The following is a 112408-nucleotide window of genomic DNA, read 5'->3' on the forward strand; positions in this document are numbered from 1 at the left end:
TCCAGCAAAATGTTCACCAGGCTACTGAGGCTGTCCAAGAGTCCGTACCGGACATCCTGGACAACCTCTACGACGCAGGAAAGAAATTGCTCGAGAAGGCCGAAACCCTTTTCCCGGGGATCAACGCCCCAAAGTCGGGCCAGGATTCCAGCTCCAAACCCACTGTTACGACGGTGCCCACGGTCAAGTCGGACGTCATATCGGATCCCGCGTTGGATGACACTACGGGCAGCGACTGGACAGACGAGGGCGGCGCCGCACCGGAGGGACCCGCAACGAATATGCGGCCCCGCCCCTAGTTGGTGCCTTCTACGGACGACAGGATTGCATCGCCCAGCTCCCTGGGCCTGGTGAACTGTGGCCAGTGCCCCGTGGGCAGGTCGATGTAGTCCACGTTCCGGATCCTTGCGAGCTCCGCTGTGAACGGGTGCCCGGCGTCCATCCACTCCCGGAGGAGCGAGGAGGGAAACTCGCAGGCGATGATCGTGGCCGGGACGTCATAGCGGCGCACGTCCTTGAGGTGTTGCTGATCGAAAGCAACACCCTTGGGCTGGGGAATCGCACGGGCACGGAAGGCCTCGCGCAGCTCGCCGGTGAGGTCAACGAGGTCTTCGTCTTCGAAGGCCTCCCACGGCGGCAGCGGGATCTCGTCGCCGTCGTCCGGCAATTCGTCATTGATGACCCCGCCCTCACCCAGCGGCCCGCTGTCCACGTAGATGGCGCGTGCCACTCGGTCCGGGCGGGCATCCGCGACGCCATGAATGATTGCCCCGCCGCCTGAGTGCCCCACCAGGATGACCTTGCCTTCGAGGGCGTCGACTGTGGTGACGACGGCGTCGATATGTGTTTGTAGGCCTATCCCTGCGCGGCTGGCGTCAACGGACTCCAGCCCGGGCAGCGTGAGCGGATGAACCGCGTGCCCCGCATCCACCAGCGGAGGCGTCACTTCCTCCCAGGATGACGCGTCCAACCAGAAGCCGGGTACCAGGATGATGTCCATGCCCGTACCCTACGTGAGCCCACCGACAGGATGTAAGGGGCCATTCCCTTCCGCTCACGCCTAGCTGCATATGCCAACTCTGCTGGTCCTCGGCAAGGGGTTGACGTGCTGTGAATCACGGGTCATAGTTATCGTATACGATTTCGTACTTGATAACGCTCAGTGAAGAGGAGGCCCCGTGACGCTGGAGTTCCGGACCCAGGAAGTCAACCACGACATGCTGGCGCGGACGCGCAAAGTCATTGCCGTCCACATCAACTACCCCAGCCGCGCAGCCCAGCGGGGACGCACTCCGCAGCAGCCCTCCTACTTCCTGAAGCCCTCATCGTCGTTGGCGCTTGGCACAGCCGGCGCCCCCGGCACTGTCGAGCGGCCGGCGGGTTGCGAGCTGCTCGGTTACGAGGGCGAGATCGCCCTGGTCATCGGCAAGTCCGCCCGCCGGGTAGGGCTGCAGGACGCTTGGAGCCACGTCGAGTGGGTTACCGCGTCCAACGACCTCGGTGTCTACGACCTCCGCTACGCGGACAAGGGCTCCAACGTCCGGTCCAAGGGCGGCGACGGCTTCACTCCCGTCGGTCCCGCGCTAATTCCGGCCGACGCCGTTGACCCCGCTGCACTGCGGATCCGGACCTGGCACAACAACCGCCTCGTCCAGGACGACACCACCGAGGACCTTCTCTTCCCGTTTGCGCAGCTCGTCGCGGACCTCTCCCAGCTGCTCACCCTCGAAGAAGGCGACATCATCCTCACCGGCACCCCCGCCGGCGCGTCGGTCGCCCAGCCGGGAGACGTCGTCGAGATTGAAGTCACCGGCGGCGACTTCAGCAGCGGACGCCTGGTCACCAAGGTGACGGAAGGCACGACGCCGTTCGCGGACTTTGGTGCCCTGCCCAAGACCGATGACACCCAGCGCGAAGAGGCGTACGGCTCGCGGGAAGCTGCGGGACTGGCCCCCGCCGCGGCTGAGGCCGGCACCGGGAATGTCCTGACGCCAGAGTTGAAGGCCAAGCTCGAGTCCGTCGCGACAGCAACTTTGTCCTCGCAGCTGCGCAAGCGCGGCCTGAACAACGTGAGTATCGACGGCCTGCAGGCCACGCGTCCGGACCGCAAAGTCGTGGGCCTCGCGCGAACCCTGCGCTACGTGCCCAACCGGGAGGATCTCTTCAAGACCCACGGCGGCGGGTTCAATGCCCAGAAACGCGCCATCGATTCCGTCAACGAAGGCGAAATCCTGGTCATGGAAGCCCGGGGAGAGAAGGGGACTGGCACTGTTGGGGACATCCTCGCGCTGCGGGCCCAGGTCCGCGGTGCTGCGGCGATCATTACCGACGGCGGCGTCCGCGACTACTCCGCTGTGGCCGATCTGGAGATGCCCACCTACTTCGCTAACCCGCACCCCGCAGTGCTGGGCCGCCGCCACATTCCCTGGGATACGGACATCACCATCGCCTGTGGCGGCGCAACTGTCCAGCCCGGCGACATCATCGTGGCCGACTCCGATGGGATTCTGGTCATCCCGCCGGCCATCGCGGGGGAGCTCGTGGACGACTGCATCCAGCAGGAAAAGGAAGAGACGTTCATTTTCCAGATGGTCCAGGAAGGCAACAGCGTTGATGGGCTCTACCCCATGAACAAGGAATGGCAGGCGCGGTACGCGAAGTGGGTCACAGCCGAGTGGTCCGCCAAACAAAGCCCGGAAGGAGCATCCGGTGACTGAAACCGCCGTCGGAAGTAAGTCCCAGCAGGCCTATGACGCCGTCAAGGCCAGGATCGTTGAGGGCACCTACACTCCGGGTTACCGGCTGGTGCTCGCGAAGATCGCCGAGGACCTGGGCTTCAGCGTGGTTCCGGTGCGCGAAGCGATTCGCCGCCTGGAGGCCGAAGGGCTGGTGAAGTTCGAACGGAACGTCGGCGCGACGGTGTCCGGGATCGACCCCACCGAGTACCTGTACACGATGCAAACCCTGAGCATCGTGGAAGGTGCTGCCACAGCTTTGTCGGCGCCGCTGATCGATTCCGTCGCGATCGCCCGGGCGCGTGCCGTGAACGAGGAGATGCGCGAGTGCCTGGAGCACTTCGACCCTGTCCGCTTCACTACCCTGAACCAGGATTTCCACAGCATCCTGTTCGAACACTGCCCCAACCCGCACATCCTTGACCTCGTCCACCGGGGCTGGAACCGGCTGGCGTCCCTTCGCTCCTCCACGTTCCGCTTCGTCCCCGGCCGCGCCCAGGAATCCGTGCGCGAACATGAGGCGCTGCTGCAGCTCATCGAGTCCGCAGCCGACGCTGACACGATCGAAAAAGCAGCCCGCCAACACCGCGCCGCCACCCTCGAGGCGTACCTCTCCACCACCACTTAAAAGCAACGCGGGGTCTCTTACGGCCCATGTTGGTCCCCTTTATGGGCCGTAAGTGACCCCGCGTTTGATCGAAAGGACTTCAACGATGACGACCTCAGTAGAAACCAACAAGCACTACATCCCCGAGAACCTGCCCACGCACATCCAGCACTTCATCAACGGCGAATTCGTTGACTCCCTCTCCGGGAAGACCTTCGACGTTCTGGACCCGGTATCCAACGGCAACTACGCCACGGCCGCGGCTGGCCAGAAGGAGGACATCGACCTCGCCGTCGCCGCCGCCCGCGAAGCGTTCGTGAACGGTCCGTGGCCGAAGATGAAGCCGCGCGAACGTGCCCGCGTGCTGAACAAGATCGCCGACGCCGTGGAGGCGCAGGAAGCCCGGCTTGCGGAGCTGGAGACCTTCGATACCGGCCTGCCGATCACCCAGGCCAAGGGGCAGGCACTGCGCGCTGCCGAGAACTTCCGCTTCTTCGCCGACCTGATCGTGGCCCAGTTCGACGACGCCATGAAGGTCCCGGGTTCCCAGATCAACTACGTGAACCGCAAGCCGATCGGCGTCGCCGGCCTGATCACCCCGTGGAACACCCCGTTCATGCTCGAGTCCTGGAAGCTCGCCCCGGCGTTGGCCACCGGCAACACCGTGGTGCTGAAGCCGGCCGAGTTTACGCCTTTGTCCGCGTCGCTCTGGGCGACAATTTTCAAGGACGCCGGCCTGCCCGATGGCGTGTTCAACCTGGTCAACGGCCTGGGCGAAGAGGCCGGCGACGCGCTGGTCAAGCACCCGGATGTTCCGCTGATTTCCTTCACCGGCGAGACCACCACAGGCCAGACCATCTTCCGGAACGCCGCAGCCAACCTGAAGGGCCTGTCCATGGAGCTCGGCGGCAAGTCCCCGTGCGTCGTGTTCGCTGACGCGGACTTGGACGCGGCCATTGATTCGGCCCTGTTCGGGGTGTTCTCCCTCAACGGCGAACGCTGCACCGCCGGCTCACGCATCCTGGTTGAACGCGCCATCTACGACGAATTCTGCGAAAAGTACGCCGCCCGCGCCAAGAACATCGTGGTGGGCGATCCGCACGATCCCAAGACGCAGGTGGGCGCATTGGTCCACCCTGAGCACTACGAAAAAGTGGCATCGTACGTGGAGATAGGCAAGTCCGAAGGCCGCCTGCTGGCTGGCGGCGGCCGACCCGACCACCTCCCCGAAGGCAACTACATCGCACCCACGGTGTTTGCCGACGTCGCGCCTGACGCGCGGATCTTCCAGGAGGAAATCTTCGGTCCCGTTGTGGCCATCACGCCGTTCGAGAACGACGACGAAGCCCTCGAACTCGCGAACAACACCAAGTACGGCCTGGCGGCCTACATCTGGACCCAGAACCTGACCCGGGCCCACAACTTCTCCCAGAACGTCGAGGCCGGGATGGTGTGGCTCAACAGCCACAACGTCCGTGACCTCCGCACCCCGTTCGGCGGCGTCAAGGCTTCCGGCCTGGGCCACGAGGGCGGCTACCGCTCCATCGACTTCTACACCGACCAACAAGCCGTGCACATCACCCTCGGCTCAGTCCACACGCCCAAATTTGGCGCCTAGTACCCCCTTTCAACGAAGAGAGACCATCATGAGCAACCCCTTCACCGGCCCCATTCCCACCCCCACGGTCCCCGCTCCGGACATCGTCCGCTGCGCCTACCTGGAACTCGTGGTCACGGACCTGGCCAAGTCCCGCGCGTTCTACGTGGACCTCCTGGGCCTGCACGTTACCGAGGAAGACGAGAACACCATCTACCTGCGCTCCTTCGAGGAGTTCATCCACCACAACCTGGTCCTCCGCAAGGGACCGGTCGCCGCAGCCGCCGCCTTCGCGTACCGCGTGAAGTCCCCGGCCGAAGTGGACGCCGCCGAGGCCTACTACCGCGAACTCGGCTGCCGGGTGGAGCGCCGCAAGGAAGGCTTCACCAAGGGCGTCGGCGACTCTGTGCGCGTGGAGGACCCGCTGGGCTTCCCCTACGAGTTCTTCTACGACGTGGAGCACGTCGAACGCCTCACCCAGCGCTACGACCTCTACTCCGCCGGTGAACTGGTCCGCCTTGACCACTTCAACCAGGTCACCCCGGACGTCCCGCGCGGCCGGAAGTACCTCGAAGACCTTGGCTTCCGTGTCTCCGAGGACATCAAGGATTCCGACGGCGTCACGTACGCGGCGTGGATGCACCGCAAGCAGACAGTGCACGACACCGCCCTGACCGGCGGCAACGGCCCGCGCCTGCACCACATCGCGTTCTCCACCCACGAGAAGCACAACATCATCCAGATCTGCGACAAGATGGGCGCCCTGCGCATCAGCGACCGGATCGAACGCGGCCCCGGACGGCACGGCGTGTCCAACGCCTTCTACCTGTACATCCTTGACCCGGACGGCCACCGCGTGGAGATCTACACCCAGGACTACTACACCGGCGACCCGGACAACCCCACCGTCACCTGGGACGTCCACGACAACCAGCGCCGCGACTGGTGGGGCAACCCCGTGGTCCCTTCCTGGTACACCGAGGCCTCCCTGGTCCTGGACCTCGACGGCAACCCGCAGCCCATCATCGAACGCGAAGACAAGTCCGAAATGGCCGTCACCGTCGGCGCCGACGGCTTCTCCTACACCCGCCCCGAAGGCGCCTCCGGCGAGGCAGCTGAAGGCTTCAAACTGGGGGCGCAGGTCTAAGCCATGATGGACGCGAAGACGATCGAAGCCATTGCCGACGAACTCCTCGAGGCGAACCGCAACCGCAAACCGGTGCCGCGCCTGACCGCCCGCTACCCGGAGATGACGGTGGAGGATTCCTACGCTGTGCAGCAGTTGTGGCGCCAGCGGAACGAGGAAGCCGGACGGACGTTGGTGGGGCGGAAGATCGGCCTCACGTCCAAAGCCATGCAGGCCGCCACGGGTATCACCGAACCGGACTACGGCGCCATTTTCGATGACATGGTCCTCGAAACGGGGTGCTCCGTGGAATGGGACCAGTACACGCACCCCCGGGTGGAGGTGGAACTGGCCTTTGTCCTCAAGTCCGCGCTAAAGGGGCCGGGCTGCACCATCTTCGACGTCCTCAACGCCACCGACTACGTGGTTCCGGCCCTCGAAATCCTGGACTCCAGGATCGAAATGGAGGGCCGGACCATCGTGGACACCATCTCTGACAACGCCGCCATGGGTGCGATGGTGGTCGGCGGACGGCCGGTGCGTCCCGACGCCGTCGACCTCCGCTGGGTGTCCGCGATCCTGTACAAAAACCAGACCGTGGAAGAGACCGGGGTCGCTGCTGGAGTGCTGGACCACCCGGCAAACGGCGTGCACTGGCTGGCCAACAAGATCGCCGCGCACGGGGATTCGATGAAGGCCGGAGATATCATCCTGGCGGGCTCGTTTACCAGGCCTCTGTGGGTGTACAAAGGGGATACCGTTCATGCGGACTACGGACCGTTGGGAGTTGTGACATGTCACTTCAGCTGAGCCCTACCTTCTACTCGGCCCTCTCAGACGCCGGTCGTCCGCTCGCCGGCATGTGGGTGTGTTCCGGCAGTCCGCTGGTTGCAGAAATTTGCGCCGGGTCCGGACTGGATTGGGTTCTGATCGACGCCGAGCACAGTCCCAATGGGCTCGAATCGATCCTGGCCCAGCTCCACGCCGTCAGCGGCTATCCCATACAGGCCATGGTCCGCCCACCGGTCAACGACGCCGTGGTCATCAAGCAATACCTTGACCTCGGCGTGCAGAACCTCATGGTGCCCATGGTCAATTCGGCGTTCGAGGCGTCTGCCGCCGTTGCCGCGGTGAGGTATCCGCCGCATGGGGTCCGCGGCGTCGGATCCGCCCTGGCGCGTTCTTCGCGCTGGAACCGCGTTCCCGACTACCTCGGCTCCGCGTCGGAGTCCATCAGCCTCACGGTCCAGATCGAATCCGAAGCTGCGGCGTCGGCTGTGGAGGAGATCCTGGCCGTCGATGGAGTGGACGGCATCTTCCTTGGCCCGTCGGACCTCGCAGCTTCCATGGGGCTGCTGGGACAGCAGGAAAATCCGTTGGTGAGGGCCGTCGTCGAGCATTGCCTCGAAGCCGCCAAAGCAGCCGGTAAGCCCGCCGGCGTGAACGCCTTCAACCCCGATACCGCCCGCGCCTACCTCGACGCCGGTGCCTCCTTCGTGCTGGTCGGCGCCGACGTTGCGGTGCTGGCGAGAGCATCCGAAGGGTTCGCCTCAACGTTCATCCCGGTTCCCGAAACGGCGGAGCGCGAAAGCTACTGACTTTCACCCCTCTTCTCGCGGCTTCAACCTACTAAGTGGGTCCTGTCCGCGCATTTCCTAGGAGACACCCATGTCTGTTTCACCTGTTGATTTGTCGTCCCATGAAGCTTCTTTGCTGGCGTCCGTTCCCACTGGTTTGCTGATCGGCGGACAATGGCGGGACGCGTCCGACGGCGGGACGTTTGACGTCCACGATCCTTCCACCGGTGAGGTGCTGGCCACGCTGGCATCCGCCACGAGCGCCGACGCGGTTGCAGCCCTCGACGCCGCCGACGCCGCCCAGGCTTCCTGGGCTCGCACCGCCCCGCGCGAGCGAGCCGAGATCCTGCGCCGGGCCTTCGACCTCGTGACCGAACGGGCCGAGGACTTTGCGCTGCTCATGACTTTGGAGATGGGCAAGCCCCTGGCGGAGGCTCGCGGTGAGGTCAGCTACGGGGCGGAGTTCCTGCGTTGGTTCTCCGAGGAAGCTGTCCGTGACTACGGCCGTTACCTGACCACCCCCGAGGGCAAGAACAAGATCCTGGTCCAGCACAAACCCGTGGGCCCGTGCTTGCTCATCACGCCGTGGAACTTCCCGCTTGCCATGGCCACCCGCAAGGTAGCACCCGCCGTCGCAGCCGGCTGCACCATGGTCCTCAAACCGGCCAAGCTCACACCGTTGACGGCCCAGTACTTCGCCCAGACCATGCTCGACGCCGGCCTGCCGCCGGGAGTGTTGAACGTTGTTTCCTCCTCGTCCGCTTCGGGGGTTTCCGGGCCGCTGCTCACCGACCCGCGCCTACGGAAAGTCTCCTTCACCGGATCCACCCCCGTGGGCCGGCGACTCATGGCCGACGCCGCGCAAAACGTGCTCCGCACCTCCATGGAGCTCGGCGGGAACGCCCCGTTCATCGTGTTCGAAGACGCGGACCTGGACAAGGCCGTCGAAGGAGCCATGGCCGCGAAAATGCGGAACATGGGCGAGGCGTGCACCGCGGCGAACCGCTTCCTCGTCCACGCTTCTGTAGCTGCGGAGTTCACTGGCAAGTTCGCCGCCGCCATGGGCGCCCTGGTGACCGGCCGAGGCACCGAGGCGGCCACCCAGGTCGGGCCGCTGATCGACGGCGGCGCCCGGGATGACGTGCACGCTTTGGTGAGCGCCGCCGTCGACGCCGGTGCTACCGCCGTCACGGGCGGCAAACCAGTGGACGGCCCCGGCTACTTTTACCCACCCACCGTGCTGGCAGACGTACCCAACGATGCGGAGATCCTCCGCCAGGAAATCTTCGGGCCCGTCGCGCCGGTGACCACCTTCGTGGATGAGGCAGACGCAATCCGCCTCGCGAACGCTTCCGAGTACGGTCTCGCGTCCTACCTTTACAGCAAGGATTTCAACCGCTTGCTCAGGGTGGCCGAACAGATCGAATTCGGCATGGTGGGCTTCAACGCAGGCGTCATCTCCAACGCAGCAGCGCCCTTCGGCGGGGTGAAGCAATCCGGACTCGGCCGCGAAGGCGGCTCCGAAGGCATCGCCGAATACAGCACCACCCAATACGTCGGCATCGCCGACCCCTACGCAGCCTGACCTTCCCATCAATGCACCTATCGCGGATACAAGGCTGTTTCCGCGGGAAATGAGTCACACTCATGAGCGCATCACCATCTGCACTGCCTGGCTCGGAGCAGCGCCACTCGGCGCGAAACAACCGGCGGGTAGCTTTTGCCACGATCGTTGGAACCACGGTGGAGTGGTATGACTTCTTCATCTACGCCAACGCTGCGGGCCTGATCTTTGCCAAGCTCTTCTTCGAACCGGCGGGTGCCGACATTGCCCTGCTGATTTCCTTCGCGTCCGTAGGCTTGAGCTTCCTTTTCCGGCCGCTCGGCGCTTTCCTTGCCGGCCACTTCGGAGACAAGCTCGGACGCCGGGCCATGCTGGTGCTGACCCTCGTGCTGATGGGCACCGCCACCACGCTGATTGGTGTCCTGCCCACCTACGAGACGGCGGGTCTGGTAGCGCCGATCCTGCTGCTGCTCCTGCGCATCCTGCAGGGCATCTCCGCAGGCGGCGAATGGGGAGGTGCCGTCCTGATGGCTGTGGAACATGCACCCCGCAACAAGCGCGGCCTCTTCGGCTCGTTCCCCCAGCTGGGTGTGCCCTTGGGCATGCTGCTCGCCTCCGGTGTCCTCACCCTTATGTCCGGCGTGATCACGCCAGGCGCGGCATTCGAAGAGTGGGGCTGGCGCGTACCGTTCCTGCTCAGCTTCGTCCTGATCATCGTGGGCTTCATTGTCCGCCGGGGCGTGGATGAGAGCCCTGTCTTCGCCGAGATCGCTAGCCGCAAGCAGCAGACCAGGGTCCCCATCGTGGAACTGTTCAAGAAGCACTGGCTGCTGGTCGTCCTTGCCGCACTGATCTTCGCGGGCAACAACGCGGCCGGCTACATGACCACGGGTGGGTACATCCTCAGCTACGCCACTGCTCCCAAGGGATTGGCAATGGACCGGACCCAGGTCCTTCTGGCCATCACAGCCTCCGCGGCACTGTGGTTCGTCTTCACGCTTGTATCCGGGTACCTGGCGGACAGCATCGGCCGCAAGAAGACCTACCTCATCGGTTATGCCTGCCTGATCGTCACGTTCTTCCCGCTCTTCTGGCTGATCAACACCGGCAACATTTGGGCGATGGTGGCAGGACTGGCACTGTTCAGCCTGGGTCTCGGACTGACGTATGGGCCGCAGGCTGCCCTGTACAGCGAGCTGTTCCCAGCGTCCATCCGGTTCTCTGGCGTGGCCATCTCTTACGCACTGGGTTCGATCATTGGCGGAGCCTTCGCCCCGACCATCGCAACGGCTTTGGTTCAGGCCACCGGAACCACCATGAGCGTCTCGGCGTACCTGCTGATTGTCGCCGTGATCTCCACGGGTGCTGTGCTGCTGACGCGCGAACGCAAGGGGATCGACCTCGGGATCGATAACCAGGCCGAGCAGGAAGTGGGCGCCACCATTTTTGACCGCCGCACGACTTCTGGCACTGCCGCCACTGCCTCCACCGGCTCCGCTGCCTCCACGGGCAAGGTCGACCAGGGCGTCTGACTCACTTCCGGGCCATGTACCACTCGGTGAATTCGCGGGCACGGCCGTCTTCGGCAAAGCGGATGACCCAGAGGTTGTCGTAGGTGGGGTCGCCGTTGAGGTACGTGGTCAGGCCCTGGACAAACGCAGTGTCCCCGTCCTGGCCCAGGAGAGTCCATTCGAACGTCCAGTCCTCTGGCTGATCGGCCGAATCGCCGGACCAGTGCTGAACGATCTCCTCATGCCCATTCCACGGCTTTTCTGTGTTGGGCCGGTCGTAGTAGACGGCGTCCTCGGTGAACATGGCCCGAATGTCATCGGGTTCGTTCGAGGTCCACGCCTGCAGGTACAGGTCCATCCATGCGTTTACGTCGCTCATCCCACCGTTCTACCGTCTGCGGCGGCCGGGTTCAACGGTGGGTGGGCTCGAACGGCGGCCGGGCTTATCGGCTTCTTTCCCGCGCAGACGTCCGACGGCGGCTGCTTCAGTCTTCGTCGAGCGTCTCCGTCAGGTGGTGGGTTGGGATACGGTCCCGGTCGTACGTGATTTCGGTGTAACCATGCGGCTGGGGGCGGCCGTCGGCGCCAAGGTTCACGAAGACGATCTCCTCGATGGTCAGGATGGCCTGCCGGGTGATCATGTTGCGGACTTCCGCGCGCATAGTCAGTGACGTACGGCCGAAACGCTTCGCCGTCAGGCCCATCTCGATAAGGTCTCCCTGAACGGCCGAGCTCACGAAATTGATTTCCGATATGTACTTCGTGACTGCCCGGCCGTTGCCAAGCTGGAGGATGGCGTAGATCGCAGCCTCTTCATCGATCCACTTCAGCAGGCTGCCACCGAAGAGTGTGCCGTTGGCGTTGAGGTCCTCGGGCCGCACCCATTTGCGGGTGCGGAAGGTAATGTCTGCTTTTTCCATATCCCGAGATTATCGAACTGCCGCCGCCTCCGCTTGATGTTGCTTAGCTACGCGGTTCCGCTCAGGCCATCGCCGTGTGTGAGGCGCTGTGCGAATCAAGCCGCTTGGAGTAGCAGTAGGACTCGTCGACGCCCACATACGGACCAAAATTGGGGACGGCCGCGAACCCGGCGCTTTCGTAGAAGCTCCGCCCATCTGACTGCGCCGACCCCGCCTCTGCCGCGATCACGGTGAATCCGTGGGAGTGGGCCTGGGCTTCGAGGGCTGCCAGGATGGAGCTTGCCACTCCCGAGCCCCGGGCGTAGGGGACTACGTACAACCTCTTGATCTCGGCCGTGTTCTCGTCCAGCATCCTGAGCCCGCCGCATCCCAGTGGCTGGCCTGAGCATTTCTCATAGGCCACAACGAAGACCGCAGTGTCCGCTTCCGACGGCGGCGGTCCGGGCTCATGGTCGGTGCTTCCGAAACGGGAGTCCAGTTCTGCCTGCTGCGCGGCGCGGAGGTCTGCGCCCACGGGGTTGGCCCACGTGACCTGCCGAATGTTGAGCCGTGGGTTGGTCTGCATTGGTGCCTCAATTCGCCGGGTTTCGGGGAGGTGTCTATGCGTCTCAAGCCTACGGAGCGGTGGTTACCGTGGTGTTTCCTGCGCGTAAGCGTCGGGAGAAATGCTGGCTGCCGCGGGTCTTAGAGCGCCTCGCCCGTGGGGTCCTCTGCTGTTTGGTCTGCCAAAGCCATACCGCCCACCGGGATCTGGTCCCAGTGAAGAACCTTCCAGCCGTTTTCCGGGTCCCCTTCGAGGGCGACAATTCCGGTGTTCGGGAGCTGGTGGGTTTCGGCGAACACGGTGTCGATGTCCGTGGCCCGTCGGCCAGCCCAGCAGCGAATAGCGGCACCGTGGCTGACGATCACCGCCGTCGAGTGTCCTGCGGCGGCAACCTTTTCCACGGAAGCATCGAATCGGGCAAAGAAGTCGTGCCCGGTGAAAGCACCCGGCATGCGCACGTCCAGGTCGCCGTCGGTCCAAGCGAAAACTGTGCCCATGTACCGCATGTGCGATTCGTGGTCGGTCTTCTTCTCAAGTGCGCCGGCCTCGATTTCGTGGACACCCTCCAGGATCTCCGGCTCCAAGCCAGTAGCCTTCGCCAAGGGTGCCACGGTCCGCTGGGTCCGCAACAGGGTGGAGGTGTAGAGGGCCTCAATGCCTTCGCCGGCCAGCGCCTCCGGCAACGCAGCCGCCTGTCGCTCCCCAAGTTCGGTCAGGCCGGGTCCAGGAAAAGCGGTATCCAATTGGCCCGCAACGTTTCCGGGGGTTTGTCCGTGCCTGATCAACAGGAGCTTCATGGCCGCTCCGCTCCTTTACGTCGTAGCTGTTCAGGCGTGGAGGCTCTTCGCCCCCTGCCCGGTTGTTTCAAGCCAATCAGCTGCATCAGCCCGGCGAGAACCCGACACGCCGTTCCACAAGGTACCCTGCGGTTGCCTGGGACAGGCAACGGGAAAGCACGCTTCGCTCACCAGCTTAAACGCCGACGGCGGGACGAGGCACCCAGCCCCGGCCCGCCGTCGTCGAGCGTTCCGTTTTACTGCAGGTGATCCACGAGTTTGTCGGCGATGCCGGTGTACTTACCCGGAGTCAACGCCAGCAAGCGGGCTTCCGCGTCGGCTGAGAGGCCCAAGCCCTGAACGAATTCCTGCATGCGGGCTCCGTCTACGCGCTGGCCGCGGGTGAGGTCCTTGAGGCGCTCATACGGGTTTTCCATGCCTTCAACTCCAGCAATGGCTTCTGCGCGCATCACCATCTGGATTGCTTCGCCGAGCACTTCCCAGTTGGTGTTGAGGTCGCCTGCGAGGACTTCCTCGGCCACGTCGAGTGCCTTGAGGCCCTTGGCGACGTTGGAGATCGCGAGCAGCGAGTGCCCGAAGGCCACCCCGATGTTGCGCTGGGAGGAGGAGTCCGTGAGGTCGCGCTGCCAGCGGGAAGTGACCAGCGTTGCTCCCAAAGTGTCCAAGAGGCCATTGGAGATTTCCAGGTTGGCTTCGGCGTTTTCGAAGCGGATCGGGTTGACCTTGTGCGGCATGGTGGACGACCCCGTGGCGCCGGCAACCGGAATCTGGCGGAAGTAGCCGATGGAGATGTAGCTCCAGATGTCCGTGCAGACGTTGTGCAGGATGCGGTTGAAGCGCGCGATGTCTGCGTAAAGCTCAGCCTGCCAGTCGTGGCTTTCGATCTGGGTGGTCAGCGGGTTCCACGTGAGGCCAAGGCCTTCCACGAAGGACTTGGCGACGCCTTCCCAGTCCGCACTCGGGACGGATGCGACGTGGGCGGCGTAGGTGCCGGTAGCGCCGTTGATCTTGCCCAGGTATTCGGTCTTGGCGATGCGTGCCAGTTGGCGGTTCAGGCGGTGCGCAATGACAGCCAGTTCCTTGCCGAGCGTGGTGGGCGTGGCTGGCTGGCCGTGGGTGCGCGAGAGCATGGGCACCGAGCGGTTCGCTTCTGCCATGGCCTCGACCTGCTGGACCAGGGCGGTGGCGTTGGGCAGCCACACATTTTCCACAGCACCCTTGATGCCCACAGCGTAGGAGAGGTTGTTCACGTCCTCAGACGTGCAGCCGAAGTGCACCATGGCCGTCAGGTGCTCGATGCCGATGGCGGGCAGGCGACGGCCGATGTAGTACTCCACAGCTTTGACATCGTGGACAGTTACGGCCTCGATTTCGGCAAGTTCGTTCACCGATGCGGCGTCGAATTCGCTGACGATGGCACGCAGCTTGGCGTTCTGCTCGTCCGACAGGGGACCGGCGCCCGGCAGCACCGACTGGCTGGTCAGGTGAATCAGCCACTCGACTTCGACGTGAACGCGATCGCGGTTCAGGGCCGCCTCGGACAGGTAGTCGACGAGGGGCGCGACGGCGGCACGGTAGCGGCCGTCAAGGGGGCCAAGGGCGAGGGGTTCGGAAGCGAGGGACACGCGAGGGGATTCAGCCATGATGCCTATTCTTTCATGCTCGACGCGGAGGCCGGGAGTTGGTGACAGGGCTATGTGGAGAGCCCCTCGGGTTATCCACATACACGACGGCGGCGCTTCCGTCAGGTGATGGCGCTCCGTAGCGTCGTATCAACCAATCACCCAAACAATCAAGGGAGTACATGGACATGAGCGTCGGCTTGATGCCAGCAGCCAACCCGCCGGTCTTCGATCCCCTGGAATGTGCGTCACGTAGCCATGAAGTTCAGAGGCTCGCGTGGCGCATCAAGGCATGCGTTGATCAGGCAGACGCCGTCCTGGCATCACTCCGACGGGCGCAGATGGACCATTGGCTGTCCCCAGCAGGACGCGCCTACCGGACCACCCTTGCCGTGCACGCATCTGCGCTGATGAGGGCCCGGGAGTCGTTGGATTCCGCAGTAGCCCTGGTGCTCCGGCACTCCCAGAACGTGTCCGTCTCGGGCGAGAAGGGTCCGTAATGTCTGACGCAGCTCCAGTGGGTGCTGGTGAAGCGCCCAAGCCCCTGCCGCCGGCTCCAGATGGGCCCCTAGCTATCAGGGGCGGAGTGGGAGGGGTGTCATTCCAACTTGAGGAACTGCTTCGGGGTGCCAGCCAGCTTGATGACTTGGTCCAACAGCTCCTTGGGATCGAAGCGGAGGCACGGCGGGTCCAGGATGACTTGGAGCCCTTCCTCCACGACTCCTATGGTTCCGGGTGCGATGCCATCAATGCGGTGGCTGATAGCCGTCAAGAAGTGGGGCGGGTGCGCCAGGAACTGGTGGAAGTCAGCTCGGATGTGCGGGCCAGCCACCGGGCCTATGTCGAGGCGGAGGCCAAGACGGCGCTCCCGCGGATTCTCAGCATTGACGAGATGCGGTTGTCCAGCCCGCCTTGGCCCCCGGGCCGGGAGGTAACGAGCAATATCGCAACAGCCCTCGTGCCGTTCTGGCTTGGCACACGTGGGGCTGTGCGGGGTGTCCTGGAGTCACCGTTTGGTTCTGACATGCGGCCAAGGCCCGTGAGCGTGGAGAGAACGGCCGAATCGGTGGAGAACATTGAGCCGACCATGGGGGCAAGCCTCCGTCGGCTGGAGCAGCTCCACGCCCGAGGGGACGGGGAGATTGAGGTCATTCGCCTGGCGAGCAGCGGCCCGGCAACATGGATGGTCCTGATTCCTGGAACCCAGCCCGATTCACCGGAGACCAATCCTTTCGATACGCAGGGAATCGGTGAGGGGCTGGGTTACGACTCCGAAGAGACCATCCCTGCCATAAGCCAGGCGCTCCACGAGGCTGGTGCCGAGTCCGGGGATCAAGTGGTGGCCGTAGGGCACAGCCAGGGAGGTATCCACGCGATGAACCTTGGCCAGAACAAAGCGTTCCTCAGCGAATTCGACCTCAAGTTTGTGCTGACGGCCGGAGCACCCGTTGGCGGGATCACCGCTGAACCAGGAATCAGTTCGCTGCACTTGGAACACGCCCAAGACTGGGTTCCCGGTACCGACGGCCGCATGAATCCCGATACGAAGGACAGGGTAACGGTGACGCTCAACAACGAGGTGAGGACGCCGGATGGGGAAGGGCTCGGACTTGGCCCAGGGCACAACCAGGAGTACTACGCGGAAGGAGCGGACCTTGTGGGCGCGAGCCACGACCCTTCCCTGATGGCCTCCACCGCGGTGTTCGCCGGCGTAGTTGGGGCTGGCGGGGCAGCCAAGGTCACCCGTTACAAGTTGATGAGGGCGCCCGTGCCCACTCCGTCGGCGGGCATCAAGGCTGACGCGCCTCCGACGGTCCGGCAGGCGAAGACGGCGGCAGGGACGCGGTGATGCCGTCCTGCCTAGCGCTTCCTGGCTCCAGGAATGAGCCCGGCAACCATGGAAATGATGCTGATGATGATTGAGGCCAGGATGGCCGTCCAGAAGAAGGAGTCCAGGGTGAGGTGTACTGGGGTGAAGCTGCTGAGCCATGCCGTCAGGTACAGCATCGCGGCATTGATGACGATGGTGAACAAACCAAGCGTCAGGATGGTCACCGGGAGGGACAGCAGCCTTACCAGGGGGCGGACAAAGGCGTTCACCACACCGAATATCACCCCGATGAACAGGTACGCCAGGATGATGCCGGCTGTGTCTGCCCCTTGGGTCAGTCCCGCGTTCGTGGCAGCCCTTTCGGTGGCGTTGGTGGTGATGTCCATGCCCTCCAGCAACCACGTAGCCACCCAGAGGGCAAGCCCGTTGATCAGGACGCGAATGATGAATGAACCCATGGCCCTATGCTTTCACATGGACCTGTTAAAGGGCTCGGCATCACCTGCGGAAGGGCAAGTAGGCTTGAAGCCATGACTACTACTGACAACGCACCGGAGGGCGTACTCCCTCGTCCGGTCGTAGACAGGCTCCCTAAATACGCGGCAGGTAAACCACCAGCCCCGATTGAGGGCCTCACCAGCTACAAATTGTCGTCCAACGAAAACCCGCTGCCGCCGATTCCTGCAGTGTTGCAGGCCATTGCCGACCAGTCCGACATCAACCGCTACCCGGATCCGCTGGCCACAAAGCTTCGCACCGCACTGGCAGGATTCCTCAATGTCCCCGCTGACGATGTTGTCACGGGTGCTGGAAGCCTGGGTGCGCTGAACCAGATCCTCGCCACCTTTGCCGGACAAAACGACGACGGAAAGCCGGACGAGGTCATCTACGCCTGGCGTTCCTTTGAGGCCTACCCCATTTGCGTAGGTCTCGCCGGCGCTGCCAGTGTCCAGATACCCTTGCTGGCAGATGGCCGGCACGACCTCGAAACCATGGCCTCGGCGGTCACTGTGCGCACGAAAGTCATCCTTCTCTGCACTCCGAACAACCCCACCGGCCCGATCCTCACCGCAGAGGAAACGGAGCGTTTCATCCAATCCGTGCCCTCAAACGTGGTGGTGGTCATCGATGAGGCCTACCAGGAGTTCGTCCGCAACGGTGACGCGGTGGACGGTATCAAGCTGTACCGGAAATATCCCAACGTCGTAGTGCTGAGGACCTTTTCCAAAGCGCACGGATTGGCTGGATTGCGTGTGGGCTACAGCGTTTCGGGCCCTTCGCTGACCCAGCACCTCCGGGTCACCGCCACTCCCTTTGCTGTTTCGCAAATCGCGGAACGCGCCGCTGTGACGTCGATCGAGCATTTCGACCAGGTTGTGGAAAGGGTACAAAGCCTTGTGGAGGAGCGCGACCGCGTTTCTGCCGGGCTGAAGGAATTGGGCTGGTTTGTCCCCGAAGCCCAAGGCAACTTCATTTGGTTGAATCTCGGCGAGAACAGTGCTGATTTCGCGGCGTTGGCAGCGGAGCAGGCGTTGTCGGTGCGGGCCTTCGCTAATGAAGGAGTCCGGGTAAGCATCGGCGAGGTTGAGGCCAATACCCGATTCTTGAATCTCTGTGCGAGTTATACAAAGGCTCCGCACGGTTCCTAGCGGTTAACAAATGCGCCTCCGTTACTTACTGCCGATAAAGTAAGGGACGAAAGCCAAAAGTATGCCTGTTCCGGAATGCATTCCGGAACAGGCATATATCCCAGCGACAGACATTGCCTGGCGCCCCGCCAACGGCAAGCAAGGAGACGGAATGGGCTCGACACAACTGCCCCCCGGGACGGAAGAAACTCTCGCGGCGACCACCGCGGCAGCGGCCGCGCCAGGCGAACCAGTCGAAATGGTTCAGTTGCTCGGGCCCGACGGAAAGCTGGGCTCTGATCCAATTTTCTCCGACTACGCCAAGCGTATTGATCCAGAGAAACTCCGTGTCTTCTACACGGACATGGCCAGGATCCGGCGTTTCGACCAGGAAGCCACAGCGCTTCAGCGCCAGGGCGAACTTGCCTTGTGGGTTCCCCTGACGGGTCAAGAAGCCGCGCAAATTGGGTCCGGCCACGCAAGCCAGCCCCAGGATTACATCTTCCCGACCTACCGCGAGCACGGCGTCGCACTGGTCCGGAACGTGGATCTTGCCGAACTGCTCAAGCAGTTCCGGGGCGTTTCGAACGGTGGCTGGGATCCGCGGGAGAACAACTTCCACCTCTACACCCTGGTGCTCGCCGCGCAAACCCTTCATGCAGTGGGATACGCCATGGGCATCCAGCGCGACCAGAAGTTGGCTGCTGCGGAGGACTCCACCGATTCCAAGGCTGCAGTGATCGCCTACTTCGGCGACGGTGCCAGTTCGGAGGGTGACGTCCACGAGTCCATGGTGTTTGCCGCGTCCTACAACGCCCCGGTGGTCTTCTTCTGCCAGAACAACCATTGGGCCATCTCCGTGCCAACGGAAGTCCAGACCAAGGTGCCGCTGGCCAACCGCGCCAAGGGATACGGCTTCCCGGGCATCCGTGTGGACGGCAACGACGTCATCGCCGTCCATGCCGTCACCGAGTGGGCACTCGAACACGCCCGCGAGGGACGAGGCCCGGTGCTGATCGAGGCCTACACGTATCGGGTGGGAGCGCACACCACCGCGGACGATCCCACCAAGTACCGGGAATCCGCAGAAGAAGCAGCTTGGCGCGAGAAGGATCCGCTGGACCGCCTGGAGAAGTATCTGCGCGCCGAGGGTCTCGCGGACGAAGCGTTCTTTGACCAAGTGGATGCCGACGGCGATGAGCTGGCCAAGTACGTCCGCAGCACCACCCACGGCCTGGAAGTACCGGACATCCGTGAAGCCTTTGCCAACGTCTACGCCGAGCAGCACCCGCTGATCGCGGAAGAACTTGCCTGGTTCGAGGAATACTCGGCGGGCTTCGAAAGCGATGAGGAGACAGCTAACTGATGGCTACCATGACCATTGCGAAGGCCATCAACGAAGGCCTCCGCGCATCGCTGACAAAGAATCCCAAATCGCTTCTGATGGGCGAGGACATCGGACACTTGGGTGGGGTCTACCGCGTGACTGACGGTCTCATCAAGGAATTTGGCGATGAACGCGTCCTGGATACGCCCCTGGCCGAGTCCGGCATCGTCGGTACCGCCATCGGCTTGGCGCTTCGCGGCTACTCTCCTGTGTGCGAGATCCAGTTTGACGGTTTCGTATATCCGGCGTTCAACCAGATCACCACACAGTTGGCCAAGATCCATGCCCGCAGCCTGGGCAAGCTCACCGTTCCCGTAGTCATCCGCATTCCGTACGGTGGCGGCATCGGTTCGATTGAACATCACTCCGAGTCGCCGGAGGCGCTGTTCGCCCACACCGCCGGCCTGCGGATCATTTCGCCGTCCAACGCCCACGACGCCTACTGGATGATCCAGAAAGCCATCGAGTGCCAGGACCCGGTGATCTTCTTTGAACCCAAGCGCCGCTATTGGCTCAAGGGCGAGGTTGACGTGGAGAACGCTGGCCTGTCCGAGGATCCCTTCAAGGCGCACGTGGTCCGTGAAGGTACCGACGCCACGATCGTGGCCTACGGTCCACTGGTTCCGGTTGCCCTCGCAGCTGCCAACGCTGCCTCGGAGGACGGTCGAAGCGTGGAGGTCATTGACCTTCGTTCCATCTCGCCCCTGGACTTCGATACCGTCGAGGCTTCGGTAAAGAAGACCGGGCGCCTGATTGTTGCCCACGAAGCCCCGACCTTTGGCGGCATCGGTGGCGAGATCGCGGCGCGAATCGGCGAACGGGCCTTCCTGCACCTGGAAGCCCCGGTGATCCGGGTGGGTGGATTCCACATGCCGTATCCCGTTGCCAAGGTGGAAGAGGATTATTTGCCGGACATCGACAAGATCCTCGAAGCACTCGACCGCTCCCTGGCTTACTAAACCGCCCTGATCCAGCCCGGCTTTGCCGCTGGGTAACCGGAAATCGAGGACCACTGTGACTGTTAAGAAATTCAACCTGCCGGACGTCGGCGAAGGCCTGACTGAAGCCGAGGTCGTGGCTTGGAAGGTCAAGCCCGGCGATACTGTTGCGATCAACGATGTCCTGTGCGAGATCGAAACCGCCAAATCCCTCGTCGAGCTCCCGTCGCCCTTCGCCGGTACCGTCACGGAGCTGCTGGTGGAGGAAGGCATCACGGTGGAGGTCGGCACCGCGATTATCGCCGTGTCGGAAGGCGCTGAACCCGAAGCCGCACCCCAAGGCCAGCCGGGCGAACCGGCAGCACCTCCACAAGCCCCGGCTGCGGAGGAAGTTTTCACCCCCACATACGGCAAGCTTGCCGCGGACGACAGTTCGGAATCAGGGCTCGCCGGTGGTCCGTTGGTAGGGTCCGGACCCAAGGCCGACGCCGTCAAACGCCGCGCGCGCAAACGCCCGGCAGGGTCCGTGGTTCCGGCGGCTACGGTTGCTGAGAACGCGGAAGGTACCGTTCAGGACAACCAGGCGTTGTTGGCCGCCAAAGCAGCCGAAGCGACGGTTCCGCACCGCACGACGCCGGCGCGCGCCGTCGTCGAACCCGTCACCCAGGTGCCGGCAGCCTCGGCGCCGATCGCCCAAGCTCCGGTCACCCAAACGCCGGCGGCCTCACGGGGTACTGCCATCGGCGGGACCATCAGTGGTCTGGTCAGCAAGGTCCTGGCCAAGCCGCCGGTCCGTAAGTTCGCCCGTGACCTGGGCATTGACCTCGCTGACGTGGTCGCAACCGGGCAACGCGGAGAGGTGACCCGCGAGGACCTGGTGAGCTACCAGGCCCAGCGCGACGCTGAGCACGATCAGGCCGATTCGTTCTGGGGTGCATCGAAGAAACCGCAGGACCAGCGTATCGAACGGGTGGCGGTCAAGGGCGTGCGCAAGGCCACCGCCAAAGCCATGGTGGATTCGGCATTCTCGGCTCCGCACGTGAGCATTTTCGTGGATGTGGATGCCAGCCGCACCATGGAGTTCGTCAAACGGCTTAAGGTTTCGCGCGATTTCGAAGGCATCAAGGTGTCGCCGCTCCTCATTCTGGCCAAGGCTGTCATCTGGGCCGCTGCCCGCAACCCCAGCGTGAATGCGACCTGGGTGGAGAACGCTGACGGCAACGGCGGCGCTGAGATCCATGTGAAGCACTACATGAACCTCGGCATCGCTGCTGCGACGCCGCGTGGGCTCATGGTTCCCAACATCAAGGACGCCCAGGACCTGTCCCTTAAGGAGCTGGCACTGGCGCTGAACGAGCTGGCCACCAAGGCGCGTGCGGGAAAGACGCAACCGGCGGAGATGCAGGGCGGAAGCCTGACGGTGACCAATATCGGCGCGTTGGGCATTGATACCGGCACGCCCATCATCAACCCGGGTGAAGTGGCAATCATCGCCTTCGGAACCATCAAGCAGAAGCCGTGGGTCCTGGATGGGGAAGTCATTCCGCGCTGGATAACGACGCTTGGCGGTTCCTTCGACCACCGCGTGGTTGACGGGGACCTTTCGGCACGCTTCATGGCCGATGTCGCGGCCATCCTGGAAGAACCGGCCCTGTTGCTTGACTGACCGGAAGAGTGTGGCTGACACCGGCACCCAAACGGCCACGAGCCCTGGCGAGGAGTCCGGTCACGTCCCTCCCCAGTTGGTGACGGGGCCGTGGCGGACGGTCGCGAGGGTGCTCACAGAGGTCTTCCAGCCGCCGGTCGTTGTGCTGGTCCTGCTGTTGATCAGTCCCGCCGTGGAACCGGGATTCCCCGGGACCATCTGGTTTGGCCTGCTCGGGGCATTCTTCGTGTGTATCCTGCCGCTGGCCTACGTTCTGGTGATGGTCAAGCTGGGCCGGATCACGGACCACCATGTCAGCGACCGGCGCCAACGGCCGGCCTTGCTGCTGATGACCTTGATATCGGTTGGTGCGGGCCTGCTGGTGCTGCAGCTGCTGAACGGTCCCGCCAGCGTTTCCGTGATGATCATTTCGCTGATCGTCGGCATCGCTGTGTTGGCTCTGGTCAGCGCTTTTTGGAAGATGAGCGGGCACGCGTCGGCGTTGGCCGCGGCAGTGGTCATCGCCGTCTTGATGTTCGGACCCGCGTGGTTGCCCCTTGTCCTGCTGATCCCGGCAGTGGGCTGGTCCCGTTTGGTGTTGCGCGCGCACACGCTGGCGCAGGTCGTCGCGGGGTCGTTGTTCGGTGCCGTCGTCATCGCGGGCCTGTGGTGGCTCCTGCGGCAGTGGATGCTCCAGCCGCTGTAAGACGACGCCCGGATCCGCTAGAACGCCGGGTAGTTGACCAGCAGGGCCTGGAGTTCCGTGGTGGACATGTGGTTCGCCATTTCCACGCTGATACCCATCGCGACTGCGGCCACCGTGACCATGGCGACGCATGCTACGGACAGGAAGCGCCAGTCCTTGCGGAAAACGCTGCGGATGGTCTCGGGCATCTCGAGGCTGGGGGAGATCATGTTGGGCGCGCTGTCCCAAGTGCCGTCGTCCAGCATTGCGATGATGCGGTCGTTGGCGCGGTCGAAGCGCATGGTGCTGATGTTGTTGCCGTGGCGGGCAAGCAGGATGTCATGTCCCACGCGTTGGCGCGGCTGCAAGGTAAGCAAGAAAATCCCCTGAAAATCGAGAAGTGAAGGTGGCACGCGCCATTGGGGTCATCTCGATTTTATAACGGTTCAGTCGGCAGGCAGGGCTTAAAGACGCCAAACGCCGGGTGAGGCTCCCCACCCGGCGGCGTGATCCAGCTCGCCTACGGCTGGTCGGTCTTGGCTATGTAGACATCGCAGGGTGCTGTGTGGGCAACGGTGTTGGCGACGCTTCCCAGCACCCGGCCCAGGCCCTGCATGCGGCGGTTTCCGACGACGATCAGCCGGGCGTCCTGCATCTCGGCTTCCTTGACCAGCGCTTCTCCCGGCTTGCCCCGGGCCGCCGAGTAGGTCACCTCAAGGCGTTCGTCCTTGAGCCGGTCTGCCACGTCGCGGGCTACAGCTTCAGCTTCGGCGGCGTCGGAGACAATCCACTTGTCAGTGCCGATCTCCACGACTTCTGTCCGGTTGCTGTCGAAGGCACTCACGACGCGCAGGCTCGCACCCAAGCCGATGGCCAATTGTTGGGCTGCCTTTGCCGCCCTCATTGCCGTTTCGCTGCCGTCTACTCCTACAATCACAACTCCGGTCATTGTGCTGCTCCTTCAGTGGTGGCTTCGATGGCTTCCGCCAGGACAGGTGCCAGGCGGCGGACGCCTTCGGCTATCGTATCCGGGGGCACGGCGCTGAAGGCGAGCCGCAGCTTGTTCGATGGTCCGTCGGCGGGTGAGAAGGCTGCGCCGGGGATGAAGACAACGCCGGCGTCGATCGCTTTGCCCAGCAGTGGATAGGTGTCTACCCCTTCCGGCAGGGTGACCCAGACGAAGAACCCGCCGTCCGGCCGGGTCCATGAGAGTCCGGAAGGCATGTAGGTGTCCAGTGCCGAAAGCAGGGCCTCGCACCGTTCAGCGTACAGAGCCCGGTAGGTGTCGATCTGGCCTTTCCAGTCGTACTCGCGGAGGTAGGCCGAAACGAGCATCTGGTTCAGCGGGGGTGGGCACAGCGTCACGGCTTCGGAAGCAAGGTAGAAGCGGCGCTGGAGGTGCGCCGGTACCAGCGCCCAGCCAATGCGCAGGCCGGGGGCGAAGATTTTGGAGAACGAGCCCAAATAGATGACGTCGTCCGGGTTTGCTGCACGCATCGGCGCGATCGGATGGCCGTCGAACCGGAGAAGTCCGTAGGGGTTGTCTTCGAGCACGATGATATTCGACTTGCGGCATATATCGACGATGCGTTGCCGGCGGGCTTCGGCCAAGGTGATCCCGGAGGGATTGTTGAAGTTGGGGATCGTGTAGAGGAACTTGATGTTCTTGCCCTCTGCCTGGAGCGCCGCGATCCTGGCCTCGAGAAGCTCCGGTATCAGGCCGTCGTCGTCCATTTCGATGGGTTCCACCTGCACCTGGTACGCCTCGAACGTGTTCAGCGCGCCCACATAGGTGGGGTTCTCGACCAGGACGACGTCGCCGGGGTTGCAGAAGACCTTGGTGGCGACGTCCTGTGCCGATTGGGAGCCTGCGGTGATCACCACGTTTTCGGGTAGTGCGTTCGTGATGCCTTCGGCCGCCATGATGTCGCAGATCTGCGCCCGCAGTTCCTCGGTGCCTTGGCCGCCGCCGTACTGGAGGGCGGTCATGCCTTCCTCCGCGATGATGCGGGCTGCGGTCTGTCCAAGCTGCTCCAGGGGCAGCGACTGCAGGTACGGGTTGCCGCCGGCAAGCGATACGAGCCCCGGCTGCATCGAGATATCGAAGACATCGCGGACTGCGGATTGCTTGATGTTGGCGGCCCGCGCGGAGAACAGTTCCTCGTGCGGGTGGGCGGCCGTGGCGGCCCGCTCAATGGCGTCGATGGCTTCAGCGGGCAGCGTTGCGCCGGCATCCAATGTTTCGTGGGTCACAGTGAAAGGATACTCCTCGATGTTGCTAATTAGGCAACATATGTTTTCATCCCTTTTCAATTTCCTCGGCCGCGCTTTACGCCGCGGGCGGGAGGGGCTGGAATGTAGCTATGACAGCACACCGGGGATCCGTGACCAAAGCCGAACACTTCCATAAGCTCCACGACGCCGGGCCTGCGCCCTTGGTGTTGGTCAACGTGTGGGACGCGGCTTCTGCCCGGGTTGTCCAGGAGGCTGGTGCTGCGGCCATTGCCACGTCGAGCTCGGCTGTCTCCTGGAGCCTGGGGTATCGGGACGGCGACCACGTGCCGTGGGGGCTCGCGATGGCAGCCCTCGGCCGCGTGGTTGCGGCCACCACGCTGCCCGTGACGGCGGATATAGAGACGGGCTATGGACGTACGGATGACGAGCTCCGGGCAACGGTCCACGCTGTTCTGGATGCAGGGGCGGTGGGCATCAACATCGAAGACTCCGGCGCCGAGCCGCTCACGGACATCAACGAACAGTCCCGTCGCATCGCCTTGATTCGTGCAACGGCAGACGACCGTGGCATCCCCCTGTTCATCAATGCCCGCACCGACACTTACCTATCGGGACAGTTCAACGATGCTGCCCACGAAGAAACCCTGCGCCGTGCCGAGTCCTACCTGACAGCCGGGGCGGACGGAATCTTCGTGCCCGGCGTCGTGGATTTGCATGTCCTGCACCAGCTGTCCAGCCGCATTCCGGCGCCGCTCAACGCGCTGGCGGGGGTCGGGGCGCCGTCGCCGTTGGAATTGCACGACGCCGGCGTCCGTCGCGTCAGCATCGGCGGCAACACCGCCAAAGCCGCGTACGCCAAGGTGGCCAGGGTTGCCACGGAGATTTTGGGTGACGGGAACTGGGCCGGCCTGGCCGGGACGCGCAGCCACGACCAAATGGACGCGTTGTTCGCGGAGGGACCCAAGTACAGCCTCTAGGCCCGCAAAAGCTGTTGGGGCACGACGGCGGCCGCTGGCTTTAATGTCAGACCTCGCCGGTAGCTTTGGTTCCGTGGAAGACGAGGGGAGGGTCCATGGCGCGACGCAGCGTTCAGTTCTGGCGGATCGAGCAGCTGAATGGTGACGAGCTCAGCCGGCCGTTTCCTGCCCGGCGTGTTGCCGAGGTCTTGAAGAATGCCCAGGACGCCGGGACGGACAGGCACTTCACCAGCGTGGACGGCACGGTGCTGCTTGCCCAGGCGGCGTCCCTGGCACCCCATCCCGTCCTACTCCTGGACCGGGTACGCGACACCAACTTGCCAAGTGTGGGTGACGTTCTTGGGCGGCGCAAACCACTTCCCCTGGCGCCCGGCGACCACCTTTTGGAGACGACGTATTTCGCTTTCCTGAAAAGGAACGTCATCGCGGTTCTGACCAGTGGTAACGGTCCAAGGGCTTCCCGGTTGGCGGAGTACCTCGAGGGCATGCTTGGGCTGGAGCCCAACCTGGTACCGGTGGTCAGGGAGGACATCGAGGAAATCCTTGGCCGGCTCGAGGTGAGCCGGTTCGAGTTTGCGCTTCCCGCTGAGCGATTGTCCGGGAAGCTCATGGAAGGTGAATGGGCTGATGTGCTGGACAGTGCATCGCGCCTCGTGAATGAGGGGACGTTTCGGATTTCCCTGAGCGTCGGCAGGTCTGGCAAGGCTGAGGATAAGCAGCGGATCCGCGAACGGATCCAGCAACTGATCGACCTCTTCCGCAGGGCCGGTTCAGTGGAGCACTTCGATTACGTGGTGGCCGAGGGGAAGGATTCCTTAACCGGAGACCGGGAAGTGGTGGACCTCCTGAAGGAACGGTTCATCTCGCATATCGAGGTGGACCCGGATGTATTCAACGATCCTCAAAAGTCGGTGGCGGAAGCCATTGCCATCCTCAACAAGCAAGCACGGGACAACGAGGCCTTTTTCGCAAGGACGTTGCCGGACCTCAAGGGCACGGCGGACGCAGGGCTCGTGCCCGACCTTGTCAGCGGAGGAATGGCCGCTATACGCGCTGCGCTCGCGAACGTGAAAGTCGCGGATGTTGAAGCCGCCGACGTTGAAGAAGAAGCGGGCGGTGCCGGCCATGAGCTTGTACGGGGTTGATGTGGAGTCCGCAGGCCCTCGTCGGACCGCCTGGCGATGGTTTCTGCTGCATCCCACGGCTGACTATCTCTGGGCCGCCGCGGCGGTGTTGCTGTGGCTGGGGGTAGCCCTGATCGCGGCACATCCGCTGATGCTGGAAAACGTCGACGCCGGTGCGCGGCGGGCGCTGTTCCAAACCCTGGCAACCTTGGCGGGGGCGACGGCCGGCCTGACCTTGACCAGTGTTTCGATGCTGATCAACGTGCTTGGCAAGAAGTCTGCCCCAGGGCAAAGGGAGCTGCCGCTGGAAAGACTCTCACCCATTCATCGTCGCCAGATTGGCGAAGTGTTCCTTTTCGCCATTCCTGGACTTGGCCTGTTGGTGGTTGGCGCGCTGGTCACCGTGGTCCTCGAGGGTGATAAGCCCACCGGTCTGTGGATTCCTGAGGCTGTGGTGTTTGTGCTGGCGTTCGCCTCGGTCCTTGCCCTTTTGCGGGTGGCGTGGGCGCTCCGCCGGGTGTTGGCCATCGCCACGGCCTAGCTAGCCCTCGAACCCGTCGCCGCCCCGCGAACCCGTCGCCGGGCAGCAACGCATATGCGGGCGAGCAACGGAGAAGAAGGCATCTGCCTACCGTACGCTCAGCGCCTCGGTGAGTGTCCTGCCGTTCACGTAGATCTCAGCCCGCGAAGCCCCGCTGGCCGCGACAGCGGTGTGCGTCAGTTGCGCTTGGATGCGGGGAATGTCGCAGACGCCTCCGGGCCGCAGCGATCCGCTGAGGTTCACCACGACGGTTGAGCCACTCATGTAGCCGGACAGATAACGCAGCGATGAGCCTGCGAGTGCGTCGTAAAGGCCTGCGTCACCGTCCACCGGCATGCCACCTTCCAACAGCCGTCCCAGTGCCACGGACAGCGGGTCGCCGGGAATGGTTACTCCGCGGACCGGAACCAGGCTGTCGTTGCAGCCGAACCGCACGCCGCGGGAGCCGCCGTCGTCTATTGCCACGTAGTAGACCGCAGGTCCCAAAGTGTCGGCGACGTCCGGGATCAGAGCGGCGCGGTTTGTGGGGAGCGCGGTGGCCGGCGAGGTTGCCGGGCCAGCGGAAGGCTCGACGGCGGACCCCGGCCCAGTCGGGACGGGCGCGGGACTGCTGGCAGGGCTGGCGGGTGATGGGGGAGTGGTGGTGGCCTGAGTGGGCGGTGCGGTGGGGACGGCAACTGAAGGAGTGCCGGGAACCGACATAACCGAAGGGGCAGGTGAGGCCAGGGAACCGGAAGCCGACGCTGGAGGGCTGGCCAGTCTGGCGGGCGGTGTCACGGAGACCGTGGGCAGCGGCGCGGTACTTTGCTGGGGGTGGGTGTCGGGAACCGTTGTGCAGCCAGCCAGCCACAGACCCAACGCCACGCAGGCAGCGGCGATCGTCGTCGTACTCGTGAGTCCCCGTCCGGCATGCATGACAGCCCCGCGCTCCTGTCCGTCCACCTGTATGTCCAACGTTAGGGCCGCCGGGCAGTTCACAACATGCCGTTACGGTGACGGTTCGGACAAGAGTTGGTCACGCCTGCCGGATCATTCGCAGTCCCGGGCATGCGAATGCCCCCGCCCCGCAAATTGCGGCACGGGGGCATCGAAAGCGAAAAGACTAGGCGGCTGCTTCTTCGTCCTGGGCAGCTGTCAGCGGCTCGAAGATGCCCTTGATCTGCTCGACGATCTCGGCGTCGTCCTTCGGGTGCAGTTCTGCGAAGCGGATCATGGAACCCGGGACTGCGAGCTTGACGTCTTCGAGGACCTTGGCGCCGGCGATGCCGACAGCCTTGCGGGCCTCGTCCTGTGCCCACACGCCACCGTACTGGCCAAAGGCGGTTCCGACGACGGCGGTCGGCTTGCCGGACAGGGCGCCGGCGCCGAACGGGCGGGACAGCCAGTCAATGGCGTTCTTCAGGGAGGCGGGAACGGTGCCGTTGTGCTCGGGGGTGACCAGCAGGATGGTGTCGGCGTCGGCTGCGGCTGCGCGCAGTGCGGCGGCTTCGGCGGGAACCTGGCCTTCGACGTCGATGTCTTCGTTGTAGAAGGGGATGTTGCCCAGGGAGTCGTGGATCTGTACGTCCACGTTCTCCGGCGCGTTCAGCTGGATGGCCTCGGCGAGCTTCTTGTTGTGGGAATCGGCGCGGAGGCTGCCGACGAGGGTAAGAACGGTGCTCTTGGACATGGTGTCTCCTTTGGGAAGCGATGTAAGCGTTGATGCCTTCATCGATACTAAACGGACCACGGTCCGCTTTCTATTCCCGGGTCTAGAATATTTCTTGTGAGCTTCATCCCCCTCCAGCCGGATCTGCCTCTCGGTTCCCCGCATGAGCGCAGCGACGCGGCGCGGAACCGTGAACGGCTTCTCAGCGCTGCGCGCGAGTTGGTGGACGAGTTCGGGGCTGAGGCGCTAACCATGGACGCGCTGGCCTGCAAGGCGAAGGTGGGCAAGGGGACAGTCTTCCGCCGTTTCGGCAATCGCGCGGGGCTCATGATGACCCTGCTGAGCGACGCGGAGTCCGACTTCCAGCGTGCCTTCATGTTCGGGCCGCCACCCCTGGGCCCCGGGGCATCTCCGGCGGACCGCCTCACGGCATTCGGCGAGGGCCGCATCTACTTTGTCCTCGAAAACGGCGAACTGCTGAAGGCGGCCGGTGCTGCCACCCGGAACAGGTTCGATGTCCCCGCGACGAAGCTCTCGCATCGGCATATGGAGGTTCTGCTGCGGGAGGCCGGCATTGCCGACCCCTGGGTCATGGCCATGTCCCTGACCTACGCACTGGACCCTGAGCGGATTGTCGACGACGTCCGCGTCCGTGGGATTTCCCCCAAGCGACTCACTGATTCGTGGCGCGATGTGGTGGCCCGTTTGATGCGCACCGCCTGAGCCCTCCGCCTTGTGGGTGGCGTCCCGGCGCCACGATGGAACTCTCGCGGTCCAATTCGTGACGCAGTCTGCACATAACAATCTGGCGGCAGGCAGGAAACTGACCCCGCCGAAGCAAAACGTGAAGCAGTTATTGTGGTAGTTTCCTCTTGAATGTGACGCATGCCATACAGGGCTGGTGATCACTGAAAGGGCGTGGGGGGCTCAACAACCCGCTACGCCAATTCGTAGCTGACGCCGGCCACAGCCGGGAACCGCGGAAGGACGAGCTTTGAGTTTTGCCACGATTCGGGGCAGCCACCCGACATGCTGAAATATCTGATGAAGCGATCGGGAATCTACCTGATCATGATCTTCCTGACCACAAGCGCCGGCTACTTCCTGGCTGTCTCATCGCTCAAACCAGCGGTCCTCGAACAGGAAAAGATTCCGCGGCCCACGCCCGAACAAGTAGCGGCATCGTTCCGGGGGCTCGGCCTGGATCCGGATAAGAATCCATGGGAGCGCTACGTTGAATGGCTCGGCGGCATTGTCACCCGCTGGGACTGGGGCCGCAGCCCCAACGGCGCATTCGTCAATGCGGAATTCGCCGACCGTGTCCTGGTCTCCACCCGGCTCTTCATCGCCTCGATCATCCTGACGCTGATCATCGGCGTCGCACTGGGCGTCTACTCTGCAGCACGCCAGTACAAGTTCCAGGACCGCGTCATCACGTCCTACAGCTACCTGGTCCACATTCTTCCGGCGCCCATCGCCTACTTCCTGGTCCAGCTCGGCGCCATCAGCATCAACGAGACTGTTGGGCAGCGCATCTTCTTCGTGACAGGAATTTCGACGCCGGGAATCGACCCTGGGTGGCCCGCTTTCGTTGACCTTGTGGCCCACTACGCCGTGCCCACCTTCGCGATGACCATCTTCGGTTGGGCCGGGTACCAGATCGCCCAGCGTCAGTACCTCCTGGACAACGTCAACGCAGACTTCGTCCGCACCGCACGGGCCAAAGGACTCACCAGGAACCAGGCGATCACCCGCCATGCGCTGAGAGTTTCGTTCATTCCCGTGGCGCAAAGCATCGCGTTCACCATCCCGGCGATCTTCACCGGCGGCTTCTTCGCCGAAGCCATCTTCGCCTGGCCCGGCATTGGTTTGTGGAGCATCCAGTCCATCGGGCTGCAGGACGTGAACGTAGCTACGGCCACGTTGGCTTACGGCTCAGTGATCTTCGCCATCGGCGCTATCCTGGCCGACTTCGCCACAACGCTGGTTGATCCACGAGTGAGGGTCCAGTAATGACGAACATCATCGATCCCATGGCGGAAATCGACGAGTCCCGGGTTGCTGACCAGGACGTCGTCATTGGGAAATCCCGCATCATCTTCCGCCGGTTCATGCGGAACCGGACCGCCGTCGCCGGTTTGTTCATCTTCCTTGCCCTGTTTCTTTTCTCCATCTTTGGCGGGTTCCTGACCCCGTGGGACAAGGAAACCCTGGATCCGTTCAACATCGGGATGCCGCCGTCCCCGGACCACCTGCTCGGTACGACACAGGCCGGCATCGACCTCATGGCGCTCATAGTTGATGGCACCAGGACCTCCATCCTCATTGGCCTGATTGTGGGTGGCCTTTCCGTCCTGATCTCCGCTGTGTACGGATGCACCATGGCGTTCTTCGGCGGCAAGGTGGATGCCACCATGCTGTTCATCCTGGAAGCGCTCATCATGATGCCCGCCATCCTGGTGGTAGCCGTGGCGACCAGTGGCAGCGGAGGACTCAAGAACCTCCCCAGCTGGCTCCTGCTGGTTATCGTCCTGCTCTTCTTCAGTTGGATGGGTACTGCCCGCCTGGTGCGCTCGCTGTCCATGTCGCTCATGCAACGCGACTACGTCAAAGCGGCCAGGTACATGGGCGTCCCCTCGCGACGCATCGTGTGGCGGCACCTGGTTCCCAACATCGGCTCGCTGCTGGTGCTCGACTTCACCCGCGGCATCACGGGTGCCATCCTGGCCGAAGTGGCGTTCTCGTTCATCGGTATCGGCATCAAGCTTCCTGACGTCAGCCTCGGTGTCTTGATCGGCCAGGCCACGGGCCAGGTCTCGTCGTTCCCTTGGATGTTCTGGGTTCCGTTGACCGTCATGTTCCTGCTGACAGGTTCGCTGGCCATGATGAATGACGGACTCCGTGACGCTTTCGATCCCAGCTCCAGTTCCATCGGCCGGGCGAAGCGGACCAAGCCCCAGACTGCGAAGAAGATCAACAAATGAGCACCAACACCACTCCTGCCGAACGCCTCCGCGACGCCGGACTGTACGCACCGGGTGACGCCGTGCTCAGCGTCCGGGACCTCAACGTCCGCTTCAATTCCGAAAACGGGGTGGTCCACGCCGTACGCGGAGTGGATTTCGACCTCATGCCGGGCAAGACCCTGGGCATCGTGGGTGAGTCCGGCTCCGGCAAGTCCGTCACGTCCATGGCCATCATGGGCCTCCTCCCCGAAACCGCGGACATCTCCGGTTCGGTGCGATACAAGGGCAAGGAACTCCTGGGCCTGAGCGATAAGGCCATGTGCAAGCACCGCGGCAGCGACATTGCCATGGTCTTCCAGGACCCGTTGTCTTCGCTGACCCCCGTCTACACGGTGGGCCACCAGATCATCGAGGCGCTCACGGTCCACAACCCGACCATGACCAAGCAGGCAAAAGAAGCCCGCGCCGTCGACCTCTTGCGGATGGTGGGCATCCCCAGCCCGAAGGACCGGCTGAAGGCATTCCCCCACGAGTTTTCCGGCGGCATGCGCCAGCGCGTCATGATCGCCATCGCGATTGCCAACGATCCCCGCGTCCTCATCGCCGATGAACCCACGACGGCGTTGGACGTCACTATCCAGGCGCAGGTGCTCGAAGTCCTCCACACCGCGCAAGAGGAAACCGGCGCCGCCGTCGTCATGATCACGCACGACCTCGGCGTCGTGGCCGGCATGGCCGACGACATCATGGTGATGTACGCGGGCAAGCCCGTGGAAACCGGCACCGTGGAGGACATCTACTACAACCCGCGCATGCCCTACACCTTGGGCCTGTTGGGAGCCGTTCCACGCGTGGACTCCTCGGACAAGCAGTCGCTGGTACCCATCGAAGGGACGCCGCCCAACCTGGCGCTGCCCGTCATCGGATGCTCGTTCGCGGCCCGCTGCCCGATGGTCAGCGACGCCTGCCTGCACGGCGAGCCGGAGTTGCTTGCGGTGCCGGGTGTGCAGGGACAAACGCTCGGACACAAAGCAGCCTGCATCAAGGCCGACCAGTTGAGTGGCGACGCCGACGCGCACAAGATTTTCCAGGCACCGCCGAAGCCCGTTTCAAAGTTCGACGGCGTTGCCCGCCTTGAGCGCGAAAAGGTCCTGGAACTCAAGGACGTGAAAAAGCACTTCCCGCTGCTCAAGGGTGCGCTCATCAAACGACGCATTGGCACGGTCAAGGCCGTGGACGGACTGAGCTTCGACATCCGCGAGGGTGAGTGCGTCTCGATCGTGGGCGAGTCCGGTTGCGGCAAGACCACCACCTTGCTGGAAATCATGGAGTTCCACCCGGACCAGGTGGGCGAGGTGGTGATCGGCGGCGTGAGTAACAAGGTAGCCACCGACCACAAAACCAAGATGGCCATGCGCAAGGAAATGCAGATGGTGTTCCAGGACCCCACAGGCGCCCTGGATCCGCGCTTCACGGTTTACGAAGTCCTGGCCGAACCCCTTGAGAACCTGGGGATGCCCAAGGCCGCCATCAGGAAACGAATCATGGAGCTCATGAAGCTGGTGGGCCTGCAACCGGACCACGTCAACCGCTTCCCCAACCAGTTCTCCGGCGGCCAACGCCAGCGCATCGGCATTGCCCGGGCACTCGCCGTCAACCCCAAGCTGGTGGTCCTGGACGAGCCAGTGTCTGCACTGGACGTTTCTGTGCAGGCTGGCGTGATCAACCTGCTGGACAAGCTCCGTGCCGAGCTGGGCTTGAGCTACCTCATGGTGGCCCACGACCTTTCGGTGGTCCGGCACATCTCAGACCGCGTGGCCGTGATGTACCTGGGCAAGATCGTGGAGACCGGCGACGTGGACGAAGTCTTCGACAACCCACGCCACCCCTACACGCGTGCCCTGCTCTCTGCCATCCCGGTTCCGGACCCCAACCTGGAACGCACCCGCGAACGCATCATCCTGCAGGGCGACCTGCCCAGCCCGCTTGATGCGCCCAAGGGATGTAACTTCGCTACACGTTGCCCCGTATTCGCCGCGCTTCCCGCGGGGAAGCAGGAGAAGTGCCTTACTCTGGAGCCGCCACTGGCTTCCGGAGGGGCGCAGGACTTCGCCTGCTTCTTCCCGGACGGAGAAATAGATGCCGACATGCTGGTGGTGCATGCCTGACAACACATGACGCATTGACATATATCCCTGGTCTCAACTCGCAAAGATATTCCAAGTCGTAAACATGAAGGGCAAACCATGAAGAAGTACACGACGATCGGCGGCGTAGCGCTCGCAGCGACGCTCATGCTGACCGCTTGCGGCGGGGGAACGCCGTCGGGTCCGGCCTCCCAGAAGGCAGAAGAAAGTGGCGGCGACATCAGCAAGCTGATTAGCGTCAACGCCAAGGAAGCGAAAGACCTGGAGCCGGGTGGGACGGTCACCTTGGGCGTAGGCAGCATTGGTCCCGACTTCAACGGATTCTCCAATGTGGGCAACAGCGCTGACAATTCAGCGCTCATGACTCCCGTCAACACCGCTTCCATCAGCAGCGGCGGGATTGGCGGCTGCTGGAAGCTGGACTTCGACGGCAAGGCCTCGCCGAATAAGGACTTCTGCGAAGACGTCAAGAGCGAAGTAAAAGACGGCAAGCAGACCATCACCATCAAGGTGAACGACAAGGCAACCTGGAACGATGGGACCCCCATCGACGTCAAGACCTTCGAGAACACCTGGAAGATGCTCCGCGGCGAAGACAAGTCGATCGACATTGTCACCGCGGGCGCCTACGCATTCGTGGATTCGGTCAAGGCTGGCGCCAACGACAAAGAAGTCATTGTCACCACCACGCAGCCCGTCTTCCCACTGGAAGGCCTCTTCTTCGGCCTGATCCACCCGGCCATCAACACTCCGGAAATCTTCAACAAGGGTTTCGCCGGTGAGATGCACCCCGAATGGATGGCCGGTCCCTTCAAGGTGGAGAACTACGACACCACCGCCAAGACCGTCACCATGATCCCCAACGACAAGTGGTGGGGACAGAAGCCGGTGCTGGACAAGGTCATTTGGCGCCAGATGGAACCGAGTGCAACCATCGCTGCCTTCAAGAACGGTGAGATCGACGCCGCCAACGGCCGTACCCTGGGCCGCTACAAGCAGCTGGAAGGCACCACTAACTCCGAGGTCCGCCGTGGCCAGCGTCTCTTCGCCGGTGGTCTCAACATCAACGCCAAGCGGCCGGCCCTGACCGATGTTGCCGTGCGTAAGGCGATTTTCACCGCCGTCGACCGCAAGGCCATCCGCGACGTCCGCTTCAACGGCCTGAACTGGTCCGAAGAGAGCTCGGGCTCCATGATGCTCATGCCGTTCTCCCAGTACTACCAGGACAACTACCCCGTGAAGGACACCGGTGCCGAGGCTGCCAAGAAGGTCCTGACCGACGCTGGCTACACAGCCAACGACAAGGGGATCATGGCCAAGGACGGCACTCCTATCGCCTTCAAGATCACCAACTTCGGTGATGACCCCACCGCAGCCGCAACCTCGCAGACGCTGCAGAACCAGCTCAAGGCTGCCGGCATGGACGTGACCATCGACCAGCGCGGTGACGCCGACTTCGGCAAGGTCATCGGCGGCCGCGAGTTCGACCTCACCATCTCCGGTTACACCGTGGGCCCGGACGCCACTGACGCCGTGAAGCAGTACTACGACTCCACCACCAACGAAAATGGCCTCGGCGATGCCGAGCTCGACGCCGAAATCAAGCGCCTGGCGACCATCTCCGATGACAAAGAGCGCAACAAGGCCGCCATGGACGTAGAGAAGAAGCACATGGAGAAGTACTACTCCATGGGCACCGTCCTCAACGGCCCGGAGATCCAGTTCGTGCGCACGGGCCTGGCCAACTACGGCCCGTCCCTGTTCAAGAGCCTCTCCAACGTTCCGGATTGGACCACCATCGGCTGGGAAAAGGGCGCCAAGAAGTAGCCACCCCGCTGTAGTTTCCTGAAGGCCGGGAACCACCCCCAACCTGTTGATCGGTTTATCCGGTTCGATCGGTTCGGGGTTGGTTCCCGGCCTTCGCCATACCTCCAACCCTCCCTCACATCCCTCCCATTTGGGCCGATCCCTCTCTCACCTCCCTCCCGTTTGGGCCGATCCCTCTCTCACCCGGTGAGAGAGGGATCGCGGGAAGGGGCTGTTACGTGAGCGAGGATCGGTAGCCTAGGGACATGACTTCCACGCCAATCCGCACGGCCGTTGCCGGTTTCGGGCTCTCCGGCAGCGTCTTTCATGCTCCTTTCATCGCGGCCAACCCCGCGTACGAGCTCGCCGTCATCGCAACATCGGACGCAGCACGCCAAGCCAAAGCGAAGGACCGGTACCCGCAGGCAAAGATCGTCGACACTCCCAACGACATCCTGGCCCTCGCCGACCAGCTGGACCTGCTCGTCATAGGCACACCGCCCGCAACCCACTACCCGCTCGCGAAAGCGGCGCTGGAAGCCGGCCTCGACGTCGTCGTGGACAAACCGTTCGTGGTCCACAGCAACCAAGGCGAGGAACTGATCCAGCTCGCGGCGAAGTTGGGTCGCGTACTCACGGTCTACCAAAACCGCCGATGGGATGCCGACGCCCTTACCGTGCAGAAGCTGCTCGACGCCGGCACGCTGGGGACGGTGACCAGGTTCGAAGCCGCGATGGAGCGGTGGGCCCCGGCGATCGCGAAGGAGTGGAAGGCCAGTGCCACGGCAGAGGACGGGGGCGGGGTCCTCTTCGACCTCGGCACCCATGTGCTGGACCTGGCTTTACGGTTCTTCGGGCCGGCTGAAGTGACTCACGCGGAGATCCGGGCCCGCCGCCCCCAGGAGAGCGCCGACGACGACGTCTTCCTGGTCCTGGAACACGGATCGGGAGTGGTCAGCCACGTGACCATCAACCTCACCAGCCAGCTGCCCGGTCCACGCTTCCGGGTTCTGGGGACCCGCGGCGGTTTCGTGAAGTTCGGGGCCGACCCGCAGGAACCCTACCTGTCCGGTGGCGGTCTGCCCACGGACCCGGAGTACGGCGTCGAGCCGTCGCAAAACCATGGAACCCTGGCGGTCGACGGGGAGCCCACCGCGGTCCCCACCGAACGGGGGGCCTATCCAGAGTTCTACCGGTTGCTGGCGGACAAGCTCGACGACGGCGGTACGGCTTCAGGGCGTCCGTTGCCTGTTGATCCGGCTGATTCGGTGGCAGTACTCAAGCTGATTGAGCAGGCCCGGGGGCTGGTGTGATGTCGGCGCTCGCAACCACCGAGTAGATCGCTTTCAGATCTGCATTGCCTTCGCGCGGCTGGCAGCTTCCCGTCAGCTGGATGACATCTGCAGAAGCTTCCTGGTCCACCACGGTGACGGCCGTGAACTGCGCCAGGGGCCCGGCCTGGGGGTGCGTGTATCGGGCTTCCCGGACGTGCCAATCGCGGCCGTTGATGGTCACCGGCTCTGTGCCGAGCAGGACAGCCTCCGGCAAGGAATCCAGGAACCGGTCCAGGGAAGCGGCGATGTCCTGGAGTCCGTACCCGGGCTGGCGGCGCGATACGGAGATGACCACGTTCGCGGTGTAATTTCCTTCCGCGGCCGGTGCCATCAGTGCGCCCACCGCTTCGGGGACTACTTGCTGGGTCCAACCGGCGGGTGGGTCGAGTTTGATGGTGGGGTACGCGGGGAATGCTTCGGACGGGAAAACCTGCTGCGATGTCACGGGAGCCCTTTCGGAGGCTAGTTGTTGACGAAGTCGATGAATCCGGTGACCGAGTCCACGAATCCTTTGGGGCTGAGCGTGATCTGACCGCCAGCGCCAAGTCCCAGCTCTGCGGTGATCTTGGCGCCCGCGCCGAGTGTGAGTCCGTCTTCGTCCAGGGAGACGGTGTAGAAGTGACTCTCACCTGCGCCCGCAGCGACGGTGCCGTTGAGGGTTATTTTCTGCCCCAGCACCTCCACGTATTGGCTCCCGGTCAGTTCCGCTCCGGCTCCGGCGCTGAACGCGCTGCCTGTGACGTCCTTGTTCTTGACGCTGACTTCGCCTTCGCCCGCACTGGCCCAGGCGCCGCCCCGTATCTCTCCGCCCTGGCCCACACTGAACAAGCCTCCGGCAAACTCGGTTTCATTGTCTGTGGTGATTTTTTGACCGGCGAACCCCTCGCCGCCGGCGGAAAAGAGGAAGGGGCTGCTCGCGTTGGCATGGGCACTGGCCTCTACCCCGGTCATGGCCCGGGTTGTGGAGGTGTTGGTAATCCAGCCGTCGAAGAAGTCGGAACGAACCGTGGTGGTGTTCTCGGCCCCTGCAAACGCTTCACCCTTGGCGCTGGCGTTGGGGAGTCCCAGCCCGAACGGCACGCTGGCCTCGAACTCGCCGTTGGCGCGCGCTCCGACGAACGTTTCGTTGGTGACAGTGGTGTTCATGGGCCCGTACCCGCCCTTCGCCGTCCACGTCATCTGGCCGCCGGTGGATGCTTCGCCGGAGCCGCCCGCTGCGATTCCCTCCGGGCCCAGGGAGCCGTGCGCTTCGCCTGTTGCCTGGCTGTCGAACGAACCTTTGCCTTCAACCGTGACGGGTCCGTAGGTGGTGGGATCAAACGTGAACCCCAGTGTCTCCGAGGGGCTCCTGCCCTTTCCGTCGCCCAGCCCGCGTCCCGCTCCACCCAGGGAGGCTTGCTCCTGCTGTTCGGCATTGAGTTTCAGGGCACGTGCGTTGTCCTTGAGGCATGCTGCAGCGGCGCCCAGCCGGCCCTGGAGATCACTGTGCCAGGCACTGCGGAAACGGTCGGCGTCGTTGCCCCGCCAGTAGTTGCCCTGCTGGATCAATGCGTTGAGCTGCAGCCGCAGGTCGCTGATCTTTTGGGCCTCAGAGTCCATTACCGCCGAGAGCCGCCGGAGATCTCCGACGTCGGCGCCCACCAATCCCTGTGCCATTACCAAACCAGTCCCATCACGTATCCCCTGAACGTTGCGACATTAGAAAACCTGCAGACCAGTTTGGCGTCAGGTGTCTCCCGAGCATAACTACTGCGGATTGGGGCTGCCATGGGGAGAACTACCGGTGTGGACAAAGCCGGCCGAAAAACTTTGACCAAGTGAGTAACCTCGCAGCAGCCCCAAGCGATGTAGGAGGTGTGCGGGCCATGCCCGTGCATTGATCATCCGGCAGCGACCCAACAGCTGCCGGGGCAATCCCAAGTTTTTCGGAGGGTTTCATGTCCTTTTTCACTGTCCTTGCCACCAGCAAAGTCGCCGCGGGCGTCCTGGCCGCGGGAGCCGTAGCGGCCGGCGGAACAGGCGTAGCTGCCTTCAACGGAGCGCTCCCCACCGGTTTCCAGCAGACGGCGCACGATCTTGTTGGCGCTCCGGCTCCGGTCGACGGGAACACCGCCAAAGCAGCCAGCTCTGAAGCAGCCGCCACTGCCGAAAGCGCCAAGTCCAAGGTGACTGACGCCGTCGGGACCGCGCAGGCAAAGGCCGCTGACGCTGCCGAGGCAGGCCAAGCAAAGGCCACCGACGCTGTATCCGACGCGAAGGCCACAGCCCAGCACGCACTCGCCACCTCCCCAGAGGCTTTCGGCCTCTGCTCGGCCTTCCTCAATGGCGGCTTGAAGTCCGACACCACGGTCCCGGGCTTCAAGTCCCTGGCGATCGCCGCGGGTGGCGACGCAAAGGTTGAGGCGCATTGCCAGGCCGTCGTCGACGCCGGTAAGGCCGCGGGTCTGAAGGCGGACGGCTCGGCCAAGACAAACGCCGACGTCGATGCTGCCGCCACGTCCGGACTGCCGGCAACGGCCGCGGTTCCGGCAGTCCCAGCAACCCCCGCGGTGCCTGCCACGCCGACTGTCCCAGGTGTACCGGCCGTGCCCGCCACCCCCGCTGCACCTGCGGTCCCGGGCCAGATTGCCAGCCACGTTCCGGCCGTTCCTGGAGCTCCGCTCGATGCTGTCCGCTAAGCGGGCAGAGGCTACGGTTTAAGGGCGGGGCTCCTTGGCTTAGGACAAGGAGCCCCGCTACGTAACGTGGGATGGAGGCGTCCACGGGTGCTTGACCCTTTGGCTGATGAATATGTGCAGGCGGATCAGGACGACCCCGCACTGCTCTTCACGGCTGCCTATAACAGCTTCGCGGGGCCGGTTTTCGGCTACCTCCGCGCCCGGGGCGTGGACGACCCCGAGGCCGTCACGCAGGACGTGTTCCTGGCCCTCCATCCCCAGCTGGAAACCCTTCAAGGCGGGCTCCAGGGGGCAAAGTCCCTGTTGTTCTCCATCGCGCACGCCCGGATGGTGGACCATTACCGCAAGCGTGCACGAACACCCGGTTCCACCCCCTACGAGCCGGACCTGGACGGCCGGCGCGCCCCATCGGCCGAGGACCAGGCGTTCGGGCGGGCCGCTGGCCTGGGGGTTTCGGACCTCCTGGAGGGCCTCGCGGACGACTACCGGGAAGTGCTTGCGCTGAGGGTCGTTGCCGACCTCTCCGTTGAGGAGACAGCGGCCATCATGGGCAAGTCGCAAGGAGCAGTGAAGCAGTTGCAGCGCAGGGCATTGGCCGCACTGAAAAAACGGGCACAACGAACGAACGGCACATCATGAGCGAACACTTTCCGCCGCGCGGGCGTAACGACGCGGACGCGATCGACCACCTGTTGGCCAGTTCCGGCTTGGAAGGCGACGCCGGGATCCGCGCCGAACTGCTCGAACTCCGCTCACTGGCGGCCACAGCGCCTTCGCCGTCGGAAGCAGTCCGGGCGCTGATGGTCGCAGAACCCGCTGTGCGCGACGAACCTGCGGCGCACGACGAACCCGCGGTGCGCGACGAGCTGGCCGTGCGGAGACGGAACAAGCGCCGCGCAGCCATCGCGGGCTTGGCTGTCGTTGTCTCCCTGGCCGGCGGTGCTACGGCAGCGGCCGCGTCCGAGGGCGGAATCCCGGGTGCTTTCCAGCATCTTGGGGCAGCCATCGGTTCGGTGGTTTCACAGTTGGCGCCCGGCGCGGGATCCGCTCCGAGACAGGGTGGCCCGGCGGGTTCGACCACTGAGTCGCCTTCCCGGGACGTCAGGCCCACTCCCGTGCAGAGCCAACCCGGCCAGGCGCCCGCTTTGCCGGAGCCAAGCGCCCATGAACGCGGTTCCCAGGCGCAACCCGGCGGGAGCGCAGCAACAAAAGCACCCAAGGTGCCCTCGCGGGGCGAGCCCGGCAACGGAGTCATTCCCACACCCCCGGCAGTACCCGTGACACCTCCGGCCGTGGTTCCTCCCACAATTGACCCGGGAAAGCTTCGCCCGTCGGACCTCCCGGTACCCGTTCCCATCCGCGTGGAACCCTCACCGCCGGTACTCGGCGCGCCTTAAACCACGACGGCGGGGTGCGGCTTCGTGTGGAAGCCGCACCCCGCCGTCGTGCGGTTGTGGTTTTGCCCGTTAGGCGGAAACCAGGCTGTGCCAGTCGTTCACGAGCGGCAGGTTGTGCGCCTCGGAAACGGAGTGGTGTGCCACGTGGCCACCGGCGATGTTGAGGCCGGCTGCGAGGGCGGGGTCGCGGTCGAAAGCGGCCTTGACGCCCAGGTTGGCCAGTGCCACGGCGTAGCGCAGGGTGACGTTGGTCAGTGCGTACGTGGAGGTGTTCGGAACGGCGCCAGGCATGTTGGCAACGCAGTAGAAGATCGAGTTGTGGACCTTGTACGTCGGTTCCTGGTGGGTGGTGGGGTGCGTGTCCTCGAAGCAGCCGCCCTGGTCAACGGCGATGTCCACCAAGACCGATCCCGGCTTCATGCGGGAGACGAGTTCGTTGGTGACCAGCTTGGGAGCCTTGGCACCCGGGATCAGGACGGAGCCGATCACGAGATCTGCGTCGATGACTGACTTCTCGATCTCGTAGGCGTTGGAAGCAACGGTCTTCAGGCGGCCCTGGTAGAGGGCGTCGAGTTCGCGCAGCCGGTTGATGTTGATGTCCATGATGGTGACATCGGCACCGAGGCCCAGCGCCATGGCAGCGGCGTTGGTTCCCGCAACGCCGGCGCCGAGGACAACAACCTTGGCCGGACGGACACCCGGTACGCCGCCCAGCAGGACGCCCTTGCCGCCGGCCGGAGCCATCAGCGAGGAAGCGCCGACCACGACGGACAGGCGGCCTGCAACCTCGGACATCGGGGCGAGCAGCGGAAGGGTGCGGCCTTCCTGCACGGTTTCGTAGGCGATGGCCGTCACGCCGGAGTTGATGAGCTCGGCGGTGAGTTCGGGTTCAGCGGCGAGGTGCAGGTAGGTGAAGAGGATCAGGCCCTTGCGGAAGCGGTGGTACTCGGCCGCGATGGGTTCCTTGACCTTCATGACCATGTCAGCGCGGCCCCAGACGTCATCGGCTTCGTTGACGATTTCGGCGCCGGCAATCGAGTATTCCTCGTCGGTGATGCCCGAGCCCAGTCCTGCGCCGCGCTCAACCAGGACGGTGTGTCCGTGGGTGCGGAACTCGTGGACACCGGCGGCCGTGATGGCTACGCGGAACTCGTTGTTCTTGATTTCTTTGGGGACGCCGATGATCATTTGCTGGCTCCATCGTTAGCGGCCTGTTCGGCCGAAAAATTTGCTGCGGGCTGTGATTCCAGAATAAATCCGGCTGTGAGGCAGGCGACATGGAATGCCGGCGGAGGTCAGTGCTAAATGCCCGGAAATTCAACGATCTTCTTCACGTAGACTCGACATTTGTCGAGGACTGGAGCGTCAGGTGTCGCCTCCTGTTGGTACGCTTTGGAGATGCAGCAGGACGTGGAACAGATCGTTGAACGCGTCGCGCTGAAGCTCGGCCGCGGCTTGTCACTGGAAGACCTCGACGGCGTCCTCCTCGCCTACAGCTCCAACCAGTCGCACGCCGACCGCGTCCGGGTAAACTTCCTGCTCAGCAAGCGCGTCCCCACCGACGTCAGCGCATGGCAGCTCTCCCACGGCATCTCCACGGCAGTGCGCCCAGTGGTAGTCCCCGCCAACGATGAACTGGGGATGTTGGGCAGGGTCTGCGTCCCACTCCTGGTCCGCGGATTCCGCGTCGGCTACCTGTGGGTGCAACTGGATGTCGAAGAGCAAAGCGCGACGGCGATACTCGCCGAATTGCCTGGCGTACGGGACGAACTGGACCTGCTGGCGGGGCTGCTCCTTGACTCAAACACGGCCGAATCAGAGTTCCGGCGCCGCCGCGAACAGGAGTTCCTTTCCGCTTGCAACGGCGAATCCAACGCGGTGGCTGCCGTTGCCGGGTGGAAGGAAATCCAAGGGCGGGGTCCGTGGCAACTGGTGACCATCCTGGACCCGGACGGTGCCGGATCCGCCGTCGACCCCATCGCGGCAACCCTGACCCACCGCTCCGCGGCGCTGCAGTCCACGATCGGTGTCAATGCTGCCCTGTTCAGTGCCGGAACAGAGACGCATTCCGTGGTCCTGTTCCGGGAATCCGGCGGGCGGGCTGACCATGCGCAGGTGCTGGTGCACTATCAACTGGAGCTCGCCAAGCGGGCCGGAAGGACCGTGGACCGGGTCATCCTGGGCATCAGCGAACCATTCCAGGTAATCCGGCAGCTCGCTGGTGCGTACCGCCAGTCCAAGGTGGCGGCCCAGGCTGCCGCGGTGGACCTGCCGCTGGGCGAGCTCGTGGAAAGCCGGGCAGTAGGCGTCTACCAGCTTTTCGATCGCCTGTTGGCGCCCGGTGGCTGGGATGACACCGGATCGGTCCACTACAGGACGTTGGAGGATCAGGACAGGAACGGCGAGCTCCTGCCGGTCCTGGAGTTGCTCTACGACAATGACAGTTCCGTCCAGGATGTCGCAGCGAAGCTCCACCTGCACAGGAGCAGCATCTACAACCGGCTCGGCCGGATCCGCCAACTCATCGGGGCTGACCCGTTGAGTGGCGCGATCCGGCTTGAACTGCACGCGGCACTAAAGGCACACCGCTGGGCACGGCGCCCCAGAATCTAGGCGACCTGCGCGCCCGCGCGCCCGGGTTCCCGGGTTGCCGGGATCGGACCCCTAGGAACGCCTCAGGCGCTGGCAGCTCCAACGGCCCATCCTTCGCCGAAAGGTAGCGGTCCGGCTGCTGGTGCAGTACCGGCCATGCCAGCCGACGGGCGTTGCCGTGCGGGGTAGCCGCGTGCTCATTTCACTACTTTCTTGGCCGCGTCCAGGATCGTGTCGAGGGCCGTTCCAGTGGATTGCGGGTTGGTACCGGCGTTGGGGTTTCCTGTGGGGCGCGGCTTGGATATCTGGGTCGGCGTCGGGGTGGGCGTCGGCGTGGGGGTGACGGTCGGCGCGGGCGTGGTTGTCGGGACCGGAGACGGGGCCGTGGTGATCGTATCGGCGGGCACATCAGTGGGAGCCGGGGCAGGCTGCGTCGGTACTGCTGCGGACGTGCCCGGCGCAGGGTTGGCTGCCGACGGCGCTGCCGAAGGAACCCACACAGGGGCCGCAAGCGAGACGTGCGGGGCCGGAGCCGACGACGGCGAGACTGCAGAAGGTGCCTCCGGGACAGTCGCCGGCTGGCCGGCTGCGGATGAGGTGGAAGCTGTTGGCGCGGCCGAGGCCGACGGCGAAGCCGCCGTGGAATAGGAAGCACGAGGCCCCGGCGCAGCTGAAGCCGACTGCCGGTCCCCCTGGGCATTCGCATCCTGGGCTGGCGTTTCATGGCCGAAGAACGGCAGCTCAAGTGCTTGGCCGAGGCCTCCTGCCGTGAGGACCAGTCCGACGGCGCCGGCGACCACGGCCATGCGCTGGCTCATGTGCTTGACCGAGGCGGCCTTCCGAAGCACGGCCTGCGGTTCACGGTTGAACGTGGACGTAGCTCCCAAGCCGGTCCTGGCCGGACTGGTGGTAGGTGCCTTCCTGCTAACGGCCACCACCGGGATGGCTGCCGTGGTGGGCTCCGGCTGCGGGGCCTGCTGCGTGGCTTGATCAGTGACCTGCTTCGGTGCTGCCGGCGGCACGATGGGGATGGCTGCCGTGGGAGGGCCCGGCGTGGTCGACCTCGGAGCCGCGGCTTGGGCTGCCTGTACTGCCGGGATCGCGGCGGTGGCCGGTTCTGCGGGTTCGGCTTCAGCCCGGGCTGCCCGTTCCCGCTCGGCTGCGCGGGCGGCCGCGCGCGTGGTGGGGGTGGCAGCGGCGGCGGGTTCCGGCGTCGTGCTTGGTGCCTCAGGCGCTGTTGCTGGTCCGGTGGGGGATCCGCTGGGTTCGGCCCGACGGCGTCCGGTTGGCTTGGTGCGCTCGCGTTCGATGTGGGCGCGGCGCGGCTGGTCCATGGTTGGGGACATGGTGGTTGCCTCTCAACGCCTTCGAGGTTAGCTGTCGGGTTCGGACGAGGCCGTCCGGCCGCCTTAGCGGCTTCACCCCGAGGGCTTGGAAACAAGCCCGGGAACTGTGGGTCCCCCGCCTCTGCCGCGGGTCTGGCGGATCCCGGATTGCGGCAGAGCTCGGCGTCAATCCGGAAGCGGCCCAGCGGAGATACGGGTCGCCCTACGACGGTACATGAGCCGGAAAGTAAAGTCACATTAATGTAACGGACGGTACGTCGAGCTACGCGGGGGGCTCTGTGCGCCTAGGCTTCGGGGCCGGCGCGGGAGCTGGCAGCTCGTACTGGATCTTCTGGATTTGGTGGGCCTGGTGTGTTTCCGGGCGGAAGATCTCGTCGGCAATTCCCAGCATGCCGCCCACCGCCGCACGACTTGTTCCCCGCCGGTTTTGCCGCGCTATCCAGAACCATAAGCCCGACAGGAGCACTGGAACTCCGAGTACTACCGCCAACACGGCCAAGATATCCACCGCCTAAGACTAGCTTCGGCGTCCGACGGCAGGGTAGACATTTCCTATGGACCTGCCAGTGATGCCGCCCGTCTCGCCCATGCTTGCCAAATCAGTTCCGGACATCCCCGACGTGGGGCACTACGAGCCCAAGTGGGATGGGTTCCGAACCATCGTCTTCAAGGACGGTGACGAGGTCATTCTGGGCAGCCGCAACGAGAAGCCCATGACGCGCTACTTTCCCGAGCTGGTTGAGGCGCTGAGGAAGAACCTGCCGGAGAAGTGCGTGATCGACGGCGAAATCGTCCTGATCGAGGGCAACAGGCTGGAATTCGAGGTCCTCCAACAACGGATCCACCCCGCCGACAGCAGAGTCAGGATGCTGGCCGAGAAAACGCCGTCCTCCATGATCGCGTTCGACATCCTGGCCCTGGGCGAGGAAGACCTGATGGGCAAGCCGTTCTCAGAGCGCCGGGCCATCCTGGAATCCGCGCTTGCCAAGGCCGAACCGCCCGTCTACGTCACTCCAGCAGTAACGGACCTCGAGCGGGCCAAGGAGTGGTTCGTGCAGTTGGAGGGCGCGGGCCTGGATGGAATTCTGTCCAAGCCGCTGGGTGGAACCTATCAACCAAATAAGCGTGTGATGTTCAAGACCAAGCATGTTCGGACGGCGGACTGTGTGGTGGCCGGTTTCCGCTGGCACAAGACTGCGAAAGTGGTGGGTTCCATACTGTTGGGGCTTCACGACGACGCCGGTCGGCTGCACCATGTGGGGGTGGTGGCATCGTTCCCCATGGCCAAGCGTGAAGCGCTGGTTGCCGAGCTTGAGCCGTACCAGGTGGATCTTGGTGATCATCCGTGGGGTGAGTGGGCCAAGCAGGACGAGGCTGCCGGTGGTTCGCGGATGCCTGGCGCGCAAAGCAGGTGGAGCGGGGGTAAGGACTTCTCGTTTGTGCCACTGCGCCCCGAGCTCGTGATCGAAGTGGCGTACGACTACATGGAGGGCGACAGGTTCCGCCACACCACGCAATTCCGCCGGTGGCGGCCGGACAGGACTCCGGAAAGCTGCACGTACGCGCAGTTGGAAGAGCCTGCGGATTACGATCTTGGGGAGATCCTGAGCCTGCCGTAGGGCACGTTGCCAGTCCGCTGTTACGTTGCTGGCCCGCAACGCAACAGCGGGTTGGCGACGTAGTTACTCTTCGTGCCCCTGGTCGCTGCTCATGCTGCCCTCGGCGGGCGGCGTTTCACCCGGGGGCACCCCGCCCCCTGGCTCCAGTCCAGTGACGTTGCCGTCCAGGGGATCGGGGTTGGCGGAGGCAGCGGGATCATCGTCCTCGTCCTGGCGCATGTCTGGATCTTCGTGGATGCTGTCGGCATCGGCGGTGTCGAAGGGGCCGGTCGCGCCGCTCACGCCGAAGGTTTGGGGATCATCTTCCGGGTCATAGCTGGTCATGGTCAAACCCTTTCGTAAGCAGACTTACTATTCGCTTGCCTGGCCAGCCTAGCCTGATCCAACCGGGACCAACAAGGGGCACCCAACCCACGCTCCGACGTCGTGCCCCAGCGCCTAACTGCGCTGCGTTGCCTAACTGCGCTGCGTGGTCGCGGCGACGAAGCTGCGGATGGCATCCGCCACCGCTTGCGGACGCATGTGCTGCGCCACGTGTCCCACCCCGGGAATCTCCACCAGGCGTCCTTGGTCCACGGTCCGGGAAAGCCGCAGAGACCAGTCAGGGCCCGCCACCTGGTCGCGGCTCCCACGCAGCACCAGCACCGGCGCCTTGATGCCGGCCAACCGCTTTTCCGTGGGATAGCCCATCATCACAGGGAGTTCGGTGAGGTACCAGCGGGGCCCGCAGCGGAAGTAGTCGGAGACCACGATCCAGTTGGATGAAGGACTCTCGCGAAGGACGCCGTCCAAGGTGAGGGCCAGTGATTGCCGGAAAACGCTCTTGTGCCTGGAATCAACCACCGGTCCCATCAACACCAGGCGCTGAACCCGCTCGGGGGCATGCAATGCTGCTTCGATGGCAAACTGCACTCCCATGGAATGACCCACAAGGACGTACGATTCGATGCCCCGCGACGCCAGGGCCTCCGCGATGAAGGCGCCGTAATCCTCCACCTGGAGTTGGCGGCCCGGCCTGGGAGTCCCCGCGAAACCGGGAAGGTCAAAGGAATAGGTTGGCGAGTGGGCGGCGAGGACGGCGTGGAGCCGCGCCAGGTACCGATGCGAGACTCCAATGCCGTGGATCAGGATGTACGCCGGTTCGTTCACGGGGCCCTCACCCGGCGCCGGTGTCCCTTTGGTCCAGTGGATCCGGCCGGTCAGGCCCGAAACCTCGACCTCGGCGACCTCGAACGTGGGCCGCTGCCTAATCGCTGGTTTCGTCATGGTCCTCGAACTGCTTCTTTCGCTGCGTTTCAAGCCACTCCATGATGGCTGCCTGCCGGATGCGACGATGCGTGCCCCGGTACTCCACGGGAATCTCGCCACGATCGGTCATGTTGCGCAGATACGTGTGCGAGATGCCCGCGAGCTCCGCTGCCTGGGATGTGGTGAGCATTTCCTCCACACTGCTGACCGTCACCGTGTCGCCCCGGCCCAGCCGGGAAAGGAGGTCGACGACGGCGTCCCTCGCCTGATCGGGCAGGCGGTGGACTGTGCCGTCCACGAACACAGTGATGTCGTTGCTGTCCTGGAGGGAACGCGCGAGATTCCGGGCGTCGTCGGCGGGGAGCCCGGCCGTGACGCGGGGAGCTATCAGTGCCATGCCAGAAGCCTAGCCCGGAAGAACCTACTGCGCGTCCAGGTCCGTCTCCAGCAGCTTCACCAGTGCGTCCAGCGCAGCATCGGCGCCATCACCCTCGGCCCGAAGGACAACAACGTCCCTATTCGCTGCGCCGAGCGTCATGAGCGAAAGGATGCTGGCGGCGTCGAGCGCGTCATCTGCAGGGGCACCCTGCATGGCAATGGTGACCTCCACGGGCTGTTCGCCCGCAGCCTCGGCGAAGAGGGCGGCCGGGCGGGCGTGCAAGCCGGAGCGGCTGGCGATGGTGGCTGTGCGTTCAGGCATGTGTTTCTCCTGGTATTCCGGATGGATAGGGGCTAGAGGCCGAGCTCTTCAAGCACGGGGAGCTTGGCACGGACCCAGTCGCGCGCTTCGGTGGCGCTGGGGGCTGACAAGGCAAGGCGGGCCAGCTCCTGCGCCTGTTCCAGCGTGACCGTCTTCAACACCGTGCCGACGGCGGCCAAAGAGCGCGCGGTCATTGACAGTGTGGTGACACCCAGCCCGGTCAGAACGACGGCGAGGGCCGGGTCCGCAGCTGCCTCACCGCAGACACCCACAGGCTTGTTGTTGCCCTCCTGGGCTGAGCCTTCCACCGTGAGCTGCACGAGCCGGAGGACTGCGGGCTGCCACGGGGTGTTCAGTTCCGCGAGGGGCCCGAGTTGGCGGTCGGCGGCCATTGCGTACTGCGTGAGGTCGTTGGTGCCAAGGGAGGCGAATCCGACTTCGCGAAGGACAGTGGCGGCTGTGAGGGCGGCAGAGGGAACCTCGACCATCACGCCCGGCGTCTGAATTCCTGCCGCAGCACACAGCGAGGCAAAGCGTCCGGCTTCGGCTGCCGTGGAGATCATGGGAGCCATGACCCAGACGTCGGCTTCGGACCCGGAAGCTGCCCGGGCGATGGCTTCCAGCTGGCGCTCAAGGACACCTGGAGTCGTGAAGTCCGTACGGTAACCACGCACACCCAGCGCGGGGTTGGGTTCGGTGGCATCCGTGAGGAACGGAAGGGGCTTGTCGGCGCCCGCATCCAGGGTCCGCAGGACCACTTTCTTGCCCGGGAATGCGTCAAACACAGCCTTGTACGCCGCGGCCTGCTCGTCCACGGAGGGTTCGGTGTCGCGTTCAAGGAAACAGAATTCGGTGCGGAACAGGCCGACTCCCTGTGCTCCGAGGCCAGCGGCTGCCACGGCATCCTTGGCTCCACCAACGTTGGCCAGGAGCGGCACCAGGTGACCGTCCGCCGTCGTGCCGTTTCCGTCGAATTCGGCGAGCGTGGCGGACGTTTCCGCCCAGGCGGTTGCAGCGGCACGCTGTTCCTCGCCGGGTTCCAGGGCGACGGAACCGGCCGCGCCGTCAACGTACACTTCGGAGCCATCGGCGATGGAGTCCACGCCGTGGGCGGCAACGACTGCCGGGAGGCCGAGTGAGCGCGCGATGATCGCGGTGTGCGACTGCGGTCCGCCGCCGGACGTTATCAGGGCGAGCACGACGGCCGGGTTCAGCGTCGCGGTGTCGGCGGGGGCGAGGTCCTCGGCCACCAGGATGAAGGGGGTCTCGGAGGACGGGATGCCGGGCGCGGGGACGCCGCGAAGTTCGGCGACGATGCGTGCACGAACGTCCAAAACATCCGTGGCGCGTTCAGCCATGTAGCCGCCGAGGTTGTGCAGCATTTCGGAGACGGATGCGCCGGCTTCCCAGATGGCGCGCTCAGCCGAGGAACCCGCGTTGATGAGCTTGGCCGCCGATTTCAGGAGCATGGTGTCCTTGGCCATGAGGGCCGTGGCTTCAAGGACAGCTTTGCCATCGCCCGAGGCGGTGTCCGCGCGGCTCTTGAGTTCGTCGTGGACCGACTGGGCTGCCGCTTTCAAGCCGGCGACGGCGTCTTCCGGGCTGACGCCCGCGGCCAACCGTTCGCCCGACGGCGGTTCGCTCACCGGCTTGGGCATCTGGCGGACGGAACCAATGATGCGGCCAGGGCTTACCCCTACGCCTTGGAAATTCTGCACTGAATCCTCTGTTCCTGCTTGTTGGTTCAGACCCGCCGGCGACGGCACCGGGAGCCCCATAAATAACTCTTGTGAGCCACTTCATATAGCAACGCTATAGGTGCTAGGGTAGCGGTTATGAGTTTCGATGACCAGCTTCCGCCCAAAATTCGGTTGCTTCGCGCAGCTGCCGAATTGCTGGCGAATTCGGAGGGGTCAGCGGTCTCAACGCGCCAGATCACCAAGCTTGCCGGGGTCACGGCGCCTACGCTCTACCACCACTTTGGCGACAAAGAAGGGCTCTTCGACGCCGTCGTTTCCGCCGGTTTCGAAGAGTATGTGGCGGGGGAGCGGGATTTTGCACCGTCCGGGGAGCCTTTGGAAGATGTCCGGCGGATGTGGGACAACCACGTCCAGTTCGGCCTGACCCAACCCCACCTGTATCTGGTGATGTTCGGCAACATCAGGCCGGAAAGCCGCCCAGCAATCGTGGCCGATGCTGAAGCGCTTCTGGAAGAGATGCTGAACAAGGCCGCTATCTCCGGTCAGATCAACGTGCCGCCCCGCGAAGCGGCCCGAAGCATCCTGGCGGCCAACGTGGGCGTCACGCTCATGCTGATCGCAGAACCGGTGGAAGAACGGAACCTCGAGCTCTCAACGATGACCCGGGATTCCATGATTTTTGCCGTCTCCACGGACACCGCCCGTGGCGCCGCAGCGGAAGACTCCGGTAAGTCCTCGGTTGTTGTTGCGGCAATCGCCCTGAATGCGGCACTGCAGGCCTCGCATTCGGACCAACTATCCAGCTCTGAACTGAAGCTTTTCCTTGAGTGGCTTCACCGCATTTCCAGCAGCTCCTAAGGCTGTTCTCGCTCGATCTGTATCGACTGACCCCGCGCCGCCGCGGGACACACGTTAGGAATTCACATGGCAACAGAGACAGTTGCGAAGCCCCGCACCAGCGCCCGCGTTGGCGTCCAAAAGTTCGGAACATTCCTGTCCGGCATGATCATGCCCAACATTGGCGCTTTCATCGCCTGGGGCCTCATTACAGCCCTGTTCATCAAAGTCGGCTGGATTCCGGTCCCGGAACTGGGTGGTTTCGGCACCAATGACAAGGGTGCCCCCAACGTCGGCATCGTTGGCCCCATGGTCACGTACCTCCTTCCGCTCCTGATCGCCTACACCGGCGGCCGGATGGTCTACGACGTCCGTGGTGGCGTCGTTGGCGCCATTGCCACCATGGGCGTCATTGCCGGTACGGACTCGCCCATGTTCATCGGTGCCATGATCATGGGCCCGCTGGGCGGCTGGACCATGAAGCAGATCGACCGCCTCTGGGACGGCAAGATCCGTCCGGGCTTCGAGATGCTGGTGAACAACTTCTCCGCCGGCATCTGGGGTGCAGCGTTGGCGTTGGGCGGCTTCTACGGCCTCTCCTGGGTCGTCAAGCGTTTCACGGAAGGCGCAGGCAGCGTGGTCGAATTCCTGGTCAACAACGGCCTGCTGCCGTTGACCAGCATCTTCATCGAGCCCGCCAAGGTACTCTTCCTCAACAACGCCATCAACCACGGCGTGCTGACCCCCTTGGGTATCCAGCAGTCGCTTGACCACGGCAAGTCCATCCTGTTCCTGCTCGAAGCCAACCCCGGCCCGGGCCTGGGCATCCTGCTGGCGTACATGTTCTTCGGCCGCGGCGCCGCTCGGGCATCTGCTCCTGGCGCTGCCATCATCCAGTTCTTCGGTGGCATCCACGAGATCTACTTCCCGTACGTCCTGATGAAGCCGATCCTCATCCTCGCTGCCATCGGTGGCGGCATGACGGGCATCGCAACCCTGGCCATCACCAACTCAGGCCTGGTGGCTCCTGCGGCACCGGGTTCCATCATTGCTGTCATTGCCCAGACTTCACGCGATAGCTACATTGGCGTCATCCTCGCAGTTGTCCTTGCAGCTACCGTGTCCTTCCTTATTGCCTCGCTGATTCTCCGGACCTCCAAGAACAAGGGCGAAGACGATCTTTCCGCGGCTACGTCCCGCATGGAGGCCATGAAAGGCAAGAAGAGCTCCGTCTCCTCCGCGCTGGTAGGGGACAGGGTTGCTGCCCAGGGTGAAGGCACTGTCCTGACCCGTCCGGTGCAGAACATCGTTTTTGCGTGCGACGCGGGCATGGGTTCCAGCGCCATGGGCGCTTCGGTCCTGCGCAACAAGATCAAGGCGGCCGGCTTCCCGGACGTGAAGGTCACCAACTCTGCCATCGCCAACCTGAGTGACACCTACGACGTCGTCGTCACCCACCAGGACCTGACCGAACGCGCCCAGCCGAAGACCTCCAGTGCAGTGCACTACTCGGTGGACAACTTCATGAACAGCCCCAAGTATGACGACATCGTCGAACTCGTGAAGACCAGCAACACCGAAGGCCCTGCCGCCGCGGACGCTGACGGAACTGCCGCCGCAACTGAAGCAGCCGCCACCCATGGTGCACATGCCGCTGAGCCGGCCGCCGACGTCGAAGGTAAATCAGTACTGCTGCGCGAGAGCGTGATCCTGGACGGCAAGGCAAGGGACCGCGACTCGGCGATCGACGAAGCCGGGCAGCTCCTGCTGGACCGTGGTGCAGTGGACATGAGCTACGTCCACGCCATGCACGAACGCGAAGAATCAGTGTCCACCTACATGGGCAGCTTCCTGGCCATTCCGCACGGCACCAACGATGCCAAAGAGCACATCATGCACTCTGCGGTGTCCATCATCCGCTACCCCGAGGGCATCGATTGGGGCGGCAAGCAAGTGAAGTTCGTGGTCGGCGTTGCCGGCATCAACAACGAACACCTCCACATCCTGTCCTCCATCGCGAAGATCTTCACCAACAAGGCGCAGGTTGCCCAGTTGGAGGAAGCCACCACGGTTGAGGAAGTCCTGGAGCTGTTCGGAAAGGTCAACGCATAGTGAAGGCAGTCCATTTCGGGGCAGGTAATATCGGGCGCGGCTTCGTGGGGTTGCTGCTCCACGAAGCAGGCTATGAGGTGGTGTTCGCCGACGTCGCGGATGCCTTGATCAGCCAGCTCGCGGAGGCCACCAGCTATGACGTCCATGAGGTCGGCGACAACCCTTCGGTGAAAACTGTCGAAGGCTTCCGGGCTTTGAACTCGGCTACGCAGGAAGCCACCGTCGTGGAGGAAATCTCGACGGCGGATGTGGTCACCACCGCTGTGGGGCCCCACATCCTGAAGTTCGTTGCGCCGGTGATAGCCCGCGGGCTGGCTGCCCGCCCCACGGATTTGCCGCCCTTGCAGGTAATGGCGTGCGAGAACGCCATCAATGCCACCCATCTGCTGCACGCCGAGATCCGGGCTGCCTGGGATGACTCCGCCGGGGATCTTGACGCCGTCGCCGTTTTCGCCAACACCGCGGTGGACCGTATCGTCCCCAACCAGGCGCCGGGCCAGGGCCTGGATGTCACGGTGGAGACGTTCTATGAGTGGGTCATCGACCGCACGCCCTTCAAGGGCAACGCGCCGGTGATCCCGGGCGCCACGTTCGTGGACGAGTTGGGACCGTACATCGAGCGGAAGCTGTTCACCGTGAACACCGGTCACGCTTCGGCGGCCTACTTCGGCTACGCGGCCGGCATTGAGAAGATTTCGGACGCCATGGCCGATCCTTCGGTGGCCGCCAAGGTCCGGGCTGTGCTGGAGGAGACCAAGGAACTCCTGGTGGCCAAACACGGTTTCGTTGAGGCCGAGCAGGAGGCGTATGTGCAGAAGATCCTGTCGCGCTTCTCCAACCCGCACCTCCCCGATACCGTGAACCGCGTGGGCCGCGCGCCCCTGCGTAAGCTCGGCCGGCACGAGCGGTTCGTTGGTCCTGCAGCTGAGCTCGCCGAGCGCGGCGTCACCCCCGTGGCACTGCTTGAGGCGATGTCCGCAGCCTTGCGGTTCGATGACGGAGCGGACGACGAAGCCGTGGAGCTCGCCAACATGTTGTCCGAGCTGGACGCGGCCGCCGTCGTCGAGCGTGTGACGGAACTGACGCCTGCACACCCGCTTTTCCCGGCGCTGCAGAAGCTCGTGGAGGACCGCCAAGCGGAGCTCTGACGCTCTCTCACGTTCCGCCCGGTTGGGTGTGACGCTCTCTCACGTTCCACCCGGTTGGGCGTGACGCTCTCTCACGTTCCGCCTGGTTGGGTGTGACGCTCTCTCATGTTCCGTCTGGTTGGGTGTGACGCTCTCTCACGTTCCGCCTGGTTGGGCGTGACGCTCTCTCACGTTCCGCCTGGTTGGGTGTGACGCTCTCTCATGTTCCGTCTGGTTGGGTGTGACGCTCTCTCACGTTCCGCCTGGTTGGGTGTGACGCTCTCTCACGTTCCACCTAAAGGCCCGACGTCGAGCACTCACTTGAGTGTCCGACGCCGGGCCTTTCCGTGCCGGTGAGTGAGGGTGGGCGGGAAGCGGTAGGGATGTGAGTGAGGGTGGGTGGGAAGCGGTAGGGATGTGAGTGAGGGTCGGTGGGAAGGGGTAGGGATGTGAGTGAGGGTCGGCAACAGAAAAGCCCGACGCCGGGCACCCAACTGGGTGCCCGGCGTCGGGCCTTTTCAGGAGCGCGGGTCTAGCGCGCTGCCGCGGTTTCGGCTTCGGACATCGCCTTCCATTCGGCCACGCGGGCCTGGTGCAGCGGGGACTTGCGAACCACCGCGTAGGCAACGCCGAGGATCGCGAACCAAATGGGTGTCACCAGCAGTGCTGTGAATGTGTCCGGCTGCGTGGTCAGGGCCCACACGAGGAATGCGAAGAACGCGAACACCACCCACACCATCGGAATGCCGCCGGGCATCTTGAACGGTGAAGCGGCGTGCTGCTCGGGGCGGCGCTTGCGGTACACCAGGTAGCTGGCCAGGATGATGGACCAAACGAACATGAAGCAGACGGCGGACACGGTGGTCACCATGTCGAACGCCACGCCAACGTCCTTGCCTGCGTAGAGGAGCGCGACGCCGGCCAGCAGCAGGACGCACGAGAGGAACAGTGCGTTCTGGGGTACTTTGCGGCTGGAGAGCCGGCCGAAGAGCTTGGGTGCGTCGCCGTCGTTGGCCAGGCCGTAGACCATACGCGACGTCGAATAGATGCCGGAGTTGGCCGAGGACATGGCGGACGTGAGGACTACGAGGTTCACGACGGTGGCGGCCATGCCGAGGCCTGCAAGGGAGAACATGGCGATGAACGGGCTTTGGCCTGCTTTGAACTCGGTCCATGGGGTGACGGACATCAGGATGATGAGGGCGCCCACGTAGAAGAGCATGACGCGCAAGGGGATGGCGTTGATGGCGCGGGGGAGGTTGTGCTCCGGGTTCTTGGTTTCGGCAGCGGCTGTGCCCACCAGTTCGATGCCCACGAACGCGAAGACGGCGATCTGGAAGCCGGCCACGAAGCCCATGAATTCCTTGGGGAAGAACCCGCCGTGGCTCCAGAGGTTGGTGAAGCTGGGGGTGCCGGCGTTGGATTGGAAGCCGGTGAAGATCATGACCAGGCCCACTACGATCAGCGCAACGATGGCCACGATCTTGATGAGCGCGAACCAGAACTCGGTTTCGCCGAAGGCTTTGACTGTGGGCAGGTTCAGGAGCAGAAGGATGATGATGGTGGCCAGGCCCGGGATCCAGAGCTGGATTCCCGGCCACAGCGCATCGGCGTAGCCGGCAATCGCGATGACGTCCGCGACGCCGGTGACCACCCAGCAGAACCAGTAGGTCCAGCCGGTGAAGAAGCCTGCCCACGGGCCCAGAAGGTCGCCGGCGAAGTCGCTGAAGGACTTGTAGTTCAGGTTGGACAGCAGGAGTTGGCCCATGGCCCGCATGACGAAGAAGAGCATGAAGCCGATGATCATGTACACGAAGATTACGGAGGGACCGGCAACCGAGATGGTCTTGCCGGAGCCCATGAAGAGGCCCGTTCCGATGGCGCCGCCGATGGCCAGGAGTTGGATGTGGCGGTTGCTGAGCGAGCGTGACAGGTGGGGCTCGCTGTCCCTGCTGGAGGCGCGGAGTCGCCCCTGTGTTGTCTGGTCGGACATTAGTTCAAGAACCCTTCGAAGGACCCGCCACAATAGTGACGGCCGTTACAAATGTGTTCGATAAAGTTATAGCTAATGTCTGACCAATTGCGAATCGGTCTGCATGGCGAAAGCTCCCCTGGTCAGAAGGGGAGCTTAGGCCGTTGTTTTGGCTGGTGGAATCAGGCGATTTGGCGCTTGTAGGCCGCGGTGGCAAATGCGTAGGCGAGGACCAGGATTCCCAGGCACCAGGCCAGGGCTACCCAGATGTTGCTGCCCACCGGTTGCTGCGCGAACAGATCCTGGATGGTGTTCACAATCGACGTGACCGGTTGATTCTCCGCAAACCAGCGAACCGGACCCGGCATTGTCTCTGTGGGGACGAAGGCCGAGCTGATGAACGGCAGGAAGATCAGCGGGTACGAGAAGCCGCCGGCACCATCCACGGACTTGGCGGAGAGGCCTGCGATGATGGCGATCCAGGTGAGCGCCAGGGTGAATAATGCCAGGATTCCTGCAACAGCGAGCCAATCCAGCACGCTGGCTGAGGTGCGGAACCCCATGAGGAGCGCCACCAGCACGATGATCACCAGCGAGAGCCCGTTGGCCACCAGGGAGGTCAGGACGTGTGCCCACAGCACTGACGAGCGTGCGATCGGCATGGACTGGAAACGTTCGAAGATCCCGCTCTGCATATCGGTGAACAAGCGGACCGCGGTGTAGGCGATGCCCGAAGCGATGGCGATGAGCATGATGCCGGGGAGCAGGTAGTTGACGTAGTTCTCTGTGTCGGTCCTGATGGCGCCGCCGAAGACATAGACGAACAGCAGCATCAGGGCGATAGGTGTGATGGCGGTGGTGATGATGGTGTCCACGCTGCGGAAGATGTGCCGCATGGACCGCCCCAGCAGGACAGAGGTGTCTGCGAAGAAGTGGGTGTTCATGACCTGTCCTTTACTGACTCGCTGCTGTGGTTTGACTCGTTGCTTCCGGTGCCTACGAGCGCCAGAAAGATGTCCTCCAGGCTCGGCTGCTTCTCGACGTATTCGATTTTGGCCGGCGGAAGGAGCTGCTTGAGCTCGGCTAGTGTGCCGTTCGCAATGATGCGGCCTTCATGAAGAATGGCGATGCGGTCTGCGAGTTGCTCAGCTTCGTCGAGGTACTGCGTGGTGAGCAGGACGGTGGTCCCTTGGGTGGCGAGCCTCTTGACGATGTGCCAGACCTCGAGCCGGGCTTCGGGATCGAGCCCCGTGGTGGGCTCGTCAAGGAAAATCACCTTGGGTTCGCCGATCAAGCTCATCGCGATGTCCAGCCGCCGGCGCATGCCACCGGAGTAGGCCGCCACTTTCCTGGACCCGGCGTCGGTGAGGCTGAACTGAGCCAGCAACTCGTCGGCGATCCGGCCCGGGTTCTTCAGATGGCGCAGCTTCGCCACCAGGATCAGGTTCTCCTTGCCGGTGAGGATCTCGTCCACCGCGGCGAACTGCCCGGTGAGGCTGATGGACTCCCGCACCTGCAGCGACTCTGCCGCGACGTCAAAGCCTTCGACGGCGGCCGTTCCGCCATCCGCTTTGAGCAGCGTGGACAGGATTTTCACCATGGTGGTCTTGCCCGCCCCGTTGGAGCCAAGGAGGGCGAAAATGCTGCCTGACGCCACCTCGAAGTCCACCCCGCGGAGCACATGGAGGTCCTTGTAGGACTTCTCTATGCCTTGGACGCTGATGGCCGCTGAAGTCATGATTCGGCCTCCTTTGCTTTATCGATGGCCTTGATGAGGCGATCGCGTTCTTTGTCGATCCAGCGCTTTCCGCCGTAGGCCAGTGCGAACGCTTCGGCGAATTCGATGGGGTCGTCGCCGACGATTTCGCTCACGGGCGTGCCCTCGATTGCGGCCCGTTCCCAGAGGTCGGCGAGGTCGGTGAACATCTGCACCATGGTGTCGCCTTCGGTGACGCCGCCGTAGTACATGAGGTACCGGTTGAAAGCTGTGGCTACGGTGCGGTACGGCTCCGGCAGGGCCTCCAGCCGGGCCTTTGCCTGCTTGAACTGCTTCTTCTGCTCGAGTGATCCGGTGACCAGTTCGATCCATTTTGCTGCCATGTTATTTTCCTTCCTTACGGAGCTGTTCAAGCCGTTCGGACAAGAAGCTCCAGGTGTTCCAAAATTCGTTGAGTTCTTTTTTGCCTTGGGTGTTGAGCGTGTACACCTTGCGGGGTGGCCCTTTTTCGGACGGCCGCTTCTCCACGTCCACCAGCCCCTTTTGTTCGATCCGGACCAGTAGGGCGTACACGGTGCCTTCGGCGATCTCGGTGAATCCCTGCTCCCGGAGGAGTGTGGTGATTTCGTATCCGTAGGCTGCCTTTCCGGTCAGGAGGGCCAAGACGATTCCCTCCAATGTGCCTTTGAGCATCTCGGTCATTTGCTTGCCCATCAGACACCTCCATTCGCTACTCAGTATTACTAGCTACCACTACATAGTAGAACTAAGTACCGGTACTTAGCAATACTGAGTTCCACGACAAAATGACATGCTGGGGTGGTGACTACAGAATCCGGTTCCGCGCCCACTTTGATGACTGCCGCCGTCGAGCCTGGAATCTTCAGCCTCCGCCGCGCCCAAAAGGGCGACCTGCCGCGGATCCTGGCGCTGCTTGCTGACGACCAGCTCGGCGCTTCGCGCGAAAGCGCCGACGACCTGGCGCCCTATGAGCTGGCTTTTGAAGCGATCGACGCCGACCCTTCCCACCTTCTGGTGGTGGGCGAACTCAATGGCGACGTCGTGGCCACATTCCAGCTCAGCTTCATTCCGGGCCTATCCCGCAAGGGTTCCTGGCGTGCACAGGTGGAGGCGGTGCGGGTCTCGGATGCGCTCCGAGGGCAAGGCGTTGGGGCCCTGATGATCGAGTGGGTCATTGGCCAGGCGCGGGAGCGTGGCTGCTCGCTGGTCCAGCTCACCACGGACAAGTCGCGGGTTGATGCGCACCGTTTCTACGAGCGGTTGGGATTCGTTGCGAGCCACGAAGGCATGAAGCTCGCACTCTAGCACTTGACTATTAGGTACCCTAACTATTAGGGTACCTAAATATGAACGGTACTTTCGATCCCAGCCTCACCCACCTCGCGAAGGAATACCGTGAGGCCCTCCGTTTGGGCGTATACATGTTCCGCCGTCTGGACCCGGAGGGCGAACTCACTGCCGCGCAGCTGAGCCTGCTCTCCATGATCTTCGACGCCGGGCTCCGCGTGGGAGATATCGCCAAGAACCTGGGGATCAAAGTCCCGAGCGCCACGGAGCAGATCATCAAGCTCGAGCGCGCAGGCCTGGTCACCCGCCAACCCGACCCCGACGATTCCCGCGCCGTCCAGGTGGCCATTACCCGGGCCGGGACAGCCGCCGTCGAATCCGCCGACCAGCGGCGCAACGCCATGGTGGCCGAACTGCTCCAGGGCCTCGACAGCCAGGAGATTGAGCAGCTCGCGGCCGCCCTGCCCGTGATCGCCAAGCTCAACAGCTCATTCCAGAACTAACCAGAATCTACGCACCGACAAGGAGCCATTGAATGTCACGCCAGTTGGCTGACGCTTCAGCAAGCGCCGAAACAACCATCGAAAACACCCTCGAGGCGGAGAAAGCATCCCTCCTCAAACAGCCGAAGGCTGTATGGGCCACCGCCCTCGCAGCAGTTTTCGCGTTCATGGGCATCGGCCTCGTGGACCCCATCCTCCCGGCGATCGCCAAGAACCTTGAGGCGTCCACGAGTGAAGTCTCGTTGCTGTTCACCAGCTACTTCCTGGTGACGGCCGTTGCAATGCTGATCAGTGGTTTCGTGTCCTCCCGCATCGGCGGCAAGAAGACGCTGCTGATCGGTTTGGCGATCATCGTGGTGTTTGCCTCGCTCTCCGGTTTGTCCGGCAGCGTTGAACAGTTGGTGGGCTTCCGCGCCGGCTGGGGCCTCGGTAACGCGTTGTTCGTTGCAACAGCCTTGGCTGTGATCGTGGGCGTGGCCAGCGGTGGAACCGGCACGGCCATCATCCTGTACGAAGCCGCCCTCGGCTTGGGCATCTCGCTTGGCCCGCTGCTCGGAGCACTCCTTGGCGGCTGGCAGTGGCGCGCGCCGTTCTTCGGCACGGCAGTCCTGATGGCTGCCGCCTTCATTGCCTTGCTGGCATTGCTGCCTAAAACACCTGCCCCGGCAAAGAAGTCCCGGCTCCGCGACCCGCTCCTGGCCCTTGGGCACAAAGGCCTCCGCACCACTGCGGCCAGCGCACTGTTCTACAACTACGGCTTCTTCACCATCCTGGCCTTCACGCCCTTCATCCTGGGCATGGACGCCTACGGGATCGGGGGAGTGTTCTTCGGGTGGGGCGTCGCTGTGGCCGTTTTCTCCGTGTTCGTGGCTCCCGTGTTGCAGAAGCGTTTCGGTGCCGTCAAGGTCCTGACCGGCACCCTCGCCGCCCTGATGCTCGACCTGGTCGGGCTGGGACTGGCTGCCGGGCACTCGGTGACTGCCGTCGTCGTGCTTGTCATCGTGGCCGGTGCCCTGCTGGGCATCAACAACACGGTCTACACCGAGCTGGCCATGGGCGTCTCGGATTCGCCGCGCCCCGTCGCGTCGGCCGGCTACAACTTTGTGCGTTGGATGGGTGGTGCGCTGGCCCCGTTCGCGGCGGCCCAGCTGGGCGAGCACTTCGGCCCGCAGGTTCCGTTCTTCGCAGGCGCCGTTGCCATGGTGATCGCGATCCTCGTGGCCTTCGGAGGCCGCAGTTACCTCAGTTCGCACGAGCCGCACCTGGTCTAAGGCTTCCCGCCAGAAAAAACGAGCCCCGCGGTAATCCGCGGGGCTCGTTGTGCGTCTACTTGGTTTCGTCCGAGGTGACCGGCAGCGGCGCTACCGGCGCCCCCTTGGGAACGAACAGTGTCTCGGCCTGCTCAAGGGACATGCCGTTCGTCTCGGGAACCTTGAACATCACAAAGAAGAACGACGCCGCCGCGAACGCTGCGTACATGGCGTACGTCAGGGGCAGCGAACCCGCCGCCATGATGGGGAAGCTGAGCGTGATGGCAAAGTTCGCGATCCATTGAGCGGCCGCTGCCAGGCCCAGGGCACGGGCACGGATACGGGACGGGAAGATCTCGCCCAGCAGGACCCACACCAGCGGCCCCCAGGAGGCTCCGAAGCTGATGACGAAGACGTTCGCAGCGACCAAGGCCACGGGTCCCCAGGCGCCCGGCAGTGAGATCTCGGAACCCGTTCCGGTTGCCGAGGAGAACGCCAACGCCATAACAGCCAGGGACACGGCCATGCCGATCGAACCGGTCAACAGGATGGGGCGGCGACCGATGCGGTCCACCAAGGCGATGGCCACCATTGTCACCAGGATGTTGGTGACTGAGGTGGCGACGGAGATGGTCAGGGAGTCCTTTTCCTGGAACCCGACTGCCTTCCAGAGGGTGGTTGAGTAGTAGAAGATCACGTTGATGCCCACGAACTGCTGCAGGACCGACAGGATGATGCCGATCCACACCACGGGAAGCAGGCCAAACCGGTTGCCGCGGAGCGAGCCCTTCTTGGTGGAGAGCTTTTCCTGCTGGATGGACTCACGGATCTCACGAATGTGCCGTTCGATGTCGTCACCCGGAATAAGCCTCTGGAAAATGGTGCGGGCCTGGTCTTCCTTGCCATTAAGCACCAGGAAGTGCGGGGACTCGGGCAAACGGAACGCAATCAACCCGTACACGGCAGCCGGAATGGCGCAAGCTATGAACATCCAGCGCCAGGCTTCGATCCCCAGCCACAGCATTCCACCGGCGCCGCCGGCTGAGTTGGCAAGGACTGCGTCGGACCGGAGCGCGGCGAAGATACCGGTGGTGATGGCCAGTTGCTGAAGTGAAGCAAGGCGCCCGCGCACGTGGCGGGGGGAGATCTCGGAAATGTACGCGGGAGCAATGACGGACGCCAGTCCAATGCCCAAACCGCCCACCAGCCGCCAGAAGACAAGGTCCCACACACTGAACGCCAGGCCGGTTCCCACAGCACTCACCAGGAACAGGAGTGCGCCGATCTTCATGGCGGGAATGCGTCCGTAACGGTCGGCTACATTGCCGGCCAGGTAGGCGCCGGCGGCACATCCCAACAAGGCGACGGCGACAGCGAAGCCCGTTACGGCCTCGCTCATGACGAACTCGTCCGCCATTGCGTCCACGGCGCCGTTGACCACGGACGAATCGAAGCCGAAGAGGAAGCCGCCCACCGCGCCGGCAACGGCCAGGCCGATCACCTTCCGCGAAACTGGGGGTGCGCCTTCGGTGCTGGAACTGGACATGGGACTCCCTTTGGGAATGGTGGTGTGGGATCGCGGTGCGGGACGTCGTCGGCTGTTCCGACGGGGACGCCGGTGCACTCGCGCTACACAGTGTGGCACGGCCCATCACGCAAGTTCCAGTCAAGCCGTGTCAGATGACCTGCGTTCACTTCCTTAACCCAAAAGGCTCTGGCTGTCAGCTGTATGTTCCCTGTGAGCCCTGGCGTGGCGTTTTCGGGGGCTGAACCTTCCTATTGGATCAACTAATTGAACACAAAGCACGACGGCGGCCCTTGAGTCTGGTGCCAAACCCAAGGGCCGCCGTCGGCCGCTTGTGAGCCGGAGTACCAGCGCTAGGAGAGCTCCTTCAGCGCCTCCGCCAGCACGGTACCAGGCTTGCCCAGCCGTGCGTGCACGCCGTGCGAGGCGAGCAACTTCCCAGCGATGACCACCTCGGTGACGTCGCTGGCTGTCGCGCTGAATGCCATCTGCAGGGGCCGCGATCCGGCGGTGCGCGTGGAGGCGGGATCGATGACCATGAGGTCGCAAACACCGCCCACTTCAAGGACCGGGCCAGCCACCGGGGTGGCCATGGAACGGGCTGCTCCTTCGGTTGCGGCCCGCAGCAATTCCTGCGGTGAGAACCTCCCGCGCTGGCCGCTGCCCAACCGCTCCCCGTGTTCAAGGGTCCGCATTTCAGTCCATGGATCGATCACGGCGTGCTGGTCGGTGCCCAGGGCGATGGTGGCTCCCGCATCCGAAAGTTCCCTCGCCGGGCCAATCCCATCTGCGAGGTCGGCTTCGGTGCTGGGGCACATCACCACGGTGGTGCCGGCTTCACCAAGCGAGGTGATGTCTTCCGGCGTCAGGTGGGTTGAATGAACGGCCGAGAGCCTGTCCGTCAACAGCCCGTGACGTTCCAGGAGGCCAGCCGGGGTAGTGCCGTAAGCCTCGAGGCAGGCTTGGTTCTCGGCAGGCTGTTCGCTCAGGTGGATATGGAGGGGAATGTCTGCCGGCAATTTCGCGGCCACCACCTTCAGGTCCTCCTCGGGGACGGCCCGCACCGAGTGCAAGGCAGCCCCGACGCTCACGCGATCCGCAGGAAAGCTCCCGGCAATGGCAGTACGGAGCGAGGCCAGGCGGTCCAGCCATGCGTGGACGTCCGAGTCTCCAAACCGTGCCTGCTCGGGGCTGAGGGGCGTCCCGATTCCGCCGGCCAGGTACAGGGTATCCAGAAGGGTCAGGCGGATTCCGGCTGCCATGGCGGCGCGGGCCAGCGCCAATTCCATGGCGTGGGGCTCCGGATAAGGTGCACCATCGGGTTGGTGGTGGACGTAGTGGAACTCCGCAACGCTGCTGAAGCCGGTCACCACCATCTCCGCAAAAACGGCCGTCGCAAGCTTTTCGTATTTCTCCGGGGTCAGCTCCGACGCGCTGGTGTACATCTGCTCCCGCCACACCCAGAAGTCCCCACGCCCTTCATGGGTGCGGCCACGCAGGACCCTGTGGAAGGCGTGCGAGTGGGCATTGGCAGCTGCCGGGAAGACGATGCCCTCCAGCCTTTTGTCGCCGGGCTGAGGCTGGCTGCCTGCCGTGACACCGGTGATCCGTCCGTCGTGGGTTTCCAAGCGCACTCCGGAAGCGGCCTCGGGCTCCCGTGACCCGCTCGTGGACGCGATGATCGCCGTTTCACACCAGAACGCGGTCACAGGAGACCTTCCAAAACATCTGCGAGGGCAACGGCTCCGGACGAAGCGTCTTCATCGGCAACGTATTCTTCGGGCGAATGCGAGATACCGCTGGGATTGCGGACAAAAAGCATGGCGGAGGGTACGTACCCGGCCAGCACGCCGGCATCATGGCCGGCGCCCGTGGCCAGCACCGGCGCGCCCGGCAGCAGGCCACCGATCCGACGGCTTAGCTCCGAGTCAAAATGAACGGTCCCGCTGTAGGACTCCTCGGTGAGGGTCGCTGTGCAACCTTCGGCTGCGGCGACTTCCTGCGCCGCGGCATGGATGGCCTCGATAAGGCGGGCGGTTACGGCGTCATCCGGGTGGCGGGCGTCGAGCCACAGGTCAACGCGGGAGGCGATGACGTTGGTGCCGCCGGGAACAGGGGTCAAGCGGCCCACCGTTGCCCTGGCGTCCGGCTGCTTCGCCGCGGTGTCGCGCACAGCCAGGACGATCTGGGCTGTAGCCACCATCGGATCAGCGCGGTCTGCCATCAGCGTGGTGCCCGCATGGTTTCCTTGCCCGCTGACGCTGATCTTCCAGCGCCCGTGACCCAGGATCGAACTTCCGACGGCGATGGCCGGACCATCCTGCCCCAGTCCCTTGCCTTGCTCCACGTGCAGTTCCACAAAGTCACCGATTCGGGCCATCGCTTCCGGATCAGCGCCGACATGGTGGGGATCCAGGCCGTTGGACCGTGCGACATCCGCGAAAGTGTCACCGTTCACGTCACGCAGGTTCAGCGCCTTGTCGACGTCGATCGCACCTGTCAGGAGCCGGGAACCCAGGCATGCCACGCCGAATCGGGACCCTTCTTCCTCCGGAAAGACGGTGACCGCCAAGGAGCGGTGCAGCTGGAGCCCGCGGTCTTTAAGGATGTCGACGGCGGCCAGTGCGGAAGCGACGCCGAGGGGCCCGTCGAAAGCGCCTCCGCCGGGGACCGAATCGAGGTGGCTTCCGGTGACCAGCGCGCCGTCCTGCGGCTCGCCCCACCAGGCCCAGATGATGCCGTTGCGGTCTGTCTCGACGTCCAGGCCCCGCTGCGCGGCTTGCTCGATGAACCACTCGCGGAGATCGAGTTCGGGCGTTGAATATACGGCCCTGGAGTAGCCTCCGCGCACGCCATCCCGGCCTACGTCCTTGATGGACCCAAGGAGCTTATTGACGGTTTCCACGTGTTCCTCCGATATTGACGACTGCCACCAAGTAAAAAGCAGTTGTCATCACATGGCAAGGGTTCGAGGCTGGGAGTGCGGTATTTAACGGACCGGAAACATGGGCGTCACCCCGTGGTGATGTGGAGCGACATATTTCCCGGAATCCCGCGAAATTTAGAAAAAGCTCTTGCCATGCTGTGAAAATTGGTTTTTACTAAGTGGCAAGACATGGTGATCCAGACCACTTGAAAGCAGGCCAGGCAATGGCAGCAGATTCTTCGACCCGGACGGTAGAGCGTGCGCTCGCCCTCTTGGGGGCCGTGTGCTCCGAGGGAGCCATTGCATTGAGCGACGCCGCGCGGGTCGCTGACCTGTCGCCCAGCACGGCTCTTCGCCTTCTGCGCACCCTTGAAGGTGTCGGCTTCGTCTCGAGGGACGACGGCGGCAACTTCCGTCCGGGCGCCAGCATCATCCAGCTGGGTGCGCTCGCGCTCGGCAAGGAATCACTCGTCTCGTTGTGCACGCCCGCCATGAAGCGGCTCGTGGCAACAACGCGCGAGTCCTGCTATCTGAGCATTCCCGGGGTTGGGGACACGGGAATCTACATCGCGATCGTTGAGGGAACCCACTCGATCAGGCACTCCAGCTGGGTTGGGCGGAGTATCCCGCTCGAAGGCACAGCGTCCGGCCAGGTACTCAAGGGCGAACAGCCCGAGCGTGGCTTTGCCGTGGTTCGCAGCGGTGTGGAGGACGACGTTACGGCCATTGCCGCGCCCGTGGTGATGGGAGGCCGAACGGTGGCTTCACTGAGCATCGTGGTTCCCAGCTACCGCGTGGATGAGCTGAAGGCCCTCAAGATCGGCCAGCAACTGGTGGAGGAAGCTGACAACATCCTCACCCTGAACACCGACAACCATGAGCTACCCCAGGAAAGCATGGAAGCAAAATGATCAAGTTTGAAAACGTCACCAAGGCCTACCCCGACGGTACTGTCGCCGTCGACGGCCTCAACCTGGAAGCGCCCACCGGAAAGCTGACCATCCTGGTTGGTCCCTCCGGCTGCGGCAAGACCACCTCGCTGAGGATGATCAACCGCCTCATCGAACCCACCAGCGGCACCATCTACCTCGACGACGAACCTACTTCCGGCATGGACGCAGCGTTGCTCCGCCGCCGGATTGGCTACGTCATCCAGCACGCCGGGCTCTTCCCGCACAAAACAATCGTGGACAACGTTGCCACCATGCCGGTCCTCCTCGGCGAAAGCCGCCAGAAGGCCCGGACCACCGCACTGGAGTTGATGGAGCGCGTGGGCCTCCCCGCCAGCTTCGCCAAGCGCTACCCGTGGCAGCTTTCCGGTGGCCAGCAGCAGCGCGTGGGCGTGGCCCGGGCGCTCGCCTCGGACCCGGCGTTCATGCTGATGGACGAGCCCTTCAGTGCCGTGGACCCCGTGGTTCGCGCGCAGCTCCAGGAAGAATTCCTTCGCTTGCAGCGTGAAATCGGCAAGACCATCATTATGGTCACGCACGACATCGACGAAGCCCTTAAGCTTGGCGACCAGGTGGCCGTGATGCGAGTTGGCGGCAAGCTGGCACAGATGGCTTCTCCGTCTGAATTGCTGACCTCGCCCGCGGACGAATTCGTTGCCGATTTCGTTGGCCGTGACCGCGGCTACCGTTCACTCGGGTTCACCAAAACTGCCGGGGCCGTGGCCATCGGTGAAGAAGCCGTTGTCCAGCTTGGTGCCTCCGCAGATGAGGCCCGCGCCAAGGCGTCGGGTGCTTGGGTGTTGGTAGTCGACGGCGGCAGGAAGCCGCTCGGGTGGGCGCAGCCGGAGCAGGTTGCCGGTGAGCTGAAGCGCGAGCACCTGAACCTCAGCGGAATTTCTGCAGCGGCCTCCGGCACCATGCGCCAACTCCTTGACGCGGCCCTCTCTTCGCCGAGCCGGCGAGGTGTGGTGGTCAATGAGCATGGCGAACTGATCGGCACCGTGACTGCCACCGACGTGGTCAAGGCCATCGAAGCCGAGCCCCACCTGGAGACGGCGCGATGAACTTTGAATGGCTGGGCCGCCAGTTCGACAACATCGTATTCCTGCTCGGCTGGCACGTCCTGCTGGCCGTCACCCCGCTGATCCTGGGGCTGCTCATTGCCTTGCCCCTTGGCTGGTGGGCGCACCGAAGCCGCCGCATTTACCCGCTCCTTGTTGGCGTGGCGGGGCTGCTCTACACGGTTCCTTCGCTTGCCTTGTTCGTGTTGCTCCCGCTGGTCCTGGGCACCAAGATCCTTGATCCGCTCAACATCGTGGCCGCACTCACCATCTACACCGTGGCTCTTCTGGTCCGCGTGGTGGCCGACGCGCTGGATTCCGTTCCCGAGGACACCGTGCAGGCTGCCAAGGCCATGGGTTACCGCGGGTACCAAAGCCTCCTGAAGGTGGAGCTTCCCGTAGGCGTCCCGGTCATTTGCGCCGGTTTGCGCGTTGCCGCCGTCTCCAACGTCAGCCTCGTTTCCGTAGCCGCGCTGCTGGGCATACCCCAACTTGGCTCGCTCTTCACACAGGGCTTCCAGCTCCGCTTCTTCACCCCGATCATCGCGGGCATCGTCCTCTGCGTGGTCCTGGCCATGATCCTGGACGGGCTGATCATCCTCATCAACCGGTGGCTGACACCGTGGACCCCCAAGGTGGTGGCATCGTGAACTACTTGTTCGACCCCGCACATTGGAGCGGCGCCGACGGCATCCCAACGCTGATCGCCGAGCACCTCCTCTACTCCCTCATCGCACTGGCCGTAGCTGCCATCATCGCCATACCCCTGGGCATCTACATCGGCGTCACGGGCAAGGGTGTGTTCATGATCGCAGGTCTGGCCAACGCCCTCCGGGCACTTCCCAGCGTCGGCCTGCTGATTCTATTGGTACTGCTGATCTCGCCCGCGTTCCCGTCCCGGATGGGTTACATCCTGCCGAGCCTCATCGTGCTGGTGTTGCTGGCGGTGCCGCCCATCCTGACCAACACCTATGCCGGCGTGCGCGCAGTGGATGCTGCCGCCGTCGACGCTGCCAAAGGCATGGGCTTCCGCACCATGAAGATCCTCACGGATGTCCAGTTGCCGTGCTCGCTTCCGTTGGTTTTGTCCGGTGTCCGGAGCGCCCTGCTGCAAATCATCTCGACAGCCACCATCGCCGCGTACATTTCGCTCGGCGGCCTCGGCCGTCTGCTGATCGACGGCAAGGCCCAGAACGACTACAGCCAAATGGTTGCCGGCGCCGTCCTCGTTGCCCTGCTGGCCCTGTTCTTCGACCAGCTTCTCGCGTTCATCACCCGCCGGGTTGTCTCACCAGGACTGACACGGCGCACCATCAAGTCGGCTCCCGCAGCCGAGACCGTGAAAACCCCCGCCACGGTCTAATCGCTTCACCTCCCACCCCACCCCCATCTGGCCGCCGCATGCCCTGTGAGCGCCAACCCAGGAGAGTTGACATGAAGAAGTACCTGACCGGTTTCACCCTCGCGGCGGTTGCCGCCATCACCCTGAGCGCCTGCGGCGGCGGGGACCCCATGAGCACGTCCAACACAGCCGCAGCGGGAGCCTCGGGCGACAGCATCATCGTCGGCTCTGCGGACTTCCCGGAGAGCCAGCTGATCGCCAAGATCTACGCCGAGGCCCTCAAGGCAAAGGGCGTTGAGGTCACCGAGAAGCCGAGCATCGGCAGCCGTGAAGTCACCATCCCCGCCCTCAAGGACGGCTCCATCGACCTCATGCCCGAGTACGGCGGAGCCCTCCTGCAGTACCTCGACTCCGGCACGAAGGCGGTGTCTTCCGAGGACGTCACCAAGGAACTCGCCACCAAGATCCCGTCCGGCCTGACTGCGCTCACGGCATCCGAGGCGGAGGACAAGGATGTCCTGACCGTCAAGAAGGAAATCGCCGACCAGTACAAGCTCAAGACCATCGAGGACCTCCAGCCCGTTGCCAAGGACCTCGTCCTCGGCGGGCCGCCGGAGTGGAAGACCCGCCTCAACGGCGTGGCCGGGCTGAAGTCCGTCTACAACCTTGAGTTCAAGGAATTTTCAGCGCTCGACGCCGGTGGTCCGCTTACGCTGAACGCCCTGCTTTCGGGTCAGATCCAGGTTGCCGACCTCTTCAGCACCGATCCTGCCCTGGCGGAAAACAACCTTGTGGCACTGGAGGACAACAAGAACCTTTTCCTCTCGGAGAACATCGTTCCGGTCATCAACCAAAAGAAGTCCACTGGCACCGTCAAGGAAACCCTGGACAAGGTATCTGCTGCGCTCACCACTGAGGACCTGATCAAGATGAACGGCCGCGTGGCCAAGTTCGAAGACATCGGCGAAATCGCCAAGGAATGGCTCAAGAACAAGAACTTGGGCTAAGCCCACTGTTATTACCCGGAATACCGGCTTTTTAGGAGTAAAGAATGACTGCCGATTTCACTACAGGGGCCCGTCCGGTCAAGGCTGCCCGGGGTACGGAGCTGTCCGCTAAGTCGTGGCAGACAGAGGCGCCGTTGCGCATGCTGATGAACAACCTGGACCCCGAGGTTGCCGAGCGCCCGGATGATCTGGTGGTTTATGGCGGCACGGGCCGTGCTGTCCGGTCGTGGGCTGCGTTTGATGCGATCACCCGGACCCTGGAAACCATGGAAAAGGACGAGACCCTCCTGGTCCAGTCCGGTAAGCCGGTAGGTGTGTTCCGGACCAACGAGTGGGCGCCGCGGGTGTTGTTGGCTAACTCCAACCTTGTGGGTGACTGGGCGACGTGGCCCGAGTTCCGCCGCCTCGAGGCCGAGGGCCTGATGATGTACGGCCAGATGACCGCCGGTTCCTGGATCTACATTGGTACCCAGGGCATCCTGCAGGGCACATATGAGACGTTCGCTGCGGTCGGTGAGAAGCTCGCTGCGGAGGGCCGTCACCCGGCACCGGCAGCAGCCGGCTCCACCGAAGGTCCGTTGGCGGGGACGCTGACGTTGACCGGCGGTTGTGGCGGCATGGGCGGTGCACAGCCGTTGGCTGTCACCCTGAACGACGGCGCGTGCCTGATTGTTGATGTTGACGAAACCCGCCTGCGGCGCCGGCTGGGGAAGCGGTACCTGGACGAGGTCGAAACGGACCTGGATACCGCGATCGCGAAGGTGAACAAGGCCAAGGAAGAGCGTCGTGGCTGGTCGGTCGGCTATGTGGGTAATGCCGCTGAGGTGTTCCCGGAGCTGCTGCGCCGCCACAAGGCCGGAGAGCTGACCGTTGATGTGGTCACGGACCAGACCTCCGCGCATGATCCGTTGTCCTACCTTCCCGAGGGCATCAGCGTCGATGAGTGGCACACCGAAGCTGAAGCGGATCCGGAAGGGTTCACCAAGAAGGCTCAGGCATCCATGGCCCGCCAGGTGCAGGCGATGGTGGAATTCCAGGATGCGGGGGCTGAGGTCTTCGATTACGGCAACTCGATCCGTGACGAGGCCCGTAAGGGCGGCTATGACCGGGCGTTCGAGTTCCCGGGGTTTGTTCCGGCGTACATCCGTCCGCTGTTCTGCGAGGGCCTTGGCCCGTTCCGGTGGGTCGCGCTCTCGGGTGACCCGGAGGACATCCGGGTGACTGACGAAGCGATCAAGGAGTTGTTCCCGGAGAACAAGCACCTGCATAAGTGGATCGACGCGGCCCAGGAACGGGTGGAATTCGAAGGCCTGCCGGCGCGTATTTGCTGGCTCGGGTACGGCGAACGCCACCAGGCCGGCTTGTTGTTCAACAAGCTCGTTGCCGAGGGTAAGGTCAAGGCCCCGATCGTGATCGGCCGCGACCACCTGGACTCGGGCTCGGTGGCATCGCCTTACCGCGAGACGGAGTCGATGAAGGACGGGTCGGACGCGATCGCTGACTGGCCGTTGCTGAACGCTTTGACGGCGGCCTCTTCGGGCGCTACCTGGGTGTCGATCCATCACGGAGGCGGGGTGGGGATTGGCCGGTCCCTCCACACCGGTCAGGTCTCCGTCGCGGACGGCACGGAGTTGGCCGCGCAGAAGCTCGAGCGGCTGCTGACCAACGACCCCGGCATGGGCGTCATCCGCCACGTCGACGCCGGCTACGACCGCGCCATCGAAGTCGCCAACGAACGCGGCGTCCGCATCCCCATGAACCAGGTCATCTCCTCGGAAGCAAGCAAATGACCTTGTCCACCAGGTCCCAAACATCGCGGGTGTGCTCCGATTCGGAGACGCGGCATACTGAAGCCGTGCCCTCAATGCAGCCGGCTTCACGGCAGCAGGCTCCTGCCCGCGCTGCCACCGATTGGAACCCCGTCCGGTTTGCCCCGGAAACGGATTAGCCGGCCGTGGTGGTGGTCGTCGCGAAACAACCCTGACCACCACCACCGCCGGTCTGTGGGTGATCCACCTTTGACCGCGATTGAAAGGACCGATTCATGATCGTGATTGATGGCCAGCGGTTGGACTTCCGGGACATCGTCTCCGTAGCGGACGGCGAACAGGTTGTGCTTTCTCCCGAAGCCTTGGCACGCATGGAAGAATCGCGACGGTCCGCGGAGGCCACCGCTTTGCGACGACCCGTCTATGGTCGCTCCACGGGTGTCGGGGCGAACCGGACGGTGTCGCTGTCTGAAGCTGATGGTGGAGACAGCCACGGGCTCAAGCTCCTGCGCAGCCATGCCGTGGATGCCGGGAAGCAGCTGGAACGGCGCACCGTCCGTGCCATGTTGGTTGTCCGGCTCTCCCAATTGGCCGCTGGCGCCTCGGGGATCAATCCAGCAATTGCCGAGGCACTTGCTGAGCTGATCAACTCTGATGTCGTTCCCGAAATCCGGGAGTTCGGCGGCATCGGGACGGCCGATTTACAAGCTTTGGCCGGTACTGCCCTGACGATGCTCGGTGAACGAGAGCCTTTGGGTGGGGGAGAAGCGCCACGCCTTGTGGACCGCTGGGCTACGGCCGATGCCCTCCCCTTCATCAGCTCCAGCGCATTGACCATTGCCCGGGCGGTACTTGTGCATCAGGAGTTGTCCAGGCTCCTGGACAACGCTGCCTCGGTGGCCGCGATGTCCTTCGTAACGATGTCCGGCAACGCGGAGGCGCTTAGCCCGGCGGTGGCAGCGGCTGCGGACACCCCGGCTGTGGCACAGGCAGCTAATGCGTTCCATGGGCTGGTCCAGGGCAGTGGCACACCAGCCCGAATCCAGGACCCGTATTGCCTGCGGACACTGCCGCAAATTTTCGGTTCCCAATGGGAGGAATTGGCGTCGCTGGGTTCCTTGCTGGGCCGTCTGGTCACCGCAGGCAACGAGAATCCTTTGGTTCATGGCTCCCCGGTCGACGGCAGCAACGATGTGGCCCATCATGGGCTGTTCCAAATGACCAACCTCGCTAGGCGCATCGATGCCCTTCAGGTGGCTGTGGGTGCCGCGTGTGCAACTCATTTGCGAAGGATTGATCTCCTTTGCGACCCCAACTACACGGGCATGCACCCCTTCCTGGCTGAGGATGCAACGGGTCAGTCCGGCGTCATGATGCTGGAGTACGTTGCGGCGGCTGCAGCGGGAAAGATCCGCGCCAATGCCCAGCCAACAAGCCTGCAGACCGTCGTGCTGTCCTTAGGCGCTGAGGAAGACGCGAGCTTCGCAAGCCTGGCCTCGGCTCAGCTGGAGTCCACGGCCGAAGCCCTGGCGACCATTACCGCCGTCGAACTGGTTTGTGCTGCGCGGGCCCTGAGACTGCAAAAGCGGAGGGCCGACGAGTTCAGCAGCCCTAAGCTGCGCGCCATGATGGAGGCTGGATTCACGTTGCCGTCGGAGATGGGCGACCGTGACCTGCGGCGCGATGTTGAACGTGCGCTCCAGCTTGTTCGGGTCGCCTACTGATCTGGACCGGCTTCTCATGACAAAAGAACGGCAGGCAGTCCGTGGACTGCCTGCCGTTCTTCTTGCCGTAGAGAGCGTGTTCCGGTGTTAGTGCGCCGGAACAGAATCCTTGGCCGCAGCCTTGGGATCCGTGAGTTTCTTGTTGGGCAAGGCGAAGCTGATCAGGAATGCGATGATCATGAGCCCAGCCGCGGTCAGCATGACCACATCAATGGCTTGGGCAAAACCCTCGGTGATGGGCCGGGTGAGCGTGCTGTTGGCCGAATGCAGCCAGCTGGTGTCATTCAGTGAATCGTTATTGGCGCCGTTTTTGAAGAAGTCAAAAAGCTTGGCATTAGCGGGGTCGGAGGCCACTGCCGGATCCCGCATGACGGCTTGGTAATCCGGGCTGGAGGCGGCCGTCTTCATGCCATCGGCGATCTTGTCAGCTGCCGTGCTGAACAGCATCGAGATGAACACGGCCGTGCCCACTGCGCCACCCATGGAGCGGAAGAACGCAGCCGTGGAAGTACCCACACCCATGTCCTTGGGTGGGACGGAGACCTGCATAGCCAGCGTCAGCGGCTGCATGCAGAAGCCCAGGCCGACACCGAAGAACACCGCAATCAATCCGGGAACCCAGAGGCCCGTGTCGACTCCGAGTACGAAGCCCATGACGGTTGCCGCGGCTGCCAGGACTGCCGTTCCCATGATGGGGAAGATCCTGTAGACGCCGGATGAGGAGATGGTCCGTCCGGCGGAGATGGAACCAAAGAGGATGCCTACGGTGAAGGTGATCATCATCAGGCCAGCCTCGGTGGGGGTGAGGCCCTTCACCAGCTGTAAGTACATGGGCAGCATGGCAATCGCGCCGAACATGCCGATACCGATGATGAAGTTCAACAGCGAGGACAAGCCGAAGGTGGTGTTCTTGAAGAGGCGCAACGGAATCAAGGCGTAGTCACCGGCACGCTTCTCAGCCAGCAGGAACGCTACGATGCCGATGACGCCGAGGCCGTAGCAGAGCCACGATCCGCCCGAGGACCAGCCCCACGTGCGTCCCTGTTCAGCAACCAGCAGCAACGGAACGATGGCCAAGGTGATGGCTGCCGCGCCCCAGTAGTCGATCTTCTGTTTCACGTGCCGCGCGGGCAGGTGCAGGTACATGAAGACAACAACCAGCGCAGCGAGGCCGATAGGCAGGTTGATGAAGAACACCCAGCGCCAGCCGTCGAAGCCCAGGATGTTGGCCGAGCCGGCGAAAGCGCCGCCAATCACAGGGCCAAGAACCGAGGAAATGCCGAAGACGGACATGAAATAGCCCTGGTATTTTGCCCTGTCCTTCAGAGCAACGATGTCGCCGATGATGGTCAGCGCCAATGCCAGCAAGCCACCGGCACCAAGCCCCTGGATGCCACGGGCAATGGCGAGCTCAGTCATGGAGTGGACCGATCCCGCGTACAGGGAGCCAGCCAGGAACACCAGGATGGCAGTGAGGTACAGCGGCCGACGGCCAAAGATGTCGCTGAGCTTGCCATAGAGCGGCGTGCTGACGGTCGACGTAATGAGGTAAGCAGTGGTGGCCCAAGCCTGGAGGGACAGTCCGTCCAGGTCGTTGGCGATGGTGTAGATGGACGTGGACACGATGGTTTGGTCCAACGACGACAGGAACATGCCGAGCATGAGTCCCACCATGACGGTGAGCGTCTGACGATGCGTCAGCACCTCACCGGCGGCCCGCACGGGCGTGGATTTGGACATATCTTCTCCAGAGATGGCAGAAAAGGGATTAAGCAGGATAGTTGCTTTCAGTAACTATCCTAATGCCTGTTTGATTCCCGGAGTGAGAATATTTCCTGGGCAGGGTACGTTGTTGACGGATCCGGCGGTATCAGCGCTCCACCAAGATGCCGTCCGGGTCGCAGTAAATCATCACGCCCGGTCGAACACGAACGCCATCGATGACAAGCTCGACATCTGCCTCGCCTGCACCGGTTTTGGCGCTCTTCCGGGGGTTGCTGCCGAGGGCTTTGACGCCCAAGGGCAAGTGGGCGATGGCCACTCTGTCGCGCACAGCACCGTTGATGACCACGCCGGCCCATCCGTTGGCTACGGCGCTCTCAGCGATCATGTCGCCCATGAGTGCCGTTCGCAGGGATCCCTGGCCATCGATCACCAGGACGGCTCCCTCTCCTGGTGACCCGAGCACAGTCTTGACCAAGGCATTGTCCTCGAGGCACCGAATGGTCCGCACGGGCCCACTGAAATGCGAGTGTCCGCCGAGGTCCTGGAACTGCAGGGCGATGGACTCCAGTTCTTCGCCGCGTTCATCGTAGAGGTCGGCTGTATTGGGTTGCTCGTTCACAGTGCTGCTCCTTCGTCGGTTCAAGGCCACACTAACCTCCCGCGCACACTCCCACCGCGTACTTTTCGGCATATGTGGATAAAGCGCTGGATGGCGGTCCGGTGTCGTCCTGCCACGCTAGGCTGAATCCAAAGATTGATATGAGGGGGAATCTTCCATGAGCCTGTCCGACCTTCCGGGCCCGGTGCCGGACCCAACCGCCGTCCACGGCGGTGCCACGACGGCACTCGCCGAACCGGTTGATCGGGTCCGGTCGCTCTGGGTTACGGGTGTAGTGCTGGTTAACCTGGGTATCAACGCCGCGTTTTTTGGTCCCCTCCAGGTGCTTCTGGGTCAGCAGGCCGCGCACTTTGACGAGGGCCAGAAGGAAGCGATCCTCGCGCTGGTGACAGGGTGCGGTGCGGCCGTTTCCATGGTGGCCAACCCCTTATTTGGCGCCTTCAGCGACCGGACTACCTCCCGGTTTGGACGCCGTGTTCCATGGGTCCTTATGGGTGCCATTCTCGGCGCAGTCGCCCTTGTGGCCTTGGCAGGTGCTCCGAACGTTGCCGTGATGGCGTTCCTGTGGTGCCTGGTGCAGGCCGGCGCCAACGCCATGTACGCCGCAATAACGGCCGCTGTCCCGGACCGCGTTCCTGTGCCCCAGCGTGGAACGGTCGGCGGCCTGGCTGCCATGGGACAAACGGTGGGCATCCTCGTTGGCGCCGTGATCGCGGCCGTCGTGGCCGGAAACTTTGCCGCCGGGTACTGGGTGTGCGCAGCGGCGCTGTTGGCCGGCGTCGTGCTTTATCTGTTCAAGAGCGACGACCAACCCTTGCCGCAGCAGGAGCGGCCGCTGTTCAGCCTGTGGCAGTTCATCAAGGGGTTTTGGGTTTCGCCCAAACGCTATCCCGACTTTGCGTGGGCCTGGCTTACACGGCTGCTGGTCAGCACGGGCAACCACATGATCACCCTGTATCTTCTCTTCTTCCTCAGCGACATTGTGCGCCTGAAGGAGACCCAAGGGATTGAGCCTGAGTTCGGCGTGCTGGTCCTGACCGGTCTTTACGCGGTGACCGTCATCATCACCAGTGTTCTGGGCGGACGCTTGAGTGACCGGATGGGAAAGCGGAAGCCCTTGGTCATAGCGTCGTCGGTCATCATTGCCGCGGCATCTCTGATTCTTGCTTTTGCTCCGACGTGGATCGGCGGACTTGCCGGCGCGGCCGTGCTCGGAATCGGTTTTGGGGCCTACCTTGCGGTGGACTTCGCGCTCATTACCCAGGTACTGCCCACGGCTTTGGACCGCGGCCGGGACCTTGGCGTCATCAACATCGCGAATTCCCTGCCCCAAGTCCTCGCCCCGGCGATCGCCTTCGTATTCGTTCAGTTCTGGGGCGGCTACGTCTCGCTGTACGTAGCCGCCGCAGTCATCGGGCTCCTGGGCGCGGTGTTCGTGGTGAAGATCAAGAGCGTCGACTAGTTCCTAGAAGACGGCCGTGAAGCCACTCCAGCCCCAGCCGACGACGGATTGTCCGTACCACCGGATGTCCGGTCGCCCGCTGGTCAGGTAATCGGAACCGTTGCCGTAATACATGGTCAACTGCCCTGCGGAATTGATGCTGAAAGCGTCCATCTTGTTGTCCCCGTTGAAGTCGCCGGCAGAACCCACGGTGGTCATACCGCCAAATCCGGTACCGATGCGCTCAGTACCGGCAAACCACCCGTTGCGGGAAGACTCATGCAACGTCAGGTCCCCATAGATGTCACGGGAGACAACACCCAGTTTGCTCGTGCCTCCGAAGTGGCCGATTGCGAATACAGGACTCTGGTTGATCCAGTAGGTATCCACCCCGTATGGCTGCAGGAATCCGCCCCGTCCGTTGCCCGGGTACAGAATCGCTTGATACCAGCGATCAACAACAAGCAGATCATTGGTCCCATCGCCGTTGAAGTCGCCGGCGCCTGAGATGGTTCGGAAGTCCTGCCAGCCCTGGCCGATCTGGAAAGCGTTCTTCCAACCTCCGGTTCCGTTGCCCTGGTACAGGAAAAGTCGTCCTTGGGCGTCCCTGCCAATAACGTCCACCGTGCCGTCACCATCAAAGTCTCCGGGCGAGAACAGAGTGTTGAAGACGTTCCAACCGGTGCCGAGCACTTGAGCCGGACGCCAGTTGCCCCTGCCATCGGTGGGGTAAAGGAGAAGCCGGCCGGCCGTGTCACGCGCAAAGATGTCCAGGGTGCCATCGCCGTTGAAGCCCCGTGCCCGCGGTTTCGCCGCAATTCGCAGCGGATAGTCCGCTTGCAGTGTCAGGCGTGATTCCGCGTCGTAGGAGACGGTGACAAGAACGCCGACCACTCTGCCGAGGTCAGCAGCTGTGGCCCGGTAGGTCGAGCCCGTAGCGCCGGGGATTGCTTGGCCGTCCCGTGTCCATTGGTAGCTGAAGGCAGGCGTTCCGCCCGCCGGAACCACAAAGGGTGCGTAGCCTCTCAACTCGGCGCTGAGCAGGCCGCCCACCGTGGGATCTCCGTTGAGCTGCGGCTGGCCCATGAATACACTCCGGGGCGAGGCCGCTACGAAGGAAGGTGCGTTAGCTGGACTGGATGAGGGCGCGGCGCTGGCCGGTGCGGCCGCAACGGGAGCGGCCAACGCACCGGCAATCACCGATGTTGTCAGTAGTGCGAGGACGCGGCGCATCCGGCTGGTTGCGGACGATCGCAGGATATTTGCATGCTCCAAAGTTTCCCCCAAGTGGCTAGAAGACGGCGGTGAGATAGCCCCAGCCAGTGCCGATCTGGTACGACTGCCGGTACGAGTAGCTGTCTGTGCTCATTTCTTCGCCGCGGAATGCGCCTTGGTCAGTCACACTGAAGAAGTAGTTATACATCTCTCCTGGATTGAAGCCGCCCAAGGGTCCCATGTACCGGTTGGACGCGTAGTTTCCGTCCAGAACCCGGGAAGAGGACCATCCACCCTTGCCATCGGGGTAGTAGGCGTTCAGCCTTCCGTCCGTTCCTCTCGCAAGGATGTCGGAGACGCCATCGCCGCTGAAATCGCCCGGCGTAAACACCTTGTTGAAGATATTCCACCCCTGCCCTACTTGCGATGCCGGAAGCCATCCACCACGGCCGTTACCGGGGTAGAGGAAGAGCCTGCCTTGGGCATCGCGGGCCAGGATGTCGCTGGTACCGTCACCGTTGAAGTCACTGGCGGGAATGATCTCGCTGAAGCCACCCCACCCGGTACCAATGACTGAGGAGCCCAGCCAGCCGGCGCGTCCATTCCCCCGGTACAGCCACAGCTGTCCTGAGGTGTCGCGGGCCAGGACGTCCATGAAGCCATCACCGTCAAAGTCGCCGGGAGATGAGAGGGAGGTGAAGCCGGCCCAGCCCCACCCTATGTCCTTGCTTCCGCTCGCGAAATCTCCTCCGGGGGCGCCGGAAAACAGCGTCAGCGTGCCATTCGGCTTCCTGGTGATCACGTCCGGCCGCGAGTCGCCATCGAAGTCGCGCAGGAGCGAGTGCATCCTGATCCTTGGGTCCGATTGGCTGCGGAAGATGCCCACCACACTGCCGCCGTAGCTGACCACCGCCGCGACGCCGATTTGCTTACCGACCTCATAGGGCTTGGGGACGTACGTGTCGCCGGTGGCCCCGGCTATGGGCTTATCCCTGTCTACAAGCCATTGGTAGCTCACCGATGGTTTGGTTCCTGCCGGCAGTCCTTTGATGGTTGATGCATTGAACACTGCTTTGATGGGAGCGCGGACCGAGACGTTGGGAGCCATGGACGGTTCGGTTGCATCCACCAGGTAGAAGGGTGCGGTTTCCACGGTTTCGGGAAGGCGTCCCGGTGCCATGGCCGTGAGCTTCAGGGTCAGGCCGGACCCCGTGCCGGCGTAAGTGTCCGGAACGTAGAACTCCCCGGCGTCAGCGTTCTGCCGGACGCCATCCCTGAACCATTCGTAGCTGTACGATGACGGCGGCGCCGACCATGTCCCGTGATCAACGGCGAACGAGGCGAAGGAGTATCCGGCCTCTTTGCGGATGCCAAGTCTGGGTGGAACCAGATTGGCATTGGGAACCAGGACACTACCGGGGTTGTTCACAGCGAAGTCGAGACTTTCCCACGACACCGGCAGAGTGGATTGATTGGGGGAGCCGCGGTAGTACGCCAGGGAGTCGGAGCCGTAATAAATGACCACGCTCTGAAGCTTGTGTAGACCATGGGAGAAAGCGCCCGTGATCTGAGTTGATGCAGTCGCCGTGAGTGGACCGGCAGCGGGCGTACCTGTCCATTCAAGGCGGTTTTCGGTCGCCAGGGATCCGTCTTTGTAGACGAAGACCACCCGCTGGGCGCGCTGGGCCAAGGTGAAGTTGATCTGAACTGCGGAGCCAAGGGTAACACTTTCCGGCGAAGCGCGTTTCATGGCCGTGACCTGCGGCGCGGGTTGGTCAGCCGCCATGGCCGACGAGCCCGTCAACACGGCCCCTGGCGCAACCAGGGCTGCGGACATGGTCAGCCCCATGAGGAGTCCAAGAAGTCGTTGCGCTGAACGTTTACGACCAGTCTGTGCTGGGCTGGTTATGGTCAAGGGATCCCCCGGGATGAGAAGTCGGTGCGGGCTGGGCGTGGGTTAGAAAACGGTGTTGAAGGCGTTCCAGCCCCAACCGATGGTGGCTTGGCGTTTCAGCGCGATGTGGCCTAGCCCGTAGAACATGGTGAGCCGTCCATCGGGGTATATTCCGAACACTTCCGGAACCCCATCGCTGTCGAAGTCACCGGGCGCTCCAATGCGGGTGAAGCCTCCCCAGCCATACCCCGCGTAAGCACTGAATGCGTTAGGTGTCCACACATTGTCGGCGAAGTATCCGTTGCCGGCCCCCGAGTATTTCCTGAGGTTGCCGTCGCGGTCACGGGCGAATATGGAGCTGGTGGACGGGGAGACAAAGGCATCGAACTCACCCCAGCCGCCGCTGAGCGTGTATGGAGTGAGGAAGCCGCCCCGACCGTTTCCGGGATACATCACCATGGTGTTGGACGAATCCCTGACAATAAGATCGGCCGTTCCGTCCCCGTTGAAGTCGCCAGGGGCCACAATGTCCTTCACGGCGCCCCACCCTTGGCCAATCTGGTAGGAGCGGAGCCAGCCACCCTGGCCGTTGCCCTGGTAGAGGAATAGCCTTCCGGCACTGTCCCTCGCCATGACATCCACGTTTCCGTCGCCGTCGAAGTCGCCGGGCGAAAGCAGGGATGTGAAGCCGCCCCATCCTTGGCCGATTTTCTGTGCCGGCAACCAGCCGCCGCTTCCATTGCTGGGGTACAGCCAGAGGTTGCCGCCGGCGTCACGAGCGAATATGTCGCCAGTGCCGTCCGCGTTGAATCCCTTGCCCCGGGTCTTGTCTGCGATGAGGCCCCTGAGATCCACCACTTCGGTGACTACAGTGCCTGCGTCGAAGCGTGCCGTGACCCCGGCCGTGATGATGACGCCCTTGTCCGCCAGCGTGGGCTTGTATTCCCTGGAGGTTGCGCCGGGAATGGGAGTTCCGTTGCGCTTCCAGACATAGGTGTAACTGGGTTGTCCGCCAACGGGGTCAACCCCGGCGGGCCCGTGATCCAGCCTCAGCAGGCCGCCAACGGACGCATCGCCGTTGATGTTCAAATTACCCACCCACCGGGCGGTAAATCGCACCCAGATCATGTTTCCTGGGTCCGCAGCCATGTTGGACTGGTAGGTGTTCTGAATGGCGTAGTCGATGGGAGTGCCATTCCTGTACCACTGGTAATCAGAAAAGGAAGGTTCCGACGGCCAGGTCCCGGAGTTGATGCCGAGAACCGTGTTGTACACCATCGCTCCGTTGATGGCCGGGGCCACAGTTGGAGTGAGTTTCGGCAGTACCTTTGCCGGGTTGTTGACTGCGAAGTTGCCTCCGGCGAGTTCTGCGCGGCCTACGTTGCCTGTGGGTACGGCCGATGTCCGTTCCAGGGATCCATCACGGTGGTAGGTGTCCTTGGCCAGCCCATCGAAGTAGGTGATCTCCACGCGTTCCAGAGTGTAAGTACCTGCTGCCTGCGCGGCCGTAACCGCTGCTGTTGCCGTGACCGTTTGCGGCCCGGAGAAGGGGTTCCCTCCCCACGCCAGTTCGAAGGTGGTTACCTCGGACGGGTCCCGATAGACCAGCCTGACAGCCTGGGCAAGCTGGGATAGCTTGATCTGGACTCCTGCCGTCTGTCCGGGAGCGAACGCGGCCTTTGCGGGAACCAGGGACACCGGGACCGGTGCCACGTAGGGGAGCAACGGGTTCTTGACTTTGAAGTCCTGTGCGGCTGGATCACCGAAGGGCGTGGTCCCTGTGCCTGGTGGATAAACGCTGCCTCCCCGGTAATAGACCTGGGAGGCGCCCGCCGTCGTAATTACCTGGACGTAGCTGACCTCGATGGCTCCGGATGGCCATGAGGAAGCAGAAGCCACGCCGGACACCAGGCCCTTTTGGGCACCCGCCGGTTCAACCCATGCCAAGGTGTGGCTGCCGGCTACGCTCCGCAACCCGACTTCCACCCGCTTCACGGGCACAGAGGTGGCAAAACTGAAACTCACGGGAGCGCCGGCATCCACAGTAGCCGCCGACGTCCGCGCGAAGGCGGAGAGAACGGGACCTGCCGCGTGCGCAGGCGGCACCGGTGTCAACAAGAGAGCGGTCAGGGCGACCACCACGGCGATCAGCAGAGTACGGGCTGATGTGGACGCAGAATGAGAGCGCGCAGCACCAAAGTGCGCAGCAGGATGAGACCCCAAAGATTCCCCCAGAAGTACAGGCCAGCACGGCCTGTAGAGGCCAATTGAGATGAGGATACAGCCACGTGGCCCCGGGAAAAGCAGATGAGAGTGAAATACCGAAATTGGTATCAATGTGACGCACGTCAAGTGCGCATATCAACCGAAATAGGCTTAGAAGACGGCTGTGAACCCGCCCCAGCCCCAGCCGATGACGCCGGAACCGTTCCAGCCGCCGTCGCCGTCGCCGTAATAAGCCACCAGTTGTCCCGAGCCGTCCACGGCGTAGACGTCCACGTTGCCATTGGCGTCGATGTCCCCGGCAGAGCCTATGCTGCTCATACCGCCCCAGCCTTGGCCCACAACGGTCATGGTGGTAAAGCCGCCGTCGCCGTTGCCGCGGTAGAGGCGAAGTGCTCCGGAGGTATCGCGCGCCAGGAGGTCCACTGTGTTGTCGCCGTTGAAATCTCCCGGAGTGATGATCTTGTTCACCACATTCCAGCCGCTGCCCACCAAGGAACGTGCCAGCCAGCCGCCCTTTCCGTTGCCGGGGTACAGATACAGGAGGCCATTGGCGTCCCGGGCCAGGAGATCGTTGTTACCGTCGCCGTTGAAGTCGCCCGGGGCCACGATCATGGTGAATGCGTTCCACCCACTGCCGATCTGCCGGCCAGGGGAGAACCCACCGTTGCCCGTGCCTGCGTAGAGGAAGAGGTTGCCCGCGGAGTCCTTTGCCAGGATGTCGTTGATGCCGTCGCCGTTGAAGTCGCCGGGGGAGAGGACGGTGGTGAAGCCGTTCCATCCCGGGCCCACTGTTCTGGGGGATTCCCAACTGTTGTTAACGCGGGAGTACAGCATGAGGGTGCCATCCGTCCGGCGGGCCAGGAGCTCGTGGGCGCCGCGGCCGGTGAACCCGTTGGCACGATTGGACGCTGCGATCGGTGCGGTTTCTTCGCTGCTGACCTCTTGGGCGTCACAGCCGTTCTGGCTGGCCACCACGTGTCCCGCGATGGTCTTCCCGCGGTCTTTTTCGTCCAGGGTGTATTGGTAGAAGTTCGGATGGTCGGTGGCAAGGACGCCGTCGCGCGTCCAGTAGACCCGGTAGTCCGGGCCCGCCGCAGCGCCGCAGCCAGAGTAGGAGCCCGGCTCAATTTCCAGCGTGAGGGTGGAGCCCACAAACGGAGCGCCATGGATCACGGGATTGTCCGGATCCATCGCTGCCGTGGCGGGTGCGGGTGATACGGCCAGCGCGGCAACCACAGCCGCGGCGATCCCCGCCACGATCCGGCGCATGCCGGACGTCGGGCGCATTGATGCCTTCATGGTGTCCTCCCCAGACTTTATGGGGACAATTCTAGCGCGGCTGGGCTTTCCCTAGAAGATCGCTGTGAAGTTGCCCCAGCCGTTCCCGGCAACCACGGAGTCCTTCCATCCCGCCCGGCCGTTGCCGAAGTAAACCACCAGGCGGCCCTGTTGGTCCACGCCGTAAACGTCATTGAAGCCGTCGTTGTTGTAGTCGCCCGCAGCGCCCACCGACTTCAGGGCATTCCAGCCGACGCCGATCAGCCAGGACCGCGTCCATCCGCCCGCGCCGTTGCCGCCGTAAAAGTAGAGGTAGCCGTTGCGGTCCCTGGCGAGCACGTCCACGGAGCCGTCGCCGTTGAAGTCACCCGGCGTCAGCAAGGCGTCCATCACCTGCCAGCCCTGTCCGACGGCGGTACGCGCCAACCAGCCCCCGGAACCATTGCCGGGGTACAGGTACAGGGCGCCGCCCGGTTCGCGGGCCAGAATGTCATTGGTGCCATCACCGTTGAAATCGCCGGGACTGACGATCTGGTCAAACACATTCCAGCCCTTGCCAATCACTTGGCCGGGCTTCCAGCCGCCGGTCCCGTCACCGGAGTAAAGGTACAAAGTCCCTGCTGCGTCCCTGGCCAGGACATCGGACTTTCCGTCGCCGTCAAAGTCGCCGGGCGAAAGGACAAGGTTGAAGCCACTCCAGCCCCAGCCCACCGTGCGGGGCGCGTCCCACGCGTTGCCTTGGCGGCCGAACAGCTGCAGAGAACCGTCGGTGGCGCGGGTCAGGAGCTCGAAGTTCCGGCCGGTGAAACCGGCTGCCCTGTTGACGTCTCCCACTGGCCTGGTCTCCGTGCTGTGCAGGGACTCTCCGCCGCAGGCAGTTTTGCTGGCGGTAACGTGAACAGCCATGCGTGCGCCGGCGTCTTCCGGCTCCAGGACGTAGCTCCGCGCCGTCTCGCCGGCCACCAGGAAACCGTCCCGGGTCCAATAGACGGTGAAGTCCGGCCCCTTCCCGCCTCCGCAGCCGTAGAACGTGTACAGGCCAATATCCGCGGTCAGCTTCTTGCCGACGAAAGCTTCTCCGTTGAGGATGGGATCGGGCCCGCTGCTGGGGGCAGCCGACGCCGGCAGGGGGCTAAGTGCCATGGCCGCCACAGTGGCGGCCAGCAGTGCTGCTGCCACCCGACGTCGAAATGTCCTCATGTGTTCCTCCCGTATGGGTTCCAAGCCTGCATGCAGTGTATGTGCGGGCAGGGGCAATAGCCGGGAGCGGCGTGCATGCCGCGGCCTCGGGCCAGCTCTCAGGAAACGGTCATTTAGCTCCCGTATCATTGATGCGATCGGCCAGCCGCGGGTCTTTACGCAGCCGGCCGTTTCCTTGTCAGCCTGCCAAGAGATCGCCGGAAATGCCCGTATCAAACTCACTGGAACCGTACTCCCTTGACCTGACCACGGGGTTGCCCCGTATGGCTGCCGCGCCCACCACGCCGCGACAGCAGCTGCGCTATGCCCGCATCCTCAAGACAGCTGCCGGCTTTGCCCAGCGGCAGTTCGATACCCTGAGCCTTTCCGACGTCGCTGCGCGCGCCGACGTCCCATTGGGCACGCTGTACCGGTATTTTCCCTCGACCGCCCACCTCATGCTCGCCGTCTACCGGCAACAGCTGCGTGAGCTCAGGGACGGCGTCCGTCTCCGAGAAGGCAAGGGGCATGCGCTCGCGGGCTTGATGATGGAGATCTTCCACCTGAGGGTGATGCAGCCCGGTGTGGAGCACTGCCTGATCCGGCCTGCAGGCAAGGATGAGGATTCGGCGCAGCTGCTGCGTGAAATCGATGCGTTGTCCGAGGAAGTCGTTGGTTCCCTGAGCAAGGACATCGGTAAGGACACCGTGCGGGCCCGCATCCTGTTGCACTTGGTGAGTGGGCTCGTCCAGGCGGTCCGGTGTCGTCGGTTGTCCCTGTTCGAGGCAGAGAAGGACCTGAAGAAGGCCTGCACCCTGCTGACCGGGGACTAACAATAACCGCTAGTGGTCTAGACCGATGCGTCATGAGAACCTGCATTTACGCATGACCTAGGTCACAAGAGTCACTGGTTGAACGTTTTACTCTTGAATCGTCTCTCTTGGTATTGAATCTTGTACCCTCCACGTTTCCCTAGGCTGGAAACACCGAAGCGGCTAGCAGCCCCCTTACCTGCAGAAGCAACGCCGGGCCAGCCACCCTTGGCCCGCACCAGCAGTTCTGTTCCTGCCCTGAAAACGTGCCGTGGGTCCACGGCTAGCCTGAGGAGACAAAGACGTGTCCATCGAGACAATCGCTACTGACAACGACGCCCTGGTACTGAGCGAAGAAGAGATCTTCGCAGCCCACGAGGGCGGCAAGCTGACCATTTCCAGCACCGTTCCCCTGAACAACAAGCGCGACCTTTCCATCGCCTACACTCCCGGAGTTGCGCAGGTCAGCCGCGCAATCCACGCCAATCCCGAGCTTGCCCGGACGCACACCTGGGCAGAGCGCCTCGTTGTGGTCGTCAGCGATGGCACCGCGGTCTTGGGCCTTGGCGACATCGGACCGAGCGCTTCCTTGCCCGTCATGGAAGGCAAGTCCGCGCTGTTCAAGTCCTTCGGCGACCTCGATTCCATCCCGCTGGTACTGAACACCACCAACGTCGATGAGATCATCGAGACCCTGGTCCGCCTCCGCCCGAGCTTCGGCGCAGTCAACCTCGAGGACATCTCGGCTCCCCGCTGCTTCGAACTTGAAGAGCGCCTCATCGAAGCCCTCGATTGCCCCGTCATGCACGATGACCAGCACGGCACCGCCGTCGTGGTCCTCGCAGCCCTGACTAACGCTGCCAAGGTGACCCAGCGCGAACTGGCAGGCCTGAAGGTTGTTGTCTCCGGCGCCGGTGCTGCCGGCATCGCCATTGCGGAGATCCTCCTGGCCGTTGGCATCAAGGACGTTATCCTGCTCGACTCCAAGGGCGTGGTCAACGCCGAGCGCGCAGACCTCGTGGCGGATCCCGGCAGCGTCAAGGCCCGCATGGCCCAGCGCACCAACCCCCGCGGCATCTCCGGTGGGCCGGGCGAGGGCCTCACGGGCGCCGACGTCTTCGTGGGCGTCTCCTCCTCCAAGCTGGACGAAGAGCACCTGAAGCTCATGAACGACCAGTCGATCGTGTTCGCACTGTCCAACCCGGACCCGGAAGTACTGCCCGAGGTAGCGCAGAAGTATGCTGCCGTTGTTGCCACCGGCCGCAGCGACTTCCCGAACCAGATCAACAACGTCCTTGCCTTCCCGGGCATCTTCCGCGGCGCTCTGGACGCTGGCGCCCGCCGCATCACCCCAGCCATGAAGATCGCTGCTGCCAACGCCATTGCTGAGCTTGCTGCAGAGGACCTCTCCGCCGACTACATCGTGCCGAGCCCGTTGGATGCCCGAGTGGCGCCCGCCGTCACCGCGGCAGTTGCTGCCGCCGTGGCTGAATAGCGGTTACAACTCAAGACCGACGACGGCGACGCCTCCCGTGCTGGGGAGCGTCGCCGTCGTTCTTTGGTTGTCAGGCAGGGCTGCCGGGCGCACCTAGACTGGGGCCATGAACGCCGAACTCATCGTGACCATCCTCTGCGGCCTGGCCATTGCGGTGGGTGTCGCCGGAACCATCATTCCCGTGCTGCCGGGCAGTATCCTCATTGGCGCGAGCCTGCTGGCCTGGGCCATCTGGGGAGGTGCCGGTCCGGTGGGCTGGGTGATCTTCGCCATCGGGATGGTGTTCGTGGTGGCGGGTATGGCGGCCAGCGCCGTGCTGACCGGACGCAAGCTCAAACAACACGGTATTCCCAACAGGTCGGTGCTGATTGGCGTGATCCTGGGCGTCGTGGGAATGTTCGTCATTCCCGTGGTGGGGCTCTTCGTGGGCTTCGCCGTCGGGCTTCTCCTCAGTGAAGTCCAGCGGACCCGCAACTTCCCCGCTGCCCTGAAATCCAGTGGTGCCGCGCTCAAGGCGACCGGGATCGGCATCCTGGTGGAGTTCGGGCTCGCCTGCGCTGCGGCGAGTACCTGGATCATCGGTGTGTGGATCGACGCCGTGAAGGGCTAGGACTCCTGAACACCGCGCCGAGACGGCAGAAGATGACAATCCCAAGGCTCGGGAGTGTCATCTTTTGCCATCTCGGCGGTGCAAAGCCCTACTTCAACACGATCGTCCGGTTCCCATTCAGGATGATCCGCCCCTCGCAGTGCCAGCGAACGGCGTTGCTGAGTGCCTTGCATTCGGTGTCCCGGCCTGCGGCTACAAGATCGTCCGGCCCGAACGTGTGGTCCACCTCCACTACCTGCTGCGCGATGATGGGTCCTTCATCCAGTTCGCCGTTGACGTAGTGTGCGGTGGCCCCCACAGTTTTCACGCCACGTGCATAGGCCTGGTGGTAGGGCTTGGCGCCCTTGAAGCTCGGCAGGAAGGAGTGGTGGATGTTGATGGCCCGGCCGTCGAGCTTCCGGGCCAGATCGTCGCTGAGAACCTGCATGTAGCGGGCCAGGACAATGAGTTCCACGTCCAACTCGTCGATGATCTCCAGGAGGCGCCCCTCGGCCGCTGGCTTGGTGGCAGCCGTGACAGGGACGTGGAAGAACGGAATTCCGTGCCATTCAGCAAGTCCCTGATGGTCGGTGTGGTTGGACACGACGCCCACGACGTCGATCGGCAGCTCCCCAATCCGGGCACGGAACAGCAGGTCGTTCAGGCAGTGCCCGAACTTCGAGACCATGATCAGCACCCGGCGCTTGTATCCCTGGCGTTCCAGCTGCCAGTTCATGCCGTACTTCTCGCCGACGGGGCAGAAAGATGAACGCAGGGTCTCCAGCGTGGACTCGTCGCCGTCGGACGCGAAATGCACCCGCATGAAGAAGTGGCCCTCTGCGCGGTCACCGAACTGCTTGTTGTCGATGATGTCGCAACCGTGGTCCAGCAGGAAGCCGGACACCGCGTGCACGATTCCGGGACCTTCGGGGCAGTCGAGGGTGAGTACGTGCTCCACGGTTGTCCCGGCAGAGGACTCAGTGGCAGTTTCAGTTTGGATGGCAGTCATGGCTAGCACTCCACTACGTTGACGGCGAGGCCCCCACGGGAGGTCTCCTTGTACTTGGATTTCATGTCTGCGCCTGTCTCGCGCATGGTTTTGATGGCTTTGTCGAGGGACACTTTGTGGCTGCCGTCGCCGTGCAGGGCCAGACGGGCGGCGTTGATCGCCTTGACGCTGGCGATGGCATTGCGTTCGATGCACGGAATCTGCACCAGGCCGCCCACAGGGTCGCAGGTGAGGCCCAGGTTGTGTTCGATGCCCACTTCGGCGGCATTTTCCACTTGCTCGGGCGTCCCGCCGAGGACTTCGCAGAGACCGGCAGCAGCCATGGAGCAGGCGGAACCCACCTCGCCCTGGCAGCCCACTTCGGCCCCGGAGATGGAGGCGTTGATTTTGAACAGGATTCCGACGGCGGCTGCTGCGAGCAGGAAGCGCACGACGCCGTCGTCGTTGGCTCCGGGAACAAACTTGGTGTAATAGTGCAGCACGGCCGGGACGATTCCGGCGGCACCATTGGTGGGCGCGGTGACGATCCTGCCGCCCGCAGCGTTCTCCTCGTTCACGGCCAGCGCGAACAAGTTGACCCATTCCATGGCCAGGAGAGGGTCTTGAGGATTGGATGCAGCTCCTGCGGCCTTGTTTGCGGCGTCCGTGGCGGCCAGTGTCTTGAACAACGACGGCGCCCGTCGCCTCACCTTCAAACCTCCCGGCAGGATTCCCTCGGCAGAGCAGCCGTTGTCCACGCATTCCTGCATGACGGCCCAGATACCGAGGAGCCGTTCACGCAGCTCTTCCTCGGAGCGCCACACGAGTTCGTTGGCCAGCATGATGTCCGAGATGGACTTGTTTTCGCGGACACAGATGGCCAGGAGTTCATCGGCGGTGCTGAAGGGGTAGGGGAGGACGGTGTCGTCGGCTACTACTTTGTCGGTACCCGAGGCATCCCCGTCCACCACGAAGCCGCCGCCAATGGAGTAGTAGCTGCGCTCCCTCAGGACTGTTCCGGTGTGGTCCAGCGCGCGGAAGGTCATGCCGTTCGGATGGGCCGGCAGGGACTTACGGCGGTGCAGGACCACGTCCTCGTCCCAGTTGAAGTCCACCCGATGGTTGCCGCCCAATCGCAGTTCGGCATCGAGTGCGGCCGCGGCCACCTGGTCGTCAGCCGTTGTGGTGTCCACGGTTTCGGGGGAGTGGCCTTGCAGCCCCAGCACCACGGCCTTGTCGGAGCCGTGGCCCCGGCCGGTGGCGCCCAGTGAGCCGAAAAGCTCAGCCTGGACGCGCACCGTGGCCGGAAGCTGGCCGGACGATTCGAGACCGTCCGTGAACTGCTTTGCCGCGCGCATGGGGCCTACCGTGTGTGAAGACGACGGCCCGATGCCAACAGAAAACAGATCAAGCGCACTCAGTGCCATTAGGGGACCTCAGGGGAGGCGTACTCCCGCATCGCGTCCAGGAGCCAGCGTCCCAGGAAGTCGGCAAACGAGGCCCGGGGAAAGATCCGGTAGGACTCGTCCGAGGTCTTCCACAGCATCACGGGGATGTGCGCAAGTTCCGTGGAGACCGCGGTGCCGGGCTTGAAGACACGGGGGTGAAGGTCCAGTGAACAGGTCTTTTCCAGCACTGCGCGGGCGTGGCTGCCAGTGAGCTCGAACGTGGTGCGGTTGGCGGACAAATCCACCACCTGGCCTGCGTCAGAGCCCAATGCGGCGGTCAGGTCCTTGACCAGCGATCCGCCCAGGGAGTCGTGGGCCTCCTCCGGTGCGACCACCAGGAACTCGGTGGGGCCGAGCCACAGGGTGTTCACGGAATCCTTGCCCGTTACCTCACCGCAAGCGGCAGGCAAGCTGCCGATGACGGAAGCAACGCGTGCACCGGCGTCGGACGTTCGGTCAACCCGGATCCCCACCATGGCCTGGTACGGAATTTCGGTGAGAGTCACCGTTCCCGGTACCGAGCCGGAGACGAAAGCCTCGGCCAGGTGCTCGGCCGGGCTGCGGCGGGCGCCCCGGACGCTGTTCACGGTTTCTGCTGGTGTTGCTGTTTCAGCCATCTTTGCGGGTCCCTTCAGCATCGAAAAGTACGGTTTCGCCAACAACCACGTCCACCAATTGGTCTCCCAGCGAAGCCACCAGGGTTTCGCCGATGCGGTTGCGGCCGTTTTGGATCAGTGCCAAGCCGAAGGAACGGCCCAGTGCGGCGCTGTGGTAACTGGAAGTTACGAAGCCTTCCATGGGGACGGGGCCGTTGGCAGGGTTGACCGGGATGCCCTTCTCCACCAGCTGCGTGCCTTCCGGCAACCTCAGCGAGTGGTCCACAGGAAGGACGCTCACCAGGTGCTTCCGGTCCTCACGGCTTGCATCCTGCCGGAGGTAGGAGCGCTTACCGATGAAGTCCTTGGCCTTGGAAACGATCCAGTCCATCCCGGCGTCCTGCGGGGTGACCGTGCCGTCGGTGTCCTGACCGACGATCGGGTAACCCTTCTCGGCGCGAAGGACGTGCATGGTTTCGGTGCCGTACGGGGTGATGTTGAACTCGGCACCTGCGGCAGCAACGGCTTCCCAAGTGTTGAGTCCGTACCAGGCCGGCACGTTGATTTCGTATGCGAGTTCGCCGGAGAAGGAGATGCGGCAGACGCGGGCCTGCACTCCGGAAGCCAACGTGGTCTCGCGGAAGGTCATGAACGGGAAGGCTTCAGCATCCAACCCGCCGTTTTCGGCCAGCTGGGGAGCGACCTTGGCGATCACTGCGCGGGACTTGGGACCCACGACCGCGATCGTGGTCCACTGCTCCGTCACCGATGTGCACACCACATCGAGTTCCGGCCACTCTGTCTGGTGCCACTCTTCGAGCCAGTCCAGCACCTTGGCAGCGCCACCGGTGGTGGTGGTCATGAAGTAGCGGTCCTCGTCCAGGCGAAGCGTCACGCCGTCGTCGAAGATCATGCCATCCAGGGTGCACATGACGCCGTAGCGGGCGGATCCAGGGGCGAGCTTCTTGAACGCGTTGGTGTAAACGCGGTTCAGGAATTCGCCTGCGTCTTTGCCACGGATTTCGATCTTGCCAAGCGTGGTGGCGTCCATGAAGCCCACCGAATCGCGGACGGCTGCGCATTCACGCAGGACGGCCGTGTCCATGTCTTCGCCGGCCTGCGGGTAGTACCAAGGGCGCTTCCACTGTCCAACATCTTCGAACAGTGCACCCTGGGCAACGTGCCACGGGTGGATGGACGTTACGCGGGCGGGGTCGAACAACTCGCCGCGCTGGCGGCCGGCCAACGCTGCGAAGGCCACGGGGGTGAACGGTGCCCGGTAGGCCGTGGTTCCGATTTCGCCGACACCGGGGATGCTCTCGGCTCCGCCGTACTTCAGCGCTGCGGCGATAACGCCGATTGCGTTGACGCCGGAGGTCTTGCCCTGGTCGTTGGCGGTGCTGATGGAGGTGTACCGCTTGACGTGTTCCACGGACCGCATGCCGGCACCGGTGGAACGAAGGACGTCGGCCACGGACTGGTCGCGCTGGAAGTCCACGAAGTGGTGGTGCCATTCGCCCGGTTCACCGGTCTGGCCGGGAACCAGCCAGAGCTGGCGGCTCGGAGCTGAAGGGACGGGCGGCTGCAGTTCGACGGGCTTGGTTGCGGACTCGAAACCAGCCGCGATGGAGGCGGCAGCGCCTGCGGAAATACCTTCTGCGAGGCAGTCCTGGAGTTCGTAGCTGCCTCGGCCTGCGCCCACAACCTGCTGATCACGGACCGGCTTGGCGGGAATGAACGCAGCGAGCCCGTCATCCCAACGCAGCTTGCCCTGGCGCTGGCTGTGGAGGTGTACCACCGGGCTCCATCCACCGGAAACGGCGAGGAGATCGGCAGCCAGCTGTTCGACGCCCGAGGTGAGTTCGCCGTCGTCGTTAATACTGCGGACGGTGACGCCGCTCAGGCGGCCGTTCTCATCCGCGGAGGTATCCGCCACGGCGCTGCCGATCAGGACCCGGATACCGGACTCGACGGCGGCAGCAGCCTTCGCGCTGATCTGCGGACGGGCATCGACGACGGCGGCAACCGCCACGCCTGCCGCCTTCAGGTCCGCAGCAAGTGCGTAGGCGGAATCGTTGGTGGTGCTGATGACCACCCGCGAACCGGTTGCGACGGCGTAACGGTTCAGGTACGTCCGCGCGGCCGAAGCGAGCATGATCCCCGGGCGGTCGTTGTTCTCGAACACCAGCGGACGCTCATGGGCGCCGGGAGCCAGGACAACCTGCTTGGCACGGATGTGCCAAATACGCTGGCGGGAGACACCCGATGCTGCCGGGACGCTCAGGTGGTCCGTGCGGTTCTGGGCGGCGATGAAGTAGTTGGAGTCGTAGGAGCCGAAGGCCGTGGTGCGGTTCAGCACAGTGCATTCAGCGGCAGAAACCAGCTCCGCCTCTACGTCCGCGACCCACTCAAGGGCGGGCTGGCCCTCGATGGTTTCGGCGAGTCCCTCAGCGGTGGAACCGGAGAGCAGCGAACCACCGAGTTCGGGCTGGTCATCGATCAGGATGACGCGAGCTCCGGTGCGGACGGCTTCGCGGGCTGCTGCCAAACCGGCAACGCCGCCACCGACAACCAGGACGTCCGTGTGGACGTACTTCTTGTCGTACTCGGCCTTGTCCTCGTTCGGGTCCAGTTTGCCCAGGCCGGAGAGGAGTTCGATGTTCATGCCATCCACCAGGGAAACTGCGGTGGCCGGAAGCATGGACTCGGCAACATGTCCGCGGAAGCGGGGAGCGATCTTGACCAAGGCGTTGGACTCTTCCACGCCGGCGGCCATGATGCCGCGTGGGCGGTCCTCGTAAAGGGAGTTGCCGGCGTTGATGTGGCCGTTGGCCAGCAGCGCCGAAGCAATGGTGTCACCCGGGTGGCCGGTGAATTCCTGGCCGTCCACGGTGAAGCGCCAGGAGATGCTGCGATCGATGCGTCCGCCGGTGGCGAGGCGTGCGTTCTTACTGGTCACTTCTAGACTCCTTCCGAGGAGGTGGGTGCTGTGGAGCCGGCGGTGGGGGCTCCGGGTGCGAGGCCCGATTGCGTATCCGGGCGGGGCTGACCCATCGCGTAGATCGAGTGGATGTCGTAGCTCACGGTGTCGCGCAACATGTTGAACCACTGCCGGCATCCGGTGCTGTGGACCCAGCGCTCGGCGAAAGTGCCCTTGGTGTTTTCGCGGTAGAAAAGGTATTCAGCCCATTCACGGTCGCTAAGGTCGTTCGGGTTCTCCGGGTAGGCAATGTGTGCTTGGCCGCCGTAGTGGAATTCGGTTTCGTCGCGTGGCCCGCAGTTGGGGCATGAAATGAGGAGCATGTCTTTCCTGTCCTGTCCTGGCTAGTGGGCTACGGCTGCGGCGCCGTGTTCGTCGATCAGGGCACCGGTCTCGAAGCGTTCCAATGCGAAGGGCTTGTTCAGCTTGTGCGGTGCGCCGGTGGCGATGGTGTGCGCAAATGTCAGGCCCGCCGCGGGGGTGCCCTTGAAACCGCCCGTTCCCCAACCACAGTTGACGAACATGTTCTCAACCGGGCTCAGCCCGACGATCGGCGAAGCGTCCAGAGTGGTGTCCACGATGCCGCCCCAGGTCCGGAGTACGTGGGCCCGGGCGAAGATCGGGAAGAGCTCCACGGCTGCTGCCATCTGCTCCTCGATCACATGGAATGAACCGCGCTGGCCGTAGCCGTTGTAGGAGTCCACGCCGGCGCCCATCACCAGTTCGCCCTTGTGGGCCTGGGAGACGTACACGTGGACGTGGTTGGACATGACCACCGTGGGGTGGACCGGCTCGTGGAGTTCTGAAACCAACGCCTGGAGCGGGTGCGACTGGATCGGCAGGCGGAAGCCGGCCATCTCGGCCAGGACCGAGCTGTGGCCGGCGGCGCACAGGCCCACCTTTTCGGTGTTGATGTCGCCGCGGGTGGTCTTGACGCCGGTGACCCGGTTGCCGTCCTTGATGAAGCCGGTGACTTCACAGTTCTGGATGATGTCCACGCCCAGCTCGTCACATTTGCGGGCGAAGGCCCAAGCAACGTGGTCGTGCTTGGCGATGCCTGCACGCGGTTGGTAGGTGGCGCCCATGACGGGGTAGCGGATGTTGTCGTTGATGTTCAGGATGGGGCAGAGTTCCTTGACCTGCTGCGGATCCAGCCATTCTGCGTCCACGCCGTTGAGCCGGTTGGCACCCACGCGGCGAACGCTTTCGCGGACATCACCCAGGGTGTGCGCGAGGTTCATGACGCCGCGCTGGCTGAACAGGAAGTCATACTCGAGCTCTTCGGGCAGGATTTCCCAGAGCTTGAGGGCGTGCTCGTAGATGGCCGCGCTCTCGTCCCAGAGGTAGTTGGAACGGATGATGGTGGTGTTGCGGGCCATGTTTCCACCGGCCAGCCAGCCCTTTTCCAGGATGGCGATGTTCGTCATCCCGTGGTTCTTCGCCAGGAAGTAGGCGGTGGCCAGGCCGTGCCCGCCGCCGCCCACAATCACGGCGTCGTACGACTTCTTCGGGTCCGGGTTGCGCCAGAGGAAGTCCGGGTGTTCGGGGAGGTGGTCTGCACTCACTTGGCTGCTCCAATCAGTTCTGCTTCACGTTCGGCGCCATTGCCGTTGTTCAGGTGTGGGTAGAGGGGGAACTTGTCCGCCAAGGCGGTGACGCGGTTGCGGAGTTCGACGGCGGTGGCATCGTCCAGGGTGACGTCGCCTTCTTGTGTACCGTCCGCTGTGGTGCTGCTGTTTGCTGCGGCGATCAACGCCGTCGCAATGATGTCCGCGACCTCAGCGAAGTCGTCAGCGCCGAAGCCGCGGGCGGCGAGTGCCGGAGTGCCTATGCGAAGGCCGGAGGAGACCATGGGCGGGCGGGGATCGAACGGGACGGCGTTGCGGTTGACCGTGATACCGATGCGGTGCAGGGTGTCCTCGGCCTGCTGGCCGTTGAGCACCGAATGACGGAGGTCAGCGAGCACCAGGTGGACGTCGGTTCCGCCGCTGACCACGGAAATTCCGGCTGCGGCCACGTCGTCCTGCAGGAGGCGCTGGGCCAAGAGCTTGGAGCCCTCAAGGACGCGGACCTGGCGTTCCTGGAACTCGGGCTCGGCGGCCATCTTGAAAGCGACGGCCTTGGCGGCGATGACGTGCTCCAGCGGGCCGCCCTGCTGACCGGGGAAAACTGCCGAGTTAACCTTCTTGGCGATGTCGGCGTCGTTGGTCAGAATCACGCCACCGCGCGGTCCGCCCAGGGTCTTGTGGGTGGTGGACGTGACGATGTGGGCGTGCGGCACTGGGCTGGGGTGCAGCCCTGCTGCCACCAGGCCGGCGAAGTGTGCCATATCCACCATGAGGTAGGCGCCTACAGAGTCGGCGATGCGGCGGAACTCGGCGAAGTCGAGGTGGCGGGAGTACGCGGACCAGCCAGCCACGATCAGCTGCGGCTTGTGCTCCTGTGCAAGGGCTTCAACCTCGGCCATGTCTACGGTGTGGGTGTCCTCGCGGACGCCGTAAGGAACAACCTTGTAGAGCTTGCCGGAGAAGTTGATCCGCATGCCGTGGGTAAGGTGGCCGCCGTGGGCAAGGTTAAGGCCCATGATGGTGTCGCCCGCGTTGATCAGTGCGTGCATGGCGGAGGCGTTGGCCTGGGCGCCGGAGTGCGGCTGGACGTTTGCGAATTCCGCGCCAAACAAGGACTTCAGGCGGTCGATGGCCAGTTGTTCAATGACGTCGACGTGTTCGCAGCCGCCATAGTAGCGCTTGCCAGGGTAGCCCTCGGCGTACTTGTTGGTCAGCACCGAGCCTTGGGCTTCCATGACGGCCGTGGGGGCAAAGTTTTCAGAGGCGATCATTTCCAGGGTGGACTGCTGGCGGATGAGTTCGCGGGCGATCGCCTGATCGACCTCCGGGTCCGCTTGTGCGAGCGGCCGGATCAGCGGTTCAACCATGGTGTTCTCCTTCGACGAGTGTCTAGTGGCCGTCTGTTCGGCAACTGATATATTAGAACTGTTGCCATAGTATGTTGGAGATCACATAGTCGTCAACAGGTCTTGGGTAACTCATCCAACAGACAAGGATTGCGACAGCGGGAGAGAGCAATGAGCGCAGCTTTGGAAGCACTGGAATCAGCTCCGCAGGGCACGTCCCTCGCCGAGAACGCCTACCTGCTGCTGCGCGACAGGCTCATCATGCTCGACATCAAGCCCGGCGATCCCATCAACGACGGACAAATCGCCACTGAACTCGGCATCGGGCGCACGCCCGTGCGCGAAGCCATCAAGCGCCTCGAAAGCGATCACCTGGTGGTTTCTTATCCCCGACGCGGAACGTTCGCCACCGGCGTGGACATCACCCAGCTGGCTGAAGTATCCGAAATCCGTGAGCTGCTGGAGCCGTTGGCCTCCCGGAAAGCCGCGCGCATGGCCAGCCCTGCGATGCGGATGGAACTACGCTCCGTTGCCACCGCTATCCGGGAGCTTGAAGGGCAAGACAACACCTCGCAGGAACTCATGCGCTACGACATCCAGGTGCACCGGCTCATTTACAAGGCTTCAGCCAACGCGCACCTCGAGGACGTCCTCATTCGCTATGACAACCTCGCCACCCGCATCTGGTGCCACATGCTCGAGAAAATGCCGTCCGTCTCAGGGCACATCTCCGAGCATGCCGACTTGCTCACCGCCATTGCCGACGGCGACGAAGATCGCGCCGCCGACCTCGCCCTGCACCACGTAGTCAGCTTCGAAGAGACCATCCGCAAGGTCCTCTGACCCTCCCTCACGTCCCGCCGGCTTGAGCCGATCGCTCTCTCACCTCCCGCCTGTTTGAGCCGATCGCTCTCTCAGGTCAAGTGTCGGCGGGGGCCGAGGGGGCGGGGCTATCCTCTGCGCGCTCGGTCGTTCCTCCCTTAGACGCGCGCTGCCGGATACCCCCGCCCCTCCTGACGCTCTCTCACATCCCGCCTGTTTGAGTCGATCGCTCTCTCACATCCCGCCTGTTTGAGCCGATCGCTCTCTCATATCCCGCGCGTCCACGCGGGCTGCCGCAGACGTTGTCATGCGGTGGGGCTTGGAGTGGGATCGAGCGATTAGCGCAACCTAAAACCGATCAGTGCAACTCTTGCAACAATCCCAGTAGCTCTTCAAAACTGGCTCTATTCACAAAATGAGCTGCTTTACCTTCTTGACCGTGATCGACCACACACATAATCTGGTGCAACAGCGTTGCGTTCAATGCAACCCCAATGATTTTGGTGGACACATGAGCAATGAATCCTCATTGGCAGCCGAGCAGGAAACTCAAGCCTCCGGTTCCAGCCCCACAGCAAACCATTCAGTTAGCAAGGACACTTGACGCCGAGTGGTCACTGCCAGCTTCATCGGCAACTTCGTCGAGTGGTTCGATTACGCCGTCTACGGCTACTTGGCCGGCGTCATCTCGACGGTCTTCTTTCCGGAATCGGATCGTCAGACAGCGCTGCTCGCGACCTTCGGCGTCTTTGCCATCAGTTTCTTCGTTCGGCCCCTGGGCGGTTTCATCTGGGGCCACATCGGAGACAAGCTGGGCCGCAAGCAGGCTCTGAGCCTTTCGATCGTGCTGATGTCAGTTGCTACTTTCTGCATCGCACTGATTCCCGGGTACGCCACCATCGGTGTGATGGCGCCGATCCTGCTCCTCCTCGTCCGGGTGGTCCAAGGGTTCTCCGCCGCCGGTGAATATGCCGGCGCTTCCGCCTTCCTGGTGGAGTACGCACCGGCCAATCGCCGCGGACTGTATGCCGCCGTCGTGCCTGCAAGTACCGCAGCGGGACTGCTGCTGGGGTCCCTGCTGGCCGCGATCCTCAGCTCTTTGCTCAGCGCGGAGCAACTGGGCGAGTGGGGCTGGCGGTTGCCCTTCCTTTTGGCTGCGCCCATGGGCCTGATCGGCCGTTACATCCGGACCAAGCTGGAGGACACTCCGGCCTTCCGGGAGCTGGCCGAGAAGGACGACGGCGTCAAAGCACCGGCGCTGGCCATGTTCAAGACGTATAGGAAGCAGCTCGTCATCGCCACAGGCGCAGTGTTGCTGAACGCCGTCGGGTTCTACGTGATCCTCAGCTACATGCCCACGTACCTTTCGGAAGAATTGGGCTTTGGCGCCACGGAATCGTTCCTGGCCACCACCATTGCCCTGGCCAGCTACATCGGCTTCATCTTCCTGACTGGGATTGCGTCGGACAAGTTCGGCAGGAAGCGGATGCTCCTCACGGCGTCGGTGCTGTTCATTCTTCTGACAGTTCCCGCGTTCATGCTCCTGGACACCCGCAACTTCCTGGTGATCGTGTTGGTTCAGATCCTGTTGGGTGGAATGCTCACGCTCAATGACGGCACGCTCCCGAGCTTCCTCGCCGAACTTTTCCCCACCAAAGTCCGCTACACGGGCTTTGCGGTCAGCTTCAACCTCTCCAACGCCCTGTTCGGGGGAACTGCTCCCTTCATGGCTACCCTCCTGATCGGCGCCACCCACAGCAAGCTGGCCCCCGGCTGGTACCTCGTGGCCGCCTCCATTGTTTCCCTCATCGCAGTCCTGTTCGCAGCCGAGACTTCCAAGAAGCCTCTGCAGCAGGACTAGAACAACCCACCCATTGAAAGGAACCACCATGACCCTCACCCAGAACGAGTCCGTCAACGATGTCGCCAAGCTCGAGCGCACCAAGGTCCTGAACAACGGCGAAAAAGTTTCGCTGACCTTCTCCGACGCCGAGTTCGAACGTCGCCTCGCCGGCCTCCGGGGAATCATGGCCGAGAAGGACCTCGACGCCGTCATCCTCACCAGCTACCACTCCATCAAGTACTACTCCGATTTCCTCTTCACCTACTTCGGGCGTTCATACGGCATGGTGGTCACCAAGGATGACACCGTCACCATCACGGCAAACATCGACGCCGGTATGCCATGGCGCCGCAGCTACGGCGACAACCTCGTGTACACGGACTGGCGCCGTGACAACTACATCCACGCCATCCACGAGGTCCTGCGGACCCGCGGCATCAACCCGCGCCGCATCGGCGTCGAAGATGACTCGTTGCCGCTGGACAACCGCAACAAAATCCAAGCGGCTTTCTCGGGCGCAACGCTGGTGGACATCGCCCAGGCGGCCATGCGTCAGCGCATGATCAAGTCCGCCGAAGAAATTGCGGTCATCAAGCACGGAGCCCGGATCGGCGATCTCGGTGGCGAAGCCATCCGCAACGCCATCACCGCCGGCATCACCGAGTACGAGGTTGCCCTGATCGGCACCGAAGCCATGGTCCACGAGATCGCCCGCACCTTCCCGGACTCCGAAATCCGGGATACGTGGGTATGGTTCCAGTCAGGCATCAACACCGACGGCGCCCACAACTGGGCAACGACCCGCAAGCTCCAGGAACACGACATCCTGTCCTTGAACTGCTTCCCCATGACCAGCGGCTACTACACCGCACTGGAACGTACCCTGTTCTACGGCGAACCGGATGCCCGCTCACTGGAGCTGTGGAACATCAACGTAGAGGTCCACAAGCGTGGTTTGGAACTCATCAAGCCGGGCGCAGTGTGCAAGGACATTGCCGCCGAGCTTAACGAGATCTACATCAGCCATGGACTCCTGGCCAACCGGACGTTTGGCTACGGCCACTCGTTCGGTGTGCTCAGCCACTACTACGGACGGGAAGCCGGTCTTGAACTCCGCGAGGACATCGACACTGTGCTGGAACCGGGCATGGTGGTTTCCATGGAGCCGATGATCACGGTGCTGGACGGACAGCCGGGCGCGGGTGGCTACCGCGAGCACGACATCCTGGTGGTGGGTGAGGGCGGCGCGGAGAACATCACCAAGTTCCCGTTCGGCCCCGAACACAACATCATCGGAGCCTAGCTTGATGTGGCCGGTGGACACAGCGTGGTGTCCACCGGCCATTCGCCCCTTCTCCAGCGAAATATAGTGAACCCATGACTCCCACGGAATCCAACGACGCTCCTGAAAACAGCAACAGCAATGGTGACAGTAAAAGCACCTCGGTCATTGTCAACGCCATCGCCGTGCTGCGGAGCTTTACCGCCGACGAACCGCTCCTGGGTGTCACCGAAATCGCGGGCCGCGTGGGCCTGCACAAGAGCACCGTCTCCCGCATCCTTGCGACGCTGGAACAGGAGAACCTGGTAGAGCGCGACGTCGATTCGCGCAGGTTCCGCTTGGGGCTGGGGATGATCGCGATGGCGGGCCCGCTCCTGGCGGAACTCGAAGAGCGCCGCGTCGCCTACCCCGTACTGCGCGAACTCACGGAACGCACAGGTGAGACCAGTGCGCTTATGGTGTGGAACGGCGTCGAGTCCATGTGCGTGGAGCAGATCCCCAGCCGGCACCAGGTCAAGCACCTCGCCCCGCTGGGAGCGCGCTATAGCGAGGCGCTGAGCTCGTCCGTCCAGGTGTTCCTGGCGGCGGAGAATAAGGACAGGGTACGTCACCTGTTGAAGAGCGGGTCAATTACGCTCCCTGGATTGGATGATGCCTCGATGGAGGCCTACCTTGGCCGGTTGGATGAGTCGGCGCAGCGTGGGTGGTCAGTGAATTTTGGGGAGACATCCATTGAGGAAGTAGGCGTGGCTTCCCCGGTCTACGATCACCGCGGCGACATTGTGGCCTCTGTGCTGATCCCTGCGCCAAAGTTCCGGGTCTCGCAAGACGTCCTGACCAGCTTGGGGGAGGCGTGCGCCGAGGCGGCGGCCAAGGTCACCACCCGCCTGGGAGGGCGCGGCCCGGGCTGAGCGACAAGGCCGTCTTCGACGTATCAGTATCAGCGTTGCCTCCTGAAGGATGAATGTGTTGGCTTCGAGGTGGAGATCGCGCACGGCATGGGGTTTTCGCCCGATTCCGGTGTGAGCCGCGGATAGTCTGGCTGGCATGGAACGAACACTGAGAGTTGTCCGGCGTTGGGGTGCCCCTGGGGTGGCCGCGATCTTCTTCGTGTTGTGGTGCGTGGGGGAAGCTGGCCGGATGGGGCCGTGGCCTGGGCTCTACTGGCCAGGCGCCGTCCCACTTCTGGTGATGACTGCAGTGCTGGGACTCGCTACGTGGAAGCCATACGTCTCCTTGGGCCTAACGGGCGCTCTGCTGCTGGGGCAACTTTTGCACATCATCCCCGCCATGTTGGCAAACCACTGGGCCATTTACCTGGGGTCTTTCATTGCCCTGGGATTCATCATGTGGACGGGCAATAAGAAGCAAAGGATTTGGGCGGCCGCCTCCAACGTGGTCTTTGCGATGGTGATGACGTTCATGATGATCTCTTGGCGCTACGGCGACGGAGTTGGTTGGTTCATGCCGCTCTATTACGGAGACGCATTCGCGTTGCGGAATTACGGTTGGCAATTGCTGAGCACCTTAATGCTCGCAGCGGCGGCTTTCGGGACATTGGGAATTCTGGCGGCTCTCTACGAGGACCGGAAGTTGCTATCCAATGCCCGTGCCGTAGCCCAGGCGAGCCTGAAAGAGACAGAAGTTGAGCTCATCGTGGAGCAAGAACGAACCCGGATTGCCCGCGACCTGCATGACGTGCTGGCTCACTCACTGGCCGTCATTGCGGCTCAAGCCGACGGCACGAGGTATCTGAGCGGTGGTCAGCCGAAGCCTGTCCTTGATGCCTTGGAAAACATCGCTGTATCTGCCAGGCACGCGTTGGTTGAAGCGCAACGAGTCATCGAAGGTGTCCGGGAGGACGGCATGGTGACGCCGCAACCCCGGATCAGCGACATCGGACCCCTGGTAGAACGGATGCGTCGCGGCAACCTCACGATTGAGCAGAGCGAAAGCGGCGTACCCGTCGAATTAGGGGCTGGTCAGCAGCTTGCAGTTTTCAGGATCATCCAGGAATGCCTCACCAACGCACTGAAGCACGGGGGCCGTGGGACCGACGTGCGGGTGCATTTCGATTGGAGCGGCCCGGGTTTGACACTTCATTCTTCCTCCGGGCTGCCGGCGTCCGTGCCGTTGGGGGAAACGGACGCCGGGCATGCCACCAGTCGGGCCGGACGTGGCATCCCTGGAATGCGCGAGCGCGCCCACCTTGCCGGGGGTTGGCTGACGGCGGGACCTGACGGCCAACAGTTTCGGGTGACTGCATTTCTTCCTTATGGGACATCCACAGGGTCCCTGCAGGTTCCTGCCAAACCTTCCAGTGGGCTGACGGATCTGGGAGAACGGACCTCGGAAGTCGTCGATCATGCCTGAGGCTTCGGCGCCGCTTTCCGTCGCATTGGTAGACGACCAGCCCCTGTTCCGTGCTGGCATCCGAATGCTCGTTGAAAGTCAGCCGGACATGCTGTTGGCGTGGGAGGCTGAAGACGGCAGCCAGGCGATTGCCCTGGCGGCAGAGCAGCCCCCGGAGGTCCTGCTGATGGACCTTCGTATGCCTGTCATGGATGGTGTGACTGCCACCCGCCGCATCCGGGATGCCGCTGCGCGGGAGGGGCTGGAGAAGCCGAAAATCATTGCCTTGACCACGTTCAACCGCGACCAAGCTGTGGTGGAGGCAGTACAGGCAGGTGCAAGCGGGTACCTGCTCAAAAGTGCGGAGCCCGAATTCCTGTTGGCGGCCATCAGGACTGTTCACTCCGGCTATTCGGTGATCGCGCCTGGATCGGTACATGATCTCTTTCAGCACGCGGCGCGGACGATCCCGTCCGCCGGCCCGGACCTTTCGGTTCTGGAGCCATTGTCTGCACGGGAGCGGGACGTTTTCCTGCTTGCTGCGAAAGGGTTGAGCAACGGTGCCATGGCGGAAAGCCTGTTCGTGTCCGAAGCTACCGTGAAAACGCACCTGCGCAGTGTCCTGACGAAACTGGATGTCGGAACGCGTCTTCAGTTGGTGTCGTTTGCCTATGAGCACCGGCTTCTCGGCTAGCACAACGGTGCGGCGGCCGTCCCCCTAAGGGGAGCAGCCGCCGTCGTTGTTTAATATGGGGCGCGGAAGACTTACATGTTCCTTCGCGCAGAGGGTGCCTCGTCCATGGCATCCCGGCCGAGCCAAACGCCCAAACCGATCATGGCAACGCCAAGGATCAGGTGCAGCCAGTTGTCAGCAGTGTTGAACGGGACGAAGTTGGCGCCTGTTTCCTGGTTGATGACCAGGCCGTAGATCCAAAGAACGATGTAAACGGCGCCGCCGCCGAGGAGGAACAGACGGGCCATGCGTGCGTTCCTTGCCATGGCCAAGCCGGCCGCGCCAAACAGCAGATGGACGATGTTGTGGAGTATGGACACTTGGAAGACTCCAAGCAGCATGGCGCCGGAATCATGTCCCGCAAAGGTCATGGCGCCGTAATTGGTGGTGATTCCCGGGATGAAGCCCAGGACACCAACCAGCAGAAATACAACGCCAACGCCCATGGCGGTGTTGCGAAGTGTCAACCCCATCATGTGGTGGTGTTCGGCGGGGTGCGAAGCGGTGGTCATCAGTCCTCCCTTTCACGCGGTTATCCGGCTCTTCTCATGGAGAGCCGACCTGCGGCAAGGGGTGTGGCAAAACCTTGCCGACGCCGCCATAATACTCCTGAAATGCCTCCGATAGCAGGGGATGTGCCCAGTTCAGCGACGGTTAGCATGGTTTTATGAGCCAAGCTCCCCACGGACGCGTGCACACGATCTTCCACGACACCCGTGATTTCACGCCTTTCCGCGACGGCCATGTCCGCACCCCTGTCCGGGGCCTCGCGGATGGCGTGGGCGGGGTGCTGTCCGGGGTGCTGAGTGGCAGGGACCAGGCGAGGATTTCCGTGGTCGGAAACGTCCCCCGGCTGAGGGTGTTGTCGTCCAGGCCGGCCAAGGCCATGCATGACGCCGTTTTCACGTCCACCGAGCCCGAGCGGCTCCTGGCACTTGGCCGGACGTATCCGGGGTGGGCGGGGTTGTGCCTTGTGGTGGCTGGGCTGCTGACCTACAAGCATGGCGGCTACCTGCGCGCGTCGGAGCTGTTGCAGCGCGGCTTAACAACAAGGATCGACGACGACGCGAGCCAGTTCTCATCCATCTACCTTGGGCAGGTGGTCACCCGGGTGGAGGTTGCCGAACGCATTGAGGTGCCGGTTTTGTTCAGCGAAGAGTCAGTGTTCCTGGCGTTGTCCCATTGCCTCAGGGAGATGGGGATGACGGAGTCAGCCTTGGAAGCGGTGGTGGGTTTGCCGCCGTCGTTGCCTTCTGCGTTGGCGCGCTGCACGGCGGCCTATTCGCTGGGCCGCCACCGTGACGTGGTGTTGTGGACCGAGGGTTTGTTGAATACGGACGACCTCTCGGCAGCGTTGCTCCTGATCCGGGCGCGGTCGCAGCGGGCGCGGGGTGATATTGACTCCGCGCAGGCTGCCCTGAAGGAAGTCCTCCGCCGCCGTAAGACCAGCCTGGTGCTGCGGAATGACGCCCTGACTGACCGGGCTTTGTTGGCGCTGGACCAGGGGCGTCGAACCTTGACGCCGTGGTCCAAGCGGCCTGCCCCTCCTGAGGAACTGGAGACGCTGGAAGTCATCCGCAAGGACGCGGAGATGCGTCGCTTGTGGGAGAACGATTTCAGGCAGCTCGGCGGCGAATAAATCCCTTGTGCCCGGTTGTGTCCCGGCATATCGTTGTAGTCAAGCTAGAGGTTGATAAAGCCAAAGGTTGATTACGAAAGGTTGAGTGGGTATGGACCCGGCAGAACTGGGCCCTGAAGCGTTGGACAGGGCCTTCATGGCCTTGGCCGATCCCGTGCGGCGGGCGATCGTGGCCCGTCTTTCCCGGAGTGACGCCACAGTCAATGAACTCGCAGAACCTTTCACCATTACTAAACAAGCGGTTTCCAAGCACATCGAGGTCCTCGAGCATGCGGGATTGGTGACGCGTTCACGCGACGCGCAGCGCCGCCCCGTGCACCTCGATTCCGCTGCCCTTGAGCGGTTGACGGCCTGGCTGGACCAGTACCGGTTGATCGCCGAGCGTCGCTTCCGGCTACTCGACGAACTCCTGGCCGACAACGGTCCCACGGGGGCCGCGGAGAAATAGGGAAGAGGAACTGAAATGAGCAATCCAACCACCATCACCGCTAGCGACGGCGTTCCGTTCGTCGACACGGTCCGTGACTTCGATGCGCCGATCAGTGCGGTCTTCAAGGCCCATGTGGATCCGGATCTCCTGGCCAAATGGCTGGGTCCCCGCAGCACGTCCATGAACGTCACCGAGTACAACGCGGTGACCGGTGGCAGCTGGCGCTACGAAAACGGCGACGTCTAGGCTGGAGCGTTTGCCCAAGCCTGGGCCAACGGAAGCAGTTGTTCGGACAACAGCACTGCCCCCAGCCCGATCATGATGATCCCGCTGACCAGGGTGACCACCCTGGCCGCGCCGGGCCGTGACGCCAGCAGCTTCCGCGAGGTCAAAGCCACAGCGGTGTAGACCATTGCCGCAAGGAGCACGAATGTCAGGCCCAGCAAGCCGGACTGCACGGGGATGGGAAGCGCTGCTTCGGGGCTCACGAACTGCGGCACGAGCGCCACGAAGAACAGCAAGCCCTTGGGGTTGATGCCGCTGGTGCCCATCCCCTGCAGGAACGTCCGGAGCTGGTTGGCGGACTGCACGACGCCGTCTTCCGCACTGAAGCTGGCGCCTCGCCATGAGCGGATGGTTGAGACGCCGAGCCACAACAGGTAACCGGCCCCCGCGACGGTGAGCCAGCCCAGAAGTCCGGGGACACCCGCCAGGAGTGCTGCCAAACCTGCCGCCATCAGCAGGGTGTGGATGACGTAGCCGCTGCACAATCCGGCGACTGCCGGGACAAAGCTGCGCTGGCGTAGCCCTGCGGAAATGGAGTACGCCCAGTCGACGCCTGGGGTGCAGGCCAGGGTGGCCGCCACGAGGATAAAGGCGAGGAAGAGCTGCGGATTCACGGGGTTCTCCAAAGATTGTTGAGCTAGGAAAACTCTAGGCAAAATAGGGCCATAAGTGTTCCCCTATTTCGCGCAGAATCCGCGTACCTGAGTAAGATAATTGCGTGATCGATGGAATAGACAGAAGTATTTTGCGGCACCTTCGCGAAGACGGAAGAATGACTGCCACGGCCCTCGCCTCGAAGGTGGGCTTGACGGTGGCCCCGTGCCACCGACGACTCCGGGATCTGGAGTCCACCGGAGTGATCCGCGGCTACCGGGCTGATATCGATCCGTCCGCCGTGGGGCTCGGCTTTGAGGCGATTGTTTTCGTGACGCTGCGCCAGGTGGACCGCGGGACCATGGCCGCCTTCGAGGCCCGGGTGACTGCCAGCCCCAACATTGTGGAGGCGCAGCGGCTTTTCGGCTCGCCGGACTACCTGTTGAAGGTCATCGCAGCGGACTTGCCTGCCTACCAGCGCTTTTACGACGATGAACTCGCAGCGCTGCCAGCGGTGGAGCGGCTGACGTCAACGCTGGTCATGAAGAACCTGAAGACCAACATCGGTCCTCCTGTTTAGTGACTACTCCGACAACAGGCCAGTGGTCCTGTACGGAATCACTTCCCTGAGGAACATGCTGGTGGATGTGCGCACGATCCCCGGACAGAGCCGGATTTCCTCGGAAACGCGGTAGAGATCGTCAGGGCTTTTGGCGACAACCCTGATGATGAGGTCGGTGTCGCCTGCCGGCGCGTGGCATTCCAGGACTTCGGGGATCTTCCGCAGGGCGGCAATCGCTTCGTTCAGGTGGCTTTGGTCGAGTTCGGCACTGACCGCTGCCGCCACCCCGCGGCCAAGGGCCGATGGCAGGACACGGCTGCTGTTGGCGCGCAGGGCTCCGGATGCGGTCATGCGTTCCAGCCGGGACTGAACGGTCCCGCGCGCAAGGTGCAATTTTTGGGCAAGCACCATGATGGGGACCCGGGGGTCTTCGTCCAGCGCGGCGAGGATTCGACGGTCTGTCGCGTCCAGTTCCTGCAAAGTGACCACTTCCTGCCGTCTTCTCCTAGCTCGACTGGTCAAATCGACCAATCAAGTCACTGTCCGTTGCTCCAACTGTATGCCTTCTGCTGAAATGGTGGCAACGAAGCAGGGAGAGGCTACCGCTGATCCCGGCCCGGCGCCAAGGCACCCGGAACACCACCCGGAGCCCTGTACAGGTTTCCCGCAAGGAAGCAGCCGCTGATTGACTCTTGTTCACAGCATTGTCATTCTGCACTCGCCCGTTCGTGCGGGCAGCAAGTAAGAGCCCCTGAGCTACCGGATCGTTGCGGTAGCTGAGGGGCTCTTGCGTTGCCTGGCCCGCGTGTTCAGCCGCATAGGCTTGGACCATGACTTCCGCTGGACGCTTCGCCCCGAGCCCCTCGGGCGAACTGCATGTCGGCAACCTTCGTACGGCGGTCCTCGCCTGGCTTTTCGCGAAATCCACTGCCCGGACGTTCCTGCTGCGCGTCGAGGACCTTGACCGTGCGCGGTCTGGCGCGGAGGCTGAGCAGCTCCGCGATCTGCAGGCTATCGGTGTGGGGTGGGACGCCGCCGTCGTGCGTCAGACCGAGCGCACCACTCTCTACGATGACGCGATCGCCCGCTTGACGGCCGAAGGACGTACTTACGAGTGCTTCTGCACGCGCCGGGAAATCCAGGAAGCTCCCTCGGCCCCGCATGCTCCGCAGGGAGCGTATCCGGGGACGTGCCGACGGCTGTCGCACGCTGAACGGGAGATCCGCAGGGCGTCGCGTCCGGCGTCCATACGCCTGCGTTCGGACGTTGCGGAGTGGGCTGTTGAGGACCAGTTGAACGGGAACTTCGTGGGCATGGTGGACGACTTCGTGCTCCGCCGGAACGATGGAGTCACGGCCTACAACCTGGCCGTGGTTGTGGACGACGCCCATCAGGGAATCGACCAGGTGGTGCGTGGAGACGACCTGCTCCCCTCCACCCCCCGGCAGGCGTACCTGGCCACGCTGCTTGGCGTGCAGGTGCCTGAATATGCCCACGTTCCGTTGGTGGTGAACCACGACGGCGTGAGGCTGGCCAAGCGCGACGGCGCAGTGACGCTGGGCGACCTCGCCGCCGTCGGAATCCCTGCCAACCGTGTCCGCGACCTGATACTCGAATCACTCGGGCTGCCAGCAGGTCCATTGCAGGGTGCGCTCCCGTTTTTCGACCCCGCGCGACTGCCCCGGGAGCCGTGGGTGTGGAAAACTCCCGCAGCCTGAAACGGTGTCCCAGTAGGCTGTCTGGATGCACTCACAAGTGATCGCCCCCGGTTTCGAACCAGTTGCCGAGCTCTTCGGTCGTTTCCTCGACCAGGATCCCGAGTATTCCGCGCAGGTGGCGGCCTACCATCGGGGCGTTAAGGTGCTGGACCTCAGCGGCGGTCCGCACATCCGTCCTGATTCGGTCACTGGAGTCTTCTCCTGTTCAAAAGGCATGGCTGGGTTGGTGATCGCGTTGCTGGTGCAGGATGGCGTGCTTGATCTCGACGCAGAGGTGGTCAAGTACTGGCCCGAGTTCGGTGCGCAAGGCAAGGAGTCCGTCACCGTCGCGCAACTGCTGTCCCACCAGGCCGGGCTCCTGGGGGTGGAAGGCGGACTGACTCTGGCGGAGGTCAACAACTCTGAACTCGCCGCGGCCAAGCTGGCAGCGCTTGTTCCGCTATGGAAGCCCGGGGCGGCCTTCGGCTACCACGCGCTCACCATCGGGATCTTCATGGAAGAGCTGTGCCGTCGCATTACTGGTTCCACGCTGCAGCAGATCTTCGAGCAGCGAATCCGGTCTCTTGTGGGTGCGGACTTCTACTTGGGTCTGCCGGGAGCCGACGACGCCAAGTTTGCGCGTTTCCGATGGGCCGCGGATCCGTCATGGCCGTGGGTGGATCCTGCCAGCCACTTCGGCCTGGCGGCGAATTCTGCAGTGGGCGACATTCTGGACCTGCCGAACATCCCGGAAGTGCGGGCCGCGGGGCTGAGCTCCGCGGCGGGAGTCGCGAGCGCCGATGGCATGGCCAGAATTTATGCTGCCGCGCTGACTGGTTTGGCTGGCGACGGTGACGCTGCAGCGGGTGGCGGCCAGCCCGCCGTCGGACCCTTCCTGACGGAAGAAACCATCCGTACGGTGACAGCTGAGCAGGTGTTCGGCGTTGACCGCGTGTTTGGGGAGACGGGTTGCTTTGCCACTGTTTTCATGAAGTCGCATAGCCGGATGCCGTTCGGCAGTTACCGCGCTTTCGGGCACGACGGCGCCAGCGCATCTCTGGGGTTCGCGGACCCTGTGTATGAACTCGGCTTTGGATACGTGCCGCAGCAAGCCGAGCCTGGGGGAGTGGGCTGCCGCAACTTCCTGCTGAGTTCAGCCATGCGCCAGGCGATCGAGGGTCGCCCCGCCTAGGAAAGCTACGGCGTGAACTGCGCTGCGCGAACGCCGGCTGCCATCCCGGCCCACAGTGTGTCCGTGGTGGCGTTCACGATGTCGTCCACGGTTGTGCCGTCCAAGTGTTTCCCGGCGGCAAGGACGGCAGCTCCGTGCAGGCTGACGAAGCACACTGTGGCCAAGGTCCCGGGGTCGCCTTCGGCCAGCTCTCCGGCCTTCTGACCTTCGACGATCATGGCCTGGGCCACATGGATTCCTTGTTCGCCCGTGCTTCGCAGTTCAGCGCTGGAATCCGGATGGTGCTTGCTGGAGTACATCACGGTCAGGAGGGCCGGATGGGCTACGGCGAACTCCACGTACGCTTTCCCGACGCCGATGAAGCGGTTCCGCAGCTCCAGGCCGGATTGGGAAGCGTTGCGAATGAGGCTGTTCATCAACTCAAAGCCGGCCAGGGCCAGGGCGTCGATCAGGGCCTGTTTGTCGCGGAAATGCTTGGCCGGCGCGCCGTGGCTGACGTTCACGTCCCGCGCCAACTGTCGCAGGGACAAGCCATCCACACCGACTTCCTCGATGGATTCCATGGCGCGCTCCAGCAGGGCCTCGCGGAGCTTTCCATGATGGTAGGGCTGCTGGGTCATGAGTCCAGTCTAAAGGAAAGTAGTCATTGACAACAAAGTAGGCGCTGCCTACCATGTAGACAGCGACTACTTCACTTTCTCCTCCAACCGATTGGACCCACCGTGACTATGACCTACTCAGGCACCACCGCGCTCATCACAGGCGCCAGCTCAGGACTCGGCGCCGAGTTCGCCCAGCAATTCGCTGCCCGGGGTGCGAACCTCGTCCTGGTCGCCCGGCGTGCGGACCGCATGGAAGAGCTCGCAAAGGAACTCCGCTCCAAGCACGGCGTCACGGTCACGGTGCTTCCCATGGACCTGGGTCGCCCAGGTGTGGGCCAGGAACTCTTCGAGGAAGTCAGCCGCCGTGGAATCACCGTGGACACTCTGATCAATAACGCCGGCTTCGGAACCCACTCGCCGTTCGTCGAGGAAGTGCCGGATGTCATTGCCTCCGAAATATCCCTCAACGTGGCCGCTTTGGTCGGGATCACCCGGTCCTTCCTTCCCGGTATGCTCACCTCCGGAACCGGAGCCCTGGTCAACGTGGCCAGCACTGCCGCGTTCCAGCCCATCCCCGGCATGGCAGTGTACGGAGCCACCAAGGCATTCGTGCTCAGTTTCACGGAAGCCGTTGCCCACGAGACCAAGGATTCCGGGCTCAACGTCCTGGCCCTATGCCCCGGTGCAACGCGCACGGAATTCTTCGACGTCGTGGGAAGCCAGTCCGCAGCTGCCGGCCGCATGCAGTCCTCCGGGCAGGTTGTTGGAACCGCGCTCAAGGCGCTCGACCGCAAGGGCACACCCGGCAGCGTGGTGTCCGGCTGGGCCAACCGCATCGCGGCCGGTTTCGCGCAGCGCCTGCCCAGGGCTGTCACTGTTGCCATCGCGGCGCGGGCTGTCCAGGACTGACCCGCCGGTGTTGTCCCTGCGGGGAAGCAGATAGCCTGAAGACAGGGCCGAGCATCATCGGCGCCGCACCCATCCGAAGGCCAACATGACCGAACCACGCTTCACCGTAGAGACCGCCCAAGTCCTGGCAGAGGTGGCCCATAACCGGCAGAAGGACAAGCTCAA

At 63.5% G+C, this 112408-nt stretch carries 108 protein-coding genes, 1 pseudogene and 1 riboswitch (2 of these 110 cut by a window edge); of the genes and pseudogenes, 61 read left to right on the forward strand and 48 right to left on the reverse strand.

Annotated features, from left to right (window positions below; translation table 11 throughout):
- A protein-coding gene (locus AC5RU9_RS17465) for a hypothetical protein (protein ID WP_494017419.1) crosses the window boundary here: on the forward strand, positions 1–299 show its 3' portion. Its footprint begins 124 nt before the window's first position; the window shows 299 of its 423 coding nt (coding positions 125–423); the start codon falls outside the window, past its left edge; it ends in the stop codon at positions 297–299.
- On the opposite strand, the gene AC5RU9_RS17470 is transcribed toward AC5RU9_RS17465, so the two are convergent.
- Positions 296–1000, reverse strand: a complete 705-nt coding sequence (locus AC5RU9_RS17470; RefSeq protein WP_494017420.1) for an alpha/beta fold hydrolase — start codon at positions 998–1000, stop codon at positions 296–298. The two genes, AC5RU9_RS17465 and AC5RU9_RS17470, sit on opposite strands and share 4 nt — an antisense overlap.
- Positions 1001–1217: 217 nt before the next feature.
- On the opposite strand from AC5RU9_RS17470, the gene AC5RU9_RS17475 reads away from it, so the two are divergent.
- The 8 genes from AC5RU9_RS17475 to AC5RU9_RS17510 all read left to right on the forward strand — a co-directional run bounded on the left by AC5RU9_RS17475 (position 1218) and on the right by AC5RU9_RS17510 (position 10738).
- Entirely contained in the window at positions 1218–2717 is a 1500-nt protein-coding gene (locus AC5RU9_RS17475; RefSeq protein ID WP_494017543.1) for a fumarylacetoacetate hydrolase family protein, read from the forward strand.
- Entirely contained in the window at positions 2710–3363 is a 654-nt protein-coding gene (locus AC5RU9_RS17480; RefSeq protein ID WP_309992810.1) for a GntR family transcriptional regulator, read from the forward strand. Before AC5RU9_RS17475 ends, AC5RU9_RS17480 begins: the two co-directional genes overlap by 8 nt.
- A gap of 85 nt (positions 3364–3448) precedes the next feature.
- Complete coding sequence (gene hpaE / locus AC5RU9_RS17485) at positions 3449–4960, forward strand: 5-carboxymethyl-2-hydroxymuconate semialdehyde dehydrogenase (protein ID WP_494017421.1); 1512 nt, start codon at positions 3449–3451, stop codon at positions 4958–4960.
- 28 nt (positions 4961–4988) lie between these two features.
- Positions 4989–6086 (forward strand): 3,4-dihydroxyphenylacetate 2,3-dioxygenase, encoded by a 1098-nt coding sequence (gene hpaD, locus AC5RU9_RS17490; protein WP_257370733.1) that lies wholly within the window; start codon positions 4989–4991, stop codon positions 6084–6086.
- Between the two features lie 3 nt (positions 6087–6089).
- Positions 6090–6875 (forward strand): 2-oxo-hept-4-ene-1,7-dioate hydratase, encoded by a 786-nt coding sequence (gene hpaH, locus AC5RU9_RS17495; protein WP_211710769.1) that lies wholly within the window; start codon positions 6090–6092, stop codon positions 6873–6875.
- Positions 6860–7663: an HpcH/HpaI aldolase family protein gene (locus AC5RU9_RS17500; RefSeq protein WP_211710768.1), complete on the forward strand. Its 804-nt coding sequence runs from the start codon at positions 6860–6862 to the stop codon at positions 7661–7663. Before hpaH ends, AC5RU9_RS17500 begins: the two co-directional genes overlap by 16 nt.
- 70 nt (positions 7664–7733) lie before the next feature.
- Positions 7734–9227 carry an NAD-dependent succinate-semialdehyde dehydrogenase gene (locus AC5RU9_RS17505; protein WP_494017422.1) on the forward strand — a complete coding sequence of 498 codons (1494 nt, stop codon included), beginning with the start codon at positions 7734–7736 and terminating at the stop codon, positions 9225–9227.
- A gap of 62 nt (positions 9228–9289) precedes the next feature.
- Positions 9290–10738 carry an MFS transporter gene (locus AC5RU9_RS17510; protein ID WP_494017423.1) on the forward strand — a complete coding sequence of 483 codons (1449 nt, stop codon included), beginning with the start codon at positions 9290–9292 and terminating at the stop codon, positions 10736–10738.
- 1 nt (position 10739) lies between these two features.
- On the opposite strand, the gene AC5RU9_RS17515 is transcribed toward AC5RU9_RS17510, so the two are convergent.
- The 5 genes from AC5RU9_RS17515 to purB form a co-directional block, all read right to left on the reverse strand.
- Positions 10740–11096, reverse strand: a complete 357-nt coding sequence (locus AC5RU9_RS17515) for a nuclear transport factor 2 family protein (RefSeq protein ID WP_309992798.1) — start codon at positions 11094–11096, stop codon at positions 10740–10742.
- A gap of 106 nt (positions 11097–11202) precedes the next feature.
- Positions 11203–11637 (reverse strand): acyl-CoA thioesterase, encoded by a 435-nt coding sequence (locus AC5RU9_RS17520; RefSeq protein ID WP_159706417.1) that lies wholly within the window; start codon positions 11635–11637, stop codon positions 11203–11205.
- 61 nt (positions 11638–11698) lie between these two features.
- The gene (locus AC5RU9_RS17525) at positions 11699–12202 is read right to left on the reverse strand and encodes a GNAT family N-acetyltransferase (protein WP_211710764.1); all 504 of its coding nucleotides are present in this window, start codon (positions 12200–12202) and stop codon (positions 11699–11701) included.
- Positions 12203–12321: 119 nt separating this feature from the next.
- A complete protein-coding gene (locus AC5RU9_RS17530; RefSeq protein ID WP_494017424.1) occupies positions 12322–12978 on the reverse strand; it encodes a histidine phosphatase family protein in 657 nt (218 codons plus the stop codon).
- A gap of 236 nt (positions 12979–13214) precedes the next feature.
- On the reverse strand, positions 13215–14621 hold the full coding sequence (gene purB / locus AC5RU9_RS17535) for an adenylosuccinate lyase (RefSeq protein WP_494017425.1): 1407 nt from the start codon (positions 14619–14621) through the stop codon (positions 13215–13217).
- 167 nt (positions 14622–14788) lie between these two features.
- Between purB and AC5RU9_RS17540 the strand changes: the two genes are divergently transcribed.
- Both AC5RU9_RS17540 and AC5RU9_RS17545 read left to right on the forward strand, forming a co-directional pair.
- Positions 14789–15100 carry a hypothetical protein gene (locus AC5RU9_RS17540; RefSeq protein WP_494017426.1) on the forward strand — a complete coding sequence of 104 codons (312 nt, stop codon included), beginning with the start codon at positions 14789–14791 and terminating at the stop codon, positions 15098–15100.
- 95 nt (positions 15101–15195) lie between these two features.
- The gene (locus AC5RU9_RS17545) at positions 15196–16449 is read left to right on the forward strand and encodes a hypothetical protein (protein ID WP_494017427.1); all 1254 of its coding nucleotides are present in this window, start codon (positions 15196–15198) and stop codon (positions 16447–16449) included.
- 11 nt (positions 16450–16460) lie between these two features.
- Here the strand turns inward: AC5RU9_RS17545 and AC5RU9_RS17550 are convergent, their stop codons facing one another.
- On the reverse strand, positions 16461–16889 hold the full coding sequence (locus AC5RU9_RS17550; RefSeq protein WP_494017428.1) for a phage holin family protein: 429 nt from the start codon (positions 16887–16889) through the stop codon (positions 16461–16463).
- A gap of 72 nt (positions 16890–16961) precedes the next feature.
- Here AC5RU9_RS17550 and AC5RU9_RS17555 point away from each other — a divergent pair, with 72 nt between their 5' ends.
- From AC5RU9_RS17555 to AC5RU9_RS17575, 5 genes are all read left to right on the forward strand, one after another.
- On the forward strand, positions 16962–18080 hold the full coding sequence (locus AC5RU9_RS17555; protein WP_494017429.1) for a histidinol-phosphate transaminase: 1119 nt from the start codon (positions 16962–16964) through the stop codon (positions 18078–18080).
- 151 nt (positions 18081–18231) lie between these two features.
- Entirely contained in the window at positions 18232–19425 is a 1194-nt protein-coding gene (gene pdhA, locus AC5RU9_RS17560; protein WP_211710758.1) for a pyruvate dehydrogenase (acetyl-transferring) E1 component subunit alpha, read from the forward strand.
- Positions 19425–20405 (forward strand): alpha-ketoacid dehydrogenase subunit beta, encoded by a 981-nt coding sequence (locus AC5RU9_RS17565; RefSeq protein WP_494017430.1) that lies wholly within the window; start codon positions 19425–19427, stop codon positions 20403–20405. Before pdhA ends, AC5RU9_RS17565 begins: the two co-directional genes overlap by 1 nt.
- A gap of 55 nt (positions 20406–20460) precedes the next feature.
- Complete coding sequence (locus AC5RU9_RS17570; protein ID WP_494017431.1) at positions 20461–22050, forward strand: dihydrolipoamide acetyltransferase family protein; 1590 nt, start codon at positions 20461–20463, stop codon at positions 22048–22050.
- 79 nt (positions 22051–22129) lie between these two features.
- Positions 22130–22735 (forward strand): phosphatase PAP2 family protein, encoded by a 606-nt coding sequence (locus tag AC5RU9_RS17575; RefSeq protein WP_494017544.1) that lies wholly within the window; start codon positions 22130–22132, stop codon positions 22733–22735.
- 17 nt (positions 22736–22752) lie between these two features.
- Here the strand turns inward: AC5RU9_RS17575 and AC5RU9_RS17580 are convergent, their stop codons facing one another.
- From AC5RU9_RS17580 to AC5RU9_RS17590, 3 genes are all read right to left on the reverse strand, one after another.
- A complete protein-coding gene (locus tag AC5RU9_RS17580; protein ID WP_494017545.1) occupies positions 22753–23064 on the reverse strand; it encodes a hypothetical protein in 312 nt (103 codons plus the stop codon).
- Between the two features lie 170 nt (positions 23065–23234).
- Positions 23235–23663, reverse strand: a complete 429-nt coding sequence (locus AC5RU9_RS17585; protein WP_211710752.1) for a universal stress protein — start codon at positions 23661–23663, stop codon at positions 23235–23237.
- On the reverse strand, positions 23660–24967 hold the full coding sequence (locus tag AC5RU9_RS17590; protein WP_494017432.1) for an aminotransferase-like domain-containing protein: 1308 nt from the start codon (positions 24965–24967) through the stop codon (positions 23660–23662). The genes AC5RU9_RS17585 and AC5RU9_RS17590 overlap by 4 nt, the downstream gene beginning before the upstream one ends.
- A gap of 110 nt (positions 24968–25077) precedes the next feature.
- Here AC5RU9_RS17590 and AC5RU9_RS17595 point away from each other — a divergent pair, with 110 nt between their 5' ends.
- From AC5RU9_RS17595 to AC5RU9_RS17605, 3 genes are all read left to right on the forward strand, one after another.
- Positions 25078–25926: an isocitrate lyase/PEP mutase family protein gene (locus AC5RU9_RS17595; protein ID WP_494017433.1), complete on the forward strand. Its 849-nt coding sequence runs from the start codon at positions 25078–25080 to the stop codon at positions 25924–25926.
- A 95-nt stretch (positions 25927–26021) separates the two neighbouring features.
- A complete protein-coding gene (locus AC5RU9_RS17600; RefSeq protein WP_494017434.1) occupies positions 26022–27071 on the forward strand; it encodes a hypothetical protein in 1050 nt (349 codons plus the stop codon).
- Complete coding sequence (locus tag AC5RU9_RS17605) at positions 27052–27591, forward strand: hypothetical protein (RefSeq protein WP_494017435.1); 540 nt, start codon at positions 27052–27054, stop codon at positions 27589–27591. Before AC5RU9_RS17600 ends, AC5RU9_RS17605 begins: the two co-directional genes overlap by 20 nt.
- 87 nt (positions 27592–27678) lie before the next feature.
- On the opposite strand, the gene AC5RU9_RS17610 is transcribed toward AC5RU9_RS17605, so the two are convergent.
- Positions 27679–28533 carry a GerMN domain-containing protein gene (locus AC5RU9_RS17610; RefSeq protein ID WP_494017436.1) on the reverse strand — a complete coding sequence of 285 codons (855 nt, stop codon included), beginning with the start codon at positions 28531–28533 and terminating at the stop codon, positions 27679–27681.
- Between the two features lie 160 nt (positions 28534–28693).
- On the reverse strand, positions 28694–29260 hold the full coding sequence (locus AC5RU9_RS17615) for an NAD(P)H-dependent oxidoreductase (protein ID WP_235521117.1): 567 nt from the start codon (positions 29258–29260) through the stop codon (positions 28694–28696).
- A 96-nt stretch (positions 29261–29356) separates the two neighbouring features.
- Between AC5RU9_RS17615 and AC5RU9_RS17620 the strand changes: the two genes are divergently transcribed.
- The 6 genes from AC5RU9_RS17620 to AC5RU9_RS17645 all read left to right on the forward strand — a co-directional run bounded on the left by AC5RU9_RS17620 (position 29357) and on the right by AC5RU9_RS17645 (position 37471).
- On the forward strand, positions 29357–29962 hold the full coding sequence (locus AC5RU9_RS17620; protein WP_211710747.1) for a TetR/AcrR family transcriptional regulator: 606 nt from the start codon (positions 29357–29359) through the stop codon (positions 29960–29962).
- Between the two features lie 306 nt (positions 29963–30268).
- Complete coding sequence (locus AC5RU9_RS17625) at positions 30269–31252, forward strand: ABC transporter permease (protein WP_309992720.1); 984 nt, start codon at positions 30269–30271, stop codon at positions 31250–31252.
- Positions 31252–32223, forward strand: a complete 972-nt coding sequence (locus tag AC5RU9_RS17630; protein ID WP_494017437.1) for an ABC transporter permease — start codon at positions 31252–31254, stop codon at positions 32221–32223. The genes AC5RU9_RS17625 and AC5RU9_RS17630 overlap by 1 nt, the downstream gene beginning before the upstream one ends.
- Entirely contained in the window at positions 32220–34373 is a 2154-nt protein-coding gene (locus AC5RU9_RS17635; RefSeq protein ID WP_494017438.1) for an ABC transporter ATP-binding protein, read from the forward strand. The genes AC5RU9_RS17630 and AC5RU9_RS17635 overlap by 4 nt, the downstream gene beginning before the upstream one ends.
- Before the next feature lie 78 nt (positions 34374–34451).
- Positions 34452–36179 carry an ABC transporter family substrate-binding protein gene (locus AC5RU9_RS17640; RefSeq protein WP_494017439.1) on the forward strand — a complete coding sequence of 576 codons (1728 nt, stop codon included), beginning with the start codon at positions 34452–34454 and terminating at the stop codon, positions 36177–36179.
- Between the two features lie 245 nt (positions 36180–36424).
- The gene (locus tag AC5RU9_RS17645; RefSeq protein ID WP_494017440.1) at positions 36425–37471 is read left to right on the forward strand and encodes a Gfo/Idh/MocA family protein; all 1047 of its coding nucleotides are present in this window, start codon (positions 36425–36427) and stop codon (positions 37469–37471) included.
- On the opposite strand, the gene AC5RU9_RS17650 is transcribed toward AC5RU9_RS17645, so the two are convergent.
- Positions 37437–37937, reverse strand: a complete 501-nt coding sequence (locus AC5RU9_RS17650) for a hypothetical protein (RefSeq protein ID WP_494017441.1) — start codon at positions 37935–37937, stop codon at positions 37437–37439. The genes AC5RU9_RS17645 and AC5RU9_RS17650 overlap by 35 nt on opposite strands.
- 17 nt (positions 37938–37954) lie before the next feature.
- Positions 37955–39148, reverse strand: a complete 1194-nt coding sequence (locus tag AC5RU9_RS17655) for a hypothetical protein (RefSeq protein ID WP_494017442.1) — start codon at positions 39146–39148, stop codon at positions 37955–37957.
- 281 nt (positions 39149–39429) lie between these two features.
- Here AC5RU9_RS17655 and AC5RU9_RS17660 point away from each other — a divergent pair, with 281 nt between their 5' ends.
- The 3 genes from AC5RU9_RS17660 to AC5RU9_RS17670 all read left to right on the forward strand — a co-directional run bounded on the left by AC5RU9_RS17660 (position 39430) and on the right by AC5RU9_RS17670 (position 41567).
- Positions 39430–40170 (forward strand): hypothetical protein, encoded by a 741-nt coding sequence (locus AC5RU9_RS17660; protein ID WP_494017443.1) that lies wholly within the window; start codon positions 39430–39432, stop codon positions 40168–40170.
- A gap of 87 nt (positions 40171–40257) precedes the next feature.
- On the forward strand, positions 40258–40809 hold the full coding sequence (locus AC5RU9_RS17665) for an RNA polymerase sigma factor (protein WP_494017444.1): 552 nt from the start codon (positions 40258–40260) through the stop codon (positions 40807–40809).
- Entirely contained in the window at positions 40806–41567 is a 762-nt protein-coding gene (locus tag AC5RU9_RS17670) for a hypothetical protein (protein WP_494017445.1), read from the forward strand. Before AC5RU9_RS17665 ends, AC5RU9_RS17670 begins: the two co-directional genes overlap by 4 nt.
- A 69-nt stretch (positions 41568–41636) precedes the next feature.
- Here AC5RU9_RS17670 and ald read toward each other — a convergent pair whose 3' ends face one another.
- Positions 41637–42755, reverse strand: coding sequence for an alanine dehydrogenase (gene ald, locus AC5RU9_RS17675; RefSeq protein WP_211710736.1), 1119 nt, complete (start codon positions 42753–42755; stop codon positions 41637–41639).
- 210 nt (positions 42756–42965) lie between these two features.
- Between ald and AC5RU9_RS17680 the strand changes: the two genes are divergently transcribed.
- Positions 42966–44180, forward strand: a complete 1215-nt coding sequence (locus AC5RU9_RS17680; RefSeq protein WP_309992694.1) for a helix-turn-helix domain-containing protein — start codon at positions 42966–42968, stop codon at positions 44178–44180.
- 176 nt (positions 44181–44356) lie between these two features.
- On the opposite strand, the gene AC5RU9_RS17685 is transcribed toward AC5RU9_RS17680, so the two are convergent.
- Complete coding sequence (locus tag AC5RU9_RS17685) at positions 44357–45505, reverse strand: hypothetical protein (RefSeq protein ID WP_494017446.1); 1149 nt, start codon at positions 45503–45505, stop codon at positions 44357–44359.
- 2 nt (positions 45506–45507) lie between these two features.
- A riboswitch (cyclic di-AMP (ydaO/yuaA leader) is annotated at positions 45508–45653 on the reverse strand.
- Between the two features lie 406 nt (positions 45654–46059).
- On the opposite strand from AC5RU9_RS17685, the gene AC5RU9_RS17690 reads away from it, so the two are divergent.
- The gene (locus tag AC5RU9_RS17690; RefSeq protein WP_494017447.1) at positions 46060–47124 is read left to right on the forward strand and encodes an ATP-dependent DNA ligase; all 1065 of its coding nucleotides are present in this window, start codon (positions 46060–46062) and stop codon (positions 47122–47124) included.
- A gap of 63 nt (positions 47125–47187) precedes the next feature.
- Here the strand turns inward: AC5RU9_RS17690 and AC5RU9_RS17695 are convergent, their stop codons facing one another.
- From AC5RU9_RS17695 to ptsP, 5 genes are all read right to left on the reverse strand, one after another.
- Positions 47188–47448, reverse strand: coding sequence for a DUF6480 family protein (locus AC5RU9_RS17695; protein ID WP_494017448.1), 261 nt, complete (start codon positions 47446–47448; stop codon positions 47188–47190).
- Between the two features lie 132 nt (positions 47449–47580).
- Positions 47581–48390 carry an alpha/beta fold hydrolase gene (locus AC5RU9_RS17700; protein WP_494017449.1) on the reverse strand — a complete coding sequence of 270 codons (810 nt, stop codon included), beginning with the start codon at positions 48388–48390 and terminating at the stop codon, positions 47581–47583.
- Positions 48371–48769, reverse strand: a complete 399-nt coding sequence (locus tag AC5RU9_RS17705; RefSeq protein WP_494017450.1) for a helix-turn-helix domain-containing protein — start codon at positions 48767–48769, stop codon at positions 48371–48373. Before AC5RU9_RS17705 ends, AC5RU9_RS17700 begins: the two co-directional genes overlap by 20 nt.
- A gap of 24 nt (positions 48770–48793) precedes the next feature.
- A complete protein-coding gene (locus AC5RU9_RS17710) occupies positions 48794–49072 on the reverse strand; it encodes an HPr family phosphocarrier protein (RefSeq protein WP_494017451.1) in 279 nt (92 codons plus the stop codon).
- Between the two features lie 32 nt (positions 49073–49104).
- Positions 49105–50790, reverse strand: coding sequence for a phosphoenolpyruvate--protein phosphotransferase (ptsP, locus tag AC5RU9_RS17715; protein WP_494017452.1), 1686 nt, complete (start codon positions 50788–50790; stop codon positions 49105–49107).
- A gap of 117 nt (positions 50791–50907) precedes the next feature.
- On the opposite strand from ptsP, the gene AC5RU9_RS17720 reads away from it, so the two are divergent.
- The 3 genes from AC5RU9_RS17720 to AC5RU9_RS17730 all read left to right on the forward strand — a co-directional run bounded on the left by AC5RU9_RS17720 (position 50908) and on the right by AC5RU9_RS17730 (position 54869).
- Positions 50908–51630 carry a TetR/AcrR family transcriptional regulator gene (locus tag AC5RU9_RS17720; RefSeq protein ID WP_211710727.1) on the forward strand — a complete coding sequence of 241 codons (723 nt, stop codon included), beginning with the start codon at positions 50908–50910 and terminating at the stop codon, positions 51628–51630.
- A gap of 66 nt (positions 51631–51696) precedes the next feature.
- Positions 51697–53721 carry a PTS mannitol transporter subunit IICBA gene (locus AC5RU9_RS17725; protein WP_494017453.1) on the forward strand — a complete coding sequence of 675 codons (2025 nt, stop codon included), beginning with the start codon at positions 51697–51699 and terminating at the stop codon, positions 53719–53721.
- Positions 53721–54869, forward strand: a complete 1149-nt coding sequence (locus AC5RU9_RS17730) for a mannitol-1-phosphate 5-dehydrogenase (protein ID WP_494017454.1) — start codon at positions 53721–53723, stop codon at positions 54867–54869. The genes AC5RU9_RS17725 and AC5RU9_RS17730 overlap by 1 nt, the downstream gene beginning before the upstream one ends.
- Positions 54870–55380: 511 nt before the next feature.
- Here the strand turns inward: AC5RU9_RS17730 and cycA are convergent.
- The 5 genes from cycA to AC5RU9_RS17755 all read right to left on the reverse strand — a co-directional run bounded on the left by cycA (position 55381) and on the right by AC5RU9_RS17755 (position 59251).
- The gene (gene cycA, locus AC5RU9_RS17735) at positions 55381–56841 is read right to left on the reverse strand and encodes a D-serine/D-alanine/glycine transporter (RefSeq protein WP_494017455.1); all 1461 of its coding nucleotides are present in this window, start codon (positions 56839–56841) and stop codon (positions 55381–55383) included.
- Between the two features lie 161 nt (positions 56842–57002).
- Positions 57003–57764 (reverse strand): ABC transporter permease, encoded by a 762-nt coding sequence (locus AC5RU9_RS17740; RefSeq protein ID WP_494017456.1) that lies wholly within the window; start codon positions 57762–57764, stop codon positions 57003–57005.
- Entirely contained in the window at positions 57761–58558 is a 798-nt protein-coding gene (locus tag AC5RU9_RS17745; RefSeq protein WP_494017457.1) for an ABC transporter ATP-binding protein, read from the reverse strand. Before AC5RU9_RS17745 ends, AC5RU9_RS17740 begins: the two co-directional genes overlap by 4 nt.
- On the reverse strand, positions 58555–58920 hold the full coding sequence (locus AC5RU9_RS17750) for a DUF1048 domain-containing protein (RefSeq protein WP_211710721.1): 366 nt from the start codon (positions 58918–58920) through the stop codon (positions 58555–58557). The genes AC5RU9_RS17745 and AC5RU9_RS17750 overlap by 4 nt, the downstream gene beginning before the upstream one ends.
- A 1-nt stretch (position 58921) precedes the next feature.
- On the reverse strand, positions 58922–59251 hold the full coding sequence (locus tag AC5RU9_RS17755; RefSeq protein ID WP_011776451.1) for a PadR family transcriptional regulator: 330 nt from the start codon (positions 59249–59251) through the stop codon (positions 58922–58924).
- A gap of 141 nt (positions 59252–59392) precedes the next feature.
- Between AC5RU9_RS17755 and AC5RU9_RS17760 the strand changes: the two genes are divergently transcribed.
- The 3 genes from AC5RU9_RS17760 to AC5RU9_RS17770 are packed head-to-tail and all read left to right on the forward strand — an operon-like array spanning position 59393 to position 61619.
- Positions 59393–59863, forward strand: a complete 471-nt coding sequence (locus AC5RU9_RS17760) for a GNAT family N-acetyltransferase (protein WP_494017546.1) — start codon at positions 59393–59395, stop codon at positions 59861–59863.
- Between the two features lie 41 nt (positions 59864–59904).
- Positions 59905–60348, forward strand: coding sequence for a MarR family winged helix-turn-helix transcriptional regulator (locus AC5RU9_RS17765; protein WP_494017458.1), 444 nt, complete (start codon positions 59905–59907; stop codon positions 60346–60348).
- Positions 60349–60380: 32 nt separating this feature from the next.
- Entirely contained in the window at positions 60381–61619 is a 1239-nt protein-coding gene (locus tag AC5RU9_RS17770; protein WP_494017459.1) for an MFS transporter, read from the forward strand.
- A 55-nt stretch (positions 61620–61674) separates the two neighbouring features.
- Here the strand turns inward: AC5RU9_RS17770 and AC5RU9_RS17775 are convergent, their stop codons facing one another.
- The 3 genes from AC5RU9_RS17775 to AC5RU9_RS17785 all read right to left on the reverse strand — a co-directional run bounded on the left by AC5RU9_RS17775 (position 61675) and on the right by AC5RU9_RS17785 (position 66028).
- On the reverse strand, positions 61675–63144 hold the full coding sequence (locus tag AC5RU9_RS17775) for a sugar porter family MFS transporter (protein ID WP_494017460.1): 1470 nt from the start codon (positions 63142–63144) through the stop codon (positions 61675–61677).
- Positions 63145–63476: 332 nt separating this feature from the next.
- A complete protein-coding gene (locus AC5RU9_RS17780; protein WP_494017461.1) occupies positions 63477–64832 on the reverse strand; it encodes a formimidoylglutamate deiminase in 1356 nt (451 codons plus the stop codon).
- Positions 64829–66028 carry an allantoate amidohydrolase gene (locus tag AC5RU9_RS17785; protein ID WP_494017462.1) on the reverse strand — a complete coding sequence of 400 codons (1200 nt, stop codon included), beginning with the start codon at positions 66026–66028 and terminating at the stop codon, positions 64829–64831. The genes AC5RU9_RS17780 and AC5RU9_RS17785 overlap by 4 nt, the downstream gene beginning before the upstream one ends.
- Positions 66029–66273: 245 nt before the next feature.
- Here AC5RU9_RS17785 and AC5RU9_RS17790 point away from each other — a divergent pair, with 245 nt between their 5' ends.
- The 7 genes from AC5RU9_RS17790 to AC5RU9_RS17820 all read left to right on the forward strand — a co-directional run bounded on the left by AC5RU9_RS17790 (position 66274) and on the right by AC5RU9_RS17820 (position 73902).
- Complete coding sequence (locus AC5RU9_RS17790) at positions 66274–66960, forward strand: IclR family transcriptional regulator (RefSeq protein WP_309992644.1); 687 nt, start codon at positions 66274–66276, stop codon at positions 66958–66960.
- Positions 66957–68063 carry an ATP-binding cassette domain-containing protein gene (locus AC5RU9_RS17795; RefSeq protein WP_494017463.1) on the forward strand — a complete coding sequence of 369 codons (1107 nt, stop codon included), beginning with the start codon at positions 66957–66959 and terminating at the stop codon, positions 68061–68063. The genes AC5RU9_RS17790 and AC5RU9_RS17795 overlap by 4 nt, the downstream gene beginning before the upstream one ends.
- Positions 68060–68710 (forward strand): ABC transporter permease, encoded by a 651-nt coding sequence (locus AC5RU9_RS17800; protein ID WP_211710713.1) that lies wholly within the window; start codon positions 68060–68062, stop codon positions 68708–68710. The genes AC5RU9_RS17795 and AC5RU9_RS17800 overlap by 4 nt, the downstream gene beginning before the upstream one ends.
- The gene (locus AC5RU9_RS17805; RefSeq protein ID WP_211710712.1) at positions 68671–69423 is read left to right on the forward strand and encodes an ABC transporter permease; all 753 of its coding nucleotides are present in this window, start codon (positions 68671–68673) and stop codon (positions 69421–69423) included. Before AC5RU9_RS17800 ends, AC5RU9_RS17805 begins: the two co-directional genes overlap by 40 nt.
- Positions 69424–69494: 71 nt before the next feature.
- Complete coding sequence (locus AC5RU9_RS17810) at positions 69495–70409, forward strand: ABC transporter substrate-binding protein (RefSeq protein WP_211710711.1); 915 nt, start codon at positions 69495–69497, stop codon at positions 70407–70409.
- A 44-nt stretch (positions 70410–70453) separates the two neighbouring features.
- Positions 70454–72199, forward strand: a complete 1746-nt coding sequence (gene hutU, locus AC5RU9_RS17815; RefSeq protein WP_494017464.1) for a urocanate hydratase — start codon at positions 70454–70456, stop codon at positions 72197–72199.
- A 254-nt stretch (positions 72200–72453) separates the two neighbouring features.
- A complete protein-coding gene (locus tag AC5RU9_RS17820; RefSeq protein WP_494017465.1) occupies positions 72454–73902 on the forward strand; it encodes an aromatic amino acid lyase in 1449 nt (482 codons plus the stop codon).
- An 87-nt stretch (positions 73903–73989) separates the two neighbouring features.
- On the opposite strand, the gene AC5RU9_RS17825 is transcribed toward AC5RU9_RS17820, so the two are convergent.
- Both AC5RU9_RS17825 and rraA read right to left on the reverse strand, forming a co-directional pair.
- Positions 73990–75642 (reverse strand): MDR family MFS transporter, encoded by a 1653-nt coding sequence (locus AC5RU9_RS17825; protein WP_211710708.1) that lies wholly within the window; start codon positions 75640–75642, stop codon positions 73990–73992.
- A 130-nt stretch (positions 75643–75772) separates the two neighbouring features.
- On the reverse strand, positions 75773–76246 hold the full coding sequence (rraA, locus tag AC5RU9_RS17830; RefSeq protein WP_494017466.1) for a ribonuclease E activity regulator RraA: 474 nt from the start codon (positions 76244–76246) through the stop codon (positions 75773–75775).
- A 157-nt stretch (positions 76247–76403) separates the two neighbouring features.
- Here rraA and AC5RU9_RS17835 point away from each other — a divergent pair, with 157 nt between their 5' ends.
- The gene (locus AC5RU9_RS17835; RefSeq protein WP_494017467.1) at positions 76404–77708 is read left to right on the forward strand and encodes an MFS transporter; all 1305 of its coding nucleotides are present in this window, start codon (positions 76404–76406) and stop codon (positions 77706–77708) included.
- 3 nt (positions 77709–77711) lie between these two features.
- Here the strand turns inward: AC5RU9_RS17835 and AC5RU9_RS17840 are convergent, their stop codons facing one another.
- The 5 genes from AC5RU9_RS17840 to AC5RU9_RS17860 all read right to left on the reverse strand — a co-directional run bounded on the left by AC5RU9_RS17840 (position 77712) and on the right by AC5RU9_RS17860 (position 85500).
- On the reverse strand, positions 77712–78974 hold the full coding sequence (locus AC5RU9_RS17840; protein ID WP_494017468.1) for an FG-GAP-like repeat-containing protein: 1263 nt from the start codon (positions 78972–78974) through the stop codon (positions 77712–77714).
- Positions 78975–78978: 4 nt separating this feature from the next.
- Complete coding sequence (locus tag AC5RU9_RS17845) at positions 78979–80739, reverse strand: FG-GAP repeat domain-containing protein (protein ID WP_494017469.1); 1761 nt, start codon at positions 80737–80739, stop codon at positions 78979–78981.
- Positions 80740–80859: 120 nt separating this feature from the next.
- Positions 80860–82938 carry an FG-GAP-like repeat-containing protein gene (locus AC5RU9_RS17850; protein ID WP_494017470.1) on the reverse strand — a complete coding sequence of 693 codons (2079 nt, stop codon included), beginning with the start codon at positions 82936–82938 and terminating at the stop codon, positions 80860–80862.
- Positions 82939–83172: 234 nt separating this feature from the next.
- Positions 83173–84321, reverse strand: coding sequence for an FG-GAP repeat domain-containing protein (locus AC5RU9_RS17855; RefSeq protein WP_494017471.1), 1149 nt, complete (start codon positions 84319–84321; stop codon positions 83173–83175).
- A 51-nt stretch (positions 84322–84372) separates the two neighbouring features.
- On the reverse strand, positions 84373–85500 hold the full coding sequence (locus AC5RU9_RS17860; protein WP_494017472.1) for an FG-GAP repeat domain-containing protein: 1128 nt from the start codon (positions 85498–85500) through the stop codon (positions 84373–84375).
- Positions 85501–85703: 203 nt separating this feature from the next.
- Here AC5RU9_RS17860 and AC5RU9_RS17865 point away from each other — a divergent pair, with 203 nt between their 5' ends.
- The 3 genes from AC5RU9_RS17865 (at position 85704) to AC5RU9_RS17875 (ending at position 88396) form a co-directional block, all read left to right on the forward strand.
- Positions 85704–86312 carry a TetR/AcrR family transcriptional regulator gene (locus tag AC5RU9_RS17865; RefSeq protein ID WP_494017473.1) on the forward strand — a complete coding sequence of 203 codons (609 nt, stop codon included), beginning with the start codon at positions 85704–85706 and terminating at the stop codon, positions 86310–86312.
- A gap of 283 nt (positions 86313–86595) precedes the next feature.
- Positions 86596–87786, forward strand: a complete 1191-nt coding sequence (locus tag AC5RU9_RS17870; RefSeq protein ID WP_494017474.1) for an NAD(P)-dependent malic enzyme — start codon at positions 86596–86598, stop codon at positions 87784–87786.
- A 106-nt stretch (positions 87787–87892) separates the two neighbouring features.
- On the forward strand, positions 87893–88396 hold the full coding sequence (locus AC5RU9_RS17875) for a DUF456 domain-containing protein (protein WP_494017475.1): 504 nt from the start codon (positions 87893–87895) through the stop codon (positions 88394–88396).
- 88 nt (positions 88397–88484) lie between these two features.
- Here the strand turns inward: AC5RU9_RS17875 and purU are convergent, their stop codons facing one another.
- From purU to glyA, 7 genes are read right to left on the reverse strand one after another with little or no spacing between them, the layout of a single operon-like run.
- Positions 88485–89384 carry a formyltetrahydrofolate deformylase gene (gene purU / locus AC5RU9_RS17880; RefSeq protein ID WP_494017476.1) on the reverse strand — a complete coding sequence of 300 codons (900 nt, stop codon included), beginning with the start codon at positions 89382–89384 and terminating at the stop codon, positions 88485–88487.
- Between the two features lie 2 nt (positions 89385–89386).
- On the reverse strand, positions 89387–90790 hold the full coding sequence (locus tag AC5RU9_RS17885; RefSeq protein WP_494017477.1) for an L-serine ammonia-lyase: 1404 nt from the start codon (positions 90788–90790) through the stop codon (positions 89387–89389).
- Positions 90790–91428 (reverse strand): sarcosine oxidase subunit gamma, encoded by a 639-nt coding sequence (locus tag AC5RU9_RS17890; protein WP_494017478.1) that lies wholly within the window; start codon positions 91426–91428, stop codon positions 90790–90792. Before AC5RU9_RS17890 ends, AC5RU9_RS17885 begins: the two co-directional genes overlap by 1 nt.
- Positions 91421–94366, reverse strand: a complete 2946-nt coding sequence (locus tag AC5RU9_RS17895) for a sarcosine oxidase subunit alpha family protein (protein WP_494017479.1) — start codon at positions 94364–94366, stop codon at positions 91421–91423. The genes AC5RU9_RS17890 and AC5RU9_RS17895 overlap by 8 nt, the downstream gene beginning before the upstream one ends.
- 2 nt (positions 94367–94368) lie before the next feature.
- Positions 94369–94710 carry a sarcosine oxidase subunit delta gene (locus AC5RU9_RS17900; RefSeq protein WP_494017480.1) on the reverse strand — a complete coding sequence of 114 codons (342 nt, stop codon included), beginning with the start codon at positions 94708–94710 and terminating at the stop codon, positions 94369–94371.
- Positions 94711–94731: 21 nt separating this feature from the next.
- Complete coding sequence (locus tag AC5RU9_RS17905; RefSeq protein ID WP_211710695.1) at positions 94732–95952, reverse strand: sarcosine oxidase subunit beta family protein; 1221 nt, start codon at positions 95950–95952, stop codon at positions 94732–94734.
- Positions 95949–97322 carry a serine hydroxymethyltransferase gene (gene glyA / locus AC5RU9_RS17910; RefSeq protein ID WP_494017481.1) on the reverse strand — a complete coding sequence of 458 codons (1374 nt, stop codon included), beginning with the start codon at positions 97320–97322 and terminating at the stop codon, positions 95949–95951. The genes AC5RU9_RS17905 and glyA overlap by 4 nt, the downstream gene beginning before the upstream one ends.
- 150 nt (positions 97323–97472) lie before the next feature.
- Here glyA and AC5RU9_RS17915 point away from each other — a divergent pair, with 150 nt between their 5' ends.
- Entirely contained in the window at positions 97473–98144 is a 672-nt protein-coding gene (locus AC5RU9_RS17915; RefSeq protein WP_211710693.1) for a GntR family transcriptional regulator, read from the forward strand.
- 337 nt (positions 98145–98481) lie between these two features.
- Here the strand turns inward: AC5RU9_RS17915 and AC5RU9_RS17920 are convergent, their stop codons facing one another.
- A complete protein-coding gene (locus tag AC5RU9_RS17920) occupies positions 98482–98634 on the reverse strand; it encodes a hypothetical protein (RefSeq protein WP_494017482.1) in 153 nt (50 codons plus the stop codon).
- Here AC5RU9_RS17920 and AC5RU9_RS17925 point away from each other — a divergent pair.
- The 5 genes and pseudogenes from AC5RU9_RS17925 (at position 98635) to AC5RU9_RS17945 (ending at position 104294) form a co-directional block, all read left to right on the forward strand.
- A pseudogene (locus AC5RU9_RS17925) lies at positions 98635–99984 on the forward strand (MFS transporter).
- 28 nt (positions 99985–100012) lie between these two features.
- The gene (locus AC5RU9_RS17930) at positions 100013–101269 is read left to right on the forward strand and encodes an aminopeptidase P family protein (protein WP_494017483.1); all 1257 of its coding nucleotides are present in this window, start codon (positions 100013–100015) and stop codon (positions 101267–101269) included.
- A gap of 74 nt (positions 101270–101343) precedes the next feature.
- Positions 101344–102159 (forward strand): IclR family transcriptional regulator, encoded by an 816-nt coding sequence (locus tag AC5RU9_RS17935; protein ID WP_494017484.1) that lies wholly within the window; start codon positions 101344–101346, stop codon positions 102157–102159.
- A 136-nt stretch (positions 102160–102295) separates the two neighbouring features.
- Positions 102296–103621, forward strand: a complete 1326-nt coding sequence (locus AC5RU9_RS17940) for a sensor histidine kinase (RefSeq protein ID WP_494017485.1) — start codon at positions 102296–102298, stop codon at positions 103619–103621.
- The gene (locus AC5RU9_RS17945) at positions 103614–104294 is read left to right on the forward strand and encodes a response regulator (RefSeq protein WP_494017486.1); all 681 of its coding nucleotides are present in this window, start codon (positions 103614–103616) and stop codon (positions 104292–104294) included. Before AC5RU9_RS17940 ends, AC5RU9_RS17945 begins: the two co-directional genes overlap by 8 nt.
- A 71-nt stretch (positions 104295–104365) precedes the next feature.
- Here AC5RU9_RS17945 and AC5RU9_RS17950 read toward each other — a convergent pair whose 3' ends face one another.
- Positions 104366–104845: a DUF4383 domain-containing protein gene (locus AC5RU9_RS17950; RefSeq protein ID WP_211710689.1), complete on the reverse strand. Its 480-nt coding sequence runs from the start codon at positions 104843–104845 to the stop codon at positions 104366–104368.
- 155 nt (positions 104846–105000) lie between these two features.
- Here AC5RU9_RS17950 and AC5RU9_RS17955 point away from each other — a divergent pair, with 155 nt between their 5' ends.
- The 3 genes from AC5RU9_RS17955 to AC5RU9_RS17965 all read left to right on the forward strand — a co-directional run bounded on the left by AC5RU9_RS17955 (position 105001) and on the right by AC5RU9_RS17965 (position 106648).
- Positions 105001–105972: a hypothetical protein gene (locus tag AC5RU9_RS17955; RefSeq protein ID WP_494017487.1), complete on the forward strand. Its 972-nt coding sequence runs from the start codon at positions 105001–105003 to the stop codon at positions 105970–105972.
- Between the two features lie 91 nt (positions 105973–106063).
- Positions 106064–106420: an ArsR/SmtB family transcription factor gene (locus AC5RU9_RS17960; protein WP_494017488.1), complete on the forward strand. Its 357-nt coding sequence runs from the start codon at positions 106064–106066 to the stop codon at positions 106418–106420.
- A 15-nt stretch (positions 106421–106435) separates the two neighbouring features.
- Complete coding sequence (locus AC5RU9_RS17965) at positions 106436–106648, forward strand: SRPBCC domain-containing protein (RefSeq protein ID WP_494017489.1); 213 nt, start codon at positions 106436–106438, stop codon at positions 106646–106648.
- Here the strand turns inward: AC5RU9_RS17965 and AC5RU9_RS17970 are convergent.
- Complete coding sequence (locus AC5RU9_RS17970) at positions 106645–107301, reverse strand: LysE family translocator (protein WP_494017490.1); 657 nt, start codon at positions 107299–107301, stop codon at positions 106645–106647. The genes AC5RU9_RS17965 and AC5RU9_RS17970 overlap by 4 nt on opposite strands.
- Before the next feature lie 104 nt (positions 107302–107405).
- On the opposite strand from AC5RU9_RS17970, the gene AC5RU9_RS17975 reads away from it, so the two are divergent.
- A complete protein-coding gene (locus tag AC5RU9_RS17975) occupies positions 107406–107861 on the forward strand; it encodes an Lrp/AsnC family transcriptional regulator (RefSeq protein WP_211710684.1) in 456 nt (151 codons plus the stop codon).
- Between the two features lie 3 nt (positions 107862–107864).
- Here AC5RU9_RS17975 and AC5RU9_RS17980 read toward each other — a convergent pair whose 3' ends face one another.
- A complete protein-coding gene (locus AC5RU9_RS17980) occupies positions 107865–108323 on the reverse strand; it encodes an Lrp/AsnC family transcriptional regulator (RefSeq protein ID WP_494017547.1) in 459 nt (152 codons plus the stop codon).
- Positions 108324–108673: 350 nt separating this feature from the next.
- Here AC5RU9_RS17980 and gluQRS point away from each other — a divergent pair, with 350 nt between their 5' ends.
- Both gluQRS and AC5RU9_RS17990 read left to right on the forward strand, forming a co-directional pair.
- Positions 108674–109561, forward strand: a complete 888-nt coding sequence (gene gluQRS / locus AC5RU9_RS17985; protein ID WP_494017491.1) for a tRNA glutamyl-Q(34) synthetase GluQRS — start codon at positions 108674–108676, stop codon at positions 109559–109561.
- A 25-nt stretch (positions 109562–109586) separates the two neighbouring features.
- Entirely contained in the window at positions 109587–110732 is a 1146-nt protein-coding gene (locus AC5RU9_RS17990) for a serine hydrolase domain-containing protein (RefSeq protein WP_494017492.1), read from the forward strand.
- 5 nt (positions 110733–110737) lie between these two features.
- Here AC5RU9_RS17990 and AC5RU9_RS17995 read toward each other — a convergent pair whose 3' ends face one another.
- A complete protein-coding gene (locus AC5RU9_RS17995; protein WP_494017493.1) occupies positions 110738–111352 on the reverse strand; it encodes a TetR/AcrR family transcriptional regulator in 615 nt (204 codons plus the stop codon).
- Positions 111353–111460: 108 nt separating this feature from the next.
- Between AC5RU9_RS17995 and AC5RU9_RS18000 the strand changes: the two genes are divergently transcribed.
- Positions 111461–112243 carry an SDR family NAD(P)-dependent oxidoreductase gene (locus tag AC5RU9_RS18000; protein ID WP_494017548.1) on the forward strand — a complete coding sequence of 261 codons (783 nt, stop codon included), beginning with the start codon at positions 111461–111463 and terminating at the stop codon, positions 112241–112243.
- Positions 112244–112328: 85 nt separating this feature from the next.
- Positions 112329–112408 carry the start of a phosphohydrolase gene (locus tag AC5RU9_RS18005; RefSeq protein ID WP_211710680.1) on the forward strand. Its footprint extends 457 nt past the window's final position, so only the first 80 of its 537 coding nucleotides appear in the window; the start codon lies at positions 112329–112331; its stop codon lies off the right edge, out of view.

It is taken from the genome of Arthrobacter sp. B0316-5-4 (genome assembly GCF_059090325.1).

Bases quoted from the DNA above. Each gene is read 5' to 3' on its own strand.
- AC5RU9_RS17470 (WP_494017420.1), bottom strand. From the start codon at position 1,000: ATGGACATCATCCTGGTACCCGGCTTCTGGTTGGACGCGTCATCCTGG.
- AC5RU9_RS17475 (WP_494017543.1), top strand. From the start codon at position 1,218: ATGCTGGCGCGGACGCGCAAAGTCATTGCCGTCCACATCAACTACCCC.
- hpaE (WP_494017421.1), top strand. From the start codon at position 3,449: ATGACGACCTCAGTAGAAACCAACAAGCACTACATCCCCGAGAACCTG.
- hpaD (WP_257370733.1), top strand. From the start codon at position 4,989: ATGAGCAACCCCTTCACCGGCCCCATTCCCACCCCCACGGTCCCCGCT.
- hpaH (WP_211710769.1), top strand. From the start codon at position 6,090: ATGATGGACGCGAAGACGATCGAAGCCATTGCCGACGAACTCCTCGAG.
- AC5RU9_RS17500 (WP_211710768.1), top strand. From the start codon at position 6,860: ATGTCACTTCAGCTGAGCCCTACCTTCTACTCGGCCCTCTCAGACGCC.
- AC5RU9_RS17505 (WP_494017422.1), top strand. From the start codon at position 7,734: ATGTCTGTTTCACCTGTTGATTTGTCGTCCCATGAAGCTTCTTTGCTG.
- AC5RU9_RS17510 (WP_494017423.1), top strand. From the start codon at position 9,290: ATGAGCGCATCACCATCTGCACTGCCTGGCTCGGAGCAGCGCCACTCG.
- AC5RU9_RS17515 (WP_309992798.1), bottom strand. From the start codon at position 11,096: ATGAGCGACGTAAACGCATGGATGGACCTGTACCTGCAGGCGTGGACC.
- AC5RU9_RS17520 (WP_159706417.1), bottom strand. From the start codon at position 11,637: ATGGAAAAAGCAGACATTACCTTCCGCACCCGCAAATGGGTGCGGCCC.
- AC5RU9_RS17525 (WP_211710764.1), bottom strand. From the start codon at position 12,202: ATGCAGACCAACCCACGGCTCAACATTCGGCAGGTCACGTGGGCCAAC.
- AC5RU9_RS17530 (WP_494017424.1), bottom strand. From the start codon at position 12,978: ATGAAGCTCCTGTTGATCAGGCACGGACAAACCCCCGGAAACGTTGCG.
- purB (WP_494017425.1), bottom strand. From the start codon at position 14,621: ATGGCTGAATCCCCTCGCGTGTCCCTCGCTTCCGAACCCCTCGCCCTT.
- AC5RU9_RS17540 (WP_494017426.1), top strand. From the start codon at position 14,789: ATGAGCGTCGGCTTGATGCCAGCAGCCAACCCGCCGGTCTTCGATCCC.
- AC5RU9_RS17550 (WP_494017428.1), bottom strand. From the start codon at position 16,889: ATGGGTTCATTCATCATTCGCGTCCTGATCAACGGGCTTGCCCTCTGG.
- AC5RU9_RS17555 (WP_494017429.1), top strand. From the start codon at position 16,962: ATGACTACTACTGACAACGCACCGGAGGGCGTACTCCCTCGTCCGGTC.
- pdhA (WP_211710758.1), top strand. From the start codon at position 18,232: ATGGGCTCGACACAACTGCCCCCCGGGACGGAAGAAACTCTCGCGGCG.
- AC5RU9_RS17565 (WP_494017430.1), top strand. From the start codon at position 19,425: ATGGCTACCATGACCATTGCGAAGGCCATCAACGAAGGCCTCCGCGCA.
- AC5RU9_RS17585 (WP_211710752.1), bottom strand. From the start codon at position 23,663: ATGACCGGAGTTGTGATTGTAGGAGTAGACGGCAGCGAAACGGCAATG.
- AC5RU9_RS17595 (WP_494017433.1), top strand. From the start codon at position 25,078: ATGACAGCACACCGGGGATCCGTGACCAAAGCCGAACACTTCCATAAG.
- AC5RU9_RS17600 (WP_494017434.1), top strand. From the start codon at position 26,022: ATGGCGCGACGCAGCGTTCAGTTCTGGCGGATCGAGCAGCTGAATGGT.
- AC5RU9_RS17605 (WP_494017435.1), top strand. From the start codon at position 27,052: ATGAGCTTGTACGGGGTTGATGTGGAGTCCGCAGGCCCTCGTCGGACC.
- AC5RU9_RS17615 (WP_235521117.1), bottom strand. From the start codon at position 29,260: ATGTCCAAGAGCACCGTTCTTACCCTCGTCGGCAGCCTCCGCGCCGAT.
- AC5RU9_RS17625 (WP_309992720.1), top strand. From the start codon at position 30,269: ATGCTGAAATATCTGATGAAGCGATCGGGAATCTACCTGATCATGATC.
- AC5RU9_RS17630 (WP_494017437.1), top strand. From the start codon at position 31,252: ATGACGAACATCATCGATCCCATGGCGGAAATCGACGAGTCCCGGGTT.
- AC5RU9_RS17635 (WP_494017438.1), top strand. From the start codon at position 32,220: ATGAGCACCAACACCACTCCTGCCGAACGCCTCCGCGACGCCGGACTG.
- AC5RU9_RS17640 (WP_494017439.1), top strand. From the start codon at position 34,452: ATGAAGAAGTACACGACGATCGGCGGCGTAGCGCTCGCAGCGACGCTC.
- AC5RU9_RS17645 (WP_494017440.1), top strand. From the start codon at position 36,425: ATGACTTCCACGCCAATCCGCACGGCCGTTGCCGGTTTCGGGCTCTCC.
- AC5RU9_RS17655 (WP_494017442.1), bottom strand. From the start codon at position 39,148: ATGGCACAGGGATTGGTGGGCGCCGACGTCGGAGATCTCCGGCGGCTC.
- AC5RU9_RS17660 (WP_494017443.1), top strand. From the start codon at position 39,430: ATGTCCTTTTTCACTGTCCTTGCCACCAGCAAAGTCGCCGCGGGCGTC.
- AC5RU9_RS17670 (WP_494017445.1), top strand. From the start codon at position 40,806: ATGAGCGAACACTTTCCGCCGCGCGGGCGTAACGACGCGGACGCGATC.
- ald (WP_211710736.1), bottom strand. From the start codon at position 42,755: ATGATCATCGGCGTCCCCAAAGAAATCAAGAACAACGAGTTCCGCGTA.
- AC5RU9_RS17680 (WP_309992694.1), top strand. From the start codon at position 42,966: ATGCAGCAGGACGTGGAACAGATCGTTGAACGCGTCGCGCTGAAGCTC.
- AC5RU9_RS17685 (WP_494017446.1), bottom strand. From the start codon at position 45,505: ATGTCCCCAACCATGGACCAGCCGCGCCGCGCCCACATCGAACGCGAG.
- AC5RU9_RS17690 (WP_494017447.1), top strand. From the start codon at position 46,060: ATGGACCTGCCAGTGATGCCGCCCGTCTCGCCCATGCTTGCCAAATCA.
- AC5RU9_RS17695 (WP_494017448.1), bottom strand. From the start codon at position 47,448: ATGACCAGCTATGACCCGGAAGATGATCCCCAAACCTTCGGCGTGAGC.
- AC5RU9_RS17700 (WP_494017449.1), bottom strand. From the start codon at position 48,390: ATGACGAAACCAGCGATTAGGCAGCGGCCCACGTTCGAGGTCGCCGAG.
- AC5RU9_RS17705 (WP_494017450.1), bottom strand. From the start codon at position 48,769: ATGGCACTGATAGCTCCCCGCGTCACGGCCGGGCTCCCCGCCGACGAC.
- AC5RU9_RS17710 (WP_494017451.1), bottom strand. From the start codon at position 49,072: ATGCCTGAACGCACAGCCACCATCGCCAGCCGCTCCGGCTTGCACGCC.
- AC5RU9_RS17720 (WP_211710727.1), top strand. From the start codon at position 50,908: ATGAGTTTCGATGACCAGCTTCCGCCCAAAATTCGGTTGCTTCGCGCA.
- AC5RU9_RS17725 (WP_494017453.1), top strand. From the start codon at position 51,697: ATGGCAACAGAGACAGTTGCGAAGCCCCGCACCAGCGCCCGCGTTGGC.
- cycA (WP_494017455.1), bottom strand. From the start codon at position 56,841: ATGTCCGACCAGACAACACAGGGGCGACTCCGCGCCTCCAGCAGGGAC.
- AC5RU9_RS17740 (WP_494017456.1), bottom strand. From the start codon at position 57,764: ATGAACACCCACTTCTTCGCAGACACCTCTGTCCTGCTGGGGCGGTCC.
- AC5RU9_RS17745 (WP_494017457.1), bottom strand. From the start codon at position 58,558: ATGACTTCAGCGGCCATCAGCGTCCAAGGCATAGAGAAGTCCTACAAG.
- AC5RU9_RS17750 (WP_211710721.1), bottom strand. From the start codon at position 58,920: ATGGCAGCAAAATGGATCGAACTGGTCACCGGATCACTCGAGCAGAAG.
- AC5RU9_RS17755 (WP_011776451.1), bottom strand. From the start codon at position 59,251: ATGGGCAAGCAAATGACCGAGATGCTCAAAGGCACATTGGAGGGAATC.
- AC5RU9_RS17760 (WP_494017546.1), top strand. From the start codon at position 59,393: ATGACTGCCGCCGTCGAGCCTGGAATCTTCAGCCTCCGCCGCGCCCAA.
- AC5RU9_RS17765 (WP_494017458.1), top strand. From the start codon at position 59,905: ATGAACGGTACTTTCGATCCCAGCCTCACCCACCTCGCGAAGGAATAC.
- AC5RU9_RS17770 (WP_494017459.1), top strand. From the start codon at position 60,381: ATGTCACGCCAGTTGGCTGACGCTTCAGCAAGCGCCGAAACAACCATC.
- AC5RU9_RS17775 (WP_494017460.1), bottom strand. From the start codon at position 63,144: ATGTCCAGTTCCAGCACCGAAGGCGCACCCCCAGTTTCGCGGAAGGTG.
- AC5RU9_RS17790 (WP_309992644.1), top strand. From the start codon at position 66,274: ATGGCAGCAGATTCTTCGACCCGGACGGTAGAGCGTGCGCTCGCCCTC.
- AC5RU9_RS17795 (WP_494017463.1), top strand. From the start codon at position 66,957: ATGATCAAGTTTGAAAACGTCACCAAGGCCTACCCCGACGGTACTGTC.
- AC5RU9_RS17800 (WP_211710713.1), top strand. From the start codon at position 68,060: ATGAACTTTGAATGGCTGGGCCGCCAGTTCGACAACATCGTATTCCTG.
- AC5RU9_RS17810 (WP_211710711.1), top strand. From the start codon at position 69,495: ATGAAGAAGTACCTGACCGGTTTCACCCTCGCGGCGGTTGCCGCCATC.
- hutU (WP_494017464.1), top strand. From the start codon at position 70,454: ATGACTGCCGATTTCACTACAGGGGCCCGTCCGGTCAAGGCTGCCCGG.
- AC5RU9_RS17820 (WP_494017465.1), top strand. From the start codon at position 72,454: ATGATCGTGATTGATGGCCAGCGGTTGGACTTCCGGGACATCGTCTCC.
- AC5RU9_RS17825 (WP_211710708.1), bottom strand. From the start codon at position 75,642: ATGTCCAAATCCACGCCCGTGCGGGCCGCCGGTGAGGTGCTGACGCAT.
- AC5RU9_RS17835 (WP_494017467.1), top strand. From the start codon at position 76,404: ATGAGCCTGTCCGACCTTCCGGGCCCGGTGCCGGACCCAACCGCCGTC.
- AC5RU9_RS17845 (WP_494017469.1), bottom strand. From the start codon at position 80,739: ATGTCCGCAGCCCTGGTTGCGCCAGGGGCCGTGTTGACGGGCTCGTCG.
- AC5RU9_RS17855 (WP_494017471.1), bottom strand. From the start codon at position 84,321: ATGAAGGCATCAATGCGCCCGACGTCCGGCATGCGCCGGATCGTGGCG.
- AC5RU9_RS17860 (WP_494017472.1), bottom strand. From the start codon at position 85,500: ATGAGGACATTTCGACGTCGGGTGGCAGCAGCACTGCTGGCCGCCACT.
- AC5RU9_RS17865 (WP_494017473.1), top strand. From the start codon at position 85,704: ATGCCCGTATCAAACTCACTGGAACCGTACTCCCTTGACCTGACCACG.
- AC5RU9_RS17875 (WP_494017475.1), top strand. From the start codon at position 87,893: ATGAACGCCGAACTCATCGTGACCATCCTCTGCGGCCTGGCCATTGCG.
- purU (WP_494017476.1), bottom strand. From the start codon at position 89,384: ATGACTGCCATCCAAACTGAAACTGCCACTGAGTCCTCTGCCGGGACA.
- AC5RU9_RS17885 (WP_494017477.1), bottom strand. From the start codon at position 90,790: ATGGCACTGAGTGCGCTTGATCTGTTTTCTGTTGGCATCGGGCCGTCG.
- AC5RU9_RS17890 (WP_494017478.1), bottom strand. From the start codon at position 91,428: ATGGCTGAAACAGCAACACCAGCAGAAACCGTGAACAGCGTCCGGGGC.
- AC5RU9_RS17900 (WP_494017480.1), bottom strand. From the start codon at position 94,710: ATGCTCCTCATTTCATGCCCCAACTGCGGGCCACGCGACGAAACCGAA.
- glyA (WP_494017481.1), bottom strand. From the start codon at position 97,322: ATGGTTGAACCGCTGATCCGGCCGCTCGCACAAGCGGACCCGGAGGTC.
- AC5RU9_RS17915 (WP_211710693.1), top strand. From the start codon at position 97,473: ATGAGCGCAGCTTTGGAAGCACTGGAATCAGCTCCGCAGGGCACGTCC.
- AC5RU9_RS17930 (WP_494017483.1), top strand. From the start codon at position 100,013: ATGACCCTCACCCAGAACGAGTCCGTCAACGATGTCGCCAAGCTCGAG.
- AC5RU9_RS17935 (WP_494017484.1), top strand. From the start codon at position 101,344: ATGACTCCCACGGAATCCAACGACGCTCCTGAAAACAGCAACAGCAAT.
- AC5RU9_RS17940 (WP_494017485.1), top strand. From the start codon at position 102,296: ATGGAACGAACACTGAGAGTTGTCCGGCGTTGGGGTGCCCCTGGGGTG.
- AC5RU9_RS17945 (WP_494017486.1), top strand. From the start codon at position 103,614: ATGCCTGAGGCTTCGGCGCCGCTTTCCGTCGCATTGGTAGACGACCAG.
- AC5RU9_RS17950 (WP_211710689.1), bottom strand. From the start codon at position 104,845: ATGACCACCGCTTCGCACCCCGCCGAACACCACCACATGATGGGGTTG.
- AC5RU9_RS17955 (WP_494017487.1), top strand. From the start codon at position 105,001: ATGAGCCAAGCTCCCCACGGACGCGTGCACACGATCTTCCACGACACC.
- AC5RU9_RS17960 (WP_494017488.1), top strand. From the start codon at position 106,064: ATGGACCCGGCAGAACTGGGCCCTGAAGCGTTGGACAGGGCCTTCATG.
- AC5RU9_RS17965 (WP_494017489.1), top strand. From the start codon at position 106,436: ATGAGCAATCCAACCACCATCACCGCTAGCGACGGCGTTCCGTTCGTC.
- gluQRS (WP_494017491.1), top strand. From the start codon at position 108,674: ATGACTTCCGCTGGACGCTTCGCCCCGAGCCCCTCGGGCGAACTGCAT.
- AC5RU9_RS17990 (WP_494017492.1), top strand. From the start codon at position 109,587: ATGCACTCACAAGTGATCGCCCCCGGTTTCGAACCAGTTGCCGAGCTC.
- AC5RU9_RS17995 (WP_494017493.1), bottom strand. From the start codon at position 111,352: ATGACCCAGCAGCCCTACCATCATGGAAAGCTCCGCGAGGCCCTGCTG.
- AC5RU9_RS18000 (WP_494017548.1), top strand. From the start codon at position 111,461: ATGACCTACTCAGGCACCACCGCGCTCATCACAGGCGCCAGCTCAGGA.